The organism is Flagellimonas maritima (genome assembly GCF_003269425.1).
Lineage (GTDB): Bacteria > Bacteroidota > Bacteroidia > Flavobacteriales > Flavobacteriaceae > Flagellimonas > Flagellimonas maritima.
Genome location: NZ_CP030104.1, coordinates 2,197,911 through 2,313,253, shown reverse-complemented (window position 1 = coordinate 2,313,253; position 115,343 = coordinate 2,197,911). Strand labels below are relative to the sequence as shown.

At 37.5% G+C, this 115,343-nt stretch carries 112 protein-coding genes and 2 tRNA genes (2 of these 114 cut by a window edge); 42 read left to right on the top strand and 72 right to left on the bottom strand.

Features of this window, described 5'->3' with window-relative positions; genetic code table 11:
* A protein-coding gene (locus tag HME9304_RS10280) for a glycosyltransferase family 117 protein (protein WP_112378512.1) crosses the window boundary here: on the top strand, positions 1 to 1,614 show its 3' end. Its footprint begins 1,722 nt before the window's first position; only the last 1,614 of its 3,336 coding nucleotides appear in the window; the start codon falls outside the window, past its left edge; it ends in the stop codon at positions 1,612 to 1,614.
* Between the two features lie 23 nt (positions 1,615 to 1,637).
* On the opposite strand, the gene HME9304_RS10275 is transcribed toward HME9304_RS10280, so the two are convergent.
* From HME9304_RS10275 to HME9304_RS10265, 3 genes are all read right to left on the bottom strand, one after another.
* On the bottom strand, positions 1,638 to 1,934 hold the full coding sequence (locus HME9304_RS10275) for a thioredoxin family protein (RefSeq protein WP_097046517.1): 297 nt from the start codon (positions 1,932 to 1,934) through the stop codon (positions 1,638 to 1,640).
* 91 nt (positions 1,935 to 2,025) lie between these two features.
* Positions 2,026 to 3,252, bottom strand: a complete 1,227-nt coding sequence (locus tag HME9304_RS10270) for a metallophosphoesterase (protein ID WP_112378511.1) — start codon at positions 3,250 to 3,252, stop codon at positions 2,026 to 2,028.
* A gap of 56 nt (positions 3,253 to 3,308) precedes the next feature.
* Positions 3,309 to 4,520, bottom strand: coding sequence for a metallophosphoesterase (locus HME9304_RS10265; RefSeq protein WP_112378510.1), 1,212 nt, complete (start codon positions 4,518 to 4,520; stop codon positions 3,309 to 3,311).
* 151 nt (positions 4,521 to 4,671) lie between these two features.
* Between HME9304_RS10265 and polA the strand changes: the two genes are divergently transcribed.
* The 3 genes from polA (at position 4,672) to HME9304_RS10250 (ending at position 8,761) form a co-directional block, all read left to right on the top strand.
* Complete coding sequence (gene polA / locus HME9304_RS10260; RefSeq protein WP_112378509.1) at positions 4,672 to 7,506, top strand: DNA polymerase I; 2,835 nt, start codon at positions 4,672 to 4,674, stop codon at positions 7,504 to 7,506.
* Between the two features lie 230 nt (positions 7,507 to 7,736).
* Entirely contained in the window at positions 7,737 to 7,964 is a 228-nt protein-coding gene (locus tag HME9304_RS10255; RefSeq protein ID WP_112378508.1) for a hypothetical protein, read from the top strand.
* Positions 7,964 to 8,761, top strand: coding sequence for a hypothetical protein (locus HME9304_RS10250; RefSeq protein WP_123877439.1), 798 nt, complete (start codon positions 7,964 to 7,966; stop codon positions 8,759 to 8,761). Before HME9304_RS10255 ends, HME9304_RS10250 begins: the two co-directional genes overlap by 1 nt.
* A 1-nt stretch (position 8,762) precedes the next feature.
* Here HME9304_RS10250 and HME9304_RS10245 read toward each other — a convergent pair whose 3' ends face one another.
* Complete coding sequence (locus tag HME9304_RS10245; protein WP_112378506.1) at positions 8,763 to 9,206, bottom strand: MarR family winged helix-turn-helix transcriptional regulator; 444 nt, start codon at positions 9,204 to 9,206, stop codon at positions 8,763 to 8,765.
* Between the two features lie 197 nt (positions 9,207 to 9,403).
* Here HME9304_RS10245 and hppD point away from each other — a divergent pair, with 197 nt between their 5' ends.
* The 5 genes from hppD (at position 9,404) to HME9304_RS10220 (ending at position 15,287) form a co-directional block, all read left to right on the top strand.
* Positions 9,404 to 10,537 (top strand): 4-hydroxyphenylpyruvate dioxygenase, encoded by a 1,134-nt coding sequence (hppD, locus tag HME9304_RS10240; protein WP_112378505.1) that lies wholly within the window; start codon positions 9,404 to 9,406, stop codon positions 10,535 to 10,537.
* Between the two features lie 154 nt (positions 10,538 to 10,691).
* Positions 10,692 to 11,873: a homogentisate 1,2-dioxygenase gene (locus HME9304_RS10235; protein WP_112378504.1), complete on the top strand. Its 1,182-nt coding sequence runs from the start codon at positions 10,692 to 10,694 to the stop codon at positions 11,871 to 11,873.
* An 83-nt stretch (positions 11,874 to 11,956) separates the two neighbouring features.
* Positions 11,957 to 13,177, top strand: a complete 1,221-nt coding sequence (gene fahA / locus HME9304_RS10230; protein WP_112378503.1) for a fumarylacetoacetase — start codon at positions 11,957 to 11,959, stop codon at positions 13,175 to 13,177.
* Between the two features lie 95 nt (positions 13,178 to 13,272).
* Positions 13,273 to 14,181: a flavin reductase family protein gene (locus HME9304_RS10225; protein ID WP_112378502.1), complete on the top strand. Its 909-nt coding sequence runs from the start codon at positions 13,273 to 13,275 to the stop codon at positions 14,179 to 14,181.
* The gene (locus tag HME9304_RS10220) at positions 14,181 to 15,287 is read left to right on the top strand and encodes a pyridoxal phosphate-dependent aminotransferase (RefSeq protein WP_112378501.1); all 1,107 of its coding nucleotides are present in this window, start codon (positions 14,181 to 14,183) and stop codon (positions 15,285 to 15,287) included. The genes HME9304_RS10225 and HME9304_RS10220 overlap by 1 nt, the downstream gene beginning before the upstream one ends.
* A gap of 29 nt (positions 15,288 to 15,316) precedes the next feature.
* On the opposite strand, the gene HME9304_RS10215 is transcribed toward HME9304_RS10220, so the two are convergent.
* Entirely contained in the window at positions 15,317 to 15,829 is a 513-nt protein-coding gene (locus HME9304_RS10215) for a lipocalin family protein (RefSeq protein WP_112378500.1), read from the bottom strand.
* A gap of 74 nt (positions 15,830 to 15,903) precedes the next feature.
* Positions 15,904 to 18,555, bottom strand: a complete 2,652-nt coding sequence (locus tag HME9304_RS10210) for a DUF5916 domain-containing protein (RefSeq protein WP_112378499.1) — start codon at positions 18,553 to 18,555, stop codon at positions 15,904 to 15,906.
* A 247-nt stretch (positions 18,556 to 18,802) separates the two neighbouring features.
* Between HME9304_RS10210 and rplM the strand changes: the two genes are divergently transcribed.
* The 4 genes from rplM to tsf all read left to right on the top strand — a co-directional run bounded on the left by rplM (position 18,803) and on the right by tsf (position 21,991).
* A complete protein-coding gene (gene rplM / locus HME9304_RS10205) occupies positions 18,803 to 19,258 on the top strand; it encodes a 50S ribosomal protein L13 (protein ID WP_112378498.1) in 456 nt (151 codons plus the stop codon).
* Positions 19,258 to 19,644 (top strand): 30S ribosomal protein S9, encoded by a 387-nt coding sequence (rpsI, locus tag HME9304_RS10200; protein WP_112378497.1) that lies wholly within the window; start codon positions 19,258 to 19,260, stop codon positions 19,642 to 19,644. Before rplM ends, rpsI begins: the two co-directional genes overlap by 1 nt.
* Positions 19,645 to 19,882: 238 nt before the next feature.
* Positions 19,883 to 21,085 (top strand): 30S ribosomal protein S2, encoded by a 1,203-nt coding sequence (gene rpsB, locus HME9304_RS10195; protein WP_112378496.1) that lies wholly within the window; start codon positions 19,883 to 19,885, stop codon positions 21,083 to 21,085.
* Between the two features lie 81 nt (positions 21,086 to 21,166).
* A complete protein-coding gene (tsf, locus tag HME9304_RS10190) occupies positions 21,167 to 21,991 on the top strand; it encodes a translation elongation factor Ts (protein WP_112378495.1) in 825 nt (274 codons plus the stop codon).
* A gap of 180 nt (positions 21,992 to 22,171) precedes the next feature.
* On the opposite strand, the gene HME9304_RS10185 is transcribed toward tsf, so the two are convergent.
* The 4 genes from HME9304_RS10185 to HME9304_RS10170 all read right to left on the bottom strand — a co-directional run bounded on the left by HME9304_RS10185 (position 22,172) and on the right by HME9304_RS10170 (position 25,259).
* Positions 22,172 to 22,987: a DUF4097 family beta strand repeat-containing protein gene (locus HME9304_RS10185; RefSeq protein WP_164674831.1), complete on the bottom strand. Its 816-nt coding sequence runs from the start codon at positions 22,985 to 22,987 to the stop codon at positions 22,172 to 22,174.
* 4 nt (positions 22,988 to 22,991) lie between these two features.
* A complete protein-coding gene (locus HME9304_RS10180) occupies positions 22,992 to 23,849 on the bottom strand; it encodes a DUF4097 family beta strand repeat-containing protein (RefSeq protein WP_112378493.1) in 858 nt (285 codons plus the stop codon).
* A gap of 86 nt (positions 23,850 to 23,935) precedes the next feature.
* Positions 23,936 to 24,730 carry a HEAT repeat domain-containing protein gene (locus tag HME9304_RS10175; RefSeq protein ID WP_112378492.1) on the bottom strand — a complete coding sequence of 265 codons (795 nt, stop codon included), beginning with the start codon at positions 24,728 to 24,730 and terminating at the stop codon, positions 23,936 to 23,938.
* A gap of 1 nt (position 24,731) precedes the next feature.
* Complete coding sequence (locus tag HME9304_RS10170) at positions 24,732 to 25,259, bottom strand: RNA polymerase sigma factor (RefSeq protein ID WP_206170462.1); 528 nt, start codon at positions 25,257 to 25,259, stop codon at positions 24,732 to 24,734.
* A gap of 191 nt (positions 25,260 to 25,450) precedes the next feature.
* On the opposite strand from HME9304_RS10170, the gene pyrH reads away from it, so the two are divergent.
* The 6 genes from pyrH (at position 25,451) to HME9304_RS10140 (ending at position 32,850) form a co-directional block, all read left to right on the top strand.
* A complete protein-coding gene (pyrH, locus tag HME9304_RS10165) occupies positions 25,451 to 26,158 on the top strand; it encodes a UMP kinase (protein ID WP_112378490.1) in 708 nt (235 codons plus the stop codon).
* A 38-nt stretch (positions 26,159 to 26,196) separates the two neighbouring features.
* Positions 26,197 to 26,751 (top strand): ribosome recycling factor, encoded by a 555-nt coding sequence (gene frr, locus HME9304_RS10160; RefSeq protein ID WP_112378489.1) that lies wholly within the window; start codon positions 26,197 to 26,199, stop codon positions 26,749 to 26,751.
* Between the two features lie 70 nt (positions 26,752 to 26,821).
* Complete coding sequence (locus tag HME9304_RS10155; protein ID WP_112378488.1) at positions 26,822 to 29,218, top strand: efflux RND transporter permease subunit; 2,397 nt, start codon at positions 26,822 to 26,824, stop codon at positions 29,216 to 29,218.
* Positions 29,219 to 29,309: 91 nt separating this feature from the next.
* Positions 29,310 to 30,743 (top strand): asparagine--tRNA ligase, encoded by a 1,434-nt coding sequence (gene asnS / locus HME9304_RS10150; protein ID WP_112378487.1) that lies wholly within the window; start codon positions 29,310 to 29,312, stop codon positions 30,741 to 30,743.
* Positions 30,744 to 30,787: 44 nt separating this feature from the next.
* The gene (gene rpoN / locus HME9304_RS10145; protein WP_112378486.1) at positions 30,788 to 32,245 is read left to right on the top strand and encodes an RNA polymerase factor sigma-54; all 1,458 of its coding nucleotides are present in this window, start codon (positions 30,788 to 30,790) and stop codon (positions 32,243 to 32,245) included.
* Positions 32,245 to 32,850 carry a phosphatase PAP2 family protein gene (locus HME9304_RS10140; protein WP_112378485.1) on the top strand — a complete coding sequence of 202 codons (606 nt, stop codon included), beginning with the start codon at positions 32,245 to 32,247 and terminating at the stop codon, positions 32,848 to 32,850. The genes rpoN and HME9304_RS10140 overlap by 1 nt, the downstream gene beginning before the upstream one ends.
* Here the strand turns inward: HME9304_RS10140 and HME9304_RS10135 are convergent.
* From HME9304_RS10135 to HME9304_RS10100, 8 genes are all read right to left on the bottom strand, one after another.
* Complete coding sequence (locus tag HME9304_RS10135) at positions 32,845 to 33,474, bottom strand: porin family protein (RefSeq protein ID WP_239023246.1); 630 nt, start codon at positions 33,472 to 33,474, stop codon at positions 32,845 to 32,847. The genes HME9304_RS10140 and HME9304_RS10135 overlap by 6 nt on opposite strands.
* 160 nt (positions 33,475 to 33,634) lie before the next feature.
* Positions 33,635 to 34,117, bottom strand: coding sequence for an ExbD/TolR family protein (locus HME9304_RS10130; RefSeq protein WP_112378484.1), 483 nt, complete (start codon positions 34,115 to 34,117; stop codon positions 33,635 to 33,637).
* Positions 34,118 to 34,132: 15 nt separating this feature from the next.
* A complete protein-coding gene (locus HME9304_RS10125) occupies positions 34,133 to 34,738 on the bottom strand; it encodes an ExbD/TolR family protein (RefSeq protein ID WP_112378483.1) in 606 nt (201 codons plus the stop codon).
* Between the two features lie 12 nt (positions 34,739 to 34,750).
* Positions 34,751 to 35,197, bottom strand: coding sequence for a hypothetical protein (locus HME9304_RS10120; RefSeq protein WP_112378482.1), 447 nt, complete (start codon positions 35,195 to 35,197; stop codon positions 34,751 to 34,753).
* Positions 35,198 to 35,212: 15 nt separating this feature from the next.
* Positions 35,213 to 35,959 carry a MotA/TolQ/ExbB proton channel family protein gene (locus HME9304_RS10115; RefSeq protein ID WP_112378481.1) on the bottom strand — a complete coding sequence of 249 codons (747 nt, stop codon included), beginning with the start codon at positions 35,957 to 35,959 and terminating at the stop codon, positions 35,213 to 35,215.
* A 78-nt stretch (positions 35,960 to 36,037) separates the two neighbouring features.
* Positions 36,038 to 36,125 (bottom strand) — tRNA-Ser (locus HME9304_RS10110).
* Positions 36,126 to 36,191: 66 nt separating this feature from the next.
* Entirely contained in the window at positions 36,192 to 37,226 is a 1,035-nt protein-coding gene (locus HME9304_RS10105) for an asparaginase (RefSeq protein WP_112378480.1), read from the bottom strand.
* A 5-nt stretch (positions 37,227 to 37,231) separates the two neighbouring features.
* A complete protein-coding gene (locus tag HME9304_RS10100) occupies positions 37,232 to 37,999 on the bottom strand; it encodes a TatD family hydrolase (RefSeq protein WP_112378479.1) in 768 nt (255 codons plus the stop codon).
* 105 nt (positions 38,000 to 38,104) lie between these two features.
* Between HME9304_RS10100 and HME9304_RS10095 the strand changes: the two genes are divergently transcribed.
* A complete protein-coding gene (locus HME9304_RS10095) occupies positions 38,105 to 38,548 on the top strand; it encodes a retropepsin-like aspartic protease (RefSeq protein ID WP_112378478.1) in 444 nt (147 codons plus the stop codon).
* A gap of 100 nt (positions 38,549 to 38,648) precedes the next feature.
* Here HME9304_RS10095 and odhB read toward each other — a convergent pair whose 3' ends face one another.
* The 6 genes from odhB to HME9304_RS10065 form a co-directional block, all read right to left on the bottom strand.
* Positions 38,649 to 39,887 (bottom strand): 2-oxoglutarate dehydrogenase complex dihydrolipoyllysine-residue succinyltransferase, encoded by a 1,239-nt coding sequence (gene odhB / locus HME9304_RS10090; protein ID WP_112378477.1) that lies wholly within the window; start codon positions 39,885 to 39,887, stop codon positions 38,649 to 38,651.
* A 27-nt stretch (positions 39,888 to 39,914) separates the two neighbouring features.
* Positions 39,915 to 42,713: a 2-oxoglutarate dehydrogenase E1 component gene (locus HME9304_RS10085; protein WP_112378476.1), complete on the bottom strand. Its 2,799-nt coding sequence runs from the start codon at positions 42,711 to 42,713 to the stop codon at positions 39,915 to 39,917.
* 101 nt (positions 42,714 to 42,814) lie between these two features.
* Positions 42,815 to 43,171: a hypothetical protein gene (locus HME9304_RS10080; protein WP_112378475.1), complete on the bottom strand. Its 357-nt coding sequence runs from the start codon at positions 43,169 to 43,171 to the stop codon at positions 42,815 to 42,817.
* Between the two features lie 30 nt (positions 43,172 to 43,201).
* Positions 43,202 to 44,479: a metal-dependent hydrolase family protein gene (locus HME9304_RS10075; protein WP_112378474.1), complete on the bottom strand. Its 1,278-nt coding sequence runs from the start codon at positions 44,477 to 44,479 to the stop codon at positions 43,202 to 43,204.
* 197 nt (positions 44,480 to 44,676) lie between these two features.
* Positions 44,677 to 45,693 (bottom strand): UDP-glucose 4-epimerase GalE, encoded by a 1,017-nt coding sequence (galE, locus tag HME9304_RS10070; RefSeq protein ID WP_112378473.1) that lies wholly within the window; start codon positions 45,691 to 45,693, stop codon positions 44,677 to 44,679.
* Between the two features lies 1 nt (position 45,694).
* Positions 45,695 to 46,849: a DegT/DnrJ/EryC1/StrS family aminotransferase gene (locus HME9304_RS10065; RefSeq protein WP_112378472.1), complete on the bottom strand. Its 1,155-nt coding sequence runs from the start codon at positions 46,847 to 46,849 to the stop codon at positions 45,695 to 45,697.
* A 164-nt stretch (positions 46,850 to 47,013) separates the two neighbouring features.
* Here HME9304_RS10065 and HME9304_RS10060 point away from each other — a divergent pair, with 164 nt between their 5' ends.
* Together HME9304_RS10060 and HME9304_RS10055 are read left to right on the top strand one after the other, a co-directional pair.
* Complete coding sequence (locus HME9304_RS10060; RefSeq protein ID WP_313789970.1) at positions 47,014 to 48,174, top strand: 3-deoxy-D-manno-octulosonic acid transferase; 1,161 nt, start codon at positions 47,014 to 47,016, stop codon at positions 48,172 to 48,174.
* Positions 48,175 to 48,206: 32 nt separating this feature from the next.
* The gene (locus tag HME9304_RS10055) at positions 48,207 to 49,565 is read left to right on the top strand and encodes a sugar porter family MFS transporter (protein ID WP_112378471.1); all 1,359 of its coding nucleotides are present in this window, start codon (positions 48,207 to 48,209) and stop codon (positions 49,563 to 49,565) included.
* A gap of 291 nt (positions 49,566 to 49,856) precedes the next feature.
* Here HME9304_RS10055 and HME9304_RS10050 read toward each other — a convergent pair whose 3' ends face one another.
* The 6 genes from HME9304_RS10050 to HME9304_RS10025 form a co-directional block, all read right to left on the bottom strand.
* Complete coding sequence (locus HME9304_RS10050) at positions 49,857 to 50,483, bottom strand: hypothetical protein (RefSeq protein WP_112378470.1); 627 nt, start codon at positions 50,481 to 50,483, stop codon at positions 49,857 to 49,859.
* A gap of 40 nt (positions 50,484 to 50,523) precedes the next feature.
* Entirely contained in the window at positions 50,524 to 50,826 is a 303-nt protein-coding gene (locus HME9304_RS10045) for an HPF/RaiA family ribosome-associated protein (protein ID WP_112378469.1), read from the bottom strand.
* Positions 50,827 to 50,916: 90 nt separating this feature from the next.
* Positions 50,917 to 52,233, bottom strand: a complete 1,317-nt coding sequence (locus tag HME9304_RS10040) for an ATP-dependent 6-phosphofructokinase (protein ID WP_112378468.1) — start codon at positions 52,231 to 52,233, stop codon at positions 50,917 to 50,919.
* Positions 52,234 to 52,246: 13 nt separating this feature from the next.
* Positions 52,247 to 53,875, bottom strand: coding sequence for a phosphoenolpyruvate carboxykinase (ATP) (pckA, locus tag HME9304_RS10035; protein WP_112378467.1), 1,629 nt, complete (start codon positions 53,873 to 53,875; stop codon positions 52,247 to 52,249).
* Between the two features lie 24 nt (positions 53,876 to 53,899).
* Positions 53,900 to 55,738: an SLC13 family permease gene (locus HME9304_RS10030; RefSeq protein ID WP_112378466.1), complete on the bottom strand. Its 1,839-nt coding sequence runs from the start codon at positions 55,736 to 55,738 to the stop codon at positions 53,900 to 53,902.
* A gap of 22 nt (positions 55,739 to 55,760) precedes the next feature.
* Positions 55,761 to 56,552, bottom strand: a complete 792-nt coding sequence (locus HME9304_RS10025; protein WP_112378465.1) for a universal stress protein — start codon at positions 56,550 to 56,552, stop codon at positions 55,761 to 55,763.
* A gap of 191 nt (positions 56,553 to 56,743) precedes the next feature.
* On the opposite strand from HME9304_RS10025, the gene HME9304_RS10020 reads away from it, so the two are divergent.
* The 3 genes from HME9304_RS10020 (at position 56,744) to HME9304_RS10010 (ending at position 59,368) form a co-directional block, all read left to right on the top strand.
* Positions 56,744 to 57,703 (top strand): ROK family protein, encoded by a 960-nt coding sequence (locus HME9304_RS10020; protein ID WP_112378464.1) that lies wholly within the window; start codon positions 56,744 to 56,746, stop codon positions 57,701 to 57,703.
* Positions 57,704 to 57,827: 124 nt separating this feature from the next.
* The gene (locus tag HME9304_RS10015; protein ID WP_112378463.1) at positions 57,828 to 58,526 is read left to right on the top strand and encodes a DUF2490 domain-containing protein; all 699 of its coding nucleotides are present in this window, start codon (positions 57,828 to 57,830) and stop codon (positions 58,524 to 58,526) included.
* A 119-nt stretch (positions 58,527 to 58,645) separates the two neighbouring features.
* Positions 58,646 to 59,368: an energy transducer TonB gene (locus HME9304_RS10010; RefSeq protein WP_112378462.1), complete on the top strand. Its 723-nt coding sequence runs from the start codon at positions 58,646 to 58,648 to the stop codon at positions 59,366 to 59,368.
* A 172-nt stretch (positions 59,369 to 59,540) separates the two neighbouring features.
* Here the strand turns inward: HME9304_RS10010 and HME9304_RS10005 are convergent, their stop codons facing one another.
* Both HME9304_RS10005 and HME9304_RS10000 read right to left on the bottom strand, forming a co-directional pair.
* A complete protein-coding gene (locus tag HME9304_RS10005; protein WP_112378461.1) occupies positions 59,541 to 60,737 on the bottom strand; it encodes a succinylglutamate desuccinylase/aspartoacylase family protein in 1,197 nt (398 codons plus the stop codon).
* Position 60,738: 1 nt separating this feature from the next.
* On the bottom strand, positions 60,739 to 62,586 hold the full coding sequence (locus HME9304_RS10000) for a CBS domain-containing protein (RefSeq protein ID WP_112378460.1): 1,848 nt from the start codon (positions 62,584 to 62,586) through the stop codon (positions 60,739 to 60,741).
* 161 nt (positions 62,587 to 62,747) lie between these two features.
* Here HME9304_RS10000 and hemN point away from each other — a divergent pair, with 161 nt between their 5' ends.
* Together hemN and HME9304_RS09990 are read left to right on the top strand one after the other, a co-directional pair.
* On the top strand, positions 62,748 to 64,106 hold the full coding sequence (gene hemN / locus HME9304_RS09995; protein WP_112379788.1) for an oxygen-independent coproporphyrinogen III oxidase: 1,359 nt from the start codon (positions 62,748 to 62,750) through the stop codon (positions 64,104 to 64,106).
* An 18-nt stretch (positions 64,107 to 64,124) separates the two neighbouring features.
* Positions 64,125 to 64,946: a universal stress protein gene (locus tag HME9304_RS09990; protein ID WP_112378459.1), complete on the top strand. Its 822-nt coding sequence runs from the start codon at positions 64,125 to 64,127 to the stop codon at positions 64,944 to 64,946.
* Between the two features lie 64 nt (positions 64,947 to 65,010).
* On the opposite strand, the gene HME9304_RS09985 is transcribed toward HME9304_RS09990, so the two are convergent.
* The 11 genes from HME9304_RS09985 to HME9304_RS09935 all read right to left on the bottom strand — a co-directional run bounded on the left by HME9304_RS09985 (position 65,011) and on the right by HME9304_RS09935 (position 76,193).
* Positions 65,011 to 65,508, bottom strand: coding sequence for a ClbS/DfsB family four-helix bundle protein (locus HME9304_RS09985; protein WP_112378458.1), 498 nt, complete (start codon positions 65,506 to 65,508; stop codon positions 65,011 to 65,013).
* A 1-nt stretch (position 65,509) separates the two neighbouring features.
* The gene (locus HME9304_RS09980; RefSeq protein ID WP_112378457.1) at positions 65,510 to 65,965 is read right to left on the bottom strand and encodes a hypothetical protein; all 456 of its coding nucleotides are present in this window, start codon (positions 65,963 to 65,965) and stop codon (positions 65,510 to 65,512) included.
* 24 nt (positions 65,966 to 65,989) lie between these two features.
* On the bottom strand, positions 65,990 to 67,258 hold the full coding sequence (locus HME9304_RS09975) for an acetyl-CoA hydrolase/transferase family protein (protein WP_112378456.1): 1,269 nt from the start codon (positions 67,256 to 67,258) through the stop codon (positions 65,990 to 65,992).
* 11 nt (positions 67,259 to 67,269) lie between these two features.
* On the bottom strand, positions 67,270 to 67,980 hold the full coding sequence (locus HME9304_RS09970) for a sulfite exporter TauE/SafE family protein (RefSeq protein ID WP_112378455.1): 711 nt from the start codon (positions 67,978 to 67,980) through the stop codon (positions 67,270 to 67,272).
* 4 nt (positions 67,981 to 67,984) lie between these two features.
* Positions 67,985 to 68,431, bottom strand: coding sequence for a FixH family protein (locus HME9304_RS09965; protein WP_112378454.1), 447 nt, complete (start codon positions 68,429 to 68,431; stop codon positions 67,985 to 67,987).
* A gap of 124 nt (positions 68,432 to 68,555) precedes the next feature.
* Positions 68,556 to 69,965 (bottom strand): cytochrome c oxidase accessory protein CcoG, encoded by a 1,410-nt coding sequence (gene ccoG, locus HME9304_RS09960; protein WP_112378453.1) that lies wholly within the window; start codon positions 69,963 to 69,965, stop codon positions 68,556 to 68,558.
* A 68-nt stretch (positions 69,966 to 70,033) separates the two neighbouring features.
* Complete coding sequence (locus tag HME9304_RS09955) at positions 70,034 to 70,993, bottom strand: cbb3-type cytochrome c oxidase N-terminal domain-containing protein (protein WP_112378452.1); 960 nt, start codon at positions 70,991 to 70,993, stop codon at positions 70,034 to 70,036.
* A gap of 4 nt (positions 70,994 to 70,997) precedes the next feature.
* Positions 70,998 to 71,183, bottom strand: a complete 186-nt coding sequence (locus tag HME9304_RS09950; protein WP_112378451.1) for a CcoQ/FixQ family Cbb3-type cytochrome c oxidase assembly chaperone — start codon at positions 71,181 to 71,183, stop codon at positions 70,998 to 71,000.
* A gap of 155 nt (positions 71,184 to 71,338) precedes the next feature.
* Positions 71,339 to 73,543 carry a cytochrome-c oxidase, cbb3-type subunit I gene (gene ccoN, locus HME9304_RS09945; RefSeq protein WP_112378450.1) on the bottom strand — a complete coding sequence of 735 codons (2,205 nt, stop codon included), beginning with the start codon at positions 73,541 to 73,543 and terminating at the stop codon, positions 71,339 to 71,341.
* 17 nt (positions 73,544 to 73,560) lie between these two features.
* The gene (gene ccoS / locus HME9304_RS09940; RefSeq protein ID WP_112378449.1) at positions 73,561 to 73,752 is read right to left on the bottom strand and encodes a cbb3-type cytochrome oxidase assembly protein CcoS; all 192 of its coding nucleotides are present in this window, start codon (positions 73,750 to 73,752) and stop codon (positions 73,561 to 73,563) included.
* Between the two features lie 62 nt (positions 73,753 to 73,814).
* Positions 73,815 to 76,193, bottom strand: a complete 2,379-nt coding sequence (locus HME9304_RS09935) for a heavy metal translocating P-type ATPase (protein ID WP_112378448.1) — start codon at positions 76,191 to 76,193, stop codon at positions 73,815 to 73,817.
* A 102-nt stretch (positions 76,194 to 76,295) separates the two neighbouring features.
* Between HME9304_RS09935 and HME9304_RS09930 the strand changes: the two genes are divergently transcribed.
* From HME9304_RS09930 to HME9304_RS09900, 7 genes are all read left to right on the top strand, one after another.
* Positions 76,296 to 76,976 (top strand): Crp/Fnr family transcriptional regulator, encoded by a 681-nt coding sequence (locus tag HME9304_RS09930; protein ID WP_164674830.1) that lies wholly within the window; start codon positions 76,296 to 76,298, stop codon positions 76,974 to 76,976.
* A 74-nt stretch (positions 76,977 to 77,050) separates the two neighbouring features.
* Complete coding sequence (locus HME9304_RS09925; protein WP_112378446.1) at positions 77,051 to 77,740, top strand: Crp/Fnr family transcriptional regulator; 690 nt, start codon at positions 77,051 to 77,053, stop codon at positions 77,738 to 77,740.
* A gap of 84 nt (positions 77,741 to 77,824) precedes the next feature.
* Positions 77,825 to 78,724 carry a universal stress protein gene (locus HME9304_RS09920; RefSeq protein WP_112378445.1) on the top strand — a complete coding sequence of 300 codons (900 nt, stop codon included), beginning with the start codon at positions 77,825 to 77,827 and terminating at the stop codon, positions 78,722 to 78,724.
* A gap of 122 nt (positions 78,725 to 78,846) precedes the next feature.
* Positions 78,847 to 79,782 (top strand): pyridoxal-phosphate dependent enzyme, encoded by a 936-nt coding sequence (locus HME9304_RS09915; RefSeq protein ID WP_112379787.1) that lies wholly within the window; start codon positions 78,847 to 78,849, stop codon positions 79,780 to 79,782.
* An 82-nt stretch (positions 79,783 to 79,864) separates the two neighbouring features.
* Entirely contained in the window at positions 79,865 to 80,680 is an 816-nt protein-coding gene (locus tag HME9304_RS09910) for a helix-turn-helix domain-containing protein (RefSeq protein ID WP_112378444.1), read from the top strand.
* 66 nt (positions 80,681 to 80,746) lie between these two features.
* Positions 80,747 to 81,154: a DUF1761 domain-containing protein gene (locus HME9304_RS09905; protein ID WP_112378443.1), complete on the top strand. Its 408-nt coding sequence runs from the start codon at positions 80,747 to 80,749 to the stop codon at positions 81,152 to 81,154.
* Between the two features lie 18 nt (positions 81,155 to 81,172).
* Positions 81,173 to 82,120, top strand: coding sequence for a TolB family protein (locus HME9304_RS09900; protein WP_112378442.1), 948 nt, complete (start codon positions 81,173 to 81,175; stop codon positions 82,118 to 82,120).
* A 62-nt stretch (positions 82,121 to 82,182) separates the two neighbouring features.
* Here HME9304_RS09900 and HME9304_RS09895 read toward each other — a convergent pair whose 3' ends face one another.
* Entirely contained in the window at positions 82,183 to 82,596 is a 414-nt protein-coding gene (locus tag HME9304_RS09895; RefSeq protein WP_112378441.1) for a DUF6855 family protein, read from the bottom strand.
* A 49-nt stretch (positions 82,597 to 82,645) separates the two neighbouring features.
* Positions 82,646 to 83,806 (bottom strand): hypothetical protein, encoded by a 1,161-nt coding sequence (locus tag HME9304_RS09890; RefSeq protein WP_123877436.1) that lies wholly within the window; start codon positions 83,804 to 83,806, stop codon positions 82,646 to 82,648.
* Between the two features lie 509 nt (positions 83,807 to 84,315).
* Here HME9304_RS09890 and HME9304_RS09885 point away from each other — a divergent pair.
* The gene (locus HME9304_RS09885) at positions 84,316 to 85,023 is read left to right on the top strand and encodes a sensor histidine kinase (RefSeq protein ID WP_164674829.1); all 708 of its coding nucleotides are present in this window, start codon (positions 84,316 to 84,318) and stop codon (positions 85,021 to 85,023) included.
* 58 nt (positions 85,024 to 85,081) lie between these two features.
* Positions 85,082 to 85,858 carry a LytR/AlgR family response regulator transcription factor gene (locus HME9304_RS09880; protein ID WP_112378438.1) on the top strand — a complete coding sequence of 259 codons (777 nt, stop codon included), beginning with the start codon at positions 85,082 to 85,084 and terminating at the stop codon, positions 85,856 to 85,858.
* A gap of 100 nt (positions 85,859 to 85,958) precedes the next feature.
* Here HME9304_RS09880 and HME9304_RS09875 read toward each other — a convergent pair whose 3' ends face one another.
* From HME9304_RS09875 to HME9304_RS09840, 8 genes are all read right to left on the bottom strand, one after another.
* A complete protein-coding gene (locus HME9304_RS09875) occupies positions 85,959 to 86,363 on the bottom strand; it encodes a RidA family protein (protein ID WP_112378437.1) in 405 nt (134 codons plus the stop codon).
* A 159-nt stretch (positions 86,364 to 86,522) separates the two neighbouring features.
* A complete protein-coding gene (locus tag HME9304_RS09870) occupies positions 86,523 to 87,272 on the bottom strand; it encodes an MBL fold metallo-hydrolase (protein WP_112378436.1) in 750 nt (249 codons plus the stop codon).
* Between the two features lie 51 nt (positions 87,273 to 87,323).
* On the bottom strand, positions 87,324 to 88,472 hold the full coding sequence (locus tag HME9304_RS17080) for a DinB family protein (protein ID WP_206170461.1): 1,149 nt from the start codon (positions 88,470 to 88,472) through the stop codon (positions 87,324 to 87,326).
* A gap of 338 nt (positions 88,473 to 88,810) precedes the next feature.
* The gene (locus HME9304_RS09860) at positions 88,811 to 89,776 is read right to left on the bottom strand and encodes an SMP-30/gluconolactonase/LRE family protein (RefSeq protein WP_112378435.1); all 966 of its coding nucleotides are present in this window, start codon (positions 89,774 to 89,776) and stop codon (positions 88,811 to 88,813) included.
* A gap of 234 nt (positions 89,777 to 90,010) precedes the next feature.
* Entirely contained in the window at positions 90,011 to 90,841 is an 831-nt protein-coding gene (locus tag HME9304_RS09855; protein ID WP_112378434.1) for a methyltransferase family protein, read from the bottom strand.
* A 264-nt stretch (positions 90,842 to 91,105) separates the two neighbouring features.
* Positions 91,106 to 92,230, bottom strand: coding sequence for an alpha/beta fold hydrolase (locus tag HME9304_RS09850; protein ID WP_112378433.1), 1,125 nt, complete (start codon positions 92,228 to 92,230; stop codon positions 91,106 to 91,108).
* Between the two features lie 16 nt (positions 92,231 to 92,246).
* Positions 92,247 to 93,020: a sterol desaturase family protein gene (locus tag HME9304_RS09845; RefSeq protein ID WP_112379785.1), complete on the bottom strand. Its 774-nt coding sequence runs from the start codon at positions 93,018 to 93,020 to the stop codon at positions 92,247 to 92,249.
* Positions 93,021 to 93,258: 238 nt separating this feature from the next.
* Positions 93,259 to 94,953: a tetratricopeptide repeat protein gene (locus tag HME9304_RS09840; protein WP_112378432.1), complete on the bottom strand. Its 1,695-nt coding sequence runs from the start codon at positions 94,951 to 94,953 to the stop codon at positions 93,259 to 93,261.
* A 270-nt stretch (positions 94,954 to 95,223) separates the two neighbouring features.
* Between HME9304_RS09840 and HME9304_RS09835 the strand changes: the two genes are divergently transcribed.
* The 3 genes from HME9304_RS09835 (at position 95,224) to HME9304_RS09825 (ending at position 98,006) form a co-directional block, all read left to right on the top strand.
* Complete coding sequence (locus tag HME9304_RS09835; RefSeq protein ID WP_112378431.1) at positions 95,224 to 95,781, top strand: Crp/Fnr family transcriptional regulator; 558 nt, start codon at positions 95,224 to 95,226, stop codon at positions 95,779 to 95,781.
* Positions 95,782 to 96,000: 219 nt separating this feature from the next.
* Positions 96,001 to 96,273, top strand: coding sequence for a hypothetical protein (locus HME9304_RS09830; protein ID WP_123877433.1), 273 nt, complete (start codon positions 96,001 to 96,003; stop codon positions 96,271 to 96,273).
* Positions 96,274 to 96,299: 26 nt separating this feature from the next.
* Positions 96,300 to 98,006: a hypothetical protein gene (locus tag HME9304_RS09825; protein WP_112378429.1), complete on the top strand. Its 1,707-nt coding sequence runs from the start codon at positions 96,300 to 96,302 to the stop codon at positions 98,004 to 98,006.
* A 306-nt stretch (positions 98,007 to 98,312) separates the two neighbouring features.
* On the opposite strand, the gene HME9304_RS09820 is transcribed toward HME9304_RS09825, so the two are convergent.
* From HME9304_RS09820 to HME9304_RS09805, 4 genes are all read right to left on the bottom strand, one after another.
* Positions 98,313 to 98,861, bottom strand: a complete 549-nt coding sequence (locus HME9304_RS09820) for a mechanosensitive ion channel domain-containing protein (protein WP_112378428.1) — start codon at positions 98,859 to 98,861, stop codon at positions 98,313 to 98,315.
* 150 nt (positions 98,862 to 99,011) lie between these two features.
* Positions 99,012 to 99,779 carry a carbonic anhydrase family protein gene (locus HME9304_RS09815; RefSeq protein WP_112378427.1) on the bottom strand — a complete coding sequence of 256 codons (768 nt, stop codon included), beginning with the start codon at positions 99,777 to 99,779 and terminating at the stop codon, positions 99,012 to 99,014.
* 31 nt (positions 99,780 to 99,810) lie between these two features.
* On the bottom strand, positions 99,811 to 100,509 hold the full coding sequence (locus HME9304_RS09810) for a DUF2490 domain-containing protein (RefSeq protein ID WP_112378426.1): 699 nt from the start codon (positions 100,507 to 100,509) through the stop codon (positions 99,811 to 99,813).
* A gap of 433 nt (positions 100,510 to 100,942) precedes the next feature.
* Positions 100,943 to 101,024 (bottom strand) — tRNA-Leu (locus HME9304_RS09805).
* Positions 101,025 to 101,122: 98 nt separating this feature from the next.
* On the opposite strand from HME9304_RS09805, the gene HME9304_RS09800 reads away from it, so the two are divergent.
* The 3 genes from HME9304_RS09800 (at position 101,123) to HME9304_RS09790 (ending at position 104,108) form a co-directional block, all read left to right on the top strand.
* Complete coding sequence (locus tag HME9304_RS09800; RefSeq protein WP_112378425.1) at positions 101,123 to 102,517, top strand: dipeptidase; 1,395 nt, start codon at positions 101,123 to 101,125, stop codon at positions 102,515 to 102,517.
* A 70-nt stretch (positions 102,518 to 102,587) separates the two neighbouring features.
* A complete protein-coding gene (locus HME9304_RS17075) occupies positions 102,588 to 102,875 on the top strand; it encodes a hypothetical protein (RefSeq protein ID WP_112378424.1) in 288 nt (95 codons plus the stop codon).
* Between the two features lie 132 nt (positions 102,876 to 103,007).
* Complete coding sequence (locus HME9304_RS09790) at positions 103,008 to 104,108, top strand: DUF4407 domain-containing protein (RefSeq protein ID WP_112378423.1); 1,101 nt, start codon at positions 103,008 to 103,010, stop codon at positions 104,106 to 104,108.
* Here HME9304_RS09790 and rfbD read toward each other — a convergent pair.
* The 15 genes from rfbD to HME9304_RS09715 all read right to left on the bottom strand — a co-directional run.
* A complete protein-coding gene (gene rfbD, locus HME9304_RS09785; RefSeq protein ID WP_112378422.1) occupies positions 104,105 to 104,974 on the bottom strand; it encodes a dTDP-4-dehydrorhamnose reductase in 870 nt (289 codons plus the stop codon). The genes HME9304_RS09790 and rfbD overlap by 4 nt on opposite strands.
* A 15-nt stretch (positions 104,975 to 104,989) precedes the next feature.
* Entirely contained in the window at positions 104,990 to 105,538 is a 549-nt protein-coding gene (gene rfbC, locus HME9304_RS09780; protein ID WP_112378421.1) for a dTDP-4-dehydrorhamnose 3,5-epimerase, read from the bottom strand.
* A 3-nt stretch (positions 105,539 to 105,541) separates the two neighbouring features.
* Positions 105,542 to 106,402, bottom strand: coding sequence for a glucose-1-phosphate thymidylyltransferase RfbA (gene rfbA / locus HME9304_RS09775; protein WP_112378420.1), 861 nt, complete (start codon positions 106,400 to 106,402; stop codon positions 105,542 to 105,544).
* Positions 106,403 to 106,447: 45 nt separating this feature from the next.
* Positions 106,448 to 107,485, bottom strand: coding sequence for a dTDP-glucose 4,6-dehydratase (gene rfbB / locus HME9304_RS09770; protein ID WP_112378419.1), 1,038 nt, complete (start codon positions 107,483 to 107,485; stop codon positions 106,448 to 106,450).
* 213 nt (positions 107,486 to 107,698) lie between these two features.
* Positions 107,699 to 108,421: a hypothetical protein gene (locus tag HME9304_RS09765; protein WP_112378418.1), complete on the bottom strand. Its 723-nt coding sequence runs from the start codon at positions 108,419 to 108,421 to the stop codon at positions 107,699 to 107,701.
* Positions 108,422 to 108,601: 180 nt separating this feature from the next.
* Positions 108,602 to 108,958 (bottom strand): MmcQ/YjbR family DNA-binding protein, encoded by a 357-nt coding sequence (locus tag HME9304_RS09760; protein WP_112378417.1) that lies wholly within the window; start codon positions 108,956 to 108,958, stop codon positions 108,602 to 108,604.
* Positions 108,955 to 109,317 (bottom strand): Dabb family protein, encoded by a 363-nt coding sequence (locus HME9304_RS09755; RefSeq protein ID WP_239023428.1) that lies wholly within the window; start codon positions 109,315 to 109,317, stop codon positions 108,955 to 108,957. The genes HME9304_RS09760 and HME9304_RS09755 overlap by 4 nt, the downstream gene beginning before the upstream one ends.
* Positions 109,318 to 109,363: 46 nt before the next feature.
* A complete protein-coding gene (locus tag HME9304_RS09750) occupies positions 109,364 to 109,987 on the bottom strand; it encodes a DUF4230 domain-containing protein (protein WP_112378415.1) in 624 nt (207 codons plus the stop codon).
* A gap of 32 nt (positions 109,988 to 110,019) precedes the next feature.
* Positions 110,020 to 110,769, bottom strand: coding sequence for a cyclase family protein (locus tag HME9304_RS09745; protein WP_112378414.1), 750 nt, complete (start codon positions 110,767 to 110,769; stop codon positions 110,020 to 110,022).
* A gap of 80 nt (positions 110,770 to 110,849) precedes the next feature.
* Positions 110,850 to 111,983, bottom strand: coding sequence for a radical SAM family heme chaperone HemW (gene hemW, locus HME9304_RS09740; RefSeq protein WP_112378413.1), 1,134 nt, complete (start codon positions 111,981 to 111,983; stop codon positions 110,850 to 110,852).
* 9 nt (positions 111,984 to 111,992) lie between these two features.
* Positions 111,993 to 112,373, bottom strand: a complete 381-nt coding sequence (locus HME9304_RS09735) for a four helix bundle protein (RefSeq protein WP_112378412.1) — start codon at positions 112,371 to 112,373, stop codon at positions 111,993 to 111,995.
* Positions 112,374 to 112,440: 67 nt separating this feature from the next.
* The gene (gene ruvC, locus HME9304_RS09730) at positions 112,441 to 112,992 is read right to left on the bottom strand and encodes a crossover junction endodeoxyribonuclease RuvC (protein WP_112378411.1); all 552 of its coding nucleotides are present in this window, start codon (positions 112,990 to 112,992) and stop codon (positions 112,441 to 112,443) included.
* A 6-nt stretch (positions 112,993 to 112,998) separates the two neighbouring features.
* Entirely contained in the window at positions 112,999 to 113,475 is a 477-nt protein-coding gene (locus tag HME9304_RS09725; RefSeq protein ID WP_112378410.1) for a hypothetical protein, read from the bottom strand.
* Positions 113,476 to 113,681: 206 nt separating this feature from the next.
* A complete protein-coding gene (locus HME9304_RS09720) occupies positions 113,682 to 115,160 on the bottom strand; it encodes a M56 family metallopeptidase (RefSeq protein ID WP_112378409.1) in 1,479 nt (492 codons plus the stop codon).
* Positions 115,157 to 115,343 carry the 3' portion of a BlaI/MecI/CopY family transcriptional regulator gene (locus HME9304_RS09715; RefSeq protein WP_112378408.1) on the bottom strand. 176 nt of this gene lie beyond the right edge of the window, so the window shows 187 of its 363 coding nt (coding positions 177-363); the start codon falls outside the window, past its right edge; the stop codon is at positions 115,157 to 115,159. Before HME9304_RS09715 ends, HME9304_RS09720 begins: the two co-directional genes overlap by 4 nt.

Here is a 115,343-nt window from a genome sequence, read left to right as displayed (position 1 = left end):
ATATTCACGGGATTCGCCATTCAATTTTATACAAATCCATATATATTTCAGCCGAGGGAACGTGATTATTCGTTGGTAGGGTCTTTCTATATATTCTGTATTTGGATAGGTATTGGCGTCTATGGTTTATTTGATGAATTCAAAAAGCTGCTATCGGCAAAAATTGCTGCCCCGGCAATCACTTCGCTCTGTCTTTTGGCTGTTCCGTTGTTGATGGCCTTTCAAAATTGGGATGATCACGACCGTTCAAATCGTTATACGGCCAATTCAACCGCTAAGGCTTATCTGGATTCGACAAAAGAGGATGTGGGAGCCATTTTATTTACTATTGGAGACAATGACACTTTCCCATTGTGGTACGTTCAAGAAATTGAAGGCCATAGAACTGACGTGCGTATCGTAAACACCAGTCTTTTTGCAACGGATTGGTATATTGACCAAATGAAGCGAAAAGCGTATGAAAGCGACCCGATTCCTTCACAACTTACCCATGATAAATATAGATATGGTTCAAGGGATGCGGTGTATTACCAAGGTGTTACAGAAAATCGTTGGAACATTAAAGATTTTATCAATTGGATAGGCAGCGACAAGCCACAAACCAAATTCAAATATTTGCTTGAGAAACAAGGTGCGGACCTAAGCAGCTATCCCGAAAGTAATTTGGATATCGTTTACTATCCTACCAATAAAATCAGAATCCCAGTCAATAAACAAAACGTTTTGGAAAGTGGACTGGTAAAAGAAAAAGATTCTGCATTAATAGTGGATTACATAGATATTGACCTTCCAAAGAATGCTTTGCCCAAGAACAGGATATTGATGTTGGATCTAATTGCAAACAACGATTGGAAAAGGCCTATTTATTTTTCTGGAGGAAGTTTTGATAGTGCCGAATATATTTGGATGAAGGATTATCTTCAGTTAGATGGATTGGTTTACAAATTGGTCCCAATAAAGACCAAAAATCAAAGCTCTTTTGAAATGGGACGCATCGATAGCGATTTAATGTACGATATCGTCAAAAAATGGGAATGGGGCAATTCTGGTAGCGATAAAATCTACCATGATCCACAAACACGATCACAAGGACTCTCTTTTAGAAGCAACCTAGCTAGATTAATGGAAAAGTTGATTGCAGAAAACAAAATTGAAAAAGCCAAAGAAGTCATTGATATTGCCATGACCAATATGCCAGTGGAGCATTTTTATTTTTATGCTTTTGTAGAGCCCTTTGTTGATGGCTATTATAAGGTTGGTGAAACGGAAAAAGCAAGAGCGCTCTTCGAAAAGTTGAAGAAAATTTATCAAAATCGCTTAGAATACTACGCAGGCATTCCTTTGGACGAACAGTATGAAAAAATTGATGATATTTTGGCAGATATGCAAGCTTATCGTAGAAATATCGATATTCTTATTGAAAATCAGGATAGAGATTTGGCAGAATCCGAAACGGTCATTTTTAATGAATATATTGATAAATTTTCTCAATTCATGGGAGACGATGAAGAAGAATATTTTGAAGAACAACCCATGTCTGATCCAGACCTACAGGATTCTGTAGCACTTGATACCATTGAGGCAGTAAAAGACAATTCTACCATTGAGGAATAAAAAAGCGAGGTTTAAACCTCGCTTTAGATATATTCATTGAGAATGCCTATTAAAGTATTGGCGTCCTGCTCCCCGCTCTGTCGCCAGACCATTTCGCCTTTTTTATATATCATTAGTGTGGGCAGACCTTTGATTCTGAGAGCCTGTGAGAGCTCTTTATTTTTATCAACATCAATTTTAATAACTTTTCCCTTGTCGCCAAGAGCTGCTGCAACGTCGCGCAACACAGGGTGCATTGATGTGGATTGATCGTTCCATTCTGCATAAAAGTCCAGTAAGACCGGTACTTTCAAATCGATAAGTTCACCAAATTTAGACATGTATATTTCTTCGGTTTACCGACCAAAAGTAAGAAATTTTGTTAAAATCTATGTTTCACTTTAATTCAGAACAGGAAGATATGCGTTAAATTCAAGTTAAACCTTTCTTTTTAAGGGTAATCACGGAAATCTCGGGCCAAATACCGACCCTGCCGGGATAACCAATAAAACCGAATCCACGATTCACATTTATGAACTGACCAAGCTCTTCGTAGATACCCGCCCAATACTTATATCGCCATTTTACAGGGCTCCATTTAATCCACCCAGGAATTTCTACTCCAAACTGCATTCCATGTGTATGCCCACTTAACGTTAGGTGAAAGTGATAGTCATCATTGATTACCACGTCTTCCCAGTGCGAAGGATCATGGCTCATCAAAATCTTAAAGTCATCTTTGGCAACCCCTTCTTTGGCTTTTTCAAGATCCCCTGCTTTTTTAAAACCGCCCCTGCCCCAATTTTCGACACCAAGCAGTGCGATCCTATCACCATCTTTTTCCAAATACCTATGTGAGTCCAGCAAAAGATCAAATCCCATCTCTTTTTGAAGAGCTTTCAAATCTTTCAGATTCTGCTTTTTCTCGGCTTCCGATTCCCAATCAACGTAATCGCCATAATCATGATTCCCCAAAACAGAATAAACTCCACCCTTAGCCTCTAACGTGGAAAATAAATCGGCCCAAGGTCTCATTTCCTCCGTTTTGTTGTTTACCATATCACCAGTAAACAAGATAACATCACTTTGCTGTTTGTTAATCAAATCTACCCCATAAGCAACTTTCTTTCGGTTATCAAAGCTACCACTGTGAACATCTGATATTTGGGTGATCCGGTAACCATCAAAAGCATCAGGAAGATCATCAAATTCCAATTGATATTTTAATACTTTGTAATTATATTTACCCTTGTACATTCCCATAAGCAATGCACCAAAAGGCAACGCTGCAACACCAAGGGCTATCAAACTTAAGAACCTTCTTCTGGATGGTATGCTAAATTCTTTTTCGGTGCTGAAAATTTTTTGATAAACCCCCAAAAGGAGCCTGAAAATATCTTCACTAAAAAGAAATATGATGGTAATTATTTGAAAGGCAAGCATCGCCAACAGAAATCCGAAAGCATAACTTTTGGGCCTACTTAATACCCTACCACCATCCGTACCCATAAACTGATATAAAAAATTTGCGATGACAAGTATATATAAAGCAATAAATAGATAGTGCACCCATGGGTATCGAGATGCCGTTTTTACAGCTTGAAAAGAATAAAAACCCAATACCAAATAAATGATGAAGAAAATAATCCAGCGGAGCATAAATTTTTTTTTACGAATTTATCTGATTAAACGAATAAATCGACCATTTTTACCTATTAAGAATTCGATTTTTTTAAAGTAATTACCGAGATTTCGGGCCAAATACCCAATCTTCCCGGAAATCCAGCGTATCCAAAACCTCTATTTACATTTAAATACTGGTTCTTCTCTTTGTACAAGCCGGCCCAATATTTAAAACCATGCCTTACAGGCGTCCATTTAAATTTCCCCGGTACTTCTATTCCAAATTGCATGCCATGGGTATGGCCACAAAGCGTAAGCGGAATATGTACTTCATGGTCAACTACCCTATACTGCCAATGAGTTGGATCATGGGTCATTACAATCTTAAAGCTCTCTGTTTCTAGTCCAGAGAAAGCTTGATCCAAATCACCCTCTCTCAATAAACTGTCATATCCCCAGTATTCAACCCCAATTAGGGAGAGGTTTTGTCCGTTCTTTGACAAAATTCTATTTTCATTACAAAGTAAATCAAAGCCCATCTCTTTTTGATGACGTTTTAACAGTTCAAAATCGGCCTGTTTCTCTTCAAGCGTAGGCCAATCCACGTAATTTGCATAATCGTGGTTACCAAGGATTGAATATTTGCCATCTTTGGCCTTAAGTGATGAAAACAATGATTTCCAATCATCGATCTCATTTGCCCTTCTATCTACAAAATCGCCAGTGAACAAAATCATATCAGCTTGCTGGTCATTTATTAGTTTGATGGCATTGCGGACTTCGTCATAATTGTCCAATCCACCACAATGAAAATCAGATATGTGCACGATCTTATAATCATTAAAGTTTTGCGGTAAATCTTCAAAGGTGAGCAAGTAATCGAATATTCTGAAATTGTATCTCCCTTTATAAATGCTGTACACCAAAGTCGAGAAGGGTATGGCCGCTATACCCAATGCAAATTTTGAAATAAAACCCCTTCTTGAAGGAATTGTAAAGGTTTCCGATTTGCGCATTTTTATTAGCGCATTCCCAAAACGAACAATATCCTCAAAAAGCATTGAAAAACTGGTGAGCATCAAAAAAATATAGAGCGCGAGAAAAAGTGCAAAACCCATTAGTTTTTCATGGATTATGAAAACGTTGGAGATATCCAGTGCAATTTCGAAAACAAAGTATGTCAACACCACAGCAATGAGAACCCAATATATTATCCGTACTACTGAGTTTTTTACCAGCGTCCTAATTGCTTGAAAGGTGTAGTATGCAAAAACCAAAAATGTAATGGCAATGAAAATACGCATCAAACTTTTTTGTAAAGATATTTCTTTTCATTTTCGCCCTTATAGGTTTAATAGCGATTTAACGGGCTGCACAATTTCCATTTTGGGTGGTTTCTTTCAATACAAACTTTGTACTTTTAAAAACTTTCAATAACAACAATGATCATAAAATATGCCTGACCAAAAAAGACTCTTTCTTTTAGATGCCTACGCTTTAATTTTTCGCGGTTACTATGCCCTTATAAAAAATCCCAGAATCAATTCCAAAGGAATGGACACCTCGGCGATAATGGGTTTTATGAATTCACTATTTGATGTTATAAAACGAGAAAAACCAGATCACTTGGCGGTTGCTTTTGATAAAGGTGGAAGTGTGGAGCGCACGGAAATGTTCGAAGAATATAAAGCCAATCGTGACGAAACGCCAGATGCTATTAGAATAGCGATTCCATATATCCAACAAATTCTGAACGCAATGAAAATTCCCGTGGTAGAATTGGAAGGTTATGAAGCGGACGACTTGATTGGCACTTTGGCCAAACAGGCAGAAAAAGAAGATTATAAGGTTTTTATGGTTACTCCTGATAAGGATTTTGGCCAATTGGTTTCTGAGAACATTTTCATGTATCGCCCCGCAAGAATGGGTAACGGAATAGAAATATGGGGAATTCCCGAAGTACAGAAAAGATTTGGGGTAGAAAGGCCAGAACAAGTGATAGACTATCTGGGCATGATGGGCGATGCCAGTGACAATATTCCCGGTTTGCCTGGCGTAGGCGATAAAACCGCAAAAAAATTCCTTGAGCAATTTGAATCCATGGAAGGACTATTGGCAAACACCGATAAGCTAAAAGGAAAAATGAAGGAGAAAGTTGAGGAAAACGCAGAGTTGGGAAGATTGTCCCGAAAATTGGCCGAGATAAAGATAGATTGCGAAGTTACCTTTAACGCGGACGATTTTGAAATGTGCGAACCCGATGCAGAAAAGGTGCAGCAAATCTTTGAAGAGCTGGAATTTAGAAGGCTAAAAGAGCAGTTCTTAAAGATTTTTTCCGGTGAAACCGAAACTGTTACCCAAGTGACCAGCACGCCTACTGCCAAACAACAGGCAAAAGTAGCGGGGAGTGGACAGTTTACTTTATTTGGGGGGAACCCTTCTGAAGCTGCTGCCACTATTAAGGACATAAATAGCAGACAGACTATTACAGAAGTACCACATTTTTATCAAACTGTTAAGGAGGGTTTGTCCATAAAACTTTTTATGGAAAAATTGATGCAGCAAAAATCGGTCTGTTTTGATACAGAAACAACGTCCCTTAATCCGTTGGAGGCCGAACTGGTGGGAATTGCTTTTAGCTGGGAAGCCAAAAAAGGATTTTATATCCCTATCCCAGAAGATAAAGTAACAGCTTTGGGAATTTTAGAGGAACTTCGGCCTTTCTTTGAATCTGAAGCCATAGAAAAAATTGGGCAAAACCTAAAGTACGATATCAAAGTGATGAAAAATTATGGTATTGAAGTAAAGGGAAAATTGTTCGATACCATGCTGGCACATTACCTCATCAATCCGGATATGCGCCATAATATGGACGTGCTTGCAGAGACGTATCTCAACTATACTCCAGTTTCCATTACAGAACTTATCGGCAAAAAAGGAAAAAACCAATTGAGCATGCGACAGGTCCCTTTGGAAAAGCAAACCGAATATGCATCTGAAGATGCCGACATTACTTTACAATTAGCGCAACAATTTAGACCTGAGCTTTTAGAAGCAAAGACCGAGGAGCTTTTTGAAAGTATTGAAATTCCCCTACTAAGAGTTTTGGCGGACATGGAAACCGAGGGTATAAATCTTGATGAAGATTTTTTGAAGGAATTATCAACCGTTCTTGATGTCGACATCAAAAATCTGGAACAAAAAATCTATAAAGCCGCGGGCGAGGAATTCAATATTGCTTCACCAAAACAATTGGGCGAAATCCTTTTTGATAAATTGAAATTGGTGGATAAACCAAAAAAAACCAAGACAGGGCAATACTCCACTGCTGAAGATGTACTCTCCTATTTGGCCAAGAATCATGAAATCATTAAAAATGTGTTGGACTACCGAGGGCTTGCCAAATTAAAAAGTACCTATGTTGATGCACTCCCTGAGCAAGTGGAGACAAAAACAAAACGTGTACATACAGATTATATGCAAACTGTTGCTGCTACGGGAAGGCTAAGTAGCAATAATCCAAATTTGCAGAATATTCCAATTAGAACGGAACGTGGGCGACAGGTTAGAAAAGCCTTTATTCCGCGTGATGAAAACTATACATTGTTGGCAGCTGATTATTCCCAGATAGAATTGCGGATAATTGCGGCTTTGAGCGAGGAGGATACAATGATTGAAGCCTTTAAAAATGGAGAGGATATTCATGCCTCAACAGCTTCCAAAGTGTTCAATGTACCTATTGACGAGGTCACCCGTGAACAGCGTAGTAATGCAAAAACAGTAAATTTTGGAATCATTTATGGTGTTTCGGCATTTGGGCTCAGCAACCAAACGGATTTAACACGTGCCGAATCCAAAGAACTTATAGAAACCTATTATAAAACTTATCCCAAACTGCGTAATTATATGGGTGAACAGGTAGATTTTGCCAGAGACAATGGTTATGTACAGACTGTTTTGGGAAGACGCAGGTATTTAAAGGACATTAATGGCAGCAATGCGGTCGTTCGCGGTGCTGCGGAACGAAATGCGGTAAATGCACCTATTCAAGGAAGTGCAGCGGATATCATCAAAATCGCCATGATTAATATTCACAAGAAACTTTCTGAAGGAAACTACAAAACGAAAATGTTGTTACAGGTACACGATGAATTGGTTTTTGATGCCTACAAACCGGAACTGGAGGATGTAAAAAACATGATAAAAATTGAAATGGAAAATGCCTACACGCTTGCAGTTCCTTTAGATGTGGAAGTGGGGATTGGTGACAATTGGTTAGAGGCGCATTAGACCGCTGCGCTAACAGACCTAAGAAATTGGATGTTTTTTTTATCGTTTTTGTTTTGGCTCTGGTATCTTGATTTCTTTCAGGCTATGACCAACCCAATGAAAAACCGGAGAAAAAACTTGGGAGTAATTCTAATGCTTAAATGGTAATAGCTTGAAAATGTAACGACTAATCCTATATTTTTTATTGAATTATAGCAATCAATAAGAATTTTGTTCTAATTTTACAGTAGATGTCGAACAAAAAAGAACAAATAGACAAAAGAAACATCTCCTTTTGGAATACGGATTCCCCTTTGACCAGCAGGAGGGTAAGCATCATTTTGAACAGTCCCAAGGATTCAAAAAAATTAGCTGATGCCGTTAGGGCACTTCGCCATAATGAACATTCTACCATAAAATTATCCAAGGAAACAAAAAATAGGATAGATGCAGAGGCCGAAAAGCTGAAAAGTGCTTAATGAGTATTGCCCTATCAACGTTGGTTTTATTTTTCTTGCTTATTCCCGGAATCTTATTTAGAAGATTCTATTATACAGAAGAATTTTCTAGAGAATACTTTAAGGAAACATTTTTTGCAATCTTTATAGCAACCATACTTCCCAGTCTGTTCTTTCAGTTTCTCTGGTATTTTTCGGCCAGACTTATCGGTTTCCACGTTGATCTTTACACACTAGGAGACATTGTGTCTTCCAATCCTTCAGAAGAATCTTTTCAGAATCTTGAAAACAGTTCAGTTAGGGTTTTGATTTACAATGTATCCATGTTCCTAGTCGCTAGCTTTTCTGGATATCTCATAAAAAGACTGGTGCGCAGCAAAAGGTGGGATAGGAGATTTAAGTTCTTTAGGTTCCAAAACTCATGGCACTATATTTTGAAAGGAGAGTTTTTCGACTTTCCAAGAGCAGAAATAATTCTGGAAGAAGACAGTGTTGAAGATATAGAGTTTGTTTTTATAGACGCTATTCTAGAGCTGAACGGGAATTCTTACCTATATGATGGTATTTTGGTCGATTACGAACTAAGTAGCGATGGAGGACTTGAAACCATAAGCATTACCAACGCCCAGCGAAGAAAACTTTTGAATGATAGTGAAATATCCAAGAATGGAAAAAAGAAAGACAATAGCTCAAAATATTATCCAATTACCGGGCATATTCTTGTACTGAAATATGCAGAACTAAAAAACCTGAATTTTACGTACTACACCTTGGATTTTGATAAAAATGAAGAATTGATTCCTAGATCGGTAAAATAACTTACTCCTGATAATTCTCCCCTATTTGGTCCAAGACTTTCAAAAAAGTTTCAAATTCGATAGTATCCAGTCCTTCAATTGCTTTTTTTCGAAGTAAATTGGCGTGTGGTTCAATCTGAAGGATAATGCTATGTCCTTTGGAGGTCAGCTCTAGCTTAAAACGTTTCAAATCTCCATTAAAACGGTTCTTGGTTATCCAATTCTTTCGTTCTAGACCACCTATAACCCTTGAAGTAGTAGCACGATTACGAAAATTTGACTTTACAATATCGGATTGTGAAACCTCTTCGCCCAATTGGTAGATACGATACAAAACAACCCATTGCTCAATCGTAAGATTAATATTTAGTTCCCTGAATTTTCTCAAATATGCGTCTTGCACTTTGCGAAGGACCATATCCAAATGCAATCCTATTCCTGATATTTCATCTATTTGATTGAGCATATTTGTATTTTCATCCAAAAGTCACATCGAGCACAGTCAAGATGCTTGGCAAATAACTATCCGTTTCTCGACTACACTTAAAACGACCATTATTTTTACTTAAACTTTTCTTATTAAAGTCTTTTTCGTAATTCAAAATTACTATTTTTGTTGCATAAGCAACAATATTTTCGAATAACTCTTAAATTTAATTTACCATGTCCACTTCCACGTTACCAAAAATACATGATACCGCTAAAGATTTCATGCCGATCAACGGTACAGATTATTTGGAGCTCTATGTTAGCAATTCCAAACAAGCCGCGCATTTTTATAAGACTGCCTTTGGTTTTCAATCATTGGCCTATGCGGGACTGGAGACAGGGCTGAAGGATAGGGAAAGTTATGTCGTGATACAGGATAAAATTCGCCTTGTTTTGACTTCTCCATTAAAAAGCGGAACTGATATCGGAAGGCATATCGATCAACATGGTGATGGCGTTAAAGTTGTTGCATTATGGGTAGATGACGCTGCTTATGCCTATAATGCCGCAGTAGAGCGTGGCGCAAAATCATATATGGAACCAAAAACCGAAGAAGATAAAACTGGAAAAATAGTTCGTTCCGGGATTTATACCTATGGCGAGACCGTACATATTTTTGTAGAGCGAAAGGATTACAATGGAATCTTTATGCCTGGCTTTAGAAAATGGGAAACGCCTGATTATAGCCCATCCTCTACAGGTTTAAAGTATGTGGATCACATGGTGGGAAATGTTGGCTGGAACCGAATGAACGAATGGGTCAATTTTTATGAGAATGTCATGGGCTTTACACAAATACTTTCTTTTGATGACAAAGATATTTCCACAGATTACACCGCTTTGATGAGCAAGGTAATGAGCAATGGAAACGGTAGAATCAAATTTCCCATAAATGAACCGGCAGAGGGCAAGAAAAAATCACAGGTTGAAGAGTACTTGGACTTCTATGAAGGAGAAGGTGTGCAACATATAGCTGTAGCCACAGATAACATTATCCAAACTGTAAAGAATTTAAAAAGTCGTGGTGTGGAATTCCTAAAAGTACCCGACACCTATTATGATGTAGTTTTGGATCGCGTAGGTAAAATTGATGAGGACATTGCACCACTTAAAGAATTGGGTATTTTGGTAGATCGCGATGATGAAGGTTATCTATTGCAGATTTTTACACGACCTGTAGAGCCAAGACCCACTATGTTTTTTGAAATCATTCAGCGAAAAGGTGCACAATCATTTGGAAAAGGTAACTTTAAAGCATTGTTTGAAGCCATAGAACGGGAACAAGAATTAAGAGGAACGCTACATTAATAAGTTAAGAGTTTTAAGTTATATAGTTGTTGGTTATGATGACCTGAACTCTGAACTCTGAAATCTGAACTCTGAACTCTGAACTCTGAACTCTGAACTCTGAACTCTGAACTCTGAACTCTGAACTCTGAACTCTGAATTTAAAATCTAAAAAATGCCGATTTACCATAAATTAGGGAAAATTCCGCAAAAGCGACATACGCAATTTGAGAAGCCAGATGGCAGCCTTTATTATGAACAATTGTTTGGCACCATTGGTTTTGATGGAATGTCATCCTTATTGTATCACGTGCATAGACCTACACAGATAAAGGAAATTAATGAGGCTATTGACCTAAGTCCTAAAATAGCCGAGGCAAAGCACATAAAATCTCGAAAGCTTATTGGTTTTAATATAGCTCCCAAGGACGATTTTCTGGAGTCTCGTGAACCGATGCTTGTTAATAGTGATGTTCATATAGGCCTCGCAGCACCTAAAAAATCGCTAACGGAATATTTCTATAAAAACTCAGATGCTGATGAGATGCTCTTTATTCATAAGGGAACCGGAACATTAAAAACATTTCTCGGAAACATACCTTTTGAGTATGGAGATTACCTTATCATTCCAAGAGGGATGATTTATCAGATTGAATTTGATACAGAGGACAACCGTATTTTATATGCAGAGTCCTTTCATCCCATCTACACTCCAAAACGATATCGCAATTGGTTTGGACAGTTACTGGAACATTCCCCTTTTTGCGAGCGCGATTATAAACTGCCCCAAGATTTACAGACACACGACGAAAAAGGTGAGTTTGTCATGAAAGTAAAAAAGCAAGGCATGTTACATCATCTGGTTTACGCAACACATCCTTTTGATGTTGTGGGATGGGATGGCTATAACTTTCCTTTCGGCTTTTCAATCCATAATTTTGAGCCGATTACTGGCAGGGTACACCAACCACCACCAGTGCATCAAACCTTTGAGACGGGAGCTTTTGTCATTTGTTCGTTCTGTCCAAGATTGTACGATTATCATCCCAAATCCATTCCCGCACCATACAATCACTCGAACATAGATTCTGATGAGGTCTTGTATTATGTAGATGGTGATTTTATGAGCAGAACAGGAATAGGACCAGGTTATATTTCATTACATCCGGCAGGGATTCCGCACGGGCCGCACCCTGGAACCTACGAGGCAAGTATCGGTAAAACAAAGACCGAGGAATTGGCGGTAATGATAGACACCTTCAAACCTTTACAGATTACAGAAAATGCCTTGAAAATTGATGACGGAAAATATTATAAATCCTGGTTAGATGCCCCCTCTAACTCCCGCAAAGGGTGAGTACAGCAAGAACATATAAAATAAGACTAGATAACAAAAAAAATCTCATATCTATAGTCTCACTTCTAACATCCATTTAAAGAATGATTATAAACATACCTGAAAATTCAGATTTTTCAATCCATAACATCCCCTTTGGAATTTTTTCAACCGTAGATAGAACCCCAAGAGCTGGAATAGCCATTGGTGACCACATTTTGGACTTGGCTGCTGTAGCTGAACTGGATGTATTTGATTTTAATACAGCAGTACTTGAAAAAGATACCCTTAACGATTTTATAGCGCTGGGAAAGTCTATTACCAAAAAAGTAAGGGTCGATATTCAGCACTGGTTAAAGGATGATGATTCCGTATTGGCAGGCAAGCCTGAGCTTTTTGTGCCACAGTCCAAAGCCAATATGCATATGCCCGTTGCAATAGGGGATTACACGGACTTTTACTCCAGCATTGAGCATGCTACCAATGTGGGCAAAATGTTCCGTGATCCAGAAAATGCTTTGCTACCGAACTGGAAGCACATTCCAGTTGGCTATCATGGACGCGCAAGTTCAATTGTAGTCAGTGGAGAATCTATTCACAGACCAAAAGGACAAGTATTGCCAAAAGACGCGTCTTCACCTGTTTTTCAAGCCTCTGCTCGATTGGATTTTGAATTGGAAATGGGTTTTATCACTGGAAAAAGCACAGAAGTGGGAGAGTCCATTGCTACAAATGATGCAGAGGATTACATTTTTGGCATGGTGCTATTGAACGATTGGTCGGCACGCGATATTCAAAAATGGGAGTACGTACCGTTGGGGCCATTTTTGGCGAAAAACTTTGCATCACATATTTCCCCTTGGGTAGTTACGCTGGAAGCCTTTGAGCCTTTTAGGGTGTCCGGACCACAACAAGAACCCAAGGTACTGCCCTATTTGGAATACGAAGGACAAAAAAATTATGACATCCAATTGAAAGTTGGGATAACTCCTGAAGGTAGTGACGAAAAAACGGTATGTCATTCCAATTTTAAATACATGTATTGGAATATGGTGCAACAATTGGCACATCATACCATAAATGGTTGCAATATCAATGTTGGTGACCTTTACGGTTCTGGAACAATTTCAGGCAAAGATGAAAACTCATACGGTTCTATGTTGGAACTTGCCTGGATGGGTACAAAACCTATTAAAATGAATGATGGGACAGAGCGAAAATTCATTAATGATGGAGATACCGTAACCATGCGGGGCTACTCAGAAAAAGATGGCGTTCGTGTTGGGTTTGGAGAAGTTTCAGCTAAAATTCTTCCAGCAAAATAATATATGTATGTTAGCTGAGCGGAGTCCAAGCTACAGGTCTGAATAAATATTTATGTGGCTTCGACTCCGCTCAGCCACCTTTTATAGGTAAAATAATGAAAGTAAAAACCATTGACCCCAATACAATATCACAACCAGAATTGCATGCATATTTGCTCAATGCGGTAGCCCCGAGACCTATTTGCTTTGCAAGTACGGTCGATTTGGAAGACAATGTGAACCTTAGCCCTTTTAGTTTTTTTAATGTCTTTAGTTCCAATCCCCCAATAATGATTTTCTCTCCTGCACGTAGTGGTCGCGATAATTCATTAAAACACTCCCACCAAAATATTAAGGAAGTCCCAGAAGTTGTTATCAATATCGTTGATCATTCAATTATTGAACAGATGTCCTTGTCCAGCACTGCATATGAAAAAGGTGTGAACGAATTCACTAAATCCGGGTTAACGGAAATTTCCAGTGAAAAGGTGAGGCCACCACGTGTTGCTGAAGCACCTGTTTCTTTTGAGTGTACCGTTGACCAAGTTATAGAACTGGCGGAAAAACCTGGTGCGGGCAATCTTATTTTGGCAAAAGTGGAACTGATTCACATCAACAATAAGTATTTGGATGAAGAAGGAAAATTAGATCCCCTAAAATTGGATTTGGTAGGAAGAATGGGGGGAAGTTGGTACACTAGAGCAAGTGGAAGTTCTCTTTTTGAAATTCCCAAACCTATCAGAAGCAAAGGCATTGGTGTTGACCAACTTCCAGAAAGTGTTCGTAACAGTGATGTCCTTACGGGCAATAATTTAGGTAGGTTGGGAAATTTGGAAAAGCTTCCCTCCCTAGAAGAAATAGAACAAGTGGGTAATAATGATGAGATAAAAATGCTTAAGAAAAAATTGAGCGGAACTCCTGAAAGGCTTAAAAAGGAACTTCACTGGCTATCTAAACAGATACTGGAGAACAACGATACTGAGAAAGCCTTGGCCACATTGCTATATGCTGAAAAATTAGATTGATGAACAACGGAATCGAGTCTATATTCAAGTCGTATTTGGAACCGAAAGAAGTATATAGGGGCGGAAAAAACATACCTGCTTCCAACAAGAAAATATACAAACTATCTTCAAATGAGAATCCATTGGGAGCTTCTCCAAAAGCTGTGATAGCACTAAAGAAAGCTGCAGAAATTTTGAATGTTTACCCTGACCAAACGGATATTAGGTTACGGGAAGCTTTGGTTGCGGATTTTAATACTCAACTGGTAGCGGATCAGTTTATCTGTGGCAATAGTGGTTCAGAAATCATTGACATGCTGCTAAGGGCATTTATAAAGGAAGGCGATGAGGTAATCTATTCCAATCCCTGTTTTCTACCTTACTCCGTATTTTCAAGATGGTATGGTGCTGTACAAGTGGATGTTCCACTTTTAGAATCCGATTATAGTTTGGATGTTGAAGGAATTATCAGATCGATTACCCCTAAGACAAAAATTATCTTTTTGACCAGTCCAAACAACCCAACGGGCACTTACGTTCCAAAGCCAGTTCTTGAAGATTTTTTAAATCGAATTCCTAAAAATATTGTTGTTGTTTTTGATGAGGTGTATAGGCATTTTGCAGATGCAAAGGATTACGTTTCTGCCTTGCCGTTTGTAAAAGAGGGACATAACATTATTGCAATAAACAGTTTTTCAAAAACCTATGGCTTGGCGGGCCAACGGATTGGATATTGTTATTCAACGGCAACTATTGCAAATTATATACGGCAGATACATAAACCTTTTTTACTCCCCATAACTTCCATTGAAGCTGCAATTGGTGCTTTGAGCGATTCATTGTTCATTGAAAATACAGTAAAAACCGTTCGTGAGGGGAGAAAATATCTATCTGAAGCCTTCACTTCACTTGGAATCAAGTTCTGGCACACACAAGGAAATTTTTTTATTGTAGAGCCCCCCATTCCAGAGTTTGACTTTACAGATAAATTAATGGCAGAGGGGATTATGGTAAGACCTGTTTCACAATTTGGGGCACCGGGCAAAGTACGGATTACTATAGGTACGCAAGAGGCAAACGAAGCCTTGGTAAATGCACTCAAAAAAATAAAGCCCCATACTTTTTAAGTACAGGGCTTTTGATGAATATGTCTTTTTTATTGCTTTGTAAAAACTGCATCGGCACCAGTATAATTATTGGCATTTATATCTGAGCCCGCTATAATTAAAGTGTTTTCGTCCTCCAATTCTATTGTAATCGTTTCTTCCTCCAGATCATCATTAATGAATGTCAACTGATCACCGTCCAGGGACCAAGTAGTAGTTTCTGAAACGCTTTCGGTTGGGCAATCAACCGATAATCCACCCGCACCTGCCGTTACGTTTTGAATTATAAAGTTGGTCTTATCTTCAGAAGTTACCGTATTATCATTCCTAAAAGTAAAGGTTACTATATCGCAATCCAAAGCAGAAAAGGCATCAAGGAGTTGTTTTGCAAAGTTAAGATCGTCATCATTGGTGTTTTCGTCGATACGTAAATCGGTCAGCACCCAAGTTCCCAATAAATTAATAGTGGTTTCCTGTGTGTTACCCGAATCATCTTCATTATCCGTAGAACAGGAAAATGCAGTAAAAATAGCTAGAAAAACAATTATTATGCTTTTTTTCATATTAGTCAGTTTGAAGGTTTTTAATTAGAGATAACGTAAAAAAACCTCAAATAGTGCAGCAAAAATAGAATACTTTAGAATACAAATCTATATGTAGCCTTTAATAAGAAGATATTTTGTGGTTTTTGTCCAAATATATTGTTGCCTAAACTTGTCAATAAACCTTTTGATGGATTTCCGTCCCTTGAGACATCTTGGGACCATACCAGAAAAATTTCCGACCCAGGAATATACTCCCATCGAACGACCAGATTGGAACGGAACTGCACGAATGAAAAATCGGGATCATCAAAGCTAAAATCCTCGACCCCATCCATATTTTCATCAATTGAATACGTATCATCAGCCAATGAGACCTGATTTCCTTCGTACTGTATAAACCTATCTTCAAAACGTTCTGCCGTTGCCGCAGTAACATGTTTAAAATTTGAATATCGACCTCTAGAAATAAATGGTTGTCCCCAATATTGAATGGTTAAATTTGGGTTTATCGTATAGTTTAAACGAAACGACATACTTAGGGTCCTTTGTTCAATCTCTCCGTTGAGATACCTTGGTGAACCATTTTCTTCAGCGAGATTATCGATAAACTGTAATTTGTCCCTATTTGTACTCAATGAGGGAAAAGCGGAGATACGCAATGCATTTATAGGCTGGTAAGCAAACCCCGCTTCAACAAAATAAGACTTGAATGAGTTATCGATTGCCCTCTCTCCTCTGTGGAAAACGCTAAAGGATAATTTTTTTCGTTCATCGGTACTGACCCTGTTCCAAAAACTTATTTCTGGGGACAACCTTAACCGCGGACCGCCCCTAAGTGCAAAATTTGAATATTGAAAAGGCGCATAATTGAATCCAACATTTGAAAACCAGTTATTTGCCCAGTTTTGCCAGCTGTTGGTGTTAAAGCGCAAACTATTGTGGTTTCCATTAAAATCCCAAGTGCTCCAATGATTATAGTTTATTCCCACTCTTCTAAATGTACTATCAGGTTTTAACGTTTGGTATCCAATCCAAGTATAATGGCGAATGTCATCGGATTGGCGTTGAAATCCAATGTCATTGAGTTCCAGTTCTGGAGAACGCCATGTTCCTCCAGACTCGAACCGCCAATGACCATTGCCTATTTTACCTATTTGAACATTTCCGCCACTACCCGATAGTGAAGTTCTAGTGGAATCCACGGCCACGTGGTCCGCATCTACCCGTTGAAAAAGATGGGTAATGGATTCTTGGGTGTTTTTTATTGCCTCCTCGCTTCCCATCACATGGCTCACTATGACATTTCCTTCAACATACCAGTCCCTGTTGTGCCATTGGTGTTTAAAGTCAATCCCGCCAGTATAAGCGGATTTATGGAGAAAGTTCAGTTCTGTTGTTAGATCATCCCTGTTCGTGGCCGTAAAAATTCCACCTATATATGAGTTTCGATCGTTAAAGTCTTTCTGAAGCCTTCCGACAAAATAGTTTGTCAAAGGTTCAACTACTTCTTTTCTCCGCGTTCCATCCTCTTGACTAATTACTGCATAACGTTTTGCAGTAACACTTTCCAAAACCCCTATGGCCAATCCGTTCTTGGTTTTACCACTAAATTTAGCGGCGCCAATGATAGGTGTATTATCTGGCTGTTCTACGAATTCATTATCATTGGTATCTGGAGATCCCTGCGGACTTCTACCTATTCTTCTTGAGTAAAAGACATTATCAAATCCAAAGGTATTCCCTGCTTCCGATTCCGAAACATTAAAGTCAAAGATATTTTTGTTCTCTACGAAGAAGGGGCGTTGCTCCCTAAAGAAAATCTGGAAACCGTCCAAGGCTATGGCAGAAGGGTCTGCTTCTACTTGTCCAAAGTCTGGATTTACCGTTAAGTCAACAGTTAAATCATTGGTTATTCCAATCTTGGCATCCAATCCTACTGTAATGTCACTTTCACTACCATCCCTAAAGGGATTTCCGTCTTCGGCCTCATAGGTTTCCCCACTTGTGACGGTGTAGGGTTGAATTTCCAATTGCTTTTGGGGCTCCACTTTTTTTAGTCCGTGCAACTCACCAAATTCGCTTACCCATCCAGGTTGGTCTATAGGTTTTCGTTGCCAAAGTGAACGCTCCGCTTCTCTAAAAAACATTCGTGTGGACTGTAGTCCCCAAATTTGTTCCTCTGCATCTCCAAATTTTAACTGGCTAAGTGGAATCCTTATTTCAGCAGTCCACCCTTCCTCATCAATATTTGTTTTTGTGTACCAAATTGGGTTCCAGCTACTGTCCCAGTTATTCCCATTATTTGAAACAAACTCATCTCCCTTAACACCAGCTGCGGTAACGGTAAAAGAAAAAGCGGTACGCTTGTCATGATAACTGTCTATATTGAATTCTACCCAGTCCCCTTCAAAACCGTCTCTCCTGGATAATCGCCTTTCAATTTTATTTGGATCCGCATCATAACAACGTACTCCTATATATAGGTTTTTGCTATCATAAACTATTTTAAATTTGGTTTGCTCGCTGGGCGGGGTGTTTTCATCAGGTTGGAGTTCTATATAATCCCCTCCCCATTCAACCGAATTCCAAACCATGTCATTCAATAGGCCATCAACTTCAGGAGGTGCTGTTCCTTCAACCCGTTTTGTTACATAAATTTTCTTCTTTACAATTTGTGTTGAATCTTGGGCATTAGCAAAAAATGATAATAATAAAGGTGTGAAGAATATGATTAGTTTTTTCACCGTGTTCGTTTTTGATTTGATTAGTCAACTTAAAGACCTATCAAAATCAAAATAGTTACAGTCCGTTAAAATTTCATTTTGCTTTTTAACAAAAATCAATCAAGAATAAAGTATTGGATTCTCAGCAATGGAATTGGTCCTAAAAAAGTAAAAATATTCTTAATCAGGCATTTGTAATTCAATCTAATAATTGTACATTTGCAGCCCGTTAATCGGGATAGATTTTTAATTCAATAACATTCTAGAAGTGGATACATTAAGTTATAAGACTATTTCTGCCAATAAAGCTACCGTTGACAAACAATGGTTATTGGTTGATGCTGAAGGGGAAACGTTAGGAAGATTTGCGTCAAAAGTAGCAAGGTTACTTAGAGGAAAACATAAGCCAAATTTTACGCCCCATGTTGATTGTGGCGATAATATTATAGTTATCAATGCTGAGAAAATAACCATGACCGGCAACAAATGGGAAGATAAGACCTATTTACGCTATACTGGTTATCCTGGAGGACAGAGATCCACTACAGCTAAAGAGTTATTGGATAAACACCCCGAAAGAATCATTGAGAAATCGGTCAAGGGAATGCTTCCCAAAAACAAACTAGGTGCTGAACTTTTCAGAAACCTAAAAGTATACGTTGGATCAGAACATGGTCAAGAAGCACAAAAACCCAAGGCAATAAACTTAAACGACTACAAATAATGGAAGTGGTTCATAAGATTGGCAGAAGAAAAACTGCTGTTGCAAGAGTATATGTTTCTGAAGGAAAAGGAAACATCACAATAAACAAAAAAGATTTAGAAGATTATTTTACCACAGCTACTTTGCAATATAAGGTAAAGCAGCCTTTCGCACTTACGGAAAACGAAGATAGCTATGATGTAAAGGTAAACGTATATGGTGGTGGTATAACCGGACAAGCTGAGGCCATTCGTTTGGCATTATCTCGAGTGATGTGCGAAATAAATGAAGAGAACAGAAGTGTTCTTAAGCCTGAAGGCCTTCTTACTAGAGATCCAAGGATGGTGGAAAGAAAGAAATTCGGTCAAAAGAAAGCACGTAAAAAATTCCAGTTCTCTAAACGTTAATGACATATCGGACTTGTTTCGATATTCAATTATAAGATATCCTGAATTTAATTTAGGATGAAGTTCATTGAAAACCCTGAAAAATTTCAGGGTTAATTTTTAACCAAGTTGTTGTTGTTCCAAAGAGCAAAAATCGACTTTTTGGAATTTAGTTTAGCATCTAAATGGGGAGGGCGAACAGCTTTTGTGACCACCTTTCCATTGCTAATACAACGGAACGTAAACTAATTACAGAAAAATGGCAAGTAAAGCTGAAGTTAAAGACTTATTAGAAGCAGGGGTGCATTTTGGCCACCTCACAAGAAAGTGGAATCCAAACATGTCTCCATATATTTATATGGAGCGTAACGGAATTCACGTTATCAATCTCTACAAAACAGTTGCAAAACTGGAAGAGGCAAATGAAGCCCTTAAAAAAATTGCAGCATCGGGAAGAAAAATTCTTTTTGTAGCCACAAAAAAACAAGCAAAGGATATCGTTGCTGAAAAAGTATCCAACGTTAATATGCCCTACATCACTGAAAGATGGCCAGGGGGAATGTTGACCAATTTTGTGACCATTCGTAAAGCTGTCAAAAAAATGGCATCTATAGACCGAATGAAAAAAGATGGAACTTTTAACACGCTTTCTAAAAAAGAACGCCTACAAGTTGACCGTTTAAGAGCAAAATTGGAAAAAAACTTAGGTTCTATTTCTGATATGACCAGATTGCCAGGTGCCATCTTCATCGTTGATACCATGCGAGAGCATATTGCTGTAAAAGAAGCACAGAAATTAAACATTCCAATTTTTGCGATGATCGATACCAATTCTGATCCAAGACCTATCGACTACGTAATCCCTGCTAACGACGATGCTGGAAAATCCATTGAGATCATCATGACAGAGGTAACAAATGCAGTTGCCGAAGGATTATCAGAGCGTAAAAACGAGAAGCAAGATGGAAAAGCTGAAGCCAAAGAAGCATCTACCACGGCTAAAGACGAAACTCCAGCAGAGACTAAAAAACCAGAAGCTAAAAAGGAAAGTGCTCCAATTAAAGAGGTAGTTAAGGACAAAGCTGCTGAGGAAAAAGAAAATACTGCTCCCGCCAAGGAAACAGTAGCAAAAGAACCTAAAGCTAAAAAAGAAACTACAACCAAAGCAAAAGAGGAAGAGCCCAAAACCAAGAAAGCCAAGCCTGCCAAAGCTGACGACCTTACAAAAATAGAAGGTATTGGCCCAAAAGCTGCAGAAGCATTGACCAATAACGGTATTGATACTTATGCAGCACTTGCAAAAGCAGACCCTGAAAAAATTAAGGAGGTCTTGACAGAAGCAAGTTCCAGAATGGCACATCTTGACCCTACCACTTGGCCCAAACAAGCAAAAATGGCTGCTGATGGTAAATGGGACGATTTAAAGGAGTGGCAAGACAGTGTTAAGGGTGGAGTTGAATAATCCAGATTCAATTTAACGCTCTACTAAAACAGCATACTCAAATAGTATTTTACTTTATATAAATTTTAAATAGCGAAAAAAATGGCAAAGATTACCGCCGCAGAAGTAAATAAATTAAGAAAGACTACCGGAGCTGGTATGATGGATTGCAAAAATGCTTTGGTCGAAGCCGATGGTGATTTTGAAAAGGCAATAGAAATCCTAAGAAAAAAAGGCCAAAAAGTTGCCGCAAAAAGAGCGGACAGAGATTCCTCTGAAGGTGCGGCTATCGCAAAAGTAAGTTCAGATAATTCCAGTGGTGTTATCATATCCCTGAATTGTGAAACTGACTTTGTTGCCAAAAATGAAACTTTTGTGACGTTGGCCAATGATCTGGCTGATCTGGCTTTGAGCCATGATACAAAAGATTCATTTTTAAGTACATCTTTTAATGGAATGACCGTTGCTGAAAAATTGACCGAACAAACCGGTGTTATCGGCGAAAAAATAGAAATAGGAAGTTTTGAGAAATTGAACGCTCCATTTGTTGGCTCATACATTCATGCCGGGAACAAAATTGCCACTTTAGTTGGTCTATCTGCCAATGTTGATGGAGCTGCAGTAGCTGCAAAAGATGTTGCAATGCAAGCTGCGGCAATGAATCCCGTTGCATTGAACGAAGATGGTGTTGACCAATCCATAATTGAAAAAGAGATTGAAATAGCCAAAGACCAATTACGTCAAGAAGGTAAGCCAGAGGCAATGTTGGATAATATCGCAAAAGGTAAGATAAAGCGATTTTTCAAAGACAATACGTTGGTAAATCAGGACTTTATAAAGGATAGCAAACAAAGTGTTGCACAATATGTAAAATCTGTTGATTCCAATTTGGAGGTTACAGGGTTTGCAAGAGTCGCTTTGGGGTAATTTCTATGGTAGATAGAAGATAAGAACGAGGCTGTCTAAAAAAAGCTTTCCATTGTCAATTCGAGCGGAATCGAGAACTTTAACATCTTGATTTTGAATGCATCTCGACTCCGCTCGATGTGACGGTAAATATAAAATTTACCTTTTTAGACAGCCTCGTTTATTTTTATAGGATTCCCCTTATTTGGATTTTATCAAAATATCCCCATTAAATGTCTTGAACAACATCTCTGGACCACCTCCATTTATCTTTCCGTTCACCCACTGCTCTATTTTGACTTTGTAAGCCCCTGAAGAAGTATTTTTATTTACTTCTGGTTTATTTGAAGAAACTTGCATATCAAAATCCGTAAATATATCTCCCATATCAGACTTTGCTTTAATATCCGCCTTTAAAGAACTTGGGAAAGTAATCGCCACATCGCCATTAAGACTGCTAAACGCCATGTTTGCATCTTTGGTTATATTTTCAAAATCTATCTTTATATCTCCATTGACGGTGTCTGTAGAAGCTGATCCACTTACACCTTTCAAAGTAATCTCACCGTTCACATTACTGATCTCCATTTCGCCATTCACACCTTTTACGGAAATATTACCATTATTTACTGTAGATAGTTTTAAGGAAAAGTTTTTGGGAACCTTCACCTCCAGATTTGTGACCTTGTTCCATTGCTCATTGATTACCTGTACCACATTATCTTTTTCTTCCGCACTTATGGCCAGTGAAGTATTGGAAATACGTTTCATACCATTTTTGTTAACGTTGTCCCTATAATGGTTTTTCTCGCTTCCAAAAGAAGCTTTAATTACAACTTCGTTCCCTTCATAGGCCTCAACATGAATAGAGCCTGATATCTGGTCGATTATCAGTTTTCCTGGATTGTTCGGATTACTTAAAGGCACCGAAAATAAATCGATACTCTTTTCTTGGGCCGATGATATACTTACCATCAGCAATGCGACTATTATTGTTATTGATTTGAAGTTTTTCATGTCGTTATATTTTTTTGATGAATACATTTCCGTTAAGCGTTTCAAAGTCGAAATCAACTTGACCGCTACCAATTTGAACCACAGGTTTGGCTTCATATTTATATTTTGCCCTATCTCCAGTTTCTTTATTTGTTTTCATAAACTGTTTATTGATATCAAAGTCGGTAAATAGTTCCCCGTTCATACTTTTGAACGAAATATTGGCCGAAAGTGCTTTCTGATATGAAATGTTAATATCGCCGTTTAGCGAATAGTACTTAGACGCTTTTTCAGGGTTATTTTTGTAAGATATATTCACAGCTCCGTTGATGCAGTTCACATCAGTTTTACCCGTAATATTGTTCAAGGTGATTCCTCCATTTATATTTTCCACTTTTATTGAATTGCCATTGGTATTTTCCACGAAAATCTCACCATCATTCACGGTACTTACATCAATTTGAATTGATTTGGGAACTTTTATCTTAAAGTTTAGCTGATGTTCGTACGGAGGTTCTTCATTTTTATTGCACCAATTGTACCGAAGGTTTTTTTTATCAAATTCAATATAGGGCGCATCGGGATGTAGAATAACCAAGTTTTGCTCTTTAACAATTTTGAGGTTTAACTCCTTCTTTCCCAGATCCAAATCCTTGGAGGTATTCGCAGAAATAATTTTTTCCACTTCTATCAATATGTTGTCTCCACTATACCCTTCTACGGCTATGGAACCAAAAACATTCTTAATGACCAATCGGTTTTTAGTAACATTGGAAAGCGGCACTTCCTCTTTTATTCGCTCCTCATACTTTTTTTGTTGCGCATCGCAGCTTTGTATTCCCAAAAAAGTGATAAGGAATACCATTAAAATTAACTGTTTCATCTTTTAAAATTTGACTGTTCGTGATTTGATTGTATCCCATTTTGGGATAATTGACCCTTCAGCTTAGCTCAGGGCAATTGAATTAACTAGATTATAGATTCTATAGAGTTCATTATTTTTTTCTTTACCGTTGTATCCAACTCTTTCTCTTTTAGCAATTCCCGAAAAGGCTCGATAGAAGTTTTTTCCTGTAAGGCAACCATCAAATTAGCCAGAGTAATTTGAACCAAGGGTGATTTTTGATTGGGAATCGATTGCACCAAACCCTGTCTTACCAATGGATTTTCAACATAGTTTGTCAAAGAAGCTATCGCAGCCAATCTCACATTTACATTGGAGTCGTTGTTCAGTGTCTGTAAAAGTGCCTTGACCACCGTTTCATCCACATCAATAATCTTATTCGCTTCGCCAACCCCTTGTAACCTCTGGTTAGCTGATGGTTGCTCTAAAAGTGTGAGAACAAGCTTTTGGCGTATACTCTCAGTTTCATTGTTTGTTACTATAGTTTGAGCCTTGCCAATATTTTTCAAAGAATTTACATAATACCCTATTCCAACACCAATTCCTAACAAGAGGATTCCATAAGCCAGTTGTGGTCTAAAGATTCTTGCTAAACTTTTAATAATTTCTGATTTCCTTTTCTCTTTTTTATGTTCCATTTTACTGGATAGCATTTCAAAAAAAACCAAATCCATTTTTTCAGAAGGTTCGGGAGTATCTAGATCATTGATAGTTTCCCATGCGTCGACTAAATCTTGGTATTGCGAATTATATTCTGGGTTCTGATCAAGAAAATCCTCAAAAGCCTTCTTTTCATTTGGGCACATTGCTCCTATCATATAATCCATCGCCAGTAGTTCAAATTTTTCCTTATTGACCATCTTAATTAATTTCCATTTGTAAAAAAATAGTTCTTAAATCTTTCAGTGCTCTATGTACCCTTACTTTTGCAGCACCTTCTGTACAGCCAATAACCTTGGCAATTTCACTAAATTTCATCTCCCTGTATTTACTCAGGACCAAAACCTCTCTTTTTTCTTTTGGTAGCATTCCCAATGCTTTTCTTACCATGTTTGCATTACCATCGACCTCAATTGCCTCATTGAGATAATCTTCGGCTTTCCCCTTTATATCTTCTGGTGAAACATCTCTGGAAATTTTTTCGCTCGAAGTCTTTTTGTGATAATCATAATTTACATTTCTTGCCATGCTGAACATCCATGCCGCAAAAATTCCTTCCCCAGAATAAGATGCCTTGTATTTGAGGATTCTAACAAATACATTTTGAACCAGATCTTCACTTACAGAAGGATTATTGCCCAGATTATAGAAAAAGCCAAACAATTTCTTTTTATATCGTTCATAGAGTAATCCCAACTTATCCAAGTCGCCATTTTTAACTTTTAGCATAAGGGCATTATCGGTTAAATCTTGCAATATGATTTTGTTTCTTGATTAGTTAAAGGATATACTTTCGCTTTTGAAAAAGGTTACAGAATGTATGGAATTTTTTATTCAATTTATTCTAGCATCTTCTGTTTTTAAGAAGATTGGCCATAAATAATTTTGATTATTTTTGTCCGGACTCCAACACATCCTAAATGCAGTACAAAAGAATTTTATTGAAACTTAGTGGCGAAGCCTTAATGGGTGAACAACAATATGGAATTGACGCTCAACGGTTATCCGAATATGCTGAAGATATAAAAGCCGTTATAGAAAAGGGGGTTGAAGTTGCAATAGTTATTGGTGGTGGCAATATCTTTAGAGGTTTAGCGGGGTCTGGCCAAGGTATGGATCGTGTACAGGGAGACCATATGGGTATGCTGGCAACAGTAATCAATGGACTGGCTCTGCAAAGTGCTCTTGAACTTCAAGGTGTGGAAACCAGACTGCAATCGGCAATCAAAATAAACGAAGTTGCAGAACCTTTTATTCGAAGAAGGGCCATGCGCCACCTTGAAAAAGGGAGAGTGGTCATTTTTGGTGGTGGTACGGGAAACCCATACTTTACCACAGATTCTGCAGCAGTATTGAGAGCTATTGAAATAAAAGCGGACGTAATCTTAAAAGGGACGCGTGTAGACGGTATTTATAGCTCTGACCCAGAGAAGGATAAGACTGCTACAAAGTTTGATTCCATTTCTTTCAATGAGGTACTTTCCAAAGGCTTGAAGGTTATGGATACCACTGCTTTTACACTAAGTCAGGAAAATGAACTCCCAATTGTTGTTTTTGATATGAACACGAGAGGAAACCTAATGAAAATAGTCTCCGGAGAAAATATTGGGACAGTGGTAAATCTTTAAAATGGTATAAGTTTTGATTCCAATTAAAAAATAAAATTATGAATGAAGAAGTAACATTTGTACTTGACAGTGCTAAAGAAAGCATGGACGGGAGTATTTCCCATTTAGAAAAAGCTTTGGTCAAAATACGTGCTGGTAAAGCGAGTCCTGTAATGTTATCCACAGTTATGGTTGAGTATTATGGGTCCGTAACTCCGCTTTCCCAAGTATCCAATATCAATACTCCAGATGCAAGAACGATTTCCGTTCAACCATGGGAAAAGAATATTCTTTCCGATATTGAGACTGCCATTATGAACTCCAATTTAGGCTTTAACCCCATGAACAATGGGGAAATGATCATTATTAATGTTCCACCTTTGACCGAGGAACGAAGAGTTCAACTGGTAAAACAGGCCAAATCTGAAGCTGAAGATGCAAAAGTGAGTATCCGTAGTGCAAGACAAGAAGCCAATAAGGAATTAAAGGCATTGGATATATCAGAAGATCTTTTGAAGAATGCGGAAGTTGATGTTCAGGAATTAACTGATTCTTACAGTAAAAAAGTCGATGCCATACTTTCTATAAAGGAAACGGAAATTATGAAAGTTTAGGCATCCTTCCTACTACTTTACCTAGGAACACAGCTAATCGTTTTTTACATTTGTGGCGAATAAAACCAATATGGTAGCTAAGCTGACTAAAGGATTTTGGCAAAAAGTCTCTAGAATTATACTTCGTAACAGAATCCTTATTTTATTAGGGGTTGCAGCATTCACTGTTTTTTTGGCCATGCAATGGAAAAATATGCAGTTTTCCAACACAGAAGCCAACATCCTTCCAGATGACCATCCTGCTACTGTCCAATACAATAAGTTTAAGAACATTTTTGGGGAAGAGGGAAATGCCATAGTTCTTGCCATTAGGGATTCATCACTTTTCACACCAAGTAAATTCAACAGATGGAATAAACTCAGCAAACAACTCGAAGCTTTCCCAGAAATTGATTTCGTAGTTTCAACAGACAACCTTAAGGTTTTGATAAAGGACAATGACAAACAAGAATTTGTCATGGAACCATTTATCAGTACTACTCCAAAAACTGAAGAGGAAATAAAAAAACTCAAGAATCAACTTTTTGAAGAGCTTCCGTTCTACGATAACTTAATCTATAATCCCGAAAGCGGCACTATTCAGACGATTGCATATCTGGATAAGGATATCATGAACACGGCCGTTCGGAACGAATTTATTCTTAACGATCTTGCTGATCTTGTTGAAGGTTTTGAGAAAGAGACCAACTTAGATGTTCGCATTTCTGGCATGCCTTACATACGAACTTGGAACACGAAGTCAATCGTAGATGAAATAGGCATATTCATAGGAGCAGCCTTATTGGTGACATCGATTATATTTTTCTTCTTTTTTAGAAGCTTTAGGGCTACGTTTATCTCTATGTTCGTGGTGATAATCGGTGTAATGTGGTCCTTTGGAATATTGGGCTTACTACGGTATGAAATCACCATTCTTACTGCGTTGATTCCCCCTCTGATTATAGTTATTGGAATTCCTAACTGTGTATTCCTTATCAATAAATATCAACAAGAGGTAAAAAAACACGGCAATCAAGCACTATCATTACAGCGTGTTATTTCCAAAATAGGAAATGCCACTTTAATGACAAATATTACGACTGCATCAGGATTTGCAACATTTATCATTTTGGACAGTGACCTGCTCAAGGAATTTGGCATTGTAGCTTCAATTAATATTATTGGGATTTTTATATTGTCACTTTTAATTATTCCAATAGTCTACAGCTTCATGCCGCTCCCCAAAACAAAGCACCTAAAGCATTTGAATAAAAAATGGATAGACATTTTCGTCAACTGGATGGAGCGGATGGTAAGGGATTACAGAATCGGGGTCTATATCACTTCCATCATTGTTCTGATTTTAAGCATTATCGGTATTTATCAAATTGAAATTACGGGAAGTAGGATTGAGGATTTACCCAAAAACACCCATTACTTTAAGGATATCCGCTTTTTTGAAGAGGAGTTTGATGGGATTATGCCCATGGAAATCGTAGTGGATACCAAAAGAAAAAACGGTGCGTTGAAACCCGCAACCTTGAGACGTATTGATCAACTGGGAAATGTAATTGAAGAGACCCCTGAACTTTCCAAACCATTGTCCGTAGTAAATCTAGTTAAGTATTCCAAACAGGCTTTTTATAACGGAATTCCAAAATATTACCAGCTACCCACTTCACAAGAAAACACTTTTATTATGGACGTGGCCAGAAAATCTTCGGATGACGGCAACCTCCTTGAAAGTTTTGTGGACAGTACGGGCCAGACCGCTCGTATAACTACTTTTATGCGTGATATAAAGATTGATCGCATGGAAGAAATCGAGAAAAGCATGCTTCAGTCCATAGACAAAATCTTTCCCAGTGAACGCTACAATGTGTTTATGACGGGAAAAGCTTTGTTGTTTTTAAAGGGAACCAGATATCTCGTCAAGAATCTATTACTCTCTTTGGCATTGGCCATTGGACTCATTTCCCTTTTCATGGCCTACCTGTTCCGTTCTTTTAGGATGATTATAATTTCATTGGTGCCCAATCTTTTACCCTTGGTCATTACAGCTGGTTTAATGGGTTATTTGGGCGTTCCCATAAAACCATCTACTATCCTAGTGTTCAGTATCGCATTTGGAATTTCCGTGGATGATACAATTCACTTTTTGGCTAAATATCGTCAAGAGCTTGCTGCCAATCGTTGGCAAATCAAAAAATCGGTATATGCTGCTTTACGTGAAACTGGAGTGAGTATGTTCTATACTTCAATAGTATTGTTCTTTGGCTTTTCAGTTTTTACCATCTCCAGTTTTGGCGGAACAAAAGCATTGGGTGGATTGGTTTCGGCAACATTGCTTTTTGCTATGCTCGCCAATCTTATTTTACTCCCATCGCTTTTACTTTCCCTTGAACGAAGTATTGCCAACAAAGCTGTGCTTAAAAAACCACAGATTGACATCTTGCCCAAGGATGAAATAAACATAAAAGATAAATAGTGCTTTAGTAACAGTACAAATAAACCGATACTGTTGCTATCATTTTTCATCAAAAACCTATCTTTACCGCTTAATTTACGATAGTTTAGTAATGAAGTCTTATTCAATCAAAGAACTGCTCAACAAGCAGCCCATTGGAGATTCTGTTGAAATAAATGGATGGGTAAAAACTTTTAGGAGCAATAGATTTATTGCCCTAAACGATGGTTCTACCATACATAATTTACAGTGTGTCGTAGATTTTGAAAATTTTAATGAAAATCTTCTCAAACAGATTACTACGGGAGCAGCTCTGAAGATTAATGGCATACTTGTAGAGAGTCAAGGAAGAGGGCAAAGTGTAGAAATTCAAGCTACTGATGTTTTTGTTCATGGAACTGCAGATTCAGAAACATATCCCATACAGCCAAAAAAGCATTCTTTGGAATTTTTAAGGGAAAAAGCTCATCTTAGGGTGCGTACCAATACATTTTCTGCGGTAATGCGTGTTCGTTCTGCTCTTGCTTTTGCAATCCACAGCTATTTTCAACAAAATGGATTCTATTATATGCATGCGCCTATCATTACCGGTTCTGATGCAGAAGGGGCGGGAGAAATGTTCAGGGTGACTACTTTGGATACTAAAAAACCACCACTGAACGATAATGGGGAAGTAGATTACACCCAAGACTTTTTTGGAAAGGAAACCAATCTTACCGTATCCGGACAATTGGAAGCGGAGACTTACGCAATGGGACTAGGTAAAGTGTATACCTTTGGCCCAACATTTAGGGCTGAGAATTCGAACACGTCAAGGCACTTGGCCGAATTTTGGATGATTGAACCCGAAATGGCATTTTATGATTTAGATGCCAATATGGATCTATCCGAAAATTTTATCAAATGGGTATTGCAATACGTTCTTGACAATTGCAAAGATGATTTAGAATTTTTGGAGAAACGCCTCTTGGACGAGGAAAAGTCCAAGCCCCAACATGAACGTTCAGAAATGGCACTCATAGAAAAGCTCAGGTTCGTTGTGGATAACAATTTTAAGAGAGTGTCCTATACAGAAGCTATTGATATTCTAAAAAATAGCAAGCCGAACAAAAAGAAAAAGTTTCAATTTCCCGTCAACGAATGGGGAGTGGACCTTCAAAGCGAGCACGAGCGTTTTCTTGTAGAAAAGCATTTTAAATGCCCAGTTATTCTTTTTGATTATCCAGCAAAAATCAAAGCTTTCTATATGCGATTGAACGAGGACAAAAAAACGGTCAGGGCAATGGATGTCCTTTTCCCACAAATTGGTGAAATAGCCGGTGGATCCCAGCGCGAAGAACGTCTGGAAATCCTTCAGCAAAAAATAAATGAATTGGACATTGATGAAAAAGAGCTATGGTGGTATTTGGATTTAAGAAGGTTTGGTACCGCTGTGCACAGTGGATTTGGGCTCGGTTTTGAACGCTTGGTCCAATTTTCAACGGGAATGGGTAACATTAGAGATGTTATTCCTTATCCTAGAACCCCTCAAAATGCAGAGTTTTAATATTGAATTCTTAAATTTATAGAGAAGGAAGACTACAAACCCCTATGCTAAAACAACACCTACAATTTAAGCTTTCCCAGAAACTGTCTCCACAGCAGATTCAGCTCATGAAGTTGATTCAATTACCTACCCAGGCATTTGAACAACGATTAAAACAAGAGCTTGAAGAAAATCCTGCACTAGAGAGTGGAAAAGAAGAAAGTGAGGCAATGGATGATGGGTTTGATGATGTCTATGATGATACAGCGGATAGCGAAACCATCGCCGCAGAAGAAATCAACATCGATGATTACTTAAGCGATGATGAGATTCCAGAATATCGAACACAAACCAGCAACTACAGTGCTGACGACGATGAAAAAAGTATCCCTTACGCCGCAGGGATTTCTTTTAACCAATACCTTTTAAATCAATTAAATACCATTTATTTAGATGATGAAGAATGGGCCATTGCAGAATTTTTGGTTGGTAGTGTTGATGAGAGCGGTTACATACGTAGGCCGCTAACGGATATTATGGATGATCTTGCTTTTACCCAAAATATCTATGTAGAAGAAGAAAAGATAGAAAACGTCCTAAATATTGTACAAAATCTTGACCCAGCTGGAGTGGCCGCAAGATCTTTAGAGGAATGTCTTATTATTCAATTGAAAAGAAAGGAAAAGAATCCTGCTGTTGAACTTGCCATTTTAATTTTAGAAAAATCTTTCGAGCAGTTTACCAAAAAACATTATTCCAAATTGATGCAAAAGCATCATATAACGGAAGAACAACTCAAGAATGCCATTTCAGAAATTGAAAAGCTAAATCCTAAGCCAGGAGGTTCTTATGCCGGTAATACTAGAATTATTGAACATATTGTTCCTGATTTTTCCATTAAAATTGTGGAGGGAGAACTGGAACTGACCTTGAATGGAAGAAATGCTCCTGAGCTCCATGTTTCAAGAGATTACAACAATATGCTCGAAGGGTATAAAAATTCCAAGGAAAAATCCAAGTCCCAAAAAGATACCGTACTATTCATCAAACAAAAATTGGATGCTGCCAAATGGTTTATAGATGCCATTAAACAAAGACAACAGACATTGTACGTCACCATGAGCACTATTATGAATTATCAGCGCGAATACTTTCTTACAGGTGATGAACGTAAGCTACGGCCCATGATCTTAAAGGATATTGCCGATCAAATCCATATGGATGTCTCAACGGTTTCGAGGGTTGCGAACAGTAAATATGTAGATACTCCATACGGGACAAAACTAATCAAGGAATATTTTTCGGAGTCCATGAAAAATGAGCAGGGAGAGGACGTATCCACAAAGGAAATCAAAAAGATTCTGGAAAGCGTAATTGGGGAAGAAGAGAAGAAAAAACCCTTAACGGATGATAAATTGGCAAAAATCTTAAAAGAGCGAGGATACCCTATCGCTAGAAGAACCGTTGCCAAATATAGAGAACAGCTTGGAATACCTGTTGCCAGGTTAAGAAAGCAGATTTAATGCGACATTTTTTGAACGTTGTTTCTTATATATTTCACCCCTTGTTCATTCCTGTAGGTGGAACAGTGCTCTACTTTATGGTAACTCCAAAATACAGTTCCCTAGAAATACAAAGCGGTAATATTCTTCCTATTTTTATATTAACGGTCATCATACCTATTATTTTCTTTTTGATTCTTAAAAATCTTGGTATAATAAATTCGATCTTCCTGCCCACAATTAAAGAGCGAAAATATCCGCTCTATATAAGCTTTGCATTATTACTTTTGATTCTGTACAAGGTCATCCCAAATAACTATGTTCAAGAACTTTTTTATTTCTTCACAGGACTTTTGACGGCTACCGGTGCAGCTCTTATACTTTTGTTCTTAAAATTTAAAACAAGCCTTCACCTCTTGGGAATGGGAAGCCTTTTAATGTTTATGATAGGACTGAGCATCCATTTTGAGATAAATATTACTTTGGCCATTAGTATGTTCACTCTATTGACTGGATTGGTCGCCACTTCAAGATTATACCTTGAGGCACACAACAGGTCTGAGTTGTTAATTGGCCTACTGATTGGGATGTGTTCCCAACTTATTATTTTAAAATATTGGTTATAGAATATAAAAGATAATGCCTACGCGAAGTACGCGCATATCTATTACATCGCCATTTTCCAGATTGGTTCCATTTTGTAATAACGGGTTTAGAGCATAATATGCATGAATATTCCATGTATTATAACCAAAACTCAATAATAGTCCATATTGAAAGTCTTGAATGTCTTCATTTGAAAATGCATTTGATCCTGATTCTGTCACCACTCTTGATCTTCCAGAAAATACGTAGCCGATTTTGGCACCGGCATAAATTCGCCAAAACTTGTATTCATCGATGGTTGACGTACGCCATCTTAGCTCGAAAGGAATTTCAATGGCATGTGTTTCAAATTTACTTCTCTCAAAATCCGAAGCACTCAAAACTTGATAGGTAATTATATTATTGGCTTCACTGGCGCCAATATTACTATAATAAGAATTCGCAGCATAGCCCAACCCCAACCCAATTCCAAAGTTCCTTCGTGCGTTTAAAGGAAAATCCTTTATAAAGCCCAATTGCAGATTATACGATAAATTTCTTTGGAAAATATTTGTTGGTCTGTTCAATAAGATATTATAACCAAGACCTACATAAAACTGGTCTTCCAAATATCTTGAAGAAGACTTGTAAATAACGCTATCCATTTCTGCCTGAGCATTCCCGATAGTACAATGAATCAAGAAAGCCGAGCAAAGGGAAAATTTTAATATGTTAACCAACATTTTCATTTACTGTACCCGAAATAAAAAGCGCTACAAATTTTATAAAATTTGTAGCGCTTTTTTACTAAATCTAAGCTATTGTCTACTGCAAATTGTTGAAAGCATTTCCCTCATAGGTCGTATAATTGACCTTTAGTGCATTTACTTCTCTCAATTGCTGCTTTATATCAGCGATAAGACCCATATTGGCATCTTTATCTACCTTTAAAGCTGTAGTCAAGACATTCTGTATTTCTTGAGGTTTTTTAGCGCGTTCAGCCAGAATATAAGAACCTACTTCGTCTACATTGGCAAACTTATCGTTCAATTGGATTTTTGGTTCCGTACCAAAAACCTTTTGATATTCTTGCGTAGGCTTACCTACGTAAATATAAATCACTCTATCCTTTTTCTCGAGCTTCTTTATTTCTGAGGCATTGGGAAGCGTATTCTCAACCAAAAGAGAACTATCTTTCATAGTAGTCACTGTCATAAAAAAGAACAGTAACATAAAGACGATATCGGGCAATGAAGCGGTTGATACCGCCGGCAAATCCCCATCCTTCTTTTTTGCAAACTTTGCCATACTATATTTATTCGTTTAATTAGTTGATGTTTCAGCTTCAGATAGTTTCTGGGGAAACATATCCTGAACCCGCTTAACCTTATCCTTTAAATCATCTCTAACACTTTTGGGTGTTTCAGGATTTAAATATTCAGCTTCCATTTCAGTAAAATCCCGACCAAACAAACGTTGAGCCTCTCTATTACGTAAGTCATTATAGGCGCCTACAAGTTCATTTTGAACTGTTATGTATGTGCTATACTTTGTTTCACGATCGTTTTTTAAAGATATAATCGCTTTTGCCGGATTATCGGAAGACGAAGGATCTCTTCTACCTTTGCAATAATCACAAGTTCCATCTGCCCCATTTTCCAAAAATGCGGTGGCAGAACTTCTCAAATCCTTTAAATTCATTAGATTATCCTCAACAAGCAATTGACCATTTTTATTGATATTAACCGTAAAAATATTCTTTTGCTTTATAATTGGAGGATTCTCTGGCGGTTCCATTGGTGGCAACATACGGTCTAATCCCGCATCAGTTTCTATGGTTGTCGTAACCAAGAAAAAGATAAGTAATAAGAAAGCTATGTCTGCCATAGAACCGGCATTCACTTCTGGTGCTCCTTTTCTTCTAGGCATAATCTTTAATTTTTACTTAACAAACATTTTTTTCAATCCAGAAAATACCATTAACCCAACTGCAATTAAGGTAAGAATGAAGAACACATTCAGTCCCATACCAATTGTTTTTACTGTACTTTCCTCTGCGACAAGGTTTGGATTGTTTTCAAAAGTACTGACAACTGCCTGTGCTTCTTCTGAAGAAGAAAGTCCGTAAGAAATTGCAACGACCAAAGCCAATCCACCAATGGCGAACAATGCTTTTTTGATGCTTGCCGGTGAAGAGACTAATTTTGCAAGTCCGAAAAAAACCGTTGTTATTACAGCTATTGCCAATAATATGTACATGATAATGAACATAAAGTTCATCGCGCCACTGTTTATTGCGTCTGGGTCATCAGCAGATGGCATAAAGAACCACAATGCTGCAGCTACAAGTCCAATGACAATGAGCACTATTTTTACTAATTTATTCATGATTCTTGATAGTTTTTATTTTCTTACTACAACTTTATGGGCCGCCAACATATCTATTAATGCGATAGAGGAGTCTTCCATGTCGTTTACGATACTATCAATTTTTGCAATGATATAGTTGTAAAATATTTGAAGAATAATAGCCGTAATCAAACCGAATACGGTTGTCAATAGTGCTACTTGAATATCACCGGCAATTAATGATGCGCTCAAATTACCTACAGCTGCAATTTTTTGGAAAGCTGCAATCATACCGATTACCGTACCCATGAATCCAAGCATTGGAGCAATTGCAATAAAGAGGGACAGCCAAGATACATTTTTCTCCAATTGACCCATTTGTACACCGCCGTAAGCAACTACCGCTTTTTCGGCAGCTTCCAGACCTTCGCTTGAACGATCAAGACCTTGATAGTAAATAGAAGCAACAGGGCCTTTTGTATTTCTACAAACTTCTTTTGCCGCCTCTACTCCACCTGAAGCCAAAGCATCTTCAACTTGTTGTCTAAGCTTTGCCGAGTTGGTGCTGGCCAAGTTTAAATAAATAATTCTTTCGATTGCAACTGCCAATCCCAAAATCAAACACAAAAGTACGATGCCCATAAAAGCAGGACCTCCTTGAATAAACTGTTCTTTTAGTATTTGGGTGAAACCTTTGCTGGTTGCAGCCGCAGCTTCATCTTGTAACATAGCTGCCGATGCAGTTGTCGTTCCCATAACAAACATTCCGGCAGCAGCCAGAGTAAAGGATATTTTTTTCATTTCGTTCAAACTTAAATTTAGTTAGTTAATAATGTTAAAGATATAAAAATTTTACAATTGAAAAATTAAAATACTTAGCAGAGAGGAAGGGATTCGAACCCTCGATACACTTTTGGTGTATACACACTTTCCAGGCGTGCGCCTTCGACCACTCGGCCACCTCTCTATTATTATAGTTAGGTCGCCCAATAAACAAAAAAATAATTAGTTAATAAAATTTGAGGCGTTAATTTTAGTGCATTTCGCCACGAAGCGGTGTTTCAAAAATTGTCTTAAAGAGTTTTCCCGAAACATTGTTGCCCAATAGGTACATTGCTTTGGTCAAGGCTGCCTCAGTTGTAATGTCCTTTCCGTTAATTAATTGCATTTTTTTTAGCTTCTCGCTCGTTTTATAATGACCCATAGATACACCTCCTCCTGAACACTGTGTAACATTTATGATGTGTAGACCTTTATTGACCGCTTCCTTCAACGCTTTTAAAAACCACTCATCGGTTGGAGCATTGCCCGCACCGTATGTTTCGAATATCAGCGCTTTTAGCCCTGGAATATTCAATATCGATTTTAGGACTGATGGATTAATTCCAGGAAACAGTTTTAGAACAGCAACGTTGTTATCCATATTACTGTGAACTTTAAACTTTTTGTTGGAAACCCTATAAGACTTAAAGAGATTATTGTAATGTACGTTTAAATGAACACCAGATTCCACCAGCGGAGGATGATTTAATGATGCGAAAGCTTCAAAATGCTCTGCGTTTAGTTTTGTTGTTCTATTGCCCCGATATAATTTATATTCAAAATATAGACCTACTTCCTGTACAACTGCCTTCCCTTTTTCTTGTAAGGCCGCTATCTGGATGGATGTTATCAAGTTCTCTTTGGCATCCGTTCGCAAATCACCTATTGGAAGCTGGGACCCTGTAAAGATTACGGGCTTATCAAGATTTTCCAGCATAAAGCTCAATGCAGAAGCTGAATAGCTCATGGTATCACTGCCATGCAAAATCACAAAACCATCGTAAAGACCATAATTTTCTCCTATCATCGTAGCGATAGTAGTCCAATGGCCAGGATTCATATTAGAGGAGTCAATTGGCTCTTCAAAGGATATACCCTTTAATTTACAGTCCAATTGGTTCAATTCCGGAATGTTCCCAATAAGTTCATCAAAATTAAAAGCCCTTAAGGCTCCCGTTTCATAATCCTTGACCATGCCGATGGTTCCACCGGTATAAATGAGCAATATATTTATCTCGTTTTGCATTTATATTAAATACCAAATACGTCTTTGGAATTTTGAGTGGTTATCGATGCTATTTCTTCTTTTGTTTGATCGTAGATAATGGAAATTTTTTCCAGTACATTCAAAATATAAGAACTTTCATTTCTTTTTCCCCGATAAGGTACTGGAGCCAAATACGGCGAATCCGTTTCGAGCACAATATGTTCCAATTCGATTTTGTTCAAAAATTGATCAATTTTTCCATTTTTAAAAGTTGCAACACCTCCAATACCCAGTTTCATATTGTATGATATTGCTTTATGCGCCTGTTCCAATGTTCCCGTGAAACAATGAAAAACACCATATAAATCAGGTCCCTTCTCTTTTTCCAAAATCTCAAATATTTCATCAAAAGATTCTCGACAGTGAATTACGATAGGCAATTTATTTTTTTTGGCCAACTGTATTTGATATACAAAGGCTTCTTGTTGTTGTTTTAAAAAAGTTTTGTCCCAATATAAATCGATTCCGATTTCACCTACGGCATAAAATTTTCTTTTTGTCAATTGTTCCTCCACATGGGCCAGTTCCTTTTTATAGTTTCCTTTTACGTGTGTAGGGTGCAATCCCATCATTAGAAAAATATGTTCAGGATAATCGGTTTCCAGATCCAACATAGATTTTGTGTAGGTCGAATCTATTGCAGGAACAAAAAAACGTTCTACCCCCAGATCAATGGCTTTCTTTATAATTTCATTACGGTCAGCATCAAAAGCTTCGCTATATAAATGAGTATGTGTATCGGTTATGACCATAGAGCAAAAATAGGTTTATCTTAGAGGTTTGCAGGGCTCAATTTAAATAAAAATATCCCTGCACTGTCAACAAGCTCAGTATGAACATTGAATCAATCAAAGCACATGAAATCGCTACAAAAATTTTTGAAATCAAAAGACTACATAAAAATTCCTTTGGTACTTACCGAGACCAATCATTTTGAGATTACCGCTAAAATAAATGAGGTTTCGGGACGGTTTATTCTTGATACTGGGGCTTCCAATACATGCGTGGGCATAGATAAGATTGAAAATTTTAAAATGGTTTCCAAGGTTTCAGATATTAAGGCTGCAGGAGCAGGTGCTATAGAAATGGAAACCTTGGTCTCAGCCAAGAACAAAATTAAGATTGGGGATTGGAAAAGAGACAAACAAAAAATAGTCCTGTTTGATTTAAAACATGTAAACCAAGCACTAACCTCACATAATGTCTTGCCAGTTGATGGTATTATAGGTGCAGATATCTTAAAAAAGGGCAAAGCGGTTATTGATTATAATAAAAAATATCTGTTTTTGAAATATAGATAAGCTAATTTCAGTTTGATCGGGCCTTTGTCGGCAGGCAGTCACAATTGAAAACCGAATAAATATTATATAAAGTCTCTCGACTTTGATCGCGGTTATATCGCTACAATTCCAACGCCTTCTTCACATCATTATCCATCAAGAATTCTTCAGGGTTTTCCAAAGCTTCTTTGACAGCAACCAAAAACCCTACGGATTCCTTGCCATCGATGATTCTATGGTCATAGGAAAGAGCAACATACATTATAGGAGCGATCGCAATAAGACTATCCTTTACAATAGGGCGCTCAACAATATTGTGCATTCCTAAAATTGCACTCTGTGGAGGGTTGATTATCGGTGTGGATAACATAGACCCAAAAACACCACCATTGGTAATGGTAAACGTACCGCCAGTCATTTCATCAACGGTGATTTCTCCTTCACGTGCACGAATTGCCAATCGCTTGACCTCAGCTTCAATTCCCCTAAAACTTAAGTTCTCGGCATTTCTGATAACTGGGACCATTAGTCCTTTTGGACCTGAAACTGCTATACTGATATCGCAAAAATCATAAGATATCATCTCTTTGCCATCGATCATGGAATTTACGGCTGGATACATTTCCAGAGCACGAACAACGGCTTTTGTAAAGAAAGACATAAAGCCCAGACTAACACCATGCTTTTCTTTGAACTTTTCCTTATATTCTTTTCGAAGTTCAAAAATGGGTGACATATCCACTTCATTAAAAGTGGTCAACATTGCAGTTTCATTCTTAGCGGCCACCAAACGCTCGGCGACCTTTCGTCGCAACATGGAGAGTTTGGAACGCGATTCGCCCCTATTTCCACCAGTAGGCGTTCCCATGGATGGAACCGCTTTTACCGCATCTTCTTTGGTAATACGGCCATCTCTCCCAGAACCTGTTACGGAAGTGGGCGCTATACCTTTTTCATCAAGGATTTTCTTTGCAGCGGGCGAGGGAGTGCCTGAAGCATAGGTTTTGGGTTTTTCCGGCGCTTTCTCCTGAGGGGAACTTTTTTTAGGTTCTTCTGTTTTAGGTTCTTCCTTTTTTTCGGACTTTTCTTCGGCTGCTGGTGCATCGCCGCCTTCCGGCTTTTCTGCGCTTGTGTCAATAAGACATACAACCTCGCCTACGGCAACGGCATCTCCTTCTTCAGCCTTTAATGTGATGATTCCACTTTCCTCAGCAGGAAGTTCCAAAGTTGCTTTATCTGAATCTACCTCGGCAATTGCCTGGTCTTTTTCAACGTAATCTCCATCTTGAACCAACCATTCTGCGATCTCAACCTCGGTTATTGATTCCCCAGGTGAGGGAACTTTCATTTCTAAAACCATGTTATTTTAGTTTTTAATGCTTTTATTTTAGCTTCTTTTCATATTGTCCTTGCTTTTGTCAAAGACGTATTCCATTACTTGCTCATGTCTCCGCTTTGACCTTACAGCACTACCTGCCGCAGGGGCACCATAAAATCTTCTGGAAGCCACCCTAAATTGTTTTGCTTCTTCCAAATGCATCAAGAGATGTCCCCAAGCACCCATATTTCTGGGTTCTTCCTGCGCCCACACCACATCGTCCGCATTTTTATATTTTTTGAGAATACTTCGTATTTCCTTGGACGGTAGCGGGAACAATTGTTCCAAACGCACCAACGCCATATCGTCTCTTTTCTCCTCTTCCTTTTTATCAAGTAAATCATAATAAAACTTACCTGTACAAAAGACCAATGTTTTTATTTTTGAAACAGTTGCTTTTTCATCATCAATCAATGGCTGAAAGCTTCCATTTGCCATTTCCTCTTTTGTTGATAATACCCTTGGATGTCTTAGCAGACTTTTAGGGGTAAAAACCACAAGCGGTTTTCTAAAGTCCGCTTTCATCTGTCTGCGCAACAAATGAAACATGTTTGCAGGTGTGGTTACATCTGCCATGTACATATTGTCCTTTGCGCACAGTTGAAGATAACGTTCCATACGTGCCGAGGAATGTTCTGCTCCCTGGCCTTCATAGCCATGGGGCAGTAAAAGCACGAGTCCATTCTGTAATTTCCACTTATCTTCTGCCGAAGAGAGATACTGGTCAATAATGATTTGCGCTCCATTGCTAAAATCACCAAACTGCGCCTCCCAAATAGTCAACGTATTTGGACTTGCCATTGCATATCCGTAATCGAAGCCCATTACGGCATATTCCGATAGCAATGAATTATAAATATGGAATTTTCCATTCTGATGTATTCCCAAATCGTTCAAAAGGACTACTTCTTCTTCATGCTTTTCTGTTTTGATCACGGCATGGCGGTGAGAGAATGTTCCTCGTTCCACGTCCTGCCCTGTCATTCGTACATCATAACCCTCTTCAATCAATGAACCATAAGCGAGCAGTTCCCCCATGGCCCAATCCAATTGATTGTCCTCAAAGTACATTTTGTTTCTTCCTTGGACCAATCGCTCCAATTTTCTCAGAAATTTTTTTCCTTCGGGTAAGTGCGTAATGCCCTTAGCAATGGCATCAAGCTTTTTAAGGTCGTAGGAGGTATCTATAGCACTTAACATGGAATCCTCGGTCTTCTGATTAAAACCTTCCCATTCGTCCTGCATAAAAGGGGTGATTCTTGTTTTTTCAACTTTTCTGGAATCCATCAAATCTTCTTCTAGATTCTTCTTGTATTCCGTTTCAAGTTTCTTCACATAGCCCTTGTCAATGACTCCCTGTTCAATCAATTTTTCAGCATAGATGTCCCTAGGATTTGGATGTTTTGATATCAATCCATACAATAAGGGCTGGGTAAACTTGGGCTCATCACCTTCATTGTGTCCATACTTGCGATATCCCAATAAATCCAAAAAAACATCCCTTTTAAAGCGCATTCTATATTCCAATGCGAAAATGGAGGCGTGTACAACAGCCTCTGCATCATCTGCATTAACGTGCAATACCGGCGAAAGCGTAACCTTACCTACATCGGTACAGTAGGTAGATGATCGAGCATCCAAATAGTTTGTGGTAAAACCAATCTGGTTGTTGACAACGATATGAATGGTACCACCGGTATGATATCCGTCCAAACGAGCCATTTGTATAATCTCATAGACAATGCCTTGGCCTGCAAATGCAGCATCTCCATGAACCAGTATAGGAAGTACCTCTGAAATATTTTCTTGATGGTCGCGGTCTTGCTTCGCCCTCGTAATTCCCTCCACGATAGAATTCACGGTTTCCAAATGCGATGGGTTTGGGGCAATGTTCATGTTTACGACCTTCCCAGAATCGGTTTCTCGCCTAGAGGTCCAACCGAGGTGGTATTTTACATCTCCATCAAAGATGGTTTCCTCGTAATCCTTGCCATCGAATTCACTAAATATATCTTTTGGTGATTTCCCAAAAATATTTGTGAGCACACTCAAACGGCCACGGTGTGCCATTCCCATAACAAACTGCTTAACGCCAGCATCGGCCGCTTTTTCCATTATGGCGTCCAACGCGGGAATCAAAGATTCGCCCCCCTCAAGGGAAAAACGTTTCTGGCCCACATATTTGGTGTGCAAAAAACTTTCAAAGGAAACTGCTTCGTTCAGTTTGCGTAAAATATTCTTTTTTTCCTCTGGAGAAAAGTTCGGATGATTATCGTTGACATTCAGCCAGTCCTGGATCCACTGTATACGATCTGGAGTTCGAATGTACATATATTCGACACCAATGGCATCACAATAGATTCGTTCCAAGTGGGAGATAATGTTCTTTAGTGAACTGGAACCTATGCCTATTATTTTTCCTGCATCAAAAACAATATCCAAATCCGCTTCGGACAATCCAAAATTGGATATTTCCAAAGTGGGTTCATACTTTCTACGTTCCCTTACTGGATTGGTTTTTGTAAACAAATGACCACGGGAGCGATACCCATCAATCAATCGAATGACCTGAAATTCTTTTTGAAGGGTCTCCGGCATTTCGACTTCCCTTCCGTTGGAAAGTACAACCATTCCGCCTTTTTCGGATTCGATTCCGAGCTCTTCCAAAGAACCTTCCCTACCAAAATCAAAACCCTGAAAAAAAGCCCTCCAACTGGGTTCAAGACTATCGGGACTTGTTACGTATTTATCATACAGCTCAGCAAAGAAAGAGGTGTGCGCAGCATTTAAAAAAGAATATTTATCCATAAACAGTTTACGGCTAAAACCTACCTGAAAAATTTAACCAAAAATACAATAAATAATGCTAAAGATTGACTCTCTAACGCATTGATGGCATTGAAAATCCATTAAGAACCAAATTTATACTTAAACCACACTTTTTGCCACTCCCTCTTCAATAGCAAGAAACAGACCTCTGCAGAAACATCGACCGCATCCGAAGACTTTATTTTTTTTATATCCCTCTCGGAAACATCGACCATGTACAACAGATTCAAACATTCCTGAAATTTTTCCAATAGCAAAAAATAGATTTTTTCATGAAGTATTTTAACCAAATCAGAAGGTAAAATGTTTGATGGAAAATTCAGTTTTGTGTTAGCGCGATCAAAGTCTTTCTTTATTTGGAGAACCAGCTTTTCGTAAAGCAATTCTTTTTCCGCCAATTCCAATACTTCCAGACTATTTTCAAAACTCCGCTTCATATGGCTTAAGGATCAATATTCTAAAGACCCCTATTCAGATTTGAATATCTTTCCTTCTTTCATTACAAAAGTTACGTTTTCCAAGGTTTTGACATTCTCTTCGGGATTTTCTTCCACAGCAATAATATCCGCAATAAACCCTTCTTTTAATTGTCCCAATGAATCACTCATTCCCAAAAGTTCTGCGTTGGTAATCGTTGCTGATTCAATCGCTTTCATTACCGGCATTCCCGCTTCTACCATATAACCGAATTCCCTTGCATTTTCACCATGTGGAAAAACCCCGGCATCCGTCCCAAAAGCGATTGGAACTCCTTTTTTGTAAGCCCTGCGGAACATTCCCTGTATTTTGGGACCAATATCGCTCGCTTTCTTGGCAACTACTTCTGGGAAATATCCTGGAATCTTGGCTTTTTCCGTAACCTGTTTGCCCGCAGTAATGGTAGGAACTAGAAATGATTTGTATTGAATCATTAAATCCATGGTTTCCTCACTCATTAAAGTGCCATGCTCTATTGTCTTTATTCCTCCTTTGATTGCACGCTGCATCCCTTCGTCCCCGTGGGCATGTGCAGCGGTCAACATTCCGTAATCCCTTGCCGTATCTGTAATCGCTTTGATCTCTTCAATGGTAAATTGTGGATTTTGGCCACTCTTTGCCACACTCAAAACTCCTCCTGTTGCCGTTATTTTGATTACATCGGCACCATCTTTATAACGCTGTCTGACCGCTTTTTTTCCATCTTCGGGAGAATTGACCACTCCATCTTTTGGTCCTGGATCACCCATATCGGTCATTTTCATTCCATTGGTCGGGTCTGCATGTCCGCCCGTGGTGCCAATTGCTTTTCCGGCAGTAAAGATTCTTGGGCCTACCACAGTCCCTTTGTTGATAGCTTTCCTCAATGCAATGTTCACGCCACTGCCACCCAAATCACGTACAGTGGTAAAACCTGCCATCAACGTATTTTTGGCATATACCGTAGATTGAAACGCCACATCTGCATCATTTAAAGTAAATCTTTCAATATAGGATTGTGGACTGGACTGCCCTTCAATATGTACGTGCATATCTATGAAACCAGGCAGAACTGTCTTGTTTTTTAAATCAATAACAGTAGCTTCGGTGCCTCCGGATTGATATCCATTTTGGATTGATTTAATGCTATTTCCAGAAATGATAATTGTTTTTTCGGAGGATATTTTACCTGATTTTACATCCACTATGTTTCCACAGTGCAAGTAAGTTTCTTGGGCAAAAAGTAACGATGTAAAGAGCGAGATTGATACAAAAAGAATTTTTTTCATTTTTGAGTTAGTTGATTATGCTTCTAAAATAAGCATAGATTACATTTCTACCACAAGAAATTCATCAACTTTGTGTTATAAAAAAGAAAGAGGATGCCAATATGGAATAAAAATGGACCTATCTAAGCTCGCAATAAAAATTCTAAATTTTGAAATAAAAGAATCCCTTACAAGTCAGGGCTTATGACTGTAAAATTTTAGTCCCTGATCTTTTGTTCCCAATCCCACGCGGATTTCATGGAATCATCCAAACTGGACTTTGCTTTCCAACCCAGTACATCATTTGCCTTTTCGGTATCTGCATACGCTTGCACAACATCCCCAGGGCGCCTTTCAACCACTTTATAATTTAATTTTTTACCGGATACACGCTCAAAGCTTTGAATCACTTCCAGTACTGAACTGCCTTTACCCGTTCCTAGATTAAAAACCTCATAATTTGAATCGTTCTTTTGGTCAAGCAAGCGTTGCAAAGCTGCTACATGGGCCTTGGCCAAATCGACTACGTGGATATAATCCCGAACACAGGTGCCATCTTCTGTTGGGTAATCATCCCCAAATACTGAAAGCTGTTCCCGTAATCCTATACCTGTTTGCGTAATGAAAGGAACAAGATTTTGTGGTACACCTATGGGCAATTCTCCAATTTTAATGCTGGAGTGCGCTCCTATTGGATTAAAATAGCGAAGTGCAATAGCGTTCAGTTGTGAATTAACTTTGCAGGTATCGCTAATTATTTCTTCACCCACTTGTTTTGTATTTCCGTAAGGGGATTCAGCTGGTTTAACCGGTGCGCTTTCGGTAATGGGCATGGTATCTGCTTGCCCATAGACTGTACAGGAAGAACTGAAAATAAAACTGGCCCTTTCTTTTTTTACAAGCTCTTGCAAAATATAAACCAACACTCCAAGATTGTTTTCATAGTACAGTAATGGTTTTTCTACACTTTCCCCTACCGCTTTTGAAGCCGCGAAGTGAATTATTCCGCCAATATCATTATATTTTTCGAAGAATGCTTCAACTTTGGATTTGTCACGTAAATCCATTTTCTCAAAGATGGGTTTTTTTCCAGTTATGGCTTCTATACCCTCCAGCACCTTTTCATCAGCGTTGGAAAGATTATCGATAATCACCACTTCAAAACCTTCATTCTGAAGTTCAACGACGGTATGCGAACCTATAAATCCCAACCCACCTGTAACTACTATTTTCATGCTAATTGTTTACGAAATCAATTATTGTTTTAGTAATAAATTCAATCTGTTCATCATCCAACTCAGTGTGCATGGGAAGCGATATGACCTCTTTGACCAGTTGATTGGTAATTGGGAAATCAGCCTCATTATAACGGTCATCCACATAAGCCTTCTGCTTGTGCAACGGTATAGGATAATATACCCCACAAGGAACGTTTTGGTCATTTAGATGTTGTACCAAATCGTCTCTTTTGCCATTTAAAATTCTTAAGGTATATTGATGAAATACATGACAATCACAGGTATCGCATATTCCATTGCAACCATTTACGGTCTTTGGAACAATAATGTCCGGGTTGTCTTTAAAGGCCATTGAGTATTTTCTAGCTGCATTTCTTCGCTTTTCATTATAAACGTCAAGATTAGGTAATTTAGCTCTCAATACCGCTGCTTGAATGGAATCCAATCGTGAATTGACTCCAATCACGTCATGATGGTAACGTTTGTACATGCCATGGTTTACCATTCCCCGTATTGTATGGGCGAGGTCGCCATCATTTGTAAAAATAGCCCCTCCATCCCCATAACAACCCAAATTTTTTGATGGGAAAAAAGAAGTTGATGCCACATGGCCAATGGTTCCTGCTTTTTGTTTTTTGCCATCTTTAAAGGTATGTGTTGCACCTATGGCCTGTGCATTGTCTTCGATTACATAAAGGCCATGTTTATCTGCCAATTCTATAATGGCGTCCATATTGGCACATTGCCCAAATAGATGTACGGGTACAATAGCCTTCGTTTTTGGAGTTATCGCTTTTTCAATGGCTTTTGGATCAATATTAAAAGTATCAGGTTCAACATCCACCAAAACTGGCGTAAGATTCAATAAAGCAATTACCTCTACGGTTGCTGCAAAGGTGAAATCTGCCGTGATTACCTCATCACCAGGCTGCAATCCGAGCCCCATCATACAAATTTGGAGTGCATCCGTTCCATTTGCACATGGTATGACATGCTCAACATTCAAATACGCTTCCAGTTCATTTTGAAAAGCATGTACTTGTGGACCGTTTATAAATGCTGAAGAATCCAAAACCTCTGCTATGGAGACATCCACGTTATTTTTTATACCCTCATATTGACCTTTAAGGTCAACCATCTGTATTTTTTTCATGCATTTGAATTATGGCCTAAAATTAAGAAATTAACGCACCACAACAACCTATTGATGAAAGAATGTATTTTAGCGGAAATATGACGCTTGTGCGATTTGTTTACAACATTTTAATTTCGCTTTCTTGGATCGTTTTAAAGGTAATTGCACTTTTTAACTCCAAAATGAGATTATTCGTTTTGGGAAGAAAAGGAGTTTTTCAAAAAATTGAAGCGAAAATTAGTGATGGGGACAAGCTTATTTGGATGCACGTTGCATCATTGGGGGAGTATGAACAGGGACTCCCTATTTTGGAACGAATAAAACTGGATCATCCCCTATATAAAATTGTGCTCACCTTTTTTTCACCATCTGGATATGAAGTAAAAAAAGACACTCCCATTGCTGACATCGTTGTGTATTTACCAATGGATACCATCTCAAATGCAAAAAAATTTCTAGATATCATCAAGCCTGAGCTGGTCATTTTTGTAAAATATGAGATTTGGCCAAACTATCTTCATGAACTAAGAGATAGAAATATTCCAACATTTTTGGTCTCGGCAATTTTTTCGAAAAGACAAGTCTTTTTTAAGTCTTATGGTAGTTTTATGAGAAACAGTCTTCGATCCTTTTCACATTTTTTTGTTCAAAATGAAAATTCAAAGGAACTCCTAGCTTCAATCGGCCATAAAAATGTAACTGTTAGTGGGGACACTCGTTTTGATCGAGTATCCAAAATTTTGAATCAGGACAACGGATTGGATTTTATGGATGACTTTAAAAAGGGAAATTTCTGTTTGGTTGCCGGCAGTACCTGGCCTGAAGATGAAGAGATTATCATCGACTTTATCAATACTGCCAATACATTATCAAAATACATCATAGCCCCTCATAAAATCAATGAAACTCATATTAATAAAATACAATCGGGTATCCTCAAAAAATCAATCCGTTTTTCTAAAATAACGAAAGAAAAACTCTCGGATTACAAGGTCATCATCATCGATACTATAGGCCTTTTGACCAAAATTTATGCCTACGCAGATTTTGCCTATGTGGGCGGAGCTTTTGCAACAGGTCTCCATAACACTTTGGAGCCGGCAGTTTTTGGAATCCCTGTCACAATTGGTCCAAACTATCATGGCTTCAAGGAAGCGGAAGATCTAATTGACCAAAAAGGAATTTATGTAATTAAAAATAAGCTTGAATTTACGGAGTTAATGACGCGCTTTATCAATGATGATAATTTTAGGAAAAAGACAGGTGCTATAAATTCAAATTATATTGCTAAAAATGTTGGAGCTACCAAACAGATCCTAAATCATATTGATGATATTCTGTGATTTTTAACTAGTTTTAAAAAATCAACCTTTACATGAACAATCGTATTTTTAAAATTTCCCTCACCGCTGCCCTTGCCGGTTTTTTGTTTGGATTTGATACAGTAGTGATTTCCGGAGCCAACTTACCTATTAAAGAGCTTTGGGATACTTCTCCATTGTTTCATGGGGTTTTTATAATGAGCATGGCTTTATGGGGAACCGTTTTAGGTTCGCTGTTCGGTGGTATTCCTTGTGACAGATTGGGAAGAAAAAAAACATTGGTATGGATTGGAATTTTGTATTTTGCTTCTGCTTTGGGGTCGGCCATTGCCCATGATCCTTATCTTTTTTCATTTTTTAGATTTATTGGCGGGGTTGGAGTTGGCGCATCATCCGTAGCGGCACCGATATATATCTCTGAAATTTCCACTCCGGATAACCGTGGTAAGTTAGGCGCCATGTATCAGTTCAATATAGTTTTTGGAATTTTCATCGCTTTTATATCCAACTATTTATTGCAAGGATTTGGTGGTGCAAATGATTGGCGGTGGATGCTTGGTGTAGAAGCAATTCCTGCATTGGGCTACACGCTTATGGTTTTGGGAATTCCAAACAGTCCAAGATGGCTGATGATGAAACAGCAAGACGAAAATGGAGCCCTTAAGACTTTGGAATATATCTCCACTAAGGAATTAGCTGCCAAAAGGTTACATGAAATCAAAGAAGCCATTGGACAGAGTATATCCAAAGAGAGCCTATTTTCAGGCAAGTACAACAAACAATTGCTCTTGGCTTTTTTCATTGCATTTTTCAATCAACTTTCTGGAATAAATTTTATACTTTATTATGCTCCCGAAATTTTGGAACGTGCGGGATTAGCTGCCAAAGAATCGCTTTTTAGTTCTATTTCCATAGGTATTGTCAATCTGATTTTTACTTTGGTCGGTATTAGACTGATCGATCGTTTGGGTCGAAAACAGCTCATGAAAATAGGCTCGTTGGGCTACATCATAAGTTTGGTGACAGTAGGATGGTGTTTTTACAGCAATGCCAGTTCAACAGTGCTGCTTACGTTTATTTTAGTTTTTATTGCCTCGCATGCAATTGGCCAAGGTGCGGTTATTTGGGTATTTATTTCTGAAATATTCCCGAACAAAGTACGGGCATATGGACAATCTTGGGGTACGGGGACCCATTGGGTCTTTGCGGCTGTGATTACATTGATTACACCTATCTTTTTAGATGTGGAAAACGGAATCTTTAAAGACAATCCCTGGCCTATTTTTATATTCTTTGCTTTTATGATGATACTCCAATTATTATGGGTAATGTTGGTAATGCCCGAAACCAAAGGAATAAGCTTGGAGGAGCTGGGGCAAAAACTTAGCTCAAAAGGTTCTAAAATCAGCTAAAAATCCATACAGGATATGCTAAAAACCTGTCCGTTAATCGAATATCGACTTGAAATATTGGATTGATAAATGAATATTTCCGTACATTGAAAGAAATTACACAACTATGACTAATGAAGTTTCTTTTGGAAATAAACTGTTGGTTGGCTTTCTAAGACTAATGGTATTTGTGCTCGTACTTATTTTAATTGCAATACCGGTTTGTATACTGCTTGATTTTCTTGGAATTTTATCCTAGCCATAATTCATCCAAGAAATAGTTTTTCAACTAAAAGTCTTGATTTCTCAATTTTAAAAAATAACATCCTGTTCGTGCATGGCATCAGCTATTCTTTTGATATAGGAATCGATAGTTTTTTCAACTTTTACAGGCTCCATAATTTCTAGGTTCCCCCTCCAAATAAGTTCTCTTTCCTTATCTACGCAGATACAGTATAATGATGTTTCCGCAGTATAGATATTGAATGTTTTATGGTATTCAGAATCATAGTAAATGTCTTGATGCTCTAAATAATCTGAACTGAAGCGGGTATACATATCATTGAACCTGTTCATTCTTTCCTTAAAGGTTCTTCTATTTTCTGTACCGATGACCTTAGTAAAAAGTATTGCATCAAAACCTTTATCCAAAAGTTGCTCCTCTACTTCGGAAAGTTCTTCTTCAGATTTTTCAGATGATGTGAACTCCACATCAAAAAGGTCTAAACTCCGTACTGCCTCAACGCCTTTTTCTTCCAACTTTTCCACCAACCTTGTCTCAAATTCCGTTCGTACATTAACATCTTGAGCCATGCCGACTACAAGAACCTTGTAAGCATCAAACAAAACAATTTCGGGGCTTTTCCATGTACTAACAAGCTTTGTAGAAGAGCATCCCGCTAAAAGCAACAAACAAAGAACTAAAATTTGAGGTCTCATTGGAATACGTTTTATATGTTTATAACAGAATATCCAGCATCTAGTGCCTAATAAATACACCTTGCCTCTTTTCAAGTTGTTTGTTAAGCTCATTGATGGTATCAGCCATTGATTTTTCAAAGTTATCGGTTTTGGATTTTGCAAAAAGACGGGGCCCTGGAGCGCTCAATTCAATTTCGCATATGTTGCTCTGTGCCCCCGTTCTGTCGTTCTCCAACTTAAAGAGAACATTGGCCTTGATGACCCAGCTATATCTTTCGCCTATCTTATCAAGCTTTTTGAGCAAAATTTTGTTCAAGGACTCACTGGCTTTCATTTTTTGATATTGAATATTTACAACCATAACAAGTTATTTTTTTGATGCATATCAAAGCTAAAAACTTGTCATATGTAAAAACATGACATCTGTCAGTATCTAAAAATGGAAACGCTATTATTTTATTGAAAATGGTTGGCCCGTACTCTGAAGTACCGAAAACCAAAACTCACTTTCCAAATCTATTTTCTTTCGTTTTTTTGTTACTTCCACTATTGGCGCATATACGAACCTATTATTTACAGTGCTCACCACAAATTTGGTCTTGCCCGCCATTGCCCCATGTACGGCGTGGTATGCCAATCTACTACAATATACACTGTCACTGGAGTTTGCTGGAGCGCTCCTGATGATATAACTAGGGTCGATATATTTTATGGTCACTGGAAAATCGTCAAAGTGTTCCTCTATCTTATGCTTTAAAAATAAGCCTATATCATCGTGTTTTATGTTTCCTGAAGCATCTTTGATTACATTTTTATTTTTGAACAGATGTTGGCCTGCACCTTCTGCCACAACAATTACAGCATGTTTCTTTCGATCCAGTCTACGTCTCAAGACTTCTAAAAAGCCATTTTCACCTTCCAGTTGAAAATCCATTTCAGGAATCAGAACAAAATTGACTACTGGCATTGCCAGAGCTGCGGAGGCAGCTATAAATCCACTGTCCCTCCCCATGAGCTTTACTATGGAAATTCCATTATAAGCTCCCGCTGCTTCATTGTGGGCATCCCTCAAAATAGGGCTGGCTACATCAAAAGCAGTTTCAAAACCGAAAGATTCGTCGATTAAATCAATGTCATTGTCAATTGTTTTTGGAATCCCGACCACGCTGATTTTTTCATTTCTTCTATTGATTTCCTCTCCAATTGCGTTAACACCTTTTAAAGTACCGTCCCCGCCAATGGCAAACAACATGTCTATTTTGTTGTTAACGAGAGTGTCCACCATTTTAGAAACGTCTTGACCTCCTCTTGACGAGCCAAGAAAAGTTCCTCCAAATTGATGGATATCCTTAACTTTTTCTGGACTCAGTTCAATAAACCCATGACCAATATCCGGGTTCAGGCCTTCATAACCGTATGGAATGCCTATTACTCTTTTTATTCCATAAAAGTAGTGGAGTGCCATGACCACACCTCTTATCACATTATTGATACCAGGACACAGACCCCCACAAGTAACTATGGCTGCCGTGGTCTTCCCTGGGTCAAAAAATACGTCTTGACGCGGCCCTGCCTTCTCAAGACATTGCGGTGTCTCTCCTGTTGAAAGGCAATGGTTGTAATTCTCGACCGATAAGTCAAAAACCAGTTTATCTTTCTCTTTTATAAAACTAAAAATATTATCTCCCCTTACAGTGCTTAACTGTAGGGGAGATTTAAATTCTGGAGTACCTAGACTTTCTATCTGGAACTTGACGTTTCTATTCACGTTTTTGTATTAATTAAAAATGTTCGTCCAAACTATGGTGCGAATCAATCAGTGGCCCTCCGTTTAGGATTTCCTCAGAAGCTTCGCTTGCAAATTTATCAAAGTTGATGTGAAATGAATGCGCCAATTGAATGGCTTTGCTAACATATGCCCCTTTTTGCAACCAAGTATTCATTGGATCCAATATTTCTGTTGGGACACCAGGGCAATATTTAGGCATATACAATCCAAACACTGGATGTGCATCAAAATCAACATCTTCCAATTTACCTTCCAAAGCTGCAGATATCATTGCTCTTGTGTATTTCAACTTTATTCTTGATCCCACTCCGTAAGGGCCTCCGCTCCATCCTGTATTGATCAACCATACATTAACTCCTGCATCTTGCATTTTTTTGCTTAACATCTCAGCATAGACGGTAGGGTGCAACGGCATAAAAGGCTCTCCAAAACATGCTGAAAAAGAGGGTACGGGCTCATTTATTCCAGCTTCTGTACCGGCAACCTTGGCAGTATATCCAGAGATAAAGTGATATGCAGCTTGACCTGGCGTTAATTTAGACACTGGAGGCAGAACTCCAAAGGCATCACATGTTAAGAAAAAGATATTTTTCGGATTCGATGCATAGGAAGGTGTTTGAATATTATCAATGTGGTCTATGGGATAGCTTACCCTGGTATTTTGGGTTATAGAACTATCAAAATAATCCACTTCTTTAGTTCCTTCCTTAAAAACCACATTTTCCAATAATGCCCCCGGTCTGATCGCCCTATAAATGTCCGGCTCTTTTTCTTCGGTAAGGTCGATGACCTTTGCGTAGCAACCTCCTTCAAAATTAAAGATGATATTTTCAGCAGTCCAGCCATGCTCATCGTCACCGATCAATTTTCTGTCCGGATCTGCGGACAAAGTAGTTTTACCAGTACCTGACAGTCCAAAGAAAATTGCTGTATCCCCATCTTCACCAACATTGGCAGAACAGTGCATCGGCAAAACGTTTTTGTCTACGGGGAGTATGAGGTTCAATGCGGAAAAAATTCCTTTCTTCATCTCTCCTGGATATTCTGACCCGCCGACCAAGGCAACCTTACGGGTAAAGTTGAGGATGGAAAAATTTCCTGCAATAATTCCAAAATCTTCAGGGTTTGGAGCTTCGTAGCCAGGAGCGCACAGCACCAACCATTCCTCGTCAAAATCTTTTAATTCTTCCTCAGAAAGTCTCAAGAACATATTCTTGATAAAATAGTTGGACCACGGAAACTCGGTAACCGTGCGAACGTTCATGGTATAATCTGGATGGGCACAAACGGCGGCATCCCTAGCATAAATCTCTTTGTTCGATAAATATTTGGCTACTTCATCATAAAGCTTGTCAAAATTCTCAGGAGAGATGGGTTTGTTGATCCTGCCCCACCATATTCTATCTTTTGTATAATCATCTTTTACCAAAAAACGATCTTTGGGTGAGCGTCCCGTAAATTTACCCGTGTTTATGGACAGTGTTCCATTTTCAGTTTCAACACCCATTCCTTTTTCAACGGTAATACGCTGTAAGGTTTCGGCATCCAAATTCCAATGTACCGTATCTGACTTGATACCGTATTTCTCTAAATCTTTTCGGTGTTCCATAGTTTCGTTCATAAATATTGATTTTAATAAATTGTTCTAAAAGCTCCAAATCAATGGCACCAGTACTATTGTAGCAATAAAAAACAATAGTAATAGTGGCCCACCGACTCTTACGTAATCTAAAAATGTATAACCGCCAGCGGATAAAACCATGGCGTTGGTGGTCGTGCCCACAGGGGTCAAAAATGCCGTTGATGCACTTATGGCCACTGTTATCAAATATGGCTTTGGCGAAACACCCAAGGATGTTGCAGCCAATAAAGCTATCGGAGCCATCAATACTGCCGTAGCTGAATTGTTTATTGTTTGGCTAAATGCAGTTGTCAGCAGAAAAATGCCTGCCAAAAGCGCGGTCGGGTGTATGCTTCCCAAAATATCTACCAATCCATTGGCAGCCATCTCGGCCACCCCGGTTTTCTGCAAAGCGGTACCCATAGGTATCATCGCGGCAATCATTACAACACTGGTCCAACTTATGCCTTTGTATGCTTTTGATATTGGCACACAGCGGGTCAATAGCATAATTCCTGCACAAATCAATGCAGCTATGGCACCCGGAAATACCTTAAATACCAATAACAGTATCATTAAAACAAGTGTTCCCATAGCTATATAACTTCTTGTACTTAATGTTGCTACATTTTTGGACAAAGCTTCAGGACTACCTGAAATCACTACATTTTCATAAAGTGATTTTAAATTTTCAATATTTTCCCACGGTCCCCTGATTACGAAACCATCACCTGCCTCTATCTTGATCTTACCGGCTAGCGGGCGATTGTTTCTTGAAGCGGCCAACAGCTGTACTCCCGCACGTTTCAAATAATTGCCCAAGTTGATTACCCTGCCCACAAAAACTGAATTTGGCGTTATCAACATTTCCGCCATACCCACCTCTTGGTTGATCAATTCGTTTTTTAATGTGTCTTTCTCAGCTTTGGTCGGAATTATCCCTAGGCTGAACTTCAACACTAACTTATCCACATCCTCAGGTGTACCTTTTACAGTAATAATATCATGGTAACGCATCTCGGTATTTGGTTCGGGAAGCTCCACAAATTGAGGTACACTTTGCTTTAAAGGACTTGGATGCCTGCGTTTTAAGCGCATTACAGCTATTTGGTAGTCTAATTCAAAGTTCCAATCACCGATTTTGGTATTAATTAGGGGCGACATGGAACGTATGCGCAATCTGTAAAGGTTGTCACCGATACTATAGCTTGAAATCCATTTGTGCATTTCCGCATCAATATCTGCAGGCCTTTCATTGGTCTGCCGCTTGGGCAATAATCGGTATCCCAGATACCTGAAATAAATGATGGCGATTATCAATAGTGGCAAGCCTATCAATCCAAATTCAAAGAATGAGAATCCTTCAAGATTATTTTCGACCAAAGTATTGCTGGCGATGATGTTGGGAGGCGTACCCGTTAGAGTCAACAGACCCCCTGTATTTGAGCCAAAGGCTACCGGCATCAATAGCTTTGATGGTAGCGTACCTGCGCTCCAAGCTGCCGATACCGTAACCGGCAATAATGCAGCAACCGTTCCCGTATTGCTTACAAATCCTGAAAGCACACTTGCGCCCAAAGTGACTATGACCAATAATTTTGGAACACTTTTGCCCGCCCAACTTACAAATCTCTGACCTGCGAGTGCGGTCCAACCTGTTCTGGAGAGACCTTCACCAATAATAAAAAGAGCGGCAATCATAATTACTGTCGTATTGCTGAATCCACTCAGGGTTTCCGTAACATCGAGTATACCTGTCAAGTACAGAATGAGCATTGACATTAGTGCTACCACATCTGGTGGAAATTTTCCCCAGACGAAAAGAATAATTGTAATACTTAGTATTACGAGTAGTGTTACCATAGTTTTTTTGTTGAAACTGACATCAGTCTAAGGTCAAGACCGGAATTTCTGAATGCAAAGTCAACAATTTTGTCAAGCGCCCTTCAGAAGGGGTACTTTGTTTTGTATGGTTCCTGGGCAATATTGCCAGAAGATCTATATTTTTTTTTGTAATGTAATCCAAGATCCCTTCCTCAATATCTTGATTTTTACTAAAGGCATGTTCCTCATAAAAATGTTCCAAATAATATTCGAGTAGATTTTCGTTGCTATCAACAACAGATTCTTCTGCGTAGACGGATTCTTTATAAATTGTCAATACATGAACTCTTGAATTAAAGGTTCGAGCAATATCCAAAAGGGTTCGCAATACTTCCCTATCATCTATTTTCTCGTTGCCCATGACCAAGGCTATGTCTTTGGGTTCTTCGCTTTCATAACCAAATGGAACGGATATCATGGGACAATTGGCTTCCAAGGCAAGCCTGGATGTATTGGTTATGGCCTCATCGGTACTCTTATCGCCCATGGTACCCATTACTATTATATTAGATCCCTGTGCCATCTGAACATCAAGAATCTTTTTTATCATCTCGCCCTTTTCCGTCATGAATGATGGAGCATTTTTTACTTTCTTTTTGAATGATTTCAAGACTTTGGAAAAATCGTTTCGCAACCTGTCTTCCTCAGATTCTGTAATTGAAACAGAAGCTACGTATAGTGCAAGAATATCCACTGCCCTATTTGGGCCCACAAAGCTCACCGTATATTCCAATGCATTGACCGAGGCCTCTGAAAAATCAAAAGGGATTAAAATTTTTTTAATTATACTCATACCTGAAAAATTTAGTGATCAAATTCTTAGGTAAAATTATGGCTGGACAGTGACCTAAAACATGACAGAAATCAGGTTTTGAAATTTTAGTTCATTAAACTTTGTTTTATCATTTATTTCCAAGGACATTGGCCATAATTATGCATTCATTATTATTATCTTTAAAAACGACATTGAAACACTTCATTGAAATGGATATAGTAATAGGAATAGATATTGGGGGCACCAAAACCAAAATTGGATTGGTAGACAAAAATGGGAAATGTCACGTAAAGACTTTTTTCAGAACCAAGGAGTTCCCCAATCTTGATGATTATTTGGACAACATCAAAAAAACAGCTGACGATCTTGTTAAAAGTTTAGATAAAAAAGTAAATGTTTTGGGGTGTGGAATTGGTGCTCCAAATGCTTCCAGCAAAAATGGAACTATTGAAAATGCAAGTAACCTGCTATGGAAGGGCAGTGTTCCCATTCTTGAAAAATTAAAGGAGCGGATGCCCATGCCCATGCGCATAATGAACGATGCAAGTGCCGCGGCATTGGGCGAAATGCTCTTTGGCAGAGGTAGAAACATGACCGATTTTATAGTTATCACCTTGGGCACGGGCTTTGGAGCAGGCATAGTCGCCAATGGGCAGCTCATAGATGGTTATGATGGTTTTGCAGGAGAGTTGGGTCATGTTGATATGACCATTGGTGATGGCAGATTGACAGGTTTGGGAGTACGCGGAGGGTTGGAGGCCTATGTTTCCGCGACGGGGTTGAAACGGACTATAATGTATATGCTGAGCAAATATATGGTGGATAGCAGATTTAAGGACGTTGCTTACAATAATCTTCATGGGGAGGACATTACAAAAGCTGCAGAAGAAGGAGACATCATTGCTCAAAAAGCTTTTGACTATACTGCCAAAATAATGGCGCTGGCATTGGCAAATTTTACGGCATTCACACAGCCTGAAGCTTTCATTCTGATGGGCGGACTCACCAATAGCGGAAAGTGGATAAAAGAGCCCTTGGAAAAATATTTCAACGATTATTTGCTAGAGGTATATAAAGGAAAGGTTAAATTATTGGAATCCGGCATGGATGGTAAAACAGCTGCTATTTGTGGCGCAGCTGCTTTAATATGGGAGATTGAAATAGTCTAGTAGGATTTTTTAAAAAATATTCCAACATCTGTTTTTTGAGTATAATTACAAAGCTGACAAGTATCATACTTTTTAGAATACCTAATCGCAAAACTTTGTACACCAATATTCAAAACTGGTTGTTATGGGGTGCGCAAAGCGATTTCCATTTATTCTTTTTTTTATAGCGTTCTCAATACTTCCCAAAACCACATTTTATGGACAATCCAACGACGAAGAACGATCTGGTTCCTGGGTCGTTCTTTATGGCGACAACAAAATACATGAAAAGTGGAGCATCCCAACTGTGGGCATTCTTAGGCACCATGAAATTTTTGAAAAATATGAATTTGCTTTTATTAGAACGGGCATATCATATAAATTAAGTAAATCATCAACCTTAACTACAGGTATAGCTTACTTAAGTTCTAGAAATTACACGGGATCAGAAGAATTTAGAAATGCTACCCAGTTTTGGGTCTATGAGGAATATGCTTTAAAGACAAAATTATTCTCACATCGATTTAGGTTGGAGACCCGATGGAAAAAAAATGCTGATGACCTCCATATCAACAACAGGTTAAGGTATCGATTTCAATACATAACACCTATTTACAAAAATGTTCATTTACGTACTTTCAATGAATATTTCGTAAACCTTGAAAAACCCCTGTTCAATCAGAATAGATTTTACGTTGGGCTGGGACAAACCATAACTCCTTCCATAAAAGTGGATATCGGTTATTTAAAAAATCATTTTCAAAAATCCGATCATGATGTCGTTAGAATGTCGTTGATCTTCAAAACAGATTTCACAAAAAAGGATGTTGCGCAGCACAACTAACAATTCTTAATAGATGAGTTCCGTGCTTAAAATGAGTATTTTAACGTACCAACCTGATTTTTATCATATTTTTTTTTGGTCGTCCTATCTAACTTTATCTAAGTTAAATAAGAAAAGTCATGGAACTAAAAAAGAATCCCAATGCAGATATAGGGCGCAATAGCAGCCTCTATTTCATGATAGGCCTAACTTCAGTATTGTTCGTTACATGGCAGTCTTTTGAAGTTAAGACCTACGAGAAAGAAACCACGGCCATGGATATGACAGAGGTAGTGGACGAACTAAAGGAAGATGTTCCCATTACCGAAATCATAAATACCGCACCGCCACCGCCACCACCTTCGGCACCGGATGTTATTGAAATTGTAGAAGATGTTGAGGATGTTGAGGAAACTTTGATCGAAAGCACGGAAAGTAGCCAAGAAGTATTTATAGAAGATGCTGTTGCCGTTGATGATGTAGAAGTAGGGGAAATAGAAGAAGAAGAGATCGTTCCCTTTGCAATTATTGAGAATGTTCCTGTATTCCCTGGATGTGAAGGTCTGGAGTCTGAAGCGGAACGCAAGGCCTGTTTTAATAAAAAGGTACAGGAACATGTAAAAAAACACTTTAAATACCCTCCCTCAGCTCTTGAAATGGGAATTAGCGGTAGAGTCTATGTACAATTCGTAATCGATTCCAAAGGAAGGGTAAAGAATATAAAAAAGCGGGGGCCGGACAGATTGCTAGAGGATGAAGCAGAACGAATCATAGCTGCGCTTCCTACGGTAAAGCCGGGCATACAGAGAGGAAAAGCCGTAAAGGTCAACTATGGAATACCCATAAACTTTGTAATGCAGTAATTGACTTTTTATAAAATTGGAAATAAAAGGCTGTCCAAAAAGGTCTTACTACTGTTAATTCGAGCGGAGTCGAGAACTTTAATAGCTTGATTTTGAATGCATCTTGACACCTCTCAAATTGACAGCAGATTTTAAATCTACTTTTATTGGACAGCCTTTTCTTTCTTGCCGATCAAAACCAATTAGCGTCCAAATATTCTTCATTTTTGGAAGCTGTCTCCCTGCTCTTGACCACTAGATGTGTCTTATCAAACTGCCTGGCACGGTAACCCAATAAATGAAAGATGGATTTCGCCAAAAACTTTGCCACTCGCTGGTCGACCAATAGTGCATCTTTTTTTAACGATTCCCATCTAATGCCGGGCAATCTTACCAAAAGGTGGTCGGCCTTTAATTTTCTCAATCCTTTTGAAATCCACAGAAGTATTTTTGGAATTGATCTTATGTAGTAAAAACCTTCCCGTCCCTGCTCTTGGTACAATGGCATAAAAATCTGTTTTCTCCCCTTTGCTTTTAATATACGATCGTTGGTGAGGGCCACATGTTTTCCATTGGGAATCTTTTGAAAATTTACAAAACCGGGCAACATTTTAAAGCTGCTCCCTTGTTTTATATCATATTGATAATAGATTTCATAAAATTTTTTGGAGACCTTGCTGGAACCTAGAATTTCTTTTTTTAGAGCTGTCTGTTCATTGGGAAATAGCTTGATGGATTCTGTTAGTACCAATGTAAAACGGATAAAATCGACACAGTTTTTGATTGCGCTTATCTCGTCATGTTGACCACTTTCATACCCCAACGACACATAACCCAGTTCATTGATATAGCTCAGTAACGCGCCCACCAAATACTCTTCAATACCCAGAACAATGGGCAAGGGATAGCTAGATGCAAACTTTCGGTTCAACAGGCTGTCGTTCATTACGATAAATGGTGATGTTTCACTGGAGGTTGTATGCAAATCAATAAAGTAAAACGGAGGCTGTTGATTATTAAGGATATTGTTCAGCACACCGTACAATTCAAATAATTCATTTTCGTCTGCAGTCCCTCCATCCTGCTTTTGCTGAATTTGTTCAATTCGTTGTGGAGACCATATCCTATTTAAATCTTCTTTTTTGAATCTTACATTGCTTTCAAGTGCCTTAAGATTTCCTGCAATGGCAAAAATCTCTCCATTAATTGGCTTTTGTTGGAGTTTTAATTCACGTAGCATATGTCTTAGCGCAAAAACACCTGCTGGCTCGTTGCCATGAATTCCCGCAAAGAACACCACCGTTGGTCCTTTTTCGTTACCTTTTAAATGACCGATGATTCGTTCAATATTTAAAGTTTCCTTTAGGGCGCTACTGTATACTTTTGGCATTTTACAGATCGGTTTTACTAATGATACCTACCAAATTGGTGCCCACACAAACCGGCAAACAGCCAATCTGATACTCGTCCATTAATTTTTTTGCTGTATTCAATCTTGTTCTAGGCTGTACGGTAACCACCTTTTTAATCATGATATCTGAAATTCTGGTGTTTTTTTTATTACTGTTCTTTTTGAGTTCTTCAATATGGCTCCATGTTAAAAGACCTGTCAATTCCCCTTTGTTGTTTTCAACGGGAATATGGTGAATATTGTTCCATTGCATTATGGACAATGCCAAATCAATATAGTCGTCCTCGTGTAGTTTCATCAATTTTGTGGACATAATTTGTCCAACCCATTCAAAAGAATTACTTGATTTGGTAGCTCCACTTAAAGATGGCCATTCGTGCACAGGTATATTTTTCTGCTGATTGTCAAAGATTCCCTTAGTCAATGCTACCAAAACACTATCCAATTTCATTTGCTTTCTTAGGTTTCTATAGTTTTTGACCTGCCATTCTGCACCAGTTCCGTTTTTGGCTCTTGATTCTATAATACCCAATAACCTGTCTATATCCTTATTATCAATATCATATTTTTTTAATCCCTCATAAGCTATTGGCAAAAGTTCGTTAAGAATCAAATCCTCTGAACTTATTGATTTGCCCAACCATGAAAATATGGTCTGCCTGCCTGTCCGGGCAGATTTTATAAAGTTGAGTTTTGCTTCTTTAAAATCCATTACATTGGACATGTCATCAAACTTTTTTGGTCTTCCTACCATTAATCCGACCCAAAAGGCAAAATTTGCAATTTCATCAATCACGGTTGGACCTGATGGAATATATCTGTTTTCGATACGCAGATGAGGCTTTCCGTTTCCAACCCCATAGCATGGGCGATTCCAACGATAAACAGTGCCGTTATAGAGATTCAATGCCTCCAGTTTGGGAATTGCACCGCTTTTCAATACATCCAAAGAGTTTTTCTTTATAGGTTTGGTCAGTGCAATGCGATGTGTAGAAATATCTTCTTTAAAGATTTCTACAACAGAGTCTTTTTGCCAATGGTTTCCAAAACAGACCCTTGCCATCTGTTCTTTTAGCGCATAGGTCCATTTTCTAGTATCCAAACTTTGTTGAAACAATGCTATGCGCGTCTCTTTCCAAAGCTCTCTGCCCATGAGTAATGGCGAATTGCAACAAATGCCCAAGACAGGACCGGCAATAGCCTGTGACCAGTTATAACTTTTGATGAAATCGTTTGGCGGAATTTGGAGATGGAGTTGAAAACTAGTGTTACAGGCTTCAAAAAGTACAGAATCATGGCGTAACGTCAATTCATCCACTCCCTTGATTTTTAGAGCAAAGTGATCACCGCGAAAAGATGTGAGAACTTCATTGAGTTTATAGTATCTGGGAATAGGTGTCATATAATCTATGCCCAGCTCATTTTTGCTGATAGTAGGAAGAATTCCTGTTAGCAAAATCTTCATATTGAGCTTTTCTGCTTCGGTATTTGCTTTTTTCAACAAAGTTTTAAGCTGTTTCTCAACTTTTGAAAAACAATCATTGCCTAATTGAAACGGATCCAGGTTTGCTTCAAGATTATAGCTTGCCAGTTCTGTAGTAAAGTAAGGATCATCAATATTTTTAAGTAGATTTAGGGATTTTCCAGATGGTCTATAATCATTGTTTACAAGGCACATTTCCTGTTCTGCACCTATTCTTACTATATCGTCTTCTATTAAATTCTCTTCCAAGAGATGTTCAAGGATTTTGATATCACTGAGCAAATGTCCAACAAAGGCCTCGCGCTCCAAATCGTCAAACCTACTTTTACTGATATGCTCTCCCATATTTAGAAGTTGATAATTGTTTGTTTGTTTACTAAGCTACAACCCAGACTATTACTAAAACATGATACTTGTCAGGTAAGCTTTCTGAAAGAAATACTGATAATTATCATGTTTTTTGAAGGCTCGCAAGCCTAATTTTGACCAATACCATTATTGCAAACATGTGTAAGTTAGTTCAAAAATACAACATTCCAGGACCTCGATATACGAGTTACCCTACCGTGCCTTATTGGGATTTAGGCAGTTTTTCTGGCAAGTTGTGGGAAAAAAGTGTGTTGGAGGCTTATAAGGATGAGCCTGAAGATGGCATAAGCCTTTATGTACATCTTCCCTATTGCGAAAGTATGTGCACCTTCTGTGGTTGCCATAAACGTATTACAAAACGGCACGATCTTGAATTACCCTATATAAAAACAGTACTTAAGGAGTGGCGTTTGTATTGTAATCTTTTGGACTCCAAACCAATTATAAAAGAAATACACTTAGGCGGGGGAACCCCCACTTTCTTTAGTCCAGAACATTTAAAAATGCTTATTAATGGTATTCTTAGACTGGGCAAGAAGGCAGAAAATTCACAGTTCAGTTTTGAGGGACATCCGAACAATACTACAAAAGAACACCTGCAAGCACTTTTCAATGTGGGCTTTAGAAGAGTATGTTTTGGAGTGCAAGATTATAATGAAAGTGTTCAGAAAGCCATAAACAGGATTCAGCCTTTTGAAAAGGTAAGGGAAGTTACGGAGATGGCAAGGAAAATTGGATATACCTCAATAGGTCACGATATTATTTATGGGCTTCCATTTCAGACCTATGGGAATGTACAGCAGACAATTGCAAAAACCAATGAACTTAAACCAGATAGAATAGCATTTTACAGCTATGCCCATGTGCCTTGGTTAAAAGGAAACGGCCAACGCGGTTACAAAGAATCAGATTTGCCTTCTTCCGTGGAAAAAAAGAGGCAATATGAGTATGGTAAGAAAGAATTGATGGGTCTTGGTTATAAAGATGTAGGAATGGACCATTTTGCCCTTCCTACGGACAGTCTTCACAAGGCATTGGAAAATGGTACTTTACACCGAAATTTTATGGGATATACCCCTTCAAAAACCAAACTGATGATAGGTTTGGGAGCATCCAGTATTAGTGATAGCTGGTACGGATTCGCACAAAATGTAAAAAGTATTGAGGAATATGAACATTTAGTATCCCATGACATCATTCCCATTTTCAGAGGACATATCTTAACAGAAGAAGACCAGATTATAAGAAAACATATTCTCAATCTTATGTGTCGATTTGAAACCCGTTGGGAATTGGAAGAAATGAAAATAATAGACTTTAAAAAAATTATGGATAACTTATCGGAATTGGAATCAGATGGTTTACTGACCACCGAGCCCGACAGAATCAATGTCACCCAAAAAGGAAGGCCTTTTGTTCGGAATATCAGTATGGCATTTGATTTAAAATTACATCGAAAAAAACCAGAAACCCAAATGTTTTCAATGACAGTTTAACCATTAAAAAGAAAAAAAATGAAAAGTATAATCGTACCCGTAGATTTTTCGGAACAATCAGAAAAAGCTTTAAAAGCGGCAGCTACTTTGGCAAAAGGCAGTGATGCCGAGCTATTGGTGCTCCACATGTTGGAGCTTTCTCCCGCTATTATGAGCGAATCGGGCTATGTATCGCAAGAGCAAGTAGTACATTTAATAAAAATTGGGGAGAAACGTTTCTCGGATTTCTTGGACAAACCATATTTGAAAGATGTCAAGGTCGTACCTGTCATTAAGCACTATAAAGTATTCACGGAAGTCAATGAGATTGTTAAAAAACATAACGCAGACCTAGTTGTTATGGGGTCTCATGGAACGGACGGGTTACAGGAGGTATTCATTGGTTCCAATACGGAGCGCGTTGTCAGAACTTCAGATGTTCCGGTATTGGTCATAAAAGGCGATGAGAAGGAATTTACTCCCAAGCGTTTTGTTTTTGCGTGTGATTTTAAGGAGGAAAATATTCCCGCCCTTAAAAAGGCCATTGAAATTGCAAAACTGTTCAAGTCTGATTTACTTCCTGTTTACATAAACACGCCAGGGGATGAGTTTTTGAGTACCGATGATGCTTATGACAGAATTTCAAAATTTTTGAACATTGCCAAATTAGGATTGGAGGTAGAAATCTTCAATGATTATACTGTTGAAAAGGGAGTCCTTAATTACAGTGAAAGCGTAGCTGCCGACCTTATTGGAATCCCCACACACGGCAGAAGAGGATTATCGCACTTCTTTATGGGAAGTATAGGGGAGGATATTGCGAACCATTCCGATACTCCAGTTATAACATTTAAAATCTGATCGATTGATTTTTTTGATTAAGTTTTTGAGATTTGCAAAGGGAAGCTTTAAAATAGCTTCCCTTTTATTTTTTTGCCTTTCTAATAATTTTATAGGCCCAATCGTAATGACTGGACAATACACCTATGGCATAAGCTCCCATGGCATTATTGCCAGTCCACTCATAACGCTTACGTTCAAACAGTTCTTCATTGGTATGCCCGTCAATTATCTTCATTATTTTAGAATGTGATTTGTTGAATCTCTTTTTGATTTCTTCCAAATCCAGATTTGAATATTTTTCATGTATTTCTTTATTTAATGCAGGTATGGTACGCCAATTATAGCCTTTTGCAGGTATATGGGGCTTTTCACCTTTCATTCCAACAATGTACCAATCAAGAAACATCAGATGCCAATGGTGCAAGTGGCCCAGTACATCCCTGATATTTCTGTTCATGGTTCCTTTAGGAAAATCTTCCTCCTGTTCTGTTTGCGAAAAGGAATCTATATAATTATTCAATTTTTCAAAATTCGCATTACTTAGTTCCTGTAAATCCTTTTTGATTTTTGGTCTGGGCATATCATATATATTTTTTGAGTTGTTTTAAATGCTTTTTAATATGCGCATCAACTATCTTCAAATGTTCCAGCCTTGAATAGTCCCTAGAACCTTTTTTATAGGGTATAAGGAAAACCGAAGTATTTAGGATATTTTTCTGGATACTGGTCTGGGCTTTCTTCAATCTGTTTATAAGCATATCTATGTCCACATCCCGTGTTGAATCGACACTTTGTTTATTGACCTCAGAGAGTTTTCCCTTTAAAACTTTTGGTTCAACACCTGTAGCTACACATCTTAGGTTGCGCTCAAAGCTTTCTTGCCAAAATACCAAATGGCCTAAAATGTCTTTGGCGTTCCAATGGGTATTGATTCTCTTCGTGAAATCAAAATCTTGACTGAAGAAATAAATAAGTTCCTCAACAGTTCTATTCAAACTTTTTAACGAATTCCTTATATCTTCTTCGGAACTATTCATTCCTTTTTATAAAAGGAAAAGCATTTACCCCTTGAATCGTTCATGTGCAGCTTTTTCCAACATCTCCCTATGGTCTGGATGTGCTATGGATGTAAGTGCCTTTGCCCGTTGCTGTAAATTTTTCCCATACAGGTTTACCACTCCGTATTCAGTGACAACATAGTGAACATGTGCTCTTGTGGTGGTCACTCCTGCCCCTTGCTTTAAAAAAGGGGTTATTTTGGAAATCCCTTTGTTCGTAGTTGAGGAAATGGCGAAAATAGGTTTACCACCATTGGATAATGAAGCTCCACGAATAAAATCCATCTGGCCTCCTACTCCAGAAAACTGATAGCTCCCTATGGTATCTGCACAGACCTGACCCGTCAAATCTATCTCAATGGCACTATTGATAGCCGTTACTTTTGGATTTCTCCTGATTCTAGCCGTATCGTTCGTATAACCTGAATCCCTGAAATCACAGATTGGATTATCATCGATGAAATCATAAAGTTTTCCTGATCCAACGGCAAAGCAACTTACAATTTTTCCAACCTTTACCGCTTTCTCTTCGCCAGTGATTACCCCACTTTCAATCAACGGTAAAACCCCATCTGAAAACATTTCAGTATGAATGCCCAAACGTTTATGGTTGTTCAGATTGGTCAATACAGCATTGGGAATGTTTCCGATACCCATCTGTAATGTGGCCCCATCTTCTATCAAAGAGGCAACATTGACACCTATTTTTTGCTCCAAATCGGATATTGAACCAATACCGTGCTCATGTATAGGTCTATCAACTTCCGTGGCAAATTCAATTTGATCAATATGGATGATGCCCGTTCCATGTGTTCTGGGAACATTAGGGTTGATTTGGGCTATTATTTTCTTTGCTGTTCGGATAGCGGGCAAAGCCACATCTACAGAAACACCCAAAGAACAATATCCATGTTTATCTGGACTGGAAACTTGAACAATGGCAACATCCAATGGTAAAATGTTTCTTTTGAACAACCAAGGAATCTCACTCAAAAAAATTGGAATATAATCTGCGTTTGGAGTATTGACACTTTTTCTTACATTACCCCCCACAAAACAAGAGTTTAGCGTAAAGGAATTGATATAAGGCTCTTGTGTATATTTTGCATCTCCTTCGGTATGGATCGAAATAATCTCCACATCCTTTATCTCCTTATGACGGTCACAAAGTGCATCGATAAGTTCATTAGGGGTCATTGCCGCTCCCTGAACGAAGACACGGTCACCTGAATTTACAATTTTTACTACTTCTTCTGCTGATGTAATTTTCACTTATATTTTTTTTAAGGTTGATGACATTCAATTGATGCGGATACCGAATTGGCTGAAGCAGGTTTGGGAGAAACATAAGGAATGCCCAAACCGAGCCCTCTGATGATGAAAAGGACTCCGATCATCATCACAAATATCGGAACCAATTTTCGCATTTTAGATTTTAATGGGTCTGCCAATAATCCCTTTGAAAAGACAACTAGTGTCATTAAGGGGATGGTGCCGGCACCAAACAAAATCATGTAAAATCCGCCTTGTAAAGGGCTGCCAAAGGCAATTGCCCCCAACAATGCCATATATACCAATCCGCATGGCAAAAAGCCGTTCAAAAAACCGATGGTCAAAAATACATCTGGAGTCTTTTTTTTGAGCTCGGCCCCAAGTTTTGACTTTACTTTTCCTAAGGCGGCGTAGATAGGTTTCGATAGTCTATACTTATTGAAATACCTACTAGGAACTACTACCAAAAGAATCATTATAATACCTATTCCTATCGACAATTTCTGTTGCATTCCAAAAATGGACAGTCCTTTGCCCAAAAAGCCAAAGAGCATTCCGATCAAACCATAGGCCAACAATCTACCGGCATGGTATATAAAAAGTTGAATGGTTTTTTTTATTTTGCTGTTTCTATCCAATGGCAAAAAGAAAGCTATGGGGCCACACATGCCCAAACAGTGCAGACTTCCCAAAAAACCTAATGCCAATGCAGACAACAACATACGCTCAGTAAACTAATTTTTCTTTATGTAAAAAGGTCTTTCCTTGATATTTCCATTTAATTTTAATGTCCCAGCGACCGTCCAGCAAGCTATTGTCAGGTATGAGCAAATGTGTTTTGGACAGACTTATGGAAAAGTCAACATCCAAATGCTTGTTAGACGGTCTGTAAAGGGACACCGTTCCCGTAATTTCTTTATAATCAAATTGTTTGGGAAAAAAAATGGATAAACCTTCTTCAGATTTTATAACCTCAAGTGTTGCATTCATATCCGTAGCGGATTTAGATGCATTGATTTCATTCTGATACGCTAGTTCTTGCTTGTAATAATCATCGGTGACCAAATCATGGTTTGCTCTATCGTCAGTACTCATTCGTACCACGAAATAGAGTATAAATGCAATGAAAGCTACAAAGGCCAATACTATACTTGTTCCCCAATTTATTTTCATATCTTAATTTTAAGCTTTAAGCATAATGATCATGATAATTTTTTTACTGACCACAAATCTTACTTTTATACCAACTTCACATTCATAAATAAGTCATAGGTTTTAATTAAAAAACTTATAGCTGTCAATGATAACTCCTTGGAGCCAAAAATTGTGTCGCTGTGGTTTCTACAAGTTTTTCTCCACTGTAGATTCCAATTTCCAACTTATCCTTATCCCCCGTTAATTCAGAATTATTGATTTCTATAAATAAAGTCCCTTCCGCAGGTTCTTCGGCGGATATTTGAAAATTATCCTGTGAAACCATTTTTATTTCACCTTTATGCGACAATAATCTAAAACTGATATCTTCAATATCCTTGGTGGTCTTGTTCATCAATTTATAGGTATAGACATTGCTGATGATATTGTTTTCCTTTCTCTCGTAGAGTTGCCCGGGCAACCTAAATATGTTTGCTTCCAACTCGCTCCTAAGGAAAAGCATGCCTATTAGTATCCCTATCAATATGGTCAAAACAGCAGTGTATCCCTTCATGCGAGCAGTGAACTTAAATTTGGATTTTTTGTTAATTTCATCCTCACTGGCATAACGAATCAACCCTTTGGGTTTTTGGATGCTTTCCATAATATGGTCACATTCATCGATACATGCCGTACAGTTCACACATTCCAATTGGGTACCATTACGAATATCAATCCCCGTAGGGCAAACATTGACACATTGAAAACAATCGATACAGTCTCCATGGCCAAGTGCATCCCTATCTTCATTCTTCCTGAATTTTTTGCGGCCATTCTCTGCTTCTCCGCGTTTGTGGTCATATGCGACCACTATCGATTTATTATCCAAAAGCACGCCCTGTAATCTTCCATATGGACAAGCAATGATACAGACCTGCTCGCGAAACCATGCAAAAACAAAATAAAATACTGCCGTAAAAATCAGCAACGGAATAATGGTTCCCATGTGTGCGGAAGGACCATCGAATACGTATCGAATCAGTTTATCGCTACCGATCAAGTATGCTAAAAAAACATTTGCTATCAAGAAAGAGATAATGAAAAAGATGGTCCATTTTAAAACTCGTTTGCGTATCTTTTTCCCATTCCATGGAGACCTATCCAACCGCATCTGTGCACCACGGTCACCATCTATCCAATATTCGACCCTACGGAATACCATTTCCATAAAAATGGTCTGTGGACATACCCAACCACAGAATATACGGCCATACGCCACTGTAAAAAGGGCAATAAATATAACACCGGCAAGCATTGAAATTACGACCAAATGGAAATCTTGGGGCCAAAACGGAAATCCAAAAATATTGAAACGCCTTTCCAGTATGTTGAACATTAAAAACTGGTTGCCCTTTATTTTGATAAATGGCGAAGCAACCAAAAAGAGTAAAAGCACATAGCTCACATATTTCCTGTACTCAAAAAACCGTCCTTTAGGTTTCTTAGGGTATACCCATGCCCGCTTGCCTTCTTCTGATATTGTACCTATGGAATCCCTAAAATTCTCTTCCATTGCAGTTTAATTTTCAACTCCTCCTTCAAACACCTTTCTCCATCTAATAAAAAAGATGGAATTATTTCTTAATTCATAGCAATATCCGTAGAGTCCACAACTTGCTCAACAGGTGTTACCTCTTCTATTTTTTCTTCTGCTTCGGCAGGAGCATCCGGGTCTACCCAAATTTCACCTTCCGGCGCTTTTGGATTTGCAGGAGTTGTTCCGCCCAAGGTCAATATATAACTGGACACTTGGGCCATTTCAACAGGTTTAAGACTTTGTTTCCACGCTACCATTCCTTTTCCATCACGACCGCCTTCCGATATAGTATTGAACACATTTTTGATGCCGCCTCCCAAAATCCAATATTCGTCCGTTAGGTTTGGTCCTATTCCACCACCACCGTCGGCCATGTGGCATGCAACACAATTGTTTATAAAGATTTTTTCTCCGGCACTTAAATCTGAAGCATCGGCAAGAAATTCAACAGTATTGACATCTACCAAGTCCTTTGCTGTTTTTTTGTATTCCTCTATTGCAATCTTTGCGGCTGCAACTTCTTGTTCGTACTCCAATTCTTGGTCATAGTCGCCTGCAACGTGAAAACGAACCAAATAAACCACACCAAAAATAATTGTGGCATAGAACATATATACCCACCATGGCGGCAATACATTATCAAGCTCGCGAATGCCATCATAATTATGGTCCATGATGATTTCTCCCTCTTTTTCTATAGCTTTTGTCTTTGTTAGACGCTTGTAGATATTGTTGAGCCAGGTCCATTCCCTTTTCTTGTTTTTTACCGCCAAATAGCGCTCCTTTGCTTCAGGAGAAAGCGTTTGAAACATTACGTTCTCTATAGAATTCAGAATCAGTTCTATCGCAATCAAGATCATCAAGACCATGAGCATAAAAAACTGTGTTATCGGATATTCGATAATTGCGGGTTTCTCACCGGAATCTATAAAGTATTCCATTAATCCGAAGATTACAAAGAATAGAAACGGAATGCGTATCCACCAAGGCGTTTTAGTACTCATAATGCTATTTTTGGTTATGGTAATCGTTATCTAACGGGAGTTCCTCCATCTCTTTTATGTGTGCTTTTGTAGCCGTAAAGACCCACCAAAACAGCAAAACAAAGAACACGAAGAAAATCAACAGGGATATCATGGGATAACTTGCAATCCCTTCAATACTTTCCATATGGTTTTTTACAAATTTCAACATCGTAATTAGATTTTAGACCGCTTCGCTCTTAGAAATCAGATATGAGAACAAAGACGTTACTTTTTCTGTTTTTTATTTGATTTCAGATATTAATATTCAAGGCTTTTGACTATAAAAATCATCTCTTTTCTTGGTTCTTTTATCTTGATTCTTATCTATTCTTTATTATCTGACAACAATCCATCGTCTCCCTTAATTTTTATATCAGTACCCAATCGCTGTAAATAGGCAATCAGCGAAACTATTTCCCTATCGCGCATCTGAACAAAATCCTCCCCATTTTCCTGTGCATATTTTTTATCCGCCTCATAGGTTCTGGCAAATTCAGGGTCTGTATAAAGGTTCTTCTCAATTTGTATGGATTGTTCTGCCATGGATTGCCCTGCATTGGCAATGTCTTCTTCGGTATAGGGAACGCCCAGCTTGACCATAGCTTCCATTTTATTTTTTACCGCGCTTCTATCATGTTCACTGGTGACCAACCATTGGTATGCTGGCATGATGGAGCCCGATGAAGTACTTTGTGGGTCGTACATGTGATTTAGATGCCAGTTATCAGAATATTTTCCACCTACCCGCAATAAATCCGGACCCGTTCTTTTACTTCCCCAAAGGAAAGGATGGTCATATACAAATTCTCCTGCTTTGGCATATTCCCCATAGCGTTCTACCTCACTTCTAAATGGTCTTATCATTTGGGAGTGACACCCCACACAACCTTCACGGATATAGAGATCACGTCCTTCCAATTCCAAAGGTGTATATGGCTTTACACTTGTAATTGTTGGAATATTTGATTTTACCAGAATAGTAGGAACAATCTGAATGATTCCACCTATCAATATAGCTACGGTTGCCAAAATCGTAAGCTGTACAGGTCTACGTTCCAACCAATTGTGGAAAGTTTCTCCAGCAACTCGTTTTTTTGACACCCTTGTCAATGCTGCTGCTTCGGCAAGCTCATCTTCCACAGAGCTTCCTTTTCTGATGGTTGCAATTACATTGTAGACCATTATCAACATTCCTACCAGGAACATCGTACCGCCAATAGCGCGCATCCAATACATTGGGATAATTTGGGTCACCGTTTCCAAAAAGTTACCGTAGACCAATGTTCCATCCGGATTGAACTCTTTCCACATTAACGCTTGCGTGAATCCTGCAACGTACATGGGGAGCGCATATAGTATAATTCCCAACGTTCCTATCCAAAAGTGTACATTGGCAAGCCCTTTGGAGTAAAGTGTTGTCTTGAACATTTTAGGGACCAACCAATAAATCATGCCAAATGTGAGGAACCCGTTCCAAGCCAATGCCCCAACATGTACGTGGGCAATGATCCAATCACTAAAGTGGGCTATGGCATTTACGTTTTTAAGGGACAACATGGGTCCTTCAAAGGTGGCCATACCATATCCCGTAATGGCGACCACCATAAATTTTAATGTGGCATCTGTTCTTACTTTGTCCCATACTCCACGTAGGGTCAACAGACCATTGATCATACCTCCCCAAGACGGGGCAATTAGCATAATCGAGAAAACAACACCAAGATTTTGAGCCCAATCTGGAAGAGAAGAGTACAATAAATGGTGAGGCCCTGCCCAGATATAGATGAATATCAACGACCAAAAATGAACAATGGAAAGACGGTAAGAGTATATTGGTCTATTGGCCGCCTTTGGGACAAAATAGTACATCAATCCCAAAAATGGTGTAGTCAAAAAGAAAGCCACGGCATTATGTCCGTACCACCATTGTACCAAAGCATCCTGTACTCCTGCGTATACGGAATAACTTTTCAACGCAGCTACTGGCAATTCCAAACTATTGAAAATATGTAATACGGCAACGGTAACAAATGTGGCCAAATAGAACCATATTGCAACATATAGATGACGTTGTCTTCTTTTAAGGATGGTACCGATCAAGTTCCATCCAAAAACGACCCAAACTATAGCAATGGCTATATCTATAGGCCATTCCAATTCTGCATATTCTTTTGATGTTGTGTATCCCAAAGGCAATGTTATGGCCGCCGCAACAATGATTAACTGCCATCCCCAAAAATTGAAATTACTTAGAAAATCGTTGAACATCCTAGCCTTTAGCAAGCGTTGTGTAGAGTAATATACACCTGCAAATATGGCGTTCCCCACAAAGGCAAAAATCACGGCATTTGTATGCAATGGACGTAAACGTCCAAAGCTCAACCATGAGATACCGTCCGTAATATTTGGGAACAAAAACATGAAAGCCAGTAAAAGGCCTACCAGCATTCCAACAACGCCCCACAACATGGTAGCGTATAAAAACTTTTGTACGATTTTATTATCGTAGCGAAATTGTTGTATTTCCATAGTGATCGGTTTGTTCCTTATTTGGTTTGATTTTTTGTTTTCACATCACTTTTTTCTGAATCCGGTAAAAGTTCATCTTCAAAAAGCATTCTTACCGAAGGTGTATATGAATCATCGTACTGGCCGTTCCTCACAGAGAGGACAAAGGCTATAAAAAAAACCGATGCCACGGAAACACTTATGGCCAATAACACATAAATAACACTCATACCTACTAATTGAGCGTAAAACTACTTTTACCTTTTTTTTGAAAAAATGACATTTATCAGCTTTATTTAATTTTTAATTTTCTTCCCAACACATTGGTACAAACCGTAGTGAACACAACTATGCTAATAGAGCTCAAGGGCATCAATATCGCTGCTATGACCGGTTGCAACTGACCAGTTACCGCAAAATAAAGTCCAACTATGTTATAGCACAATGAAAAAAGGAAGCTCAATTTTATAACCTGCATGGACTTTTTGGACATTTTGATGAACGCTGGAAGCTTGGTCAATTGTGAAGCATCAAGAATGGCATCACAGGCCGGTGAAAAAACATTGATGTTTTCAGAAACCGAGATGCCAACGTCACTTTGCGCCAAGGCTCCTGCATCATTGAGGCCATCGCCAACCATCAAAACATTTTTGTGCTTTTGCAATCCGCTTATGTATTCCAGTTTATCCTCTGGTCTTTGATTGAAAAGCAAACTTGTATTTTTAGGAAGTATTTTTTTAAGTTGTTGCTGTTCCCCATCATTATCTCCGGAAAGAATCCCCAATCCAAAATCTTTGCCCAAGCTCTTGAAGAGTCCCCCCAAACCGTTTCTGTAGTTGTTCTTAAATATAAAACGTCCCTTATAATCCTCATCAGAACTCACATAAACAGCTGTATTTATAACAGAATTTGAATTGTTCCCACCCACATAGCTTGCGGAACCCACTTTAATGGAATGCTCGTTCGATCTGCCTTCTATACCTTTTCCCGTATGTTCCTGAAACTCGTCCAAAGTCATAATGGCGTTGGATTTTAGAATTTCATAAAGCGATCTGCTCAATGGATGGTTGGAAGCACGTAGCGTAGTCTTGAGCAATATTTTTTCTGAATCCGTAAGCGCTACACCTTCATACAAGATGGTTTCTTTTTCTGTAGTTGTAATTGTTCCTGTCTTATCAAATATAGCCGTATCTATTTTCGATAATCTCTCGATAACATTGGTGTTCTTTAGATAGAATTTGTGTTTGCCAAATATGCGCAACATGTTGCCCAAAGTAAATGGAGCCGCCAAGGCTATTGCGCAGGGGCAAGCAATGATCAGCACGGCCGTAAAAACGTTCAGGGCCATACTTGGCAAATGGAAAAGCCAAAAAGCGGTGGCCAAAATAGCAATACTCAAAACGCCAATGGTAAAACGTTTTCCAATACTATCCGTAAGTGTTTGAAAAGCGGTTACCTTATCCTTGCCAAAAACCGAATTGCCCCACAGCTGTGTTAAGTAACTTTGCGAAACCGATTTTAGCACCTCAACTTCCAAAACCCCGGAAAGCTGTTTTCCACCTGCAAAAAGCTTCTCGCCCGATTGCTTAAATACAGCTTGCGATTCTCCCGTAACAAAACTATAATCTATTTCTGCGGTACCTTTTATCAGAATACAATCAAATGGAATAATCTCGTTACTCCGGATTAAAATCCTATCACCTACATTTATAGCATAGATTTGTACGTTTTCTTCATTCCTGTCGCTATTCAGTCTGGTTACCGCAATTGGAAAATAGGATTTGTAATCCCGTTCAAAAGACAAAAAAGAATAGGTTTTCTGCTGAAAATATTTTCCCAGTAAAAGGAAAAAGACCAATCCGGTTAGACTATCAAAAAATCCTGACCCCAAATCAAAGACAATATCCACGGTGCTTCTTATAAACAAGGTCAAGATTCCCAACGCTATTGGCACATCTATATTCAACATTTTTGAGCGCAGGCCTTTATAAGCTGAAATAAAATAATCCTGAGCCGCATAAAATACGATAGGTAACGAAAAGGCAAACATTAACCAACGGAAGACCTGCTTATATTGTTCCAACCAGAACTCTTCAACTTCAAAATACTCAGGAAAGGAAAACAACATTACATTGCCAAACGCAAAACCTGCAACACCAAGCTTGTAAATCAGTGAACGGTTCTCTTTTCCATCCTTTCTATCATACTCTTCCAATGAGATATAGGGTTCATAGCCTATACTGCCCAATAAAAGAACCAACGCCTTCAGGGAAAAACCTTCAGTTCCATAAGTTACCCGAATGGTTTTTTTGGGAAAATCCACCTGCGAATTTGTAATCGATTTGTGCAAACGATTGAGATTTTCCAAAACCCAAATGCAAGAACTGCAATGGATGGTCGGTATGCTCAAACTCACAACCTGTACTTTCTCCTCATTGAATTCAACCAGTTTTTCTATGATGTCATCATTATCAAGGAAATCATATTTCTGTCGGATTTCGTTGGGAGCGCTGCCCGCCCTGGCCTCTATATCGTAGAAGTTGGAAAGCCCGTTGGATGTAAATATCTCATAGACAGTTTTGCAGCCGTTGCAACAAAACTCCTTTTCGTCAAAAAGAATTTTTGTCCGATTGCAATCATCGCCACAATGATAACATTTTGAAGCAACCATACACATTTGCATTTATACCTGATACAAAGATGGACTACGACAAACGCAAAAAACATGATAAATATCAGCTTTTAAGGAATGCCTCGCCACTACCTTTGCACTATGGAAAAGTGTAGTAACATAAAGGTGCGACAGCTACATGATTTTAGGTCTCTTTCCAAAAAATCACTGAATAGATTAGTACACACTTCCGAATCGCTTTTTGTACCAAAGGGTACTGTTATCTTTGAGGAAAATCAACCTTTGAACAAGGTATACTGTATAAAAGAGGGAGCTTGTAAATTCAGTACTTTTGATAATCTGGGACGGGAACACATTACACGTTTTCTGGGAAAAGGAGATATAATGGGCAAACGTTCGTTGGTTTCCAACAGGTGTGCCAAAGTTTCCGCTACGGCCCTAGTAGACTCGGTACTGTGCTGCTTGGACAAAAAAGAAATACAAAAAAATCTAAAAACAAACCCCGATTTCTGTAACGATCTATTGAGTGCCTTTGTAGATGATGTTGATACGCATGATTCTACCAGAACAATTTATTGTGCACACAAAAGTATAAAACAACGCTTGGCCAAACTGATATTGTACTTGGCGGAAAAATTTGGACAAGAGCCCAACGGCAAGCTATTGATACGGATCAAGCGGGAAGATATGGCTTCGGTCCTGGGTACTTCACAAGAATATGTGATCAATTTATTGACCCACTTCAAGAATAAGGGGTTTCTAAAAATTACAAGGAGCGAAATCATATTGGACTCAAAAAAAGGTCTAAAAAATCTGATTTGAATCAAACCTAAAAAATTACAGTTTTTTTTAATTGAATAAGCAGTAACTTTAAACGTCAGGTAAATTTTATAGTAATGGAAAGCAGGTGTGAAAATTGTATCGTTCGGCAGTTCAATTCTTTACGGGCCATGAGCAAAGAAGAGTTGAAAACAGTTTCCGACTCAAAAACAACAAAGAAAATTAAAAAAGGGGAATCCCTATTTGAAGAGGGGGATAAACTTAACGGAGTCTATTGTGTACGCAACGGGGTCTCCAAGCTTTCTAAATTGAGTCCAAATGGCAAGGATCAAATTGTGAAATTGGCATCTAAGGGCGAAGTCATTGGGCAGCGCTCTATAGTAGCTGAAGAGTGCGCAAACTTATCTGCTATTGCCGTTAGCGATATGGAAGTATGCTTTATCCCAAAAGAGAGCATAGCGAATACCTTACAGAAAAATCCCAATTTTACGCTTGAGGTGCTCCGCCACATGGCACATGATCTAAAAGAGGCCGATGACGTAATCGTAAACATGTCCCAAAAAACGGTAAAGCAACGTATTGCCGAAGCTTTTCTATACCTGAAGAATAATTTTGGTGAAGATGAAGATGGTTATTTGGCGCTGACCTTATCAAGAGAGGATATCTCCAATGTCGTAGGTACGGCAACCGAATCAGCAATCAGAATAATCTCGGAATTCAAGAAAAAAGGATTTATCCATACTTCTGGTAAAAAAGTAGGAATCAAGAACGAAAGAAAGCTTCGGGAGCTGGTAGAAGGATTCTGAAAAACACCTATTCAAAAACTGATATTTGTCATAGTATACGCTATTTCTACGGGCTAATTTTATTGCATCTTTATAAATACTGTGATGCAAAAGATATTGATACCTACGGATTTTTCGGAAAATGCTTGGAATGCCATTAACTACGCCATGCAGTTGTTCCGAAACAGAAAATGCACCTTTTATTTGCTCAACACATATACACCAGTAATCCCAAGCAGTAGGTTTATGGCTAAGATGATAGATGGTGTCAGCATAGTGGATGCCGTCAGAAACTCTTCTGAACAAGGTTTAAAAAAAACTGTGGATAGAATCAAGACGAAATATGGTAATTCCAACCATAGTTTTGAGACTATTTCATCTTTTAGCCTATTGGTAGACGAGGTCAAGGATATTGTAGAGACTTTTGATATCAATTTGGTGATTACCGGAACAAAAGGAGCCTCGGGAATTGATGAGGTATTTATGGGCAGCAATACGGTACGCATTATAAAAAGTACAAAAAAATGTCCTGTTCTGGCCATTCCGCAACACTTTGATTTCATTACACCTTCAGAAATTGCATTTGCAACGGATTTTAACCGTTTTTATACTATTTCCGAATTAAATCCCCTTCTGGAACTCGCCAAAATGTTCCAAGCGACCATTCGCATTGTTCATGTACAATATGGCATTAAAGCATTATCCGAACTGCAACAGTTCAATCTGAACATGCTCAGAAGGTACCTCAGCGATACCGAGCACTATGTTCATACGGTCTCAGAACTAAACTCGGTATCCCAGACTTTGGAACTTTTTTCCGAGGAACTGGATATTCACTTGTTGGCACTTTTGAATTACCAGCATAGCTATATGGAAAAAATGACACGTGAGCCTATCGTTAAAAGAACGGCCTTCCATACACAGATTCCGTTATTGGTCATTCCTGAATTGGGTATGAGCGGGGTTTCTAAAAATCATGTAGAGCAGCAGGTAATTTCAAGTTAGCATTCTAAATTTATTTATTGGAATACGTGCAATTCGGTAAATTTCTACAGGGATAATTACCAATCCATTCTTATATTTATATGCTTCTGATAGTGTTACAGCGTAAATAAATGCTTGTTTTGATGGATAAACATAAGCTCATTGAATGCCACGAACGAATAAAACCCTTTATCCACAACACGCCTGTGCTCCATTCTAGACTAATCGATGGTATAGCGAGCTCTACTATTTTTTTTAAGTGTGAGAATTTTCAAAGAATGGGCGCATTTAAGATGAGAGGTGCTGCAAACGCGATCATGCAACTTTCGGAGGGGCAAAAGCAAAATGGGGTAGTAACACATTCATCCGGCAATTTTGCACAAGCACTTTCCTTGGCAGCACAGAGTTTGGGTGTAACAGCGTATATTGTAATGCCCTCAAATGCACCACAAGTCAAGAAAGATGCAGTAAAAGAATACGGTGGAAGAATTTTTGAATGTGAACCTACACTGTTAGCGCGAAAAACTGCCACAAAAAAAATACAACAAGAAAAAGGAGCAACTTTTTTGCACCCATCCAACGACGATGCGGTTATTATAGGTCAAGGAACCGCATGTAAGGAATTATTGGAACTTCATCCTAATCTGGACTATGTTTTTGCACCTGTTGGAGGTGGAGGTTTGATTGCAGGTACTGCTTTGGCCGCCAATTATTTTGGAAACAATTGCAAAGTTATAGGGGGAGAGCCTTTTGAAGCGGATGATGCCTATCGCTCTTTACTGAGTGGCACTATTGAAACGAATACTACAACCAATACCATTGCCGATGGCCTCAAGACCCAATTGGGAGATAGAAACTTTCCTATTATCCAAGAATATGTAGAGCGTATTGTCAGGGTTTCCGAGGAAGAAATAATTTCATCCATGCGAATCATCTGGGAACGCTTAAAAATTGTTTGTGAACCTTCCTGTGCCGTTGCTTTGGCCGCAGTATTAAAAGAAAAAGAGGTATTCCGTTCAAAGAAAATTGGAGTAATTATTTCCGGTGGCAATGTTGATTTGGGAAAACTGCCTTTTTAATTCCAGTATTTAACCTCAACCAAGGTTTATCATCTGTATTTGCTCCAAAAAGTTTTCAATTTTCATTATTTTGGCAATCTGCATGCTTTTTAAACAACACGTACTTGATTCCTATTTGTCCAAATATATTTTGGAAATAAACTACATAAAGGATTTTCATCCAGGACATACTAAGGAGAAGTATCTTCCTGATGGGACCATCAACCTAGTGTTTGAGCTTGCGGGAAAACCAAAATATATTTACAGAAACGGTTTAAATGAAAAGGTTCAGGAATGCCGTGATGTTTGGTTCTCTGGTGTGCAAAGAGACTATATTACCATAAGTGCGGAAGCGGAGGAGATGATGGTACTGGTCTTTAAACCTGGAGCTGGGTTTCCGCTAATTGGTGAGACTGTATCCAAGTATTCCAACAAAGTGGTTGCTGCGCAACAAATCTTTGGTAGTGCCATACTGGATTTACACGGCCAAATACAAAAGGACGCTTCCCCAGAATCGAAGTTTTCATCTGTAGAGCATTGGTTGAAAGAGCAACTCAATGAAGATGATTTTTACAGGGACATTATTCAATATGCCCTCAATGCCATTGAAGAATCACCCAATCAAATAGTTCTAGGTACTTTGGTGGAAAAATCCGGGTATTCACAAAAGCAATTTATCCAACTGTTCAAAAAATACGTAGGAATTACTCCAAAACGATTTCATCGTATCGTTCGTTTTAATAAAATTCTATCCGCAGTAGAGAATAAAGAACAGATTTCATGGACTGCCATTGCTGCCGATTGTGGTTATTTTGATCAATCACATTTCATTAAGGATTTTCAATCTTTTTCTGGTATCAATCCCAAAAAATATCTGAAGGACATCGAAGACTATCCCAACTTTTTACCCGTAAAGTAAATTTTTTACAATTTTCACTGATTGAATTCCGATTTCTTTGTTTTAAACTAATCCTAAGATAATATTATGGAATCAATGTACATTAATCATTTAGCAGTACTTGTCTGTGCGGTCACCAATCTAGTGGTGGGAGCCGTTTGGTACAGTCCTGCCCTTTTCTACAACGCTTGGAAAAAAGAAAACAACCTGACCGATGATGATTTTAAGGATGTTAACATGGGCAAGGTATATGGCATAACTTTTATTATGGCCTTGGTAATGTCTTACAATATGGCTCTCTTTCTAGGCGACGCAAATACTGATTGGATATGGGGAATGTCCGCAGGATTCTTCACAGGGTTTGGATTCTGTTCTATGATTTTTACAGCCATAGCCCTGTTTGAAAAAAAATCATGGAAATATATTTTCATCAATAGCGGATATATTATTGTCTATTTCACCTTGATAGGATTCATATTGGGCATCTGGAGATAAAACTTAAATTTTAATAAAATGAAAAGAATAGTATTGCTTTTATTGATTCTCAGTACCGGTATTTCTTGCCCGGCGCAACAAAAAATTACTTACAATGTGCTAGAAAATGCTGAAACCCACGATTATGAAATTTATATCATGGATGCGGATGGTAGAAATGCCAAGAATATAACAAATTCAAAATCTGTGGATTGGGTCTATACCAGCTTTGGCGAGAAATTATATTTTCTTTCTGACAGAAACGAATGTTCTAGGTGTTTTTACCTTTACGAAATGGATTCAGAAGGAAAAAATGTTCGAAAAATAACTAATTATAAATTGGCGGATAGTTGGTTTGGAAGTCGTAAAAATGGTACTGAATTCATAGTAAAACCTGTCCTGTCATCAAGCGGGCCTTCCGAAGGAAAAAATAATACATTTTATATCATTGACCTTCAAGGGACTATAATCGAAAAAGTAATGATTGACTTAACCTATGTAAATGACCCAACATTTTCACCGGACGGAAAGAAAATTGTTTTTAGGGGAAGTAAAAAAACCTCTCCACGTGAATTAGGGTTTACTGATGCACTTTACGTCAAAACCTTGGGCGAAGATTCCATCAAGAAAATTACTTCTCATCCAGATGAAACCAAAAATATACAATGGACGGGTTATTTAGCGGCAGCACCAAGGTGGCGCGATGATGGAAAAATATCCTTTGCTTCCAAAAACAACAATAATTATGATATATATATTGTAAATCCCGATGGCTCAGAACTTGAAGCGGTAACACCATGGGAGAACAATCAAGTATTTCATTCGTGGAGCCCTTCAGGTGAAATGGTTTTTGAGGCATCTATGAACAATCAAGATGGTTACGAATTATACAAAAGAACAACTAATGGTAAAATAATTCAGTTGACCAATGATACCACTGAGCAATATGCACCGGTATTTGTAGAAACCCATCTCAAAAAACAATGAATTGATTGACCTAAGACAAAGCTATAAGCAGATGAATGTACTTGGCAAACGAACGAGCTACATTACACTGCACACATCCGATTATTTCGCTTGTTATGTTCCACTTCTGCAAGTCCCAAATGTTCTAGGAGTGGGGGGATGTACATTCCAAACCGCCCACGAAAGTTCTTTTTTAGACCGTACCAACCTCCAATAGGATTTTCAGGTGATCTTCCCCAGTGCTCTACCGTATCCGGTTTAGTAAGAACCTTTTCATCTTTGCTTCCCAAGAGCATCCAATCTCCATGGGATTTAAGCATATTGTGTAAATCCTGTATGCAACGAATATCGTAATGAAGAACAGTTTTGCCCACGGTACAAACCAGAATTTCGCTTCCATCTTTTTCTGCTACGTGCATGGTATATTCCGATGATAAAGGTGGTGTTTTCAACTGCAAGGGATTTTTTACAGTTCCAATTTTTTCTTTATAGTCCATATGCTCTGTATTTATAATTATTCAGAAGAAAACTGTTCTAAATTATGTTCTATAAGGGTGAAAGAGGTTCTGCGTTTTTTACGAGCACCATAACGTCAAAATTGAAAATATACTTTTTCATTGCCTCAGAATATGTTTCGCCATAGGCATATTTTCGTAATGGAGCCAAATGAACTATGGTGTACTTTTTTGAAAAAGAAGACACAAGCACCTGCAGTTCTTTTGGTAATCTTTTAGTATTATCAAAGGCGGCGACGGGCTTTTCTGCAAAAGGATTTCCTGTCATCGCTTCTCCGGTAATACCTGCAACAAAAAAGTGTAGTGACTTTTGATGATTGAAGATGGCCAATTCAGAAGCATAGTTTGAAACATCATAGATGTTGGTCATGCTCAATCCCCTGGTAGCATGGCTAGCGCCCAATTTGAACACTACTCTAGGTAACTCAGTCTTTTTTAGGGCTTCCATGTAATATTTCGTAAAATTGGCCTTCATCAGTTTCCCCCTTTCATTATTGTTTTGATAATATTCCTTTTTGGCATTATACCCATAAATCTCTTTTGTTTTCCAGAGATGGTACAGAATATCCTTTTCCTCGTTATTGGTACTCAGAGCCATTAATTCTTCATGTGTTGCTAAGTCGTACGTGGTCCAGAACATTGATTCAAAGGATTTTTTGGCAATACTCTGCGCGTATGAATCAAATGCTAGTTTTTTTATGGGAAGAAGTCTTTCTTTAAAGAGGACATTATCTGTGTTTTGGATTAGATGATCTAGGTTTAAACGGAATTGTGCCATAAAGGTTTGGTCGATGCCCCAAATATGCCCACCTCTATCAACAACATTTTTAAAAAGTGAATAATCTTCTTTTGAGTTATAAAAAGGAATCGCATAGGGAAATGTATCGTTCAATTTCTTTGCAGCTTCGAGCGGTCGTTCCAACGAAGCGATATATGCCAATTTTTCAGCTAATATGGCATCGGTCTCAATACAAAGTGTTTCAAAACCTAAAGGATTCACCCAGTTAAAAATAATATTGGTGAAAATTCCCGCTTCCTGAATACCGTGCTGCTCTCCTATAAATATAAACTGACTTTCAGGTATAACTTTCTCTACAAAATCTTCAAATGTTCTTTCTGTAAAAGAATCTACTTGAAAGCTATTTTCAGCTAAGTGCAATTCTTTTTGAGCAGTTAGAAATAGCGGTATCATTAAAAAAAATATCATCAAATATTTCATAATATATCAATTCTTGTTTAGTCAAAAATAAAAGATTGGCACTCGTAATTTCTATTTGTATTGATAGAAGGCATTTCCATTCCCATGAAATCAAACATGAATGTAATGAAGTCAAATAAACGAGAGATGAGCTTGCGATATGGGTATTAAATCTAGTTGACGATAGCGTTCAAATGTCTACATTTATTCAATCAATTCCGCAAAGCATGATACTTGTTGCCCATAAACTTCCTTTATTTTGGCGGATTTCTATTGCGTTCGCCGTTTCAACAATACTCTTCTTAATGATATGGATTTTTTCCAGATTTAAAGAGCCGCCACAGCTAAATATTCTTATGAATTTCTTATTGGTAGTAATGGCCTTTTTTTGTTTTGAGTCCGTTTATTGGGTACAAAGAAGGATGCTTAGAAAATTTGTAGACCAAAATCCTTATTTCCTAAGTCAGTCTCTAATTTTTATAAGCAGTATAGTAATAGGTACAATGGTGTACATAATACTCTTTTATGGATTTAAATGGATAGATTATTTTTTATTCCACAGTGAACCTCCCTACCTAAAGCACATGGTTGCGGCCAGCCTTGTAGGACTACTATTGGCTATCATTTTTAGCCTATTTTTACTTATTACGCATTGGAAGGATCGTTATTATGGCTCATATATTCGAAATGAAGCTCTTAAAAAGGAAATTGTAACTGCCAATCTTAACATGCTCAGAAACCAGCTAGATCCACACTTTATGTTCAACAATTTTAATACGTTGTACTATTTAATTGATGAAGATCCTTATTTGGCTAAACGATTTTTGAAGAATGTTTCAAGCATTTACAGACATATTTTGCAACATACAGAAGGTAATCTTATTCCTGTAAAAGAGGAATTTCTTGTAGTAAAACAGTACTTGGAAATTCTTCAAGAACGCTATTGCGATGGATTGAATATTCAGTATAATGTTTTTGAAAACCATTTTAAAGACAAGTACATTGCACCTCTAGCGCTTCAAGAATTGGTTGAAAATGTATTTAAGCACAATCAAATCAATATTGAAAAAAAGTTGACACTTACGTTCACTTCAACTCTTGAAAATCTTACATTATGCAATTCAGTTCTTCCAAAAACAGTGACGGGCAGTCATAAAAAAGGGTTGCAAAATATTATGCAACGGTATGGACTTCTTACCAATAAAAAGTAATTGTTGAAAATGACAATAATGGATTTTGTGTGACTTTACCTTTAATAGATATGGAATCATGAGGATTGAAGTGTTGCTTATTGAAGATGAAATCAGTGCGCAAAGGCATATGACCAATTTATTGAACAATCAAGAATATGCCATAAAAGTGGTTGCATGTTTGAGTACTGTTAAGGATGCCGTCCATTGGTTAAAAAACAATATACTCCCAGAGCTTATTTTTATGGATATTCAACTGTCAGACGGTATTTCATTTGATATTTTGAACCACATTGAAATTACATGCCCGATCATTTATACTACTGCCTATGACCAATATGCCATTAGAGCTTTTAAGACTACAGGTATTGAGTATTTGTTAAAACCAATTACCCAAGAAGACCTTACTGCCGCCATGGAAAAGTTTTTCCTTATGAAAGCAGATCATCAAACTGATTGGATGTTAAAAAATCTGGATGCACTCGTACATTATCAAAAGAAAAAACAAGTTGATTATAAGCAACGATTTTTATTAAAGTCCGGGAACTCCCTTATTCCCACAGCCACAAATAAAATTGCATATTTTTTTAGGGAAGAAATTGTGTTCTGTAAGACTTTTGACAATGAAGTATATCCCGTAGATGGCTCCTTGAACAATTTACAATCTCAATTGGACCCTTTACGGTTTGTGAGATTGAACCGTAGAGTGTTGGCCCAGGTAGATGCGATTCACCAACTAAGAAACTTTAAGCCTGGGCAATTTATGGTTACGTTAAAACCTGGTTATGATGAAACAATTCAAATAAGCCAAGAACGTTCAAGTTGGCTCAAAAGTTTTTTGGATTCCAATGTCTAAAACTTTGCGTATTCTACTTTTGGTCCCTTAATTTAAATTTGGAATTCGCTAAAAAAAAGGAAAATGATATTTAATGCTTTGTTTGGCTGAAAAAAAATAGTTATTTCTCATTGGATAGCTCTTTTACTGCTGTCCCGGTAATCTTGATTTTTCCACCGAACGGTAGGGCTTCTGCTTGATATATTGTTCTTGCGGGTCGCTTATCCTCTGGAAACAATTCCATATACAACATATTGATTACAGGTAAGTCTTTCAAGTCATCAAAAGCGATATCGATAAATACGATGTCACTTCTTTCAAACCCAGCAATTTTTATTGCAGAAAAGAAGTTGGAGAATGCCAGTCTTCCTTCCTCAAGAATTGTTCCCATAACATATTCTCCATCATTGTTAACCGCTAATTGACCACTAATAAAACACATATTATTAACGACCACTGCATGGCTTATGGGATTGGACCAATTGGGAAGTCCTTCGCCTTTTGTAATATATCTTTTTCGACCCATTTTAGACAATATTTAAGATGCTTCCTTATTATTTTATTGTTTTCGAATTTTCACTTATTTCTTACCACAACTATTCCGTTATCGATATTTATAAGAAACACTATGGAGGTTACCAATTTTAACCTACTATTATTTATATAGAATCTTGATCAACAACTTCTAATTTTTGAATTCTGTTGGATCGTGATAACCAAAATGTTCTATTTCATTACCATAATCTTTTAATACTTTCCTAACATTGTCCAAAGATTTCTTCCGCGTTACATTATCTTCAGCTCTTATAGTAGCCAATTCATCAACTGGATGATTTTTATTTTCCAATTCACCCCTTAAATAATAGGCATCACCTACATAAAAAATCCACTTTCCATTATTTTTAAAAGTTATTCCACAATGCCCCAGTGTATGACCGAACAAGGGAATGAGATATATTTCTGTTTCAAAATCCAAACCCAGTTTTCTTGATGGAAGTCCGAACCATTCTCCATCATTTCTTTTGTAAAGTCTAGTTTTAGGACCATGTTCCAATTGATTTTGAAGGTAACGCTTATTCCCACTCTTAAAACTTTCATGTTCCTCCTTGGCAAGGTGAATTTTTAAATTAGGAAAATCGGCAAGCCCACCAATATGGTCCGGGTCAAGATGTGAAATAATACAATCCTTTACTTGGTTGGGATTTATACCTAATTTTTCGATTTGTTTTATGGCAGTGATTTCTTCGTCAAATTTAAACCCGGTAATTTCGATCAATTCCTTACCCAATTTTAATTCAGGTTCTTTTGTTTCTGAAAGCCCAATTCCGGCATCTATTAAAATAAATTTATCCTGCTCTTCGAGCAACATACAATGCCCGATTGCGGAACCCAGTGGCGATTCTATCTGTACACAATTCAAATGGTGAACTTTCATATTTTTCTTGCTCGTGGTGGATTTTTTAGAAGCGTTTTTTCAAAATCGTTCTCAATCCAGCCCTAAATTAGGCATCTCGATTGTTAACTCTTCTGGAATCCTTTTTTTGAGCATACGAATCTGCCCTAAGTGACCTGACTGGTGCTCCATCACGTGAAACCAACTAAAATAGTTGTTCATTATTCCTCCTTTTGGTGTTTTTGCCAGCCATTCATCATCTCGTTTCTTCAATTCGGACAGTGTTTTTTCACGCACTTTTTTATATAATTTGAGATAATAGGTTATATCATGATTTTTGATTTGCAATCTGCCGTTCTCATCAAGTTTCAACGCAGCTTGCCATTTAACTTTTTCTTCTTCTGTAAATTCACGATTTTCAAAAGTATAAACTTGGTAGTAAGTTTCGGCCGCGGCAAGATGCATAATAAGTGCTCCTATGGAATTTGCATTTTCATCCAGTAAAAAATCCAATTCCCTTTGGTCTAGACCCTCAACTTCTTGCTCGACTCTTTTGCTGAGATTATTGAGCATGGCCACTAAAGTACCAATCTGTGGGGTATACCCTTTTTCTGGTCGGATAATGGTGGAAGAATCTCTTTGAATTTCCTTTCCTTCAATGAGCAAAGCACTTGACCCATCTGTATATTCTGAACTATTCATATACTTAAACCCCTTGATCTTAATAGTATTCCCGTCCTTATCTTTTTCCAGCTCCCAACCTGATAAATCCAAATCGGCTACTATTTCCTCAAAACTTGGGTTTTGCAGTTCTATCTTTTCCATTTCATTGCTATCATTTTCAATATATAATTGAAAATTGTCAAAATAGAATTTACCGTTGTTGAGTACCGTACCTCCAAAGTCAATTTTGGTATCGTTTTCGTTGATAGTACCCGCTATTAAATAGTTGTTCCATTGATTTGCCAAGGAATCATTGCTGATACTACTTTCAAAAATTCTAGTATTTCCATTTTTATCAATGCTCGTAATCCATAATGCACCAGCACTATTCTCTGCAGTACCCATCGGCTTAATATCTGCGCTAAGCTCAAATTTTCTTGCTTTTTTTGTTTCTACCTCGATTGTTTGTTGAAAAGAAGTCCACTCCCGCTCAACAATATTATTTTGGGCCCTTAGCAGCTGTACATTATACATTGCTGTTAAAATGCAAAAAGTCCATATTATTTTCTTGTTTTTCATATTCAATGTTTTTTGATTTATTATTTATTCAGTGCCGTCCTGCTTTTGAATTACTGATTTATTTTTAGTATAACTACTGGTTTAAATTTCGGAGTGCAAAATTAGTATGGTTGCCAAATGAGTTATTATAAATACCATGCATAAAAAGTATACTATAGACAGATAATAGGTAGACAGAGATCTGCAAATCCCTTTTAACCATTATTTTGAATTTCATTCAACTCCCAGAGTATCTTAAAATAAAAATCGGCACATGTTTATTGGTCCATGGTGCTAATCCTAATTTCTTTTTTGGTCTAAAGAATTTTTTTATCAAAATACCACTATCAAGTATGGGTTTATTGATTTTTGGGTATGTTTATTTCAATAAGTTGTAAGGGCTCTAAAATCGACTTATTCAATGTTTTCTTATTCGTTTCACTGAAATTATCCAATTGCGTGTTCATTATAAAATAGAGTTTGTTCCCGATCAGGTCAAAAGTAGTAGGGACTTTAAATTCTTTGGAAAAGGACAATAACTTTTTCTTATGTAGAATTCTCTTCCCGGTCTTGTCCAAAAAATATTGAAAAATGCCGTTATTTTCTGGTTTGCTTTCCCATATATTGACGATGCCGATAAGTGAATTTTTATAATATTTTAGACCATCCACGCCCAAATTCTCTCTATTTGATGAATTCACAAGTTTCTTGGTCTCAGTATCAACGATTCTGATTCCCTTTTGCGTGGCCAAGTACAACAATTTATTGTTCGGAGATATTGCAATACCGTTTGGGTGTGCTATCCCGTCAATATCCAAAAACACTTTTATCTCTTTATTTGGTCTTTGAATTCTGTATATTTTATTGCTTTCTGAATCGGTTATAAAAATCTCATTATTTGTACTTATCGTCAAATCATTGAAATAGGTAAGGTTAGAGCTTTTAAAATCATATGTGTCGATAAGCTTTCCGGTTCTTGAATCAAGCAACAAGAGGATGGACGCATTAGCTGCTTTTTTAAGCTCATTGCCCAAAGCATAGAGCGTATCTCCTTTAACGGTCATTCCAAAACCTGACAAGTAACCATATTGGCCATTTTTTATAAAGTTCGATGTATTGGAGCCATCAATATTGCAAGAAACAATTTTATCATATTTAAGACTGTTCAAGAATAAGGACTTCCTTTGAGCATCAATGGCGATACCTTCAGGAAATAAATCCTTTTGAAAATCCAATTGGGCAATAAAGTTCTTTTGGGCGTTACAAATGTTCAATTGAACAGAACCAATTACTATTATTACTACTATGGCTATTTTACATTTCATTTTTAACTATTTATTATTCCATTTAAAATTGAATATCAAAATAAGAATACAACTATAGTGAAACATGTTTTCACAGATCAATATTAAGACTATACCATTTTCCGGAAATTATAGCCATTTAGGCGCCCGTATGATTGTTTCTTATACGTCCGACGATTTATATGCCAGCTATGATTAGAAAATTGTTTTGATGTTTTTTTTATAATGTCATTGAATGTTTAAAATAATTGAAAATTATTGGACAGGCCCTATAAGATAGGCTAGAAAAAGACTTAGTAGGGTCAATCCTGCCATAAATAGAAATGGTTTGGACTTAAGTACAAAGGGTAGCAATTTTGGTGTTTTTTCAGCATATAAATCATAGGTTTCACCAAAAAGTTCACTTAAGTCCTTTTCTTCATACCCAATGCCAACCATTGTATATACTGTTGCCATTAGCGCTAATAAGAGATGCCCAACGGTCAATAAGGGGTTGCACCAAAAAGCAATCATAAAACTAAAATACAGAGGATGTCTCACCAAACGATATAAAAGTGGCGTCACAAATTTATAGGGACTTTCTTTTTTATTATTTATAGCATAATAAATTTGCTTTAATCCAAAAAGGTCAAAATGGTTGATCAAAAATGTACAAAAGACAGCAAGACCGAAACCAAAAAAAGAAAGTATCATTAGAAAAGTCCCCAGCCAAGAATCGGTTAGATCATAAATTATTAGAGGAATAGGTTGCCAAAAGTAAATCCATACCGCCATTAAAGAACTAGAAACCAAAACATAGGTACTACGTTCCAATGCTTTCGGAATAACTGTTATCCACCATGCCTTAAACGATTTTCTTGCCATTACCGAATGTGGAACAAAAAATAAAGCTATTAGTAAAATATTGATAATAAGTGCTTTAAATAGATTAGGGGCATCTCCTTTGTCCACTCCAGTCGGTACAAGAATATTATTCTCCCAGAATACAAAGTAGCTAAAGACCACCAAAAAAAGGCAGTAGCTGAATATACCGTAAAAGCTGTAAATAAATCGTTTCATAAGCAGTTCTTCCAACGCAAACTTCACTTCATAATAGGCGTTTTTCTGAATTTTATCTTTAAAGGTTTATCTTTATTTCTAGTCCAACCGAACCAATATATTCTTGACATTTCAATTACTATTTTCTGTTCTTTGATTTTTGTGCCTTCTGAAAAAATCAGGTTTCTTGATCAAATGAAATATGTGCAATTTGTGCCGAAGCGTTTAAAATCGGTGACAGTAAACAAGAAATGAAAACTATGATCTTCATTTACTTGTAAGTCTTTAAAATTTATCTGGCACCTCAATTTTTTAATTGAAACATATTGTTTCTACTTTGCTATCTTCTGCTTCAAAGGGCTGGGACGACCCTATAAATTCCAATATATCTGCAGCTACTTCTTTGGAATTCCCCCAATGCATGTTGTGCCCCGGGAGTTTATTTTCTACACGATCCACCCCGTAATTTCTAAAATATATGGGCGTGGCATTCTTATTATGGGCTGCCTTACAATGACTAAGCAATCTATCTTGATCAGGTTTTGCAGTAACCTCATCTCCAGAACCCCAGATAATCAATGAGGGTATTTTTAAGCTTTTGAAACGGCTAGAATTATCAACCTTACTTAAAGAATTTAATGCCCCTATCCATGTAGCCAAAGGAACTTCAATTGTTTCTAAATAGATATCGTTCAAAAAAGAGGGGTCGCTATCTATATCAGTAACCCAGTTCTCTTTTAAAAATTCGGTTACTTCAGTACCCAAATCTTTAGGAGTAAGGGTATAAGATTTAACTTTCCAGTTTTCCCCAAACTCCTCCTTTAATACATGTTCCCATTTTCCTATAAGTTCAGGTAACAAAAAATCATGGATGGCACTGTTCTCTTTACCGTTCATAAATGCACCGATCATTGTTAATGATGATACTTTGTTCGGATGCTCCAATGCAATTTCCTGTGCAATCACACTTCCCATGGAATGACCGACAAGTTCTACTTTAGTTATATTCTTGAACTTCAAAAGTTCCAAAATATCACTAACGAAATCTTTGATTTCAAAAGGATTGGAGTTATCCGGTGCGGGTGTGGAACTATCTCCGTGTCCCCTAAGGTCAGGGGCTATCAATCTCAGACTTGGGTCAGCTTCCAAAAGTTCCGCCATTACTTTTTCAAAAGAACGAGATGTGTCCGTATATCCATGGATAAAGAGTATAGTTCTTCCGTTTGGGTTACCTACCTCAACATACTTCATGTGGATTCCAGTACTTAGGTCTATTCCTTTCTTGATAATCTGTACCGAGTCTTTTTCAGGACTGACAGAGGCTAAGGTTTCTTGTGTTTCAGCAAATGATTCATAGGTATGGGCCTGTATCCCCAATGCCATACTCAAAATAATCGCCGAGGTCAATATGATAAACTTTATCTTTTTCAATTTCATTATGTTCTATGTTGCATTATTTTTTCTTTGAAATATCTTTGAACAAAAGCATATCCTTAATCTTTCCGGATGCTCCTTCATAAAATCCAGTTTCATCCTCAAATTTCTTTGGGTTTTTAAAAGTCCCGAATATGATATCAAAAAGGGAAATATCTGAATAGTTATAGGCATGGACACCTTTAGCATGATGAAGTGCATGCGCCTCTGGCCTTTGGATGATATATCCAAGCCAAACAGGCGTTCTTATATTGCTGTGCTGAAAAATGGACAAGAAAGTAGTTCCTATTATAATTAGGGTAGTTGCCTCAGGCGTAAAACCGGCCACTACTACTAGACAAAGACTTCCTAAAAATGTAAACCCAATCATATCCATCGGACTAAAATAAAAAGCCCCATAACTGTCTACACGCTCGGCGCTATGATGCATTTGGTGAAATACTTTCCATAGCGTATCACTGTTATGCATTGTCCTATGCCATACGTAAACACCAAGTTCGTATATTAATATGCCAACGACAGCTCCTCCAACGGTTCCCAGTGCGGTGAGGTTTAAAATTTGATAGTTGCCCAAGAAACCGTCCCAAATCATGGGTAGGTATGATGAAAGGTAGAAAAACAGTACAAAAGCCAAAAGGCCTTTAAGTTTCCAGAATTTAATCCTTGGTAATTTTCTTGCTGGAAAAAGAGCTTCCCAAAGCATTAATACAGCATAGATACCAAATACTATATAAGAGATAGGATCTAATATCAATTCTAGCGGAGTGGGTAGATTTGCAATAATTTCTTTCATTATAAAATACATTTAGTTCAACCTTGTTTAAATTGAGGGCGCAAAAGTATTTAGGACATGGAATCCAAAAAAAGAAAGAGTGTGTATGATAAGCGGACAGCTTGTAGATAAAAAGTAGACAATAGCTATTTTTTCTTAAAATTAGGGGTACACAGAGTAGACAAAAAAAATTAAAATACTGATTATCAACTATTTTCAATTAATCGTATAAGAATAAAAAAATCCTAAAAAAAGATGGTCAGTTGTTTTCCAACTGTAGAAAGTAATCCAATAGTTCCTTATCAGGAGATAAATTCAACTTTTTTCTAAGCCTATAACGTGCTGTTTTTGCACTTTCAGGGGAAATTCCCAAAATATTGGCCGTTTCTTTTATATTTAGATTAAGACGGGTAAGGGAACAGATTTTAAGGTCGTTTGAAGTTAAATCGGGGTGTTCCTGTTTAAGATTGCTATGAAAGTCTGTATGTACTTCCTCAAAATACCTTTTAAAATCCTCCCAATCACTATCTATATTTACATGCTGTTTGATGTCACGGTGAAGTTCTCCCAATATTCTGAACTGCTCTGTAGGAGTAGCTTTTTTAGCAAGGGCGATTTTTTCCTCTAAATGGGTCAGAAGTTCATTTTTTTGGGCAAAATTGAGCGCATAAGAAGTAAGTTCTTTATTTCTGAACTCCAATTGTTGCGCCATCTCTTTTTGTTTCAATCGGGCATTTTCAAGTTCAGTTTTGGCAAGCTCCTCCTCTGACTCCTTTATTTCCTGCTTTCTTTTGTACATCTCTCGCTTTTTGGCCCTTTTTTGCTGTTGATTTTTGAATACCAAAAAACCAATGATTGCTATAGCAACACTACCGCTTGCAAAACTCCATTTTATAATAGTGTTGTTACGTTCTTTTTCTTGCAGCAAAGCGATTTCTTTTTCCTTGTCCGCAAGCTCGTTGGAAAACTCCAAGGCCGCTATTTGTTTTGACTTTTCAGTATTATAAATGGAATCCTTCAGAATGATAAAGTCATTATAATACTCCAATGATTCTTCAAATTTGCCTTCATCTTTTTTCAATAACTTCAATTGTGCATAAGCTTCTAGAATATATTTCCGCAGCTTTTTTTTCTTTGCCAAAAGCAAAGCCTCATTAAGATATCTTTCCGATTCGGCATAGTTTTTTCGAAGACGCTGCAATTTTCCCATTTGTATCTTGTTACCCAGGAGTCCATCTTCATCGTTTACCTTTTTCCCAAGATTGACAGCTTTTTTTAAATGATAGTCAGCTTGCCCAAGTTGATTTTCAAAAAGAAAAATTTTGCCCAATTCGTTATGGGCCTCTGCCATTCCGTAAAAGAAATCATCTTGGGAATGCATTTCAATGGCATCAACAAGATAATCTTTAGCTTTAGAATATTGCTTTTTCTGGGTATGAGCGGCACCTATCTTATTAAAAGTGGTGGCAATGCGCGATGTTAAATTCAATTTGGTGAATTTTTCAATGGACTGATAGTAGATATCCAAAGCCTTGTCATAATCTCCAATATCGGCATAGACCATTCCAGTATTCATAAGGCAGTTGGCGACCCCCTCATCTTTGTTTATAATTTCATAGATAGATTGAGCGGAAGTTAAGTTTTCCAATGCAAGTTTTAACCTTCCTTGGGTCCAATAGGCTACGCCAAGCACTCTTTTGGCCATGGCCATACCTTCATTGTAATTTATCTCCTTGGCCAATTGCAATGCTTCAATACCATATTTTTCGGATTCGTTGGAGTCTACGATCCAATACCGGTATCCCAAATCGTTTAAAGCATCTACTCGGTCTTCATTTAGGTCAGGATAATTTTTTAGCACTATTTTAAGGCTGTCTACCGTAGTTACAGTTTTTTGCCCAAAAGCTAAAGTAGAGAATACAAAAAATAGTAAAGTACTGATAATAAGACGCATAATAAATTTAAGACTAGAGTGTAAAGATAAATTATGGAACCAAATAGATGATGTTTTACATGAATTTTAACTAGTAGACCAATTAAAATTGCCAAAAATTGAAAGATTCCATTTTTTATATTTTAGAATTAATTCAATAGAAATGAGCATTGTACAAAGTTTAAAAAAAGTAATTTTTATCCAATGATATTCATAATATAAATGTGCTGAACAGAAGATGATAAATTTAAAATCGTGTATATTTCACACTTTAACAAATCTCAAATTTAGGTGATAGTCATAGATGTAATAAGAACGGTTGCAGATATTAGCGCCTTGGCAAGTAAAGAGCTTGAATCGAGAATCAAAGTAAATTTTTTTCATAAAGGGCATGTTTTATTGAAGCAGGGAGAGACCAGCAATAAAATTTATTTTATGCCCAATGGATTTGCACATCAATTTAAATGGTCCGGCGATTCCAAAATTTCAAATTACTTTTGGACCAACAATGATTTCATAACTCATATGGATTCATTTCTATCACAGACACCTTGTGCAGAAAACATTGAGCTTTTAAGTGATAGTCAAATCTTTTCTTTGACGTACACCGATCTCCAGTATATGTATGAAAAGTATCCAGAGTTCAATAAATTTGGAAGGCTTATGCTTGAAAAGTACTTTGTCGACATAGCAAGATTAGGGGCTCTTTCAAAAGTTAAGCCAGCTTCTGAACGCTATAATCGTTTAGTTCTTGAAAGACCGGAATTATTACAGCTTGCCAGTTCTGGCCAAATAGCAAGCTATCTTAATATATCTCAAGAAACTTTAAGTCGTATCAGGACTAAATAGTTAAACCTGTCCTTACCTCACTTCAATATAATCCTGGGTCCAACATGACTTTTGGATATTCACTCTTGACTAATATCAAAAAACGGTAACTACTTATCGAAAAGTAATAGTGCACCATCAATCTATTGACCTTTCACATATACATTTAAAAAAAATTAATATTGAATGCTGAAGTAATTCTTAACGAACTCATCTCCAGAAAATGTAAAATCCTGAAATATGATTTTAAGGATAATGGAGAACTCGTTTCAGAAAATACAATACTATATATTTAGTAATGACCCCGATACTATTAATTGTCGCGATGATATTTTGGATATTTTTCAAGGTACTTGGGAGTTAAACGGAAATATTTTGACCATTAGTGACAGAACAACAGAAGACAGTGTTGAGATAACCGTAGTTAATGATAGTTTTCGGATACCAGGAGAGAAACCCAACGCAGAAAATTTATCAGCCACAACATTTATTATGAGAAGAATATTGGATTAAAAAATATGAATTAAACATGTAGCTACATGAGAAATATAGTTATCTTTTTATTTACGCTTACTTTTTTTGGTTGCTTGCCCAAAGCACCTGAATATCCATATAGGTCAGCAGCTGATTTAAAAGCTGAAGCCCAACGAATATCGGATAACTTGGAGCACTATATCAAAAAATGGGCTAAAGGGGAGGTTCCGTCCAAACTTCCTGATAGCATTCTACCAAAAGGATATGATAGCGAGCGGTTCAAAAACATACGATTGGTTAAATTTGAAGATATCGACCCCAAAGATCAATGGGTTTCCCGTATGGCCCATAAAATTAATTTTAAGAAACTCTACGGTAGTTTTCCCGATCCACATTGCACCTATTTATTAGCTCCAATCATATATGCTCCTTTTGGTTCCTTTATGAAAATTGAAGGGGATTTTCCCTATTGTAGATTTTTTAGCGTTCAAACTTCTCCCCCATTTGATGGCGCCGGTTATAGATATGACAAATTTGCAGGTAACGGTGAGGTAGCGATAGTTGATTCTGATATCGTGCCCAAAGCAAATAATAGTAATCCGTTTAAGCCAAATGGAAATCGCTTGGCAAAAAATAGAGCATACGAAGTAATTTATAAAATGAGTTTAGGCAATGCAACCGAACTGGACCCATCGCACGAGCCGCCGTACAGGGGAAATGGAAAACTACGGCACGCCAGTGCTATACAGGCACAAGGGCCTTGGGGAGCGAATAAATCAGAAGGTCATGGAAGAGGGCCTTGGGATTTTGGAGATGTTTGGATAAGGTATTATGGTATCGATAAGGATAAGTTTCCAGATGCTGGGGTGGAACTCCCCAAAATGTATTTTGAATTAAAAACGGGCGAAAAGTTTACCGTTGTAGCTGATTACGAAGGTTTTGTTCAAGCTTCTGAGGAAACAATGGCCAACCGTGATATTGGGAACAGTGACCCAGCACCTTATAATGGTAAGGATATCGGGTGGGACAAGCAATTTGGAATTTTTTTACAAATTGCTTCGGGAGCTTCCAGGGCACTTTACAAAAATAGTCCTTCAGACAAAAAATACGTTCGTGATCTGCACAAAGGAATCACAGGTCGTGGGGCCGACATGCCTGCACCATCAAGTCTGGAGCCCCATGCCACCGGGAGTAACTACCATGGCTATCTTACTAATGGAATGAGTATTAAAAAAGGTAAAATCTATGTACTTACCGGAAAAATGCCAACCTTCCCAGATACCCGTAACGGTGCAAAAATCTTAAAACCTGCACAATGCCGCTATTGGAGTTTAACGACCTATGATGCCGCTTTTCCTTTTTCAAAAGTAAAAGGTCTTGAAAACACAAGTATCATGGATGATGAAATAATTTTGGACGATAACAGGAATTATACCTTAGTATACTCTAGGCTTGAGGATCGTCCAAAAAATGCGACGGCAGAAAATGGGATAACTTGGATAGATTATGGGAACACTGCAACACAAGCATTCACATTAAGATGGGTATCCGTAGGTCCAGAATGGTCCTTTGACAAATCGCCCAATGAATTGAACTTACCCTGGTCCAAAACTACTTGGAGCGGAAGTGAATTTGATAAAACCATAATTGGCAGTAATAATCAAGATGGGTTTTTAAAAGAGTTTCATCCGTTGCGCCACTATATGAGTAAAGAAACCTTTGAGAACATCGGCACTAAATTGACCAAAAAGAGGTCGGTTGTTTGGGAATGAGATATTTATACCCCTAAGTATCAACACAATCTAAATATTGGTTATCGACAATATATCTCGAGAATTCTTCTATCACCAAGATTTCGCGGTTTTATGAGTATCGGCTTTAATGAAAAAATTAACAATATCGTCATTCATCATAGAAAAATATCAGCTATAGTGTGAGAAGAAAGCTCAAAATACGTATTGCACTGTAGTTTCTTGTTAGAAGTATCGAGAAATGATAGCATCTTTTCATGACTTTATTTTCTAAGGCTATGGCAATCTTTCATGGTGTTTTAGCTGAAAATTCTTTGTTTAAAATAGCTATAAAAGTTCTTGATTAATAGTTAAGCTATTCTGTAATTCATCGCCGAGATGATTTACTTTTCGGATGGTTTTTTGAATAAAAATATTATTAGGCAAAGTTATCTCTTCATCTGTGGGATACATTTTTACTTTAGTAAAAAATAATCCTATGTTCAAAACTTCCCCTCTAATCTCATAATCTTTTGTTTCCATAATTGATATGGAATCCCCAATCTTTACTGAATGTCCAAAGAAAATAATGATACTTGAAGTTATATTTGATAATAGTGACCATTGCGCAAAGAAAGCAACACCAATAATTGTGAGTAAAGAACCAACAAATACTGCCAATTCAGATTGTTTTACACCCCAGATTACCATAAGGATGATTAGGCTAACCAGCAATAAAATAAAATGGATGGCTCTTCTAATAAGTTGAATTCTGGATTTTTGAAGCACTTTATCTGTAATCGTTTTATTTATAAGTCGATTCATCACCATTCGAATTACTATGAATATGGCTATAACGACAATTGATTCTATAATTTTAGTATAGTATATTTCCATTGGTTTTGAATTAAATCATCTAATTATATCGAAGGATTTAAAAAAGTCAATTCCTATTATATTTTGTTGGATATTGAAATTGACCAATAAGTTAAAAAAATCCCTATAACTTGAGCCATAGGGATTTATTACCTGATTTATTCAACAAATTTAATCGTTGTTAAAGGTCACTTTTCCTGTTTCCATATTGTAAAGGGCGGATACAATCATAAGTTCACCTTCATCTTCCATTTTTGCCATTGTAGGTGATTGCTGTCTTATATTCATTACCGTGCGCATCGCATTATTATTGATAACGAGGTCGGTAAACTCGATATTTTTAGTCGTACGCTCACCTTCAAATTCAGTTTCTTCAACCGCAGGCTGAATCTCATCAATAAGATCGGCAAGTGAATTCATCCCCAATGCTTTCGCATCAACTTGGTCGATTGTAGATTTTACTGCACCACAAGCAGTGTGTCCCATTACGATAACAACTTTAGAACCTGCAACGGCTGTCGCAAATTCCATCGACCCAACGATATCCGCATTTTCAATATTACCTGCGACACGTGCTACAAAAATATCACCAATTCCCAAATCAAAAACATCCTCTACGGGTACACGGCTGTCTACACAAGAAAGTACGATAGCTTTTGGAAATTGCCCTATCATTGCTTTTCTACGTTGCGCCGAATGGTCACGTTGGGTTAGATTATTGTTCATAAAATTTTCATTTCCCTTTTTAAGTCTTCCTACAATTTCTTGAGGTGTCATATCAGCTTGCTCTTCAGCAGTTAAAATACTTTCGACTACTTTTTCTTCAATAAGCTCCTGTTGTGTTTCTTGCTCAACAGGTTCTGTTTTTTTCGTTTCTTGGCAGGATGCTAAAAATAATGATGCTAAAATTCCAACTGATTGTAATGTGATTTTTTTCATTTGTTATCTAATTAAAGTTTAAAATTAATGGTTAAAATGTATGGTGCAGGCTAAACTGCAGCTGTCCTTTCTGCCAGTTATTGGTGGTCTGTTCCATCCATCCCAACTGGACTCTCAAATTTTTCTTAATGGCATATCCTAGGCCTAAATAGGTTCTATTTCGATCAAAAAATTGAACCTCACGACCATTTCCTATATTTCGTTCCCCATTGATAAAAAGTTCATTGTAAAAGGCAAAATAGGGGGTTCCTTTATCAAGCGTAGTTCCTTTAAAGGGAATATTGACAAAGAGATTGTAACGGTAACGTGTTCTAAAATCTTGGTCTTCAACCCAACGCTGTTCATATCTAAAACGATGCGTTAACAGTAACCTTTTTAAAATAGTGTTAGAAAATAACGCTTCTTGATAGATACGGTTTTCCGATATTGGGTTGTCTATATCCACTCCATATTGTCCAGTTGTAATATTGGCAAATCCCACAGTAAACAGTACTCCGGAATTTGTTGGTCTATAGGTGATACCAGAGCGCAACAACAATTGTTCCCTGTCACCGAGTCCTCGCCAGTCCCTATATTGTATATCCCCTTGAATACCCCAATTTGATTCCTTGAACGTAGCATTGTAAAAATACATATACCAGGCACCCAACTGTTCTCCATCAGGAGCTTGCGCATTAGCATTAATAAATAATATAGAACAGGTTAAAATACTGAGGTATGTTTTTTTCATTCTGTCTAAACTTTTTAAAATTTTGTTAGACAAAAATAATATTAAACTTGAACGGTTGGGTAGTTATTAACAAAATTTTAATAGCATTACTATTAAATAAAATAGCTTTACTATTGATTTAATCTGATAGAAGTAAACTCAACTCGCTTTTGCTAGAAAATCGATGCAATAGCCTTCCAATGGCAATTTGAAACTATGAGTAGTATTCAAAACTTGTATAGGCAAGCTCTCTTTCCATAATGTAGCTCAGTGAAATGAAGGCGGGTGTGTTGAATGGGTCAAAAATTCTAAATGCTATTATATGAAAGTTGAAAAGAAGAGATTTATACTAAATAATATCAAACCATATAAATCCTAATTTAGTTAAAGAAACTAGGAAAATTTTGTACCCAAACAAAAAAACTCCCCGATGAAGGGAAGCTTTTCATTTTAGTGCGGGCGGAGAGACTCGAACTCTCACACCTTGCGGCACTAGATCCTAAGTCTAGCGTGTCTACCAATTCCACCACGCCCGCAAAAAGGATTGCAAATATAATTCAATTTTCCGATTTGCAAATACACTCTTTTTAAAAACTTGTTTTTCGTACTTTTAGTGTACTTTTTAAAACCGTATATGGAACAAATAAATGAATATATTGCCGCCAACAAAGAGCGATTTATAAATGAACTTATTGAATTGCTGAAAATACCTTCGATAAGCGCTGATACCGCTTTTTCAGAAGATGTTCTGGAGACTGCCAAATTGGTTAAAAAATATTTGGAAGATGCGGGTTGCGACAATGCGGAAATATGTGAGACCAAGGGCTATCCAGTGGTATTTGGTGAAAAAATCATTGATTCCAATCTACCTACAATATTGGTTTATGGCCATTATGATGTACAGCCGCCCGATCCTTTGGAATTATGGACCTCCCCGCCTTTTGAGCCTGTAATCAAAGAAACCGAAATACATCCGGATGGAGCTATTTTTGCTAGAGGTGCCTGTGATGATAAAGGGCAAATGTTTATGCATGTGAAGGCCATGGAATTTATGGTGAAGAACAACCAACTCCCATGTAACGTAAAATTTATGATTGAAGGTGAAGAAGAGGTGGGAAGCGATAGTCTGGCAGAATTTTTAGAATCGAACAAAGAAAAATTTACCAATGATATTATTCTAATATCCGATACCGGTATGATTGCAAATGATGTACCGTCCATAACAACAGGCTTAAGGGGGTTAAGCTATGTTGAAGTTGAAGTTACTGGGCCAAATCGTGATTTGCACTCTGGTATATATGGTGGCGCAGTACCAAACCCTATCAATGTACTGAACAAGATGATAGCATCTTTACATGACGAGAACAATCATATCACCATCCCTGGATTTTATGATAAGGTTGAAAAAGTTTCTGATGCCGAGCGTGCAGAAATGGCAAAAGCCCCATTCAATTTAGATAATTACAAGAAAGCATTGGATATTGACGATGTTCAAGGTGAAAAAGGTTTTACAACTTCTGAGAGGTATTCTATTCGCCCAACTTTGGATGTCAATGGAATTTGGGGCGGATATACCGGAGAGGGAGCAAAAACAGTTATTGCAAGTAAGGCTTATGCAAAAATTTCGATGCGTTTGGTTCCAAATCAAGACCCGGACGAAATCACAGAATTATTTGCAAAGCATTTTAAGTCCATAGCGCCTAAAAGTGTTAAAGTCAAAGTTACCCCACATCATGGCGGTCTTCCCTATGTTACTAAAACTGATAGCATTGGGTATAAAGCTGCAGCAAAGGCTTACGAAACCACGTTTGGGAAAACACCAGTGCCAGAACGTACAGGGGGGAGCATTCCTATAGTCGCACTTTTTGAACAGGTCTTGGGAAGTAAAACAATTTTAATGGGTTTTGGTCTGGACAGTGATGCCATCCACTCCCCCAATGAACATTTTGGAGTTTGGAATTATTTGAAGGGCATTGAAACCATTCCCTATTTTTATAAGTATTTTACAGAACTTGAAAGCAATAAATAAATGGTCTGGATTGATTGAAAATGTTGCAAAATTGATACATTTTCACTATTTTATACTATAGATTTACTTTATGAGTGGACACATCATCGACATGGTCAACCGTATAAAACAGAACAAAATTCCTAAAAGGAAGAAGTTCCAAGGTGATAATCGTAAACCTATATATGTTGATGCTACCGTGACTACCGAGTACAATTTTCCCAAATTCACTAAATCAGAATTAGAAAAATTCAGTGCAAAATTTGGAAAGGAGAAAAAAAGGGATTGGGAAAAGACTATCTTGTATTTTTCTCTTTGCCTCCTTGTACTTGTAATTTTTGCCACTTTATTTTTTAAGCTCTATAAACTTCCTCATTAATAATTATTTGAAATTCGTCCCTAAAGCCTTTATTTTAAGGCTTTTTTTGTAACAAAATCATGGTTCTCGCGTTCTAATAGTCTATCTGTCCTGAGCTTAGCAGAAGGATTAAATTAAAAAACGAGCACTATTATGTTAAAACACTTTTTTATTTTCTGCTCTGGGGCAGACACCAAAATTTTAGATTCATGTTCCAATGGGGAACGAAATAAATATGCTGGTATTGGCGCCACCGTATTTTTTACCGCTATCATGGCATTTATTGCCAGCGGCTATGCTTTATATACTGTTTTTGACAATATCTACACGTCTATCTTCTTTGGATTGATATGGGGTTTACTAATTTTTAATTTGGACCGATATATTGTTTCTACCATTAAAAAAAGGGACAGCTTTAAAAATGAGCTGGTTCAAGCAGTGCCAAGAATCATACTTGCAATCATTATTGCTGTTGTAATTTCAAAACCATTGGAAATGAAAATTTTCGAAAAGGAAATTAATCAGGTGTTGCTAGAAGAGAAAAATGAAATGACCTTGGCCAATCAACAGCAAATAGCATTACAGTACAACCCTAAGATAGAGGCTTTAAATCAAGAAATAAATAATTTAAAAACCGAAGTTGCCGTCAAGGAAACTGAAACAAATGCATTGTACGATACCTATATTGCTGAAGCGGAAGGAACCGCAGGCACCAAGCTGCTTGGCAAAGGTCCTGTATACAAAGAAAAACGTGAAAAACATGATGCTTATTTAATGGAACTTGCACAGTTGAAGGAAGACAATGCACAAAAAATAGCTGTGATAGAAAGTCAAATTGCTGATCTTGGATTAGATTACAACAACGCCGTTACCGACTCACAACCTGTAATCGACGGCTTTGATGGCCTCATGGCACGGATTAATGCATTGGGAAAATTACCATGGCTGCCTTCCTTTTTTATTTTTTTACTGTTTTTAGCTATTGAGACCTCTCCTATTATTGCTAAACTTTTAGCACCCAAGGGCGAATATGATTATCGTTTTGAGGAACAGGAAAGTGTAGTGGCTACTTGGGTATCACAAAAAGTTGCACAACGTAAGCTATTATTTTCTACAGATGGTGAGCTCAATCAAAAAATTTATGAGGATATCAAGAATGAGGAGGAGCTGTACCGATATAAGAAAGAGAAGGCCCAAGAATTGCTCAAGCTTCAGGCCGATTCTTTTCACAAAATCCAGACAAAAGGACTTTAACCATTAATTTGGGAATAAGCCCTCAGTGCTACAGAAAGGCTATCTTTCCAATGTGGAATGATCAAACCAAACGTATCCTTAATTTTGGACTTATCCAGAACACTGAATTTTGGACGCTCGGCAGACATTTCATATGCTGTTGAAAGGATAGGTTTCAATTCAATATCGATAGTATAGCCTTCAAAAATTGCCTTTGCAAAATCGTACCAACTTGCAACCCCTTCGTTGCTATAATTGTAGGTTCCGTAATCTTTACTATTTTCTTTAATAATTAGCAAAATTGTATTGGCAAGGTCTAGAGCATATGTTGGCGTTCCTATTTGATCGTACACTACCGAAATTGTATCCTTTTTGGGAGCCAATTTCAGCATGGTCTTCATAAAGTTTTGTCCAAATTCTGAATATAGCCATGATGTCCTCAGAATAAAGTATCGACTTACATTATTGATAACAGCACGTTCTCCCTTGTATTTTGTATCCCCATAAAAATTGATGGGTCTAGCAACAGCCTCTTCGGAATAGGGAACGTTTGAAAATCCATCAAAAACAAAATCCGTGGAAATATGGATTAAAATGGTCTTGCTTCTATTACAATTTATGGCAAGATTACGAACGCCGGTTACGTTCAACAGATATGCCAAATCGTTTTGATCTTCCGCGCTATCTACATTAGTGAATCCAGCACAGTTGATACAATATGCATAATCTGATGAGGTAAGTTCTTCTTGAACGGCATCGATATCGGTTATATCCAAATCTGTAGCAGACTTAAATACAAAATCCAGTTCTTTTGCATACCCTTTTTTTGCCAATGATTTAAAAGTGCTACCCAACTGTCCGGATGCTCCTGTAACCAATATTTTCATGGAGATAATTTAAAATTAGTGGGGTACCGCTTCTTTAAGTGCCGGTAAAGATTTATCCTTTTCCGAAATGATCAGATTTTCTTCTGGTATCATCCAATCAATATTAAATGTTTTGTCATTATAGATGATTCCTCCTTCGGATGCTGCATTGTAAAAGTTGTCACATTTATAAAAGAATTTAGCGGTATTGCTCAAGGTTACAAAACCATGGGCACAACCTCTTGGTATGAACATTTGTTTTTTATTATTGGATGAAAGTATGGTAGAGACAACGTTTCCAAATGTTTTGGAGTCGGGTCTTATATCAACAGCAACGTCCAAAACTTCACCATCGCCTACACGGATCAATTTTGCTTGTGCATGTTCTTCTTTTTGAAAATGAAGCCCCCTGAGAACACCCTTTGAAGATAAGGATTCATTATCCTGAACAAAATATGGTTTTAAGCCGGTCAGTGATTCGAACTTTTCTTGATTATAGCTCTCAAAAAAATAACCTCGCTTGTCTTCATGAATTATTGGCTCTAGAATATAGCAATCGATTATTTTCGTTTTCTGTACTTTCATATACTATTTCAAGGCTTCCAATAGGGGTTTGCTGTATCCGCTTTTCAGAAAAGGTTCTGTTAATTTTTTAAATTGGTTTTTTGTAATGAAGCCCATTTTATATGCAGATGCTTCAATGGCACCTATTTTAAGCCCCTGTCTTTCTTCGATGACCTGAACAAATTGTGAAGCTTGCATCAATGACTGAAAGGTTCCGGTATCCAACCAAGCGGTACCCCTGTCCATAATACCCACCTTAAGCCTTCCCTGTTTCAAATACTCTTGATTGACGTCCGTAATTTCCAGTTCGCCTCTTTTACTGGGCTTGATATTTTTGGCAATCTCCACGACATCGTTGTCATAAAAATAAATTCCGGGAACTGCATAGTTAGATTTTGGTTCTTGGGGCTTTTCTTCTATGGAAATGACCTTTCCATCATCACCAAATTCAACAACGCCATACCTTTCAGGGTCATTTACGTGATATGCATAAATAATTCCGCCATCTGGATTGCTATTGGATTGAAGTAAGGTTTCCAAACCTGTACCGTAAAAAATATTATCACCTAGAATAAGGGCAACCTTATCATTCTCTATAAACTTTTCTCCAATAATAAATGCTTCTGCAAGCCCATTTGGTTTTTCTTGTACGGCGTATTCGAACTTGCAACCATATTTTCTGCCGTTACCGAGCAATCTTTTAAAAAGTGGCAGGTCATACGGGGTTGAAATGATTAATATTTCCCAAATTCCAGATTCGATCAAGGTTGAAAGTGGATAATAGATCATGGGTTTATCATATATGGGCATCAATTGCTTGCTCACCGCCAATGTTATGGGGTGCAATCTTGTTCCCGAACCTCCTGCCAAAATTATTCCTTTCATTTTTCCTGCTTTCAAAACTGTAACATGTAGCTATCCAATTTGTCTTTAGACAATATCTTTTTCTTTTGTAAGAGCATGCCTTTTCAAATACCAGTCCACTGTTTTCTCAATACCGGTCTCAAAATTCTCATCGGCACTCCATCCCAGTTCATTTTCAATTTTGGAAGCGTCAATGGCATATCTAAAATCGTGCCCTGCCCTATCTTTAACGTACGTGATCAAATCTTTATATGAAGAACCTGAGGCGGATGGTCTTTTATTATCTAAAATCCCACATACTTTTTGTGCAATGTATATGTTATTTCTTTCGTTTCTACCCCCAATATTATAGGTCTCTCCCGAAACTCCTTTTTCATAGGCCAATGCCAATCCTTTACAATGGTCCAAAACATATAACCAATCCCTAATGTTTGAGCCATCCCCATAAATTGGAATAGGTTCTCCCGCCAATGCTTTTCTAATAATGGTGGGAATCAATTTTTCATCATGTTGTTTTGGTCCGTAATTGTTGGAACAGTTTGTAGTTACAACGTTCATACCATAGGTATGATGATAGCTTCTTACTATAAAATCCGAGGCTGCTTTTGAAGCACTGTATGGACTATTGGGCGCATAAGGTGTTGTTTCCTCAAAAAGGCCCTCTTTTTCCAAAGTTCCATATACCTCATCTGTAGAAACATGGTGAAATCTAGCATTTTTGTAAGCCTCTTTATAAACTCCATTGCTTACCATCCAATGTTTTTTGGCTACATCCAACAAAGTAAAGGTGCCCAAAATATTTGTTTGCATAAATGCATCAGGATCTGTGATGGAGTTATCCACATGTGACTCTGCGGCAAAATGAATCACTCCTTTGATGCCATATATTTCAAATATTCTTTTAACAAGTTTTCTGTCACAGACATTCCCATTTATAAAAGTATAGCGTGGATGTTTTTCTACATCTGCCAGATTATCCAAGCTACCAGCATAAGTAAGCGCATCAATATTAACTATATTGACCTTAGTGTTGGACTCCAAATAAAAAGGAATGAAATTAGAGCCTATAAAACCTGCTCCTCCCGTTACCAAAATACTTACCATTCTAAATCTTGCTTTTACGTATCGATTCCGAGTATAAAATCAATATCGATTATAACGTTATGAAATAGTTTTTATCTTAACAAGTTGAAGTCTAAAACTAAAAACCAAGTTACGGAAAAAAGCTGTATTCCCTATCCATCCATAAAAGCTAGAGCTTGAAATATATAGGCAATTTGCAAGAGAAAAAAATATAAAAATATCTTATCTTACTTTTTATTTATGAAGTATGTATAAAAGTTGTTGTTCTTCTTTGAATTCCAAATGTACCTTATCTCCAAAAAAGTTTGCTAATTCATAAAGATTAACCACGATAAAATCTTCATTTGCCCAAACAGTTTCACCAGGGACAACAGAAGTTCTGATCATAAAGGATTTTTCTTCACAATTTTCTAAAGCTCTGTATTCGTAATTTTTTAGGTTATAGCTCCAACGTATGTTATGGGCCTCACCTGTAGATTTATTTGTTATTTGTAAAGCATTCAATTTTACTTGCTCTCCGACTGTTTGGGTACTTTGATTTTTAAAAGAATTTCTATAACAACTTGAATTTCCGGAAGTAACATAACCATCATAACTCTTCTCAGGATAATCGTGTAAAATGAAATTTCCACATAACAAATCAACAATTTCATTTAACTCATTGGGTGAAACGTAGAGATTTTTATCTTTTTCGAAAAGTCTAACAAACCCGAAGAGATTTGGACTTTCGTTTTTTTTGATTGAAGATTCGACAAAGATTGTTCCTAATTTAGAATAAACGTATGTCTTATTATTTTTTTCGATTGCCAAGTTCACAAACCTATTATCGGTCGAAGAATTGACCATTTTATAAATCGAAATCCCAATTAGAGAGAAAATTCCGGATATCAACAGTATGGAAATTGCAATTCTTCTTTTTGATATATGAATTTTTAAATGATGTCCTTTTTTTTCCATTCAATCGAACTTTATGATTAAGTGCATTAAAATAAAAAATGCCAGATAAATAATTAGGAGGGAATGTATGGATACGGCAATTGACTTGACGATTGGATAAAATACGCTTTACCAATCTATAAAAATGCTCTTTACTTTAAGAATTGAATGCTAAGATGTGGATCATAAGCTTTAACATTATTAGAGTCCTAACAACTCTTCTTTCAGCTTTTTTGTGAGTCCAGACACTACCAAGTCATAGGAATGGTTCAGCAGTTCTACGATTAGGATGGGCGGAAGGTTGTCCAAAAGCAGTGTATTCCAATGGGTCTTGCTCATGTGATACCCTGGTAGAATGTCACCGTCGTACTGTTCTCTTAGTTGCACTGCACGTTCAGGGTCACACTTTAGATTGCATTGTGGGGGCAATCTTTTCAAAGATATAAGAGCAAACATTTTACCCATTACCTTAAATACCAATGTTGTTTCATCAAATGGAAACTCTTCGGTAACCCCCTTTTTGTTTAGGCAATGATTCCTGAATTCTTCAATATTCATTTTTGTAGCCCTTGTGAATCATATACAATAACCTTCTCCCATAGGTCTTTACATTCTTTTATAAAAGTTAGATGGGCCTTTTCGCTTTGGTAACTTTCTTGTGCTTCTGCTGATTCAAAAGTAACAATAAGGGAATAAGTGAATGACCCATCCACAACATCCCTTTTTGCAACGGGCGGAATTCCAATAAAATTGGTTTTTGCATATTTTGAATTTTTCAGGAACTTTTCCAAAGAGGTCTCAAATTTGGCTCTATCGTCTGTATTGTTTGGATTTTTAAGCCAGAAATATACTGTATGGGCAAACGATGAATCGAACTCCGTGGTGGTTTTTTGATTTTGTGTAAATCCGATAGTCATTAAAAAACAAATCGCAAAAAGTGATGATATTAACTTTTTCATGCTTTTAATTTTCTAAATTCTGTTTCTCCTTAACTGTAATTTCCAGGGCAGAATAATCCAAAGTCCACCCGATGGTCTCAACGATTTTTTCAACCAATAAAACTGCTTGCAATGCTTCCTTCTTAGCAGTATCCATTAAACCACTTTCCGGTATTTTTTGTCGTATGTGCGTTTTGGCCTCCAAGTTCAATTTCGTAAGGTCATTAGGGGTAAATAAGTTAAATAAACCACTTTTAATATCGTAAAATTCGAGTTCGGGTTCTATGGACAGCACCTCGGGTTCTGGAAAATTTGCAAGTATGATCCGCTTTTTCTCATTATCCGCTTTTAGGTTCAGTTTTTTTAGGTCATAGCCAATTTGTGCCTTGGCCTTTACAACGATTAGCGCTTTTTTCTTGCTGCTCAACAGGTTCATAAAAGCGCCCCTGGTATTTTCATAATGATAAATTTCGGCAAAATCGCCTTCGACCGAGACCAATTTGCAAACGCTCTTGATTTTATCCAATAAAACGGTTGACTGCTGCTTGGTCAGTTCTTCATTTTTCTTTTTCCGGAATAAGGAAAAGACCCAATACATTAATATTGCCCCAAGAATGAGACCCAATAAAGCTTCTAAAATGCTATCCATCTTTTAAATATATGAAGATTGTAATTAATATATTATTCAAAAATCCTGTACAACACGGGTCTACTGGGGCTAGCATCATTTTCAAAAGGTGCAACTTGAAGATTCAATACATAGCTACCATCGGCAATATCATTTGCGACGTAGATAAATTCCGTAATAGTGGCATTTCTTCGAGGATTGCTGTCAATATTCCAAAACGCTTTATGGGCCAAAAGAGCCCCATCATCTTTTTCTTTATCTACCGATGGCAAATCAATAAGTAAGTGGGCAATTTCTTTTTTGACCAAAAACTCAACGGCATCTTTCAGTAAGTAGGGAGGGTTTGTATTGGAATAGTGCTTAGTTTGTTTATTGGGAAGATTTGGAATTGTCCTAATGACCAAAGCTTCAGGGTTTTTATCTCCTATGCTATTTTGCAATAATTCAGCTGTAATGACCAAGTCCTCTCCAAAACTCTCAGGAATAAGGGTAATCACTTCAGCAAAGAAAAAAAATTGTTTTAGGTTTCTATTTACAGAATGAAATTCTTTGGTAATATGCCCAAAACATTCGGTATGCGTTACATGCGAATGTGGATTGAACCAGATGTAATTGAAATTGGTGGACGCGCCCTCTGAAACCTTACCGATATAATTGCCTTCTTTATGAGGTTCAATTTTAGGGGGTTCCAAGTACCAGGCATTTACGTTTTTGTCACCGCCAAGTAATGGAATTGAGATGTCCAATGGCTTGGATAAATCGATTTTATAATTTTTTGAATTGTATTTGATGCTCGCTATCAACTATTATTAGGTTTGCCATCCCAACTTGATTGGGAATCTATTATACTTGTGGACTCTTTTTCCACAAGAATGACAATTTACTATTTTAAATTGAGCATAAACAAATCAGAAGCAATTCCGTCCACTAGAAACTTTCCCTTTTTAGTGGCCAATAATTTTCCTTCATCTACAAAAAGTAGGTGTTCTTGCAAATATTTTTGTGCATGTTGCTTCAGATGTTCAATATAGGTACTTCCAAAATCCAATTCTATTTTTTTTAAAGAGACGCCCCAAATGGTTCGCAAGCCTGTCATTACATATTCATTGTACCTGTCTTTTTTGGTCAAGGTCTCTATATCCATTGGCAATTTATCTATCTGTAGGGCTCCTATGTATTTTATATTGTTTCTAATGTTCCAGCCTCTATGCTTTCCGTCAAAAGAATGTGCCGAGGGTCCAATGCCCATATATTTTTTTCCCTGCCAATATGAAGTATTGTTTTTTGAAAAGAACCCATCTTTTCCAAAATTGGAAATTTCATAATTCACAAAACCATTTGCTTCCAGAACATCTACCAAAATATGGAATTGTTCTTGAGCTTGGTCATCATCTACATCATCCACAATTCCTCTTTCTATAAACTTTTTTAATGCAGTTTTAGGCTCTACCGTTAATGCATAGCTTGAAATATGTGGAAGTTTAAAGGAAAGGGCCTTTTCAATGTTTGCTTTCCACCTGATATTATCCATGCCAGGTATTCCATAAATCAAATCTATGGAAATGTTGTTAAAATATTTTGTTGCCATTGACAGCGACTTAATTGCTTGTACAGATGAATGTGCTCTGTTCATCAATTTTAAATCTTCATCAAAAAAGGACTGGATTCCTATACTCAATCTATTGATAGGACTTTGGGCCAATTCCAGAATTTTTTCCTCCGTTAAGTCATCCGGGTTTGCTTCTAAAGTAATTTCAGGGCTTTTAGCAACGGTATAGTTGGCGTATACTGTTTTTATTAAATCGTTTATCTCGGCTGTAGTAAGAACGGAAGGGGTGCCTCCACCAAAATAAATTGTCTCGACCAATTCATCCTGAAACTCATCCTTACGCAATTCCATTTCTTTTTGAAGTGCCTTGACCATAGCTTCTTTCTTGCCCAATTGCGTGGAAAAATGAAAATCACAATAGTGGCATGCTTGTTTGCAGAAAGGGATGTGAATGTAAATTCCGCTCATTCTCAGTTATCAATTAGCAATAATCAGTGAAAAGTTATTATTTTCCAATTCTTGTTTTTTTAGGATTGAAAACATAATTTTCGATAATTCATCTGCTTTGATTATCAATTGATTTGCTTTTTCCTCGGGCATGTATTCTGAATCTGGAAGTAGTGACAACCAATATTTAGTCTCTAAACTTTCCTTATAAGCTATGGATATTTTTGCTGAAAAATCAGCTTTTGAAATTGCATCATTAGCTTCTGAAATATTTGCCCCGATTGAAGTACCTGATTTTAATAATTGCCTAGAAAGAACATACTCTCTTTTATCAACAACAACACTTTTGTATAAACTCACAATTTTCAATGCAAATTCATAAGATTTTTCTGCAAGTGGATTATCCCTCATTCTTTATTGAACATTTTTCATTATTAAATGGGTGATTCCTCATTGATAATTGTTTATTGCATATTGTTTATTTAATCTTTTTAGGATTCTGTTTAACAAAAGCATCCCAACCCGTATAGTGTTTACCTACCTCAACTCGACCTTGATTATAAAAATGACAAACTGCAGCAGCGAGTCCATCGGTACTGTCCAAATTATTGGGTAGTGCATCCAATTGTAGCATACTCTGAAGCATTTTTGCCACCTGTTCTTTAGTGGCATTACCGTTGCCCGTAATGGCCATTTTAATTTTTTTGGGCATATATTCTGTTATGGGAATCTGCCTAGAAAGTCCTGCAGCCATAGCCACACCCTGAGCTCGTCCCAATTTAAGCATAGATTGGACATTCTTCCCATAAAAAGGAGCTTCGATGGCAATCTCATCTGGATGGAAAGTATCTATCAATTGTATGGTTCGTTCAAAAATGAGTTTGAGTTTAGTATAAGGGTCGCTATATTTTTTGAGCATTAATTCATTCATCTGAACAAAATGCATCTGCTTGTTCATTACTTTAATAATCCCAAATCCCATAATGGTAGTGCCTGGGTCAATTCCTAAAATAATCTTTTCTGTAGCCAAATTTTTTTAATTGGTATATATTACAATGGGGAGCCTAAACTTTAAACTTACCGGGATTCCTCGCTTCAATGCAGGAGCGACTGTTGTTAAGTCGTTTAACCGATTGGATATTTCGGTGTTAAAATCAGATATTTCATTTGATATACTTGCATTTTCCTCAGCATTCAAAACTGAGATAAAACCATGTTCATCAATCAAAAAATCAATATGCATAGTATCGTTCAAATCATTATCTACCTGAAACCGCAAACCTTCCAAGGCCTCTGAAAAATAATTTGACAAAACTTGTTGAAAACATTCCCGCTGTACTTGCTTTATTGCTGTCTCATCACAATCGTCAAAAAGCGGGTACTGATCTACATCGTTCCAGTCGATTTCCAAAAGCTCTTTGTTAATAATCTTCCGGGCTTCAACTTCCTTTGAGGTGAACAGTTCGCAAGAGGCGAGCAAACCAATACAATATAAGAATAATAACTTCCGCATACAGCCCCTAATATTTGGCTGAAATTACGATTTTTTGAAGAAATTGCTTTCAAAACAAAAGTGTAAAACCCAAAGAACAGTCTTTGGGTTTGATTCTGAATCGCTACCGATACAGTTAATGTCGAAAGTATTGGGTTAACGTCATTCTATCCTAAAAGATTATCAGTATGAGACCCTGAAACAAGTTCAGGGTGACGTCTACTATTTTACTGCAACTTAAACGTTATGGGAATGGAAAAAGGAACACTTATATTCTCTCCTTCAAACTTTCCAGGTTGCATTCTGGGCAATTTTGAAATGATATCCACAACTACATCCTCAAGTATTTTATCTGGCCCTCTTGTTTTTATATTTTCAATAAAACCGTCTTCCGTTATTGTAAAAATAACATTTACACGTCCTTCAATACCTTTATTCTGAGCCTCTTTTGGGTAATAAAAGTGTTTTTTAATATGTGCTTCCATTTTCTCCATAAAACATAATCTAGTATCCGTAGCTCCCTCACATCCACTAAATATTGGAACTTCTTCAATTTCCCCAAAGGGAACTGAATTTTTAAAATTTTGAGATGTCCCCGCTTCGGCGTCCAAAACCCCTTTTTCCACTTCAACTTTCGCAATTTCACCCTTATCCATATGGATTTTAACAGAATTACTTTCATCTTCCACTATTAAGATTTGCGCAGTTTCCATTTTTATCAATTCGTTCATCAATTCCTCTCGCATATTCTTTTCATCCTCTGACATTGAATTTAGATCATTTACAATAAGAAAGGTTTCATTACCTTCTCTTTTGATGGAGCTTTCCGTTCTACTCTTTTCATTTGTCTCATTTTCACAAGAAGTATACAACAACATACCCAAAATAATAGGTAGTAAAAACAAATATTTTAGCTGATAAATTTGTTTTGATTTCTCTTTTTTTAACATGACTATTCGCTTTTTGATTGATGATTTTTTAAAAAATTGATTGACAAAACTGATGTTTTGGGTTTGAAACACTTCAGATAACAATATTTGATACTGCTCTTTTTTATTGTGCTTGGATACTTCTGAATCGGCAATGAACTCATGCAGTTCAGCAATTCTTTTTTGATAGAGATATACCAAGGGATTGAACCAAGAAACAATACGCATGAGTTCAAAAAATAACAGATCCAAAGAATGCTTCTGTTCAATATGAACAAGTTCATGGGCAATAATGCTAGGGGTCTTTTCCTTGGAAACCTTTTCTCCCAAGAAAATATATTTGAAAAAAGAGAATGCTATTTCACTTTCTTTAACCAAAATCATTGTGAACCCTATATGATGGCTAACAAACCCCTTTTGCAGTAGGCGATACAACTGAAATAGTTTAAAGCCAAACCATAAAGCCATAAACAAGACTCCTATAAAGAAAATAAGATATCCCCATTCTGCTGGAGAGAGAAAAGCAGCTTCAGTATCAGTTGTTCCTACTTGTATTTCATTAAGTTGAAATACAAATTGCGTGTAATTTGAAAACTCTATCGGAACGGTAGTTTTAAATGCTTCAATAGTAACCCAAGGCAAAATGAGGGATAACACATAAGTACCTATTAAATACACCCTGTTCCATTGAAAGAAAGTTTCCCACTTTAAAAACAGGTCATAGACCAACAAAAAAATTAATTGAAACACCAAACACTCCAAAAGATACTGTATCATTCTTCTTCGTCTTTTATTTGTTGCATAATACTCTCCAGTTCAGATAGACTAATATCATTTTTCTGCATAAAAAAGGACACCATACTTTTAAAAGAACCTTGAAAATAGCCTTCCACCAGTTTGTTGATAGATTGGTTACTGTAATCGGACTTCTTCACTAATGGAAAATAGAGATGTCCTTTT

Bases quoted from the DNA above. Each gene is read 5' to 3' on its own strand.
- rfbC (WP_112378421.1), bottom strand. From the start codon at position 105,538: ATGAAAGTACAGAAAACGAAAATAATCGATTGCTATATTCTAGAGCCA.
- HME9304_RS10100 (WP_112378479.1), bottom strand. From the start codon at position 37,999: ATGGTCATAACCGATACACATACTCATTTATATAGCGAAGCTTTTGAT.
- pyrH (WP_112378490.1), top strand. From the start codon at position 25,451: ATGCAGTACAAAAGAATTTTATTGAAACTTAGTGGCGAAGCCTTAATG.
- galE (WP_112378473.1), bottom strand. From the start codon at position 45,693: ATGAAAATAGTAGTTACAGGTGGGTTGGGATTTATAGGTTCGCATACC.
- HME9304_RS10215 (WP_112378500.1), bottom strand. From the start codon at position 15,829: ATGAAAAAAAGCATAATAATTGTTTTTCTAGCTATTTTTACTGCATTT.
- HME9304_RS09935 (WP_112378448.1), bottom strand. From the start codon at position 76,193: ATGGTTGCTTCAAAATGTTATCATTGTGGCGATGATTGCAATCGGACA.
- HME9304_RS09980 (WP_112378457.1), bottom strand. From the start codon at position 65,965: ATGAATAGTTCCGAAGAAGATATAAGGAATTCGTTAAAAAGTTTGAAT.
- HME9304_RS09820 (WP_112378428.1), bottom strand. From the start codon at position 98,861: ATGGAAATATACTATACTAAAATTATAGAATCAATTGTCGTTATAGCC.
- HME9304_RS09925 (WP_112378446.1), top strand. From the start codon at position 77,051: ATGGAAAGCAGGTGTGAAAATTGTATCGTTCGGCAGTTCAATTCTTTA.
- odhB (WP_112378477.1), bottom strand. From the start codon at position 39,887: ATGGTTTTAGAAATGAAAGTTCCCTCACCTGGGGAATCAATAACCGAG.
- HME9304_RS10050 (WP_112378470.1), bottom strand. From the start codon at position 50,483: ATGAGACCTCAAATTTTAGTTCTTTGTTTGTTGCTTTTAGCGGGATGC.
- HME9304_RS09790 (WP_112378423.1), top strand. From the start codon at position 103,008: ATGTTAAAACACTTTTTTATTTTCTGCTCTGGGGCAGACACCAAAATT.
- HME9304_RS10250 (WP_123877439.1), top strand. From the start codon at position 7,964: ATGAGTATTGCCCTATCAACGTTGGTTTTATTTTTCTTGCTTATTCCC.
- HME9304_RS10060 (WP_313789970.1), top strand. From the start codon at position 47,014: ATGAGATTATTCGTTTTGGGAAGAAAAGGAGTTTTTCAAAAAATTGAA.
- HME9304_RS09990 (WP_112378459.1), top strand. From the start codon at position 64,125: ATGAAAAGTATAATCGTACCCGTAGATTTTTCGGAACAATCAGAAAAA.
- HME9304_RS09985 (WP_112378458.1), bottom strand. From the start codon at position 65,508: ATGCCCAGACCAAAAATCAAAAAGGATTTACAGGAACTAAGTAATGCG.
- tsf (WP_112378495.1), top strand. From the start codon at position 21,167: ATGGCAAAGATTACCGCCGCAGAAGTAAATAAATTAAGAAAGACTACC.
- HME9304_RS10275 (WP_097046517.1), bottom strand. From the start codon at position 1,934: ATGTCTAAATTTGGTGAACTTATCGATTTGAAAGTACCGGTCTTACTG.
- HME9304_RS09845 (WP_112379785.1), bottom strand. From the start codon at position 93,020: ATGAAAGAAATTATTGCAAATCTACCCACTCCGCTAGAATTGATATTA.
- ccoG (WP_112378453.1), bottom strand. From the start codon at position 69,965: ATGGAAGAGAATTTTAGGGATTCCATAGGTACAATATCAGAAGAAGGC.
- HME9304_RS09970 (WP_112378455.1), bottom strand. From the start codon at position 67,980: ATGTTGTTGTCTGCATTGGCATTAGGTTTTTTGGGAAGTCTGCACTGT.
- HME9304_RS10130 (WP_112378484.1), bottom strand. From the start codon at position 34,117: ATGGCAAAGTTTGCAAAAAAGAAGGATGGGGATTTGCCGGCGGTATCA.
- frr (WP_112378489.1), top strand. From the start codon at position 26,197: ATGAATGAAGAAGTAACATTTGTACTTGACAGTGCTAAAGAAAGCATG.
- HME9304_RS09720 (WP_112378409.1), bottom strand. From the start codon at position 115,160: ATGATACAGTATCTTTTGGAGTGTTTGGTGTTTCAATTAATTTTTTTG.
- HME9304_RS10075 (WP_112378474.1), bottom strand. From the start codon at position 44,479: ATGAAAAAAATTCTTTTTGTATCAATCTCGCTCTTTACATCGTTACTT.
- HME9304_RS10225 (WP_112378502.1), top strand. From the start codon at position 13,273: ATGAAAGTAAAAACCATTGACCCCAATACAATATCACAACCAGAATTG.
- HME9304_RS09880 (WP_112378438.1), top strand. From the start codon at position 85,082: ATGAGGATTGAAGTGTTGCTTATTGAAGATGAAATCAGTGCGCAAAGG.
- HME9304_RS09885 (WP_164674829.1), top strand. From the start codon at position 84,316: ATGGTGTACATAATACTCTTTTATGGATTTAAATGGATAGATTATTTT.
- HME9304_RS09965 (WP_112378454.1), bottom strand. From the start codon at position 68,431: ATGAAAATAAATTGGGGAACAAGTATAGTATTGGCCTTTGTAGCTTTC.
- HME9304_RS10080 (WP_112378475.1), bottom strand. From the start codon at position 43,171: ATGAAGCGGAGTTTTGAAAATAGTCTGGAAGTATTGGAATTGGCGGAA.
- HME9304_RS17075 (WP_112378424.1), top strand. From the start codon at position 102,588: ATGAGTGGACACATCATCGACATGGTCAACCGTATAAAACAGAACAAA.
- HME9304_RS10155 (WP_112378488.1), top strand. From the start codon at position 26,822: ATGGTAGCTAAGCTGACTAAAGGATTTTGGCAAAAAGTCTCTAGAATT.
- HME9304_RS10045 (WP_112378469.1), bottom strand. From the start codon at position 50,826: ATGGTTGTAAATATTCAATATCAAAAAATGAAAGCCAGTGAGTCCTTG.
- rpoN (WP_112378486.1), top strand. From the start codon at position 30,788: ATGCTAAAACAACACCTACAATTTAAGCTTTCCCAGAAACTGTCTCCA.
- HME9304_RS09890 (WP_123877436.1), bottom strand. From the start codon at position 83,806: ATGATACCGCTATTTCTAACTGCTCAAAAAGAATTGCACTTAGCTGAA.
- HME9304_RS10185 (WP_164674831.1), bottom strand. From the start codon at position 22,987: ATGAAAAACTTCAAATCAATAACAATAATAGTCGCATTGCTGATGGTA.
- HME9304_RS09955 (WP_112378452.1), bottom strand. From the start codon at position 70,993: ATGAGTACTAAAACGCCTTGGTGGATACGCATTCCGTTTCTATTCTTT.
- HME9304_RS10000 (WP_112378460.1), bottom strand. From the start codon at position 62,586: ATGGGAGAGCATATCAGTAAAAGTAGGTTTGACGATTTGGAGCGCGAG.
- HME9304_RS09760 (WP_112378417.1), bottom strand. From the start codon at position 108,958: ATGAATATTGAAGAATTCAGGAATCATTGCCTAAACAAAAAGGGGGTT.
- HME9304_RS10170 (WP_206170462.1), bottom strand. From the start codon at position 25,259: ATGCTAAAAGTTAAAAATGGCGACTTGGATAAGTTGGGATTACTCTAT.
- HME9304_RS09765 (WP_112378418.1), bottom strand. From the start codon at position 108,421: ATGGAAAAAAAAGGACATCATTTAAAAATTCATATATCAAAAAGAAGA.
- HME9304_RS10220 (WP_112378501.1), top strand. From the start codon at position 14,181: ATGAACAACGGAATCGAGTCTATATTCAAGTCGTATTTGGAACCGAAA.
- HME9304_RS09815 (WP_112378427.1), bottom strand. From the start codon at position 99,779: ATGAAAAAAATCACATTACAATCAGTTGGAATTTTAGCATCATTATTT.
- HME9304_RS09895 (WP_112378441.1), bottom strand. From the start codon at position 82,596: ATGGACTATAAAGAAAAAATTGGAACTGTAAAAAATCCCTTGCAGTTG.
- HME9304_RS10140 (WP_112378485.1), top strand. From the start codon at position 32,245: ATGCGACATTTTTTGAACGTTGTTTCTTATATATTTCACCCCTTGTTC.
- HME9304_RS17080 (WP_206170461.1), bottom strand. From the start codon at position 88,472: ATGAAAAACAAGAAAATAATATGGACTTTTTGCATTTTAACAGCAATG.
- HME9304_RS10175 (WP_112378492.1), bottom strand. From the start codon at position 24,730: ATGGTCAATAAGGAAAAATTTGAACTACTGGCGATGGATTATATGATA.
- HME9304_RS09920 (WP_112378445.1), top strand. From the start codon at position 77,825: ATGCAAAAGATATTGATACCTACGGATTTTTCGGAAAATGCTTGGAAT.
- HME9304_RS09930 (WP_164674830.1), top strand. From the start codon at position 76,296: ATGGAAAAGTGTAGTAACATAAAGGTGCGACAGCTACATGATTTTAGG.
- HME9304_RS10105 (WP_112378480.1), bottom strand. From the start codon at position 37,226: ATGCAAAACGAGATAAATATATTGCTCATTTATACCGGTGGAACCATC.
- HME9304_RS10055 (WP_112378471.1), top strand. From the start codon at position 48,207: ATGAACAATCGTATTTTTAAAATTTCCCTCACCGCTGCCCTTGCCGGT.
- HME9304_RS10030 (WP_112378466.1), bottom strand. From the start codon at position 55,738: ATGGTAACACTACTCGTAATACTAAGTATTACAATTATTCTTTTCGTC.
- HME9304_RS09850 (WP_112378433.1), bottom strand. From the start codon at position 92,230: ATGAAATTGAAAAAGATAAAGTTTATCATATTGACCTCGGCGATTATT.
- HME9304_RS10120 (WP_112378482.1), bottom strand. From the start codon at position 35,197: ATGAATAAATTAGTAAAAATAGTGCTCATTGTCATTGGACTTGTAGCT.
- HME9304_RS10265 (WP_112378510.1), bottom strand. From the start codon at position 4,520: ATGCGTATTTTCATTGCCATTACATTTTTGGTTTTTGCATACTACACC.
- HME9304_RS09910 (WP_112378444.1), top strand. From the start codon at position 79,865: ATGCTTTTTAAACAACACGTACTTGATTCCTATTTGTCCAAATATATT.
- HME9304_RS10245 (WP_112378506.1), bottom strand. From the start codon at position 9,206: ATGCTCAATCAAATAGATGAAATATCAGGAATAGGATTGCATTTGGAT.
- fahA (WP_112378503.1), top strand. From the start codon at position 11,957: ATGATTATAAACATACCTGAAAATTCAGATTTTTCAATCCATAACATC.
- HME9304_RS09725 (WP_112378410.1), bottom strand. From the start codon at position 113,475: ATGCGGAAGTTATTATTCTTATATTGTATTGGTTTGCTCGCCTCTTGC.
- HME9304_RS09870 (WP_112378436.1), bottom strand. From the start codon at position 87,272: ATGAAAGTTCACCATTTGAATTGTGTACAGATAGAATCGCCACTGGGT.
- HME9304_RS10270 (WP_112378511.1), bottom strand. From the start codon at position 3,252: ATGCTCCGCTGGATTATTTTCTTCATCATTTATTTGGTATTGGGTTTT.
- HME9304_RS09905 (WP_112378443.1), top strand. From the start codon at position 80,747: ATGGAATCAATGTACATTAATCATTTAGCAGTACTTGTCTGTGCGGTC.
- pckA (WP_112378467.1), bottom strand. From the start codon at position 53,875: ATGAACGAAACTATGGAACACCGAAAAGATTTAGAGAAATACGGTATC.
- HME9304_RS09950 (WP_112378451.1), bottom strand. From the start codon at position 71,183: ATGTTGAAATTTGTAAAAAACCATATGGAAAGTATTGAAGGGATTGCA.
- HME9304_RS10095 (WP_112378478.1), top strand. From the start codon at position 38,105: ATGAAATCGCTACAAAAATTTTTGAAATCAAAAGACTACATAAAAATT.
- HME9304_RS09750 (WP_112378415.1), bottom strand. From the start codon at position 109,987: ATGGATAGCATTTTAGAAGCTTTATTGGGTCTCATTCTTGGGGCAATA.
- HME9304_RS09830 (WP_123877433.1), top strand. From the start codon at position 96,001: ATGATTTTAAGGATAATGGAGAACTCGTTTCAGAAAATACAATACTAT.
- HME9304_RS09875 (WP_112378437.1), bottom strand. From the start codon at position 86,363: ATGGGTCGAAAAAGATATATTACAAAAGGCGAAGGACTTCCCAATTGG.
- HME9304_RS09825 (WP_112378429.1), top strand. From the start codon at position 96,300: ATGAGAAATATAGTTATCTTTTTATTTACGCTTACTTTTTTTGGTTGC.
- HME9304_RS09900 (WP_112378442.1), top strand. From the start codon at position 81,173: ATGAAAAGAATAGTATTGCTTTTATTGATTCTCAGTACCGGTATTTCT.
- HME9304_RS10115 (WP_112378481.1), bottom strand. From the start codon at position 35,959: ATGAAAAAAATATCCTTTACTCTGGCTGCTGCCGGAATGTTTGTTATG.
- HME9304_RS10005 (WP_112378461.1), bottom strand. From the start codon at position 60,737: ATGCCAAAAGTATACAGTAGCGCCCTAAAGGAAACTTTAAATATTGAA.
- HME9304_RS09810 (WP_112378426.1), bottom strand. From the start codon at position 100,509: ATGAAAAAAACATACCTCAGTATTTTAACCTGTTCTATATTATTTATT.
- rfbD (WP_112378422.1), bottom strand. From the start codon at position 104,974: ATGAAAATATTGGTTACAGGAGCATCCGGACAGTTGGGTAGCACTTTT.
- HME9304_RS10020 (WP_112378464.1), top strand. From the start codon at position 56,744: ATGGATATAGTAATAGGAATAGATATTGGGGGCACCAAAACCAAAATT.
- HME9304_RS10015 (WP_112378463.1), top strand. From the start codon at position 57,828: ATGGGGTGCGCAAAGCGATTTCCATTTATTCTTTTTTTTATAGCGTTC.
- polA (WP_112378509.1), top strand. From the start codon at position 4,672: ATGCCTGACCAAAAAAGACTCTTTCTTTTAGATGCCTACGCTTTAATT.
- rfbA (WP_112378420.1), bottom strand. From the start codon at position 106,402: ATGAAAGGAATAATTTTGGCAGGAGGTTCGGGAACAAGATTGCACCCC.
- rfbB (WP_112378419.1), bottom strand. From the start codon at position 107,485: ATGGTAAGTATTTTGGTAACGGGAGGAGCAGGTTTTATAGGCTCTAAT.
- HME9304_RS10235 (WP_112378504.1), top strand. From the start codon at position 10,692: ATGCCGATTTACCATAAATTAGGGAAAATTCCGCAAAAGCGACATACG.
- hemW (WP_112378413.1), bottom strand. From the start codon at position 111,983: ATGAGCGGAATTTACATTCACATCCCTTTCTGCAAACAAGCATGCCAC.
- HME9304_RS10255 (WP_112378508.1), top strand. From the start codon at position 7,737: ATGTCGAACAAAAAAGAACAAATAGACAAAAGAAACATCTCCTTTTGG.
- hemN (WP_112379788.1), top strand. From the start codon at position 62,748: ATGTGTAAGTTAGTTCAAAAATACAACATTCCAGGACCTCGATATACG.
- HME9304_RS09735 (WP_112378412.1), bottom strand. From the start codon at position 112,373: ATGAGGGATAATCCACTTGCAGAAAAATCTTATGAATTTGCATTGAAA.
- HME9304_RS10010 (WP_112378462.1), top strand. From the start codon at position 58,646: ATGGAACTAAAAAAGAATCCCAATGCAGATATAGGGCGCAATAGCAGC.
- ccoN (WP_112378450.1), bottom strand. From the start codon at position 73,543: ATGGAAATACAACAATTTCGCTACGATAATAAAATCGTACAAAAGTTT.
- HME9304_RS10025 (WP_112378465.1), bottom strand. From the start codon at position 56,552: ATGAGTATAATTAAAAAAATTTTAATCCCTTTTGATTTTTCAGAGGCC.
- HME9304_RS09860 (WP_112378435.1), bottom strand. From the start codon at position 89,776: ATGAAATGTAAAATAGCCATAGTAGTAATAATAGTAATTGGTTCTGTT.
- HME9304_RS10180 (WP_112378493.1), bottom strand. From the start codon at position 23,849: ATGAAACAGTTAATTTTAATGGTATTCCTTATCACTTTTTTGGGAATA.
- hppD (WP_112378505.1), top strand. From the start codon at position 9,404: ATGTCCACTTCCACGTTACCAAAAATACATGATACCGCTAAAGATTTC.
- HME9304_RS10085 (WP_112378476.1), bottom strand. From the start codon at position 42,713: ATGGATAAATATTCTTTTTTAAATGCTGCGCACACCTCTTTCTTTGCT.
- HME9304_RS09755 (WP_239023428.1), bottom strand. From the start codon at position 109,317: ATGACTATCGGATTTACACAAAATCAAAAAACCACCACGGAGTTCGAT.
- HME9304_RS09915 (WP_112379787.1), top strand. From the start codon at position 78,847: ATGGATAAACATAAGCTCATTGAATGCCACGAACGAATAAAACCCTTT.
- asnS (WP_112378487.1), top strand. From the start codon at position 29,310: ATGAAGTCTTATTCAATCAAAGAACTGCTCAACAAGCAGCCCATTGGA.
- HME9304_RS10125 (WP_112378483.1), bottom strand. From the start codon at position 34,738: ATGCCTAGAAGAAAAGGAGCACCAGAAGTGAATGCCGGTTCTATGGCA.
- HME9304_RS09840 (WP_112378432.1), bottom strand. From the start codon at position 94,953: ATGCGTCTTATTATCAGTACTTTACTATTTTTTGTATTCTCTACTTTA.
- HME9304_RS09800 (WP_112378425.1), top strand. From the start codon at position 101,123: ATGGAACAAATAAATGAATATATTGCCGCCAACAAAGAGCGATTTATA.
- HME9304_RS10065 (WP_112378472.1), bottom strand. From the start codon at position 46,849: ATGAAAAAAATACAGATGGTTGACCTTAAAGGTCAATATGAGGGTATA.
- ccoS (WP_112378449.1), bottom strand. From the start codon at position 73,752: ATGAGTGTTATTTATGTGTTATTGGCCATAAGTGTTTCCGTGGCATCG.
- HME9304_RS10135 (WP_239023246.1), bottom strand. From the start codon at position 33,474: ATGGATAGCGTTATTTACAAGTCTTCTTCAAGATATTTGGAAGACCAG.
- rpsI (WP_112378497.1), top strand. From the start codon at position 19,258: ATGGAAGTGGTTCATAAGATTGGCAGAAGAAAAACTGCTGTTGCAAGA.
- rpsB (WP_112378496.1), top strand. From the start codon at position 19,883: ATGGCAAGTAAAGCTGAAGTTAAAGACTTATTAGAAGCAGGGGTGCAT.